Origin of the sequence: Deinococcus betulae, from assembly GCF_020166395.1 — a bacterium.
GTDB lineage: Bacteria > Deinococcota > Deinococci > Deinococcales > Deinococcaceae > Deinococcus > Deinococcus betulae.
The window spans coordinates 1-111,970 of the sequence record NZ_JAIQXU010000011.1 but is presented as its reverse complement, the minus strand read 5'-3'; the positions used below and the strand labels follow the sequence as shown (position 1 = coordinate 111,970).

At 66.4% G+C, this 111,970-nt stretch carries 108 protein-coding genes and 1 tRNA gene (1 of these 109 cut by a window edge); 76 read left to right on the top strand and 33 right to left on the bottom strand.

Going from position 1 to position 111,970, the window contains the following annotated elements; genetic code table 11:
• From K7W42_RS10355 to pyrR, 6 genes are all read right to left on the bottom strand, one after another.
• On the bottom strand, positions 1–612 hold the 5' end (the start) of the coding sequence (locus tag K7W42_RS10355) for a dihydroorotase (RefSeq protein ID WP_224574476.1). 654 nt of this gene lie to the left of the window's left edge; only the first 612 of its 1,266 coding nucleotides appear in the window; it begins with the start codon at positions 610–612; its stop codon lies off the left edge, out of view.
• A gap of 12 nt (positions 613–624) precedes the next feature.
• Positions 625–1,146, bottom strand: a complete 522-nt coding sequence (locus tag K7W42_RS10350; protein ID WP_224574474.1) for a hypothetical protein — start codon at positions 1,144–1,146, stop codon at positions 625–627.
• A 133-nt stretch (positions 1,147–1,279) separates the two neighbouring features.
• The gene (locus K7W42_RS10345) at positions 1,280–1,909 is read right to left on the bottom strand and encodes a hypothetical protein (protein WP_224574472.1); all 630 of its coding nucleotides are present in this window, start codon (positions 1,907–1,909) and stop codon (positions 1,280–1,282) included.
• Between the two features lie 11 nt (positions 1,910–1,920).
• Positions 1,921–2,538, bottom strand: coding sequence for a hypothetical protein (locus tag K7W42_RS10340; RefSeq protein WP_224574470.1), 618 nt, complete (start codon positions 2,536–2,538; stop codon positions 1,921–1,923).
• A gap of 26 nt (positions 2,539–2,564) precedes the next feature.
• Positions 2,565–3,509: an aspartate carbamoyltransferase catalytic subunit gene (locus K7W42_RS10335; protein ID WP_157457844.1), complete on the bottom strand. Its 945-nt coding sequence runs from the start codon at positions 3,507–3,509 to the stop codon at positions 2,565–2,567.
• Positions 3,506–4,054, bottom strand: a complete 549-nt coding sequence (gene pyrR, locus K7W42_RS10330) for a bifunctional pyr operon transcriptional regulator/uracil phosphoribosyltransferase PyrR (RefSeq protein WP_157457843.1) — start codon at positions 4,052–4,054, stop codon at positions 3,506–3,508. Before pyrR ends, K7W42_RS10335 begins: the two co-directional genes overlap by 4 nt.
• Before the next feature lie 358 nt (positions 4,055–4,412).
• Here pyrR and K7W42_RS10325 point away from each other — a divergent pair, with 358 nt between their 5' ends.
• Positions 4,413–4,859 (top strand): Hsp20/alpha crystallin family protein, encoded by a 447-nt coding sequence (locus tag K7W42_RS10325; RefSeq protein WP_224574468.1) that lies wholly within the window; start codon positions 4,413–4,415, stop codon positions 4,857–4,859.
• Positions 4,860–4,954: 95 nt separating this feature from the next.
• Here the strand turns inward: K7W42_RS10325 and K7W42_RS10320 are convergent, their stop codons facing one another.
• The 4 genes from K7W42_RS10320 to K7W42_RS10305 form a co-directional block, all read right to left on the bottom strand.
• Entirely contained in the window at positions 4,955–5,824 is an 870-nt protein-coding gene (locus K7W42_RS10320) for a hypothetical protein (RefSeq protein ID WP_224574497.1), read from the bottom strand.
• A gap of 181 nt (positions 5,825–6,005) precedes the next feature.
• Positions 6,006–6,671, bottom strand: coding sequence for a phosphatidylserine decarboxylase (locus K7W42_RS10315; protein ID WP_224574467.1), 666 nt, complete (start codon positions 6,669–6,671; stop codon positions 6,006–6,008).
• A gap of 36 nt (positions 6,672–6,707) precedes the next feature.
• Entirely contained in the window at positions 6,708–7,457 is a 750-nt protein-coding gene (locus tag K7W42_RS10310) for a peptidylprolyl isomerase (RefSeq protein ID WP_224574465.1), read from the bottom strand.
• Between the two features lie 447 nt (positions 7,458–7,904).
• Complete coding sequence (locus K7W42_RS10305) at positions 7,905–8,375, bottom strand: Lrp/AsnC family transcriptional regulator (RefSeq protein WP_157457835.1); 471 nt, start codon at positions 8,373–8,375, stop codon at positions 7,905–7,907.
• Between the two features lie 162 nt (positions 8,376–8,537).
• On the opposite strand from K7W42_RS10305, the gene ald reads away from it, so the two are divergent.
• From ald to K7W42_RS10275, 6 genes are all read left to right on the top strand, one after another.
• Positions 8,538–9,644 carry an alanine dehydrogenase gene (ald, locus tag K7W42_RS10300; protein WP_224574464.1) on the top strand — a complete coding sequence of 369 codons (1,107 nt, stop codon included), beginning with the start codon at positions 8,538–8,540 and terminating at the stop codon, positions 9,642–9,644.
• Between the two features lie 357 nt (positions 9,645–10,001).
• Positions 10,002–11,162, top strand: a complete 1,161-nt coding sequence (locus K7W42_RS10295; protein WP_224574462.1) for a hypothetical protein — start codon at positions 10,002–10,004, stop codon at positions 11,160–11,162.
• 111 nt (positions 11,163–11,273) lie between these two features.
• A complete protein-coding gene (locus K7W42_RS10290; protein WP_439648861.1) occupies positions 11,274–13,103 on the top strand; it encodes an ABC transporter ATP-binding protein in 1,830 nt (609 codons plus the stop codon).
• Between the two features lie 131 nt (positions 13,104–13,234).
• Positions 13,235–14,128: an aldo/keto reductase gene (locus tag K7W42_RS10285; RefSeq protein ID WP_224574460.1), complete on the top strand. Its 894-nt coding sequence runs from the start codon at positions 13,235–13,237 to the stop codon at positions 14,126–14,128.
• 48 nt (positions 14,129–14,176) lie between these two features.
• Entirely contained in the window at positions 14,177–14,704 is a 528-nt protein-coding gene (locus K7W42_RS10280) for a hypothetical protein (RefSeq protein ID WP_224574458.1), read from the top strand.
• 12 nt (positions 14,705–14,716) lie between these two features.
• Positions 14,717–15,424: an HAD family hydrolase gene (locus K7W42_RS10275; RefSeq protein ID WP_224574456.1), complete on the top strand. Its 708-nt coding sequence runs from the start codon at positions 14,717–14,719 to the stop codon at positions 15,422–15,424.
• Here K7W42_RS10275 and K7W42_RS23260 read toward each other — a convergent pair.
• A complete protein-coding gene (locus K7W42_RS23260) occupies positions 15,360–15,806 on the bottom strand; it encodes a GNAT family N-acetyltransferase (RefSeq protein WP_224574454.1) in 447 nt (148 codons plus the stop codon). The genes K7W42_RS10275 and K7W42_RS23260 overlap by 65 nt on opposite strands.
• A 183-nt stretch (positions 15,807–15,989) precedes the next feature.
• On the bottom strand, positions 15,990–19,571 hold the full coding sequence (gene uvrB / locus K7W42_RS23440; RefSeq protein ID WP_224574452.1) for an excinuclease ABC subunit UvrB: 3,582 nt from the start codon (positions 19,569–19,571) through the stop codon (positions 15,990–15,992).
• Positions 19,572–19,776: 205 nt separating this feature from the next.
• Between uvrB and K7W42_RS10260 the strand changes: the two genes are divergently transcribed.
• The gene (locus K7W42_RS10260) at positions 19,777–22,281 is read left to right on the top strand and encodes a polynucleotide kinase-phosphatase (protein ID WP_224574450.1); all 2,505 of its coding nucleotides are present in this window, start codon (positions 19,777–19,779) and stop codon (positions 22,279–22,281) included.
• An 11-nt stretch (positions 22,282–22,292) separates the two neighbouring features.
• A complete protein-coding gene (locus tag K7W42_RS10255) occupies positions 22,293–23,672 on the top strand; it encodes a 3' terminal RNA ribose 2'-O-methyltransferase Hen1 (RefSeq protein ID WP_255639184.1) in 1,380 nt (459 codons plus the stop codon).
• A 93-nt stretch (positions 23,673–23,765) separates the two neighbouring features.
• Here the strand turns inward: K7W42_RS10255 and K7W42_RS10250 are convergent, their stop codons facing one another.
• Positions 23,766–24,869, bottom strand: a complete 1,104-nt coding sequence (locus K7W42_RS10250; protein ID WP_224574446.1) for a GNAT family N-acetyltransferase — start codon at positions 24,867–24,869, stop codon at positions 23,766–23,768.
• A 155-nt stretch (positions 24,870–25,024) separates the two neighbouring features.
• Complete coding sequence (locus tag K7W42_RS10245) at positions 25,025–25,636, bottom strand: hypothetical protein (RefSeq protein WP_224574445.1); 612 nt, start codon at positions 25,634–25,636, stop codon at positions 25,025–25,027.
• 166 nt (positions 25,637–25,802) lie between these two features.
• Between K7W42_RS10245 and K7W42_RS10240 the strand changes: the two genes are divergently transcribed.
• A complete protein-coding gene (locus K7W42_RS10240) occupies positions 25,803–27,026 on the top strand; it encodes a TCR/Tet family MFS transporter (RefSeq protein ID WP_224574443.1) in 1,224 nt (407 codons plus the stop codon).
• On the top strand, positions 27,023–27,523 hold the full coding sequence (locus tag K7W42_RS10235) for a hypothetical protein (RefSeq protein WP_224574442.1): 501 nt from the start codon (positions 27,023–27,025) through the stop codon (positions 27,521–27,523). The genes K7W42_RS10240 and K7W42_RS10235 overlap by 4 nt, the downstream gene beginning before the upstream one ends.
• On the opposite strand, the gene K7W42_RS10230 is transcribed toward K7W42_RS10235, so the two are convergent.
• Both K7W42_RS10230 and K7W42_RS10225 read right to left on the bottom strand, forming a co-directional pair.
• Positions 27,520–28,428 (bottom strand): LysR substrate-binding domain-containing protein, encoded by a 909-nt coding sequence (locus K7W42_RS10230; protein ID WP_224574441.1) that lies wholly within the window; start codon positions 28,426–28,428, stop codon positions 27,520–27,522. The genes K7W42_RS10235 and K7W42_RS10230 overlap by 4 nt on opposite strands.
• Positions 28,429–28,536: 108 nt before the next feature.
• Positions 28,537–29,061 carry a hypothetical protein gene (locus K7W42_RS10225; RefSeq protein ID WP_224574440.1) on the bottom strand — a complete coding sequence of 175 codons (525 nt, stop codon included), beginning with the start codon at positions 29,059–29,061 and terminating at the stop codon, positions 28,537–28,539.
• Between the two features lie 110 nt (positions 29,062–29,171).
• On the opposite strand from K7W42_RS10225, the gene aceE reads away from it, so the two are divergent.
• From aceE to K7W42_RS10195, 6 genes are all read left to right on the top strand, one after another.
• Entirely contained in the window at positions 29,172–31,901 is a 2,730-nt protein-coding gene (gene aceE, locus K7W42_RS10220; protein WP_224574439.1) for a pyruvate dehydrogenase (acetyl-transferring), homodimeric type, read from the top strand.
• Positions 31,902–31,984: 83 nt separating this feature from the next.
• The gene (aceF, locus tag K7W42_RS10215) at positions 31,985–33,748 is read left to right on the top strand and encodes a dihydrolipoyllysine-residue acetyltransferase (protein ID WP_224574438.1); all 1,764 of its coding nucleotides are present in this window, start codon (positions 31,985–31,987) and stop codon (positions 33,746–33,748) included.
• Between the two features lie 88 nt (positions 33,749–33,836).
• On the top strand, positions 33,837–34,340 hold the full coding sequence (locus tag K7W42_RS10210) for a hypothetical protein (protein ID WP_224574437.1): 504 nt from the start codon (positions 33,837–33,839) through the stop codon (positions 34,338–34,340).
• Between the two features lie 102 nt (positions 34,341–34,442).
• Entirely contained in the window at positions 34,443–35,000 is a 558-nt protein-coding gene (locus tag K7W42_RS10205) for an RNA ligase 1 family protein (RefSeq protein WP_224574436.1), read from the top strand.
• A gap of 113 nt (positions 35,001–35,113) precedes the next feature.
• Positions 35,114–36,565: an Ada metal-binding domain-containing protein gene (locus K7W42_RS10200; RefSeq protein WP_224574435.1), complete on the top strand. Its 1,452-nt coding sequence runs from the start codon at positions 35,114–35,116 to the stop codon at positions 36,563–36,565.
• Positions 36,555–37,376 (top strand): isocitrate lyase/PEP mutase family protein, encoded by an 822-nt coding sequence (locus K7W42_RS10195; protein ID WP_224574434.1) that lies wholly within the window; start codon positions 36,555–36,557, stop codon positions 37,374–37,376. Before K7W42_RS10200 ends, K7W42_RS10195 begins: the two co-directional genes overlap by 11 nt.
• On the opposite strand, the gene K7W42_RS10190 is transcribed toward K7W42_RS10195, so the two are convergent.
• Complete coding sequence (locus tag K7W42_RS10190; protein WP_224574432.1) at positions 37,360–37,947, bottom strand: HAD-IA family hydrolase; 588 nt, start codon at positions 37,945–37,947, stop codon at positions 37,360–37,362. The two genes, K7W42_RS10195 and K7W42_RS10190, sit on opposite strands and share 17 nt — an antisense overlap.
• Positions 37,948–38,032: 85 nt before the next feature.
• On the opposite strand from K7W42_RS10190, the gene K7W42_RS10185 reads away from it, so the two are divergent.
• From K7W42_RS10185 to K7W42_RS10150, 8 genes are all read left to right on the top strand, one after another.
• On the top strand, positions 38,033–38,869 hold the full coding sequence (locus K7W42_RS10185) for a hypothetical protein (RefSeq protein ID WP_224574430.1): 837 nt from the start codon (positions 38,033–38,035) through the stop codon (positions 38,867–38,869).
• A gap of 74 nt (positions 38,870–38,943) precedes the next feature.
• Positions 38,944–39,966: a GNAT family N-acetyltransferase gene (locus K7W42_RS10180; protein WP_224574428.1), complete on the top strand. Its 1,023-nt coding sequence runs from the start codon at positions 38,944–38,946 to the stop codon at positions 39,964–39,966.
• Complete coding sequence (locus tag K7W42_RS10175) at positions 39,966–40,952, top strand: GNAT family N-acetyltransferase (RefSeq protein WP_224574426.1); 987 nt, start codon at positions 39,966–39,968, stop codon at positions 40,950–40,952. The genes K7W42_RS10180 and K7W42_RS10175 overlap by 1 nt, the downstream gene beginning before the upstream one ends.
• A complete protein-coding gene (locus K7W42_RS10170) occupies positions 40,949–41,923 on the top strand; it encodes a GNAT family N-acetyltransferase (protein ID WP_224574425.1) in 975 nt (324 codons plus the stop codon). Before K7W42_RS10175 ends, K7W42_RS10170 begins: the two co-directional genes overlap by 4 nt.
• 428 nt (positions 41,924–42,351) lie before the next feature.
• Entirely contained in the window at positions 42,352–43,035 is a 684-nt protein-coding gene (locus tag K7W42_RS10165; protein WP_224574423.1) for an arginase, read from the top strand.
• A 75-nt stretch (positions 43,036–43,110) separates the two neighbouring features.
• Positions 43,111–43,623 (top strand): hypothetical protein, encoded by a 513-nt coding sequence (locus K7W42_RS10160; RefSeq protein WP_224574421.1) that lies wholly within the window; start codon positions 43,111–43,113, stop codon positions 43,621–43,623.
• Between the two features lie 92 nt (positions 43,624–43,715).
• Complete coding sequence (locus tag K7W42_RS10155) at positions 43,716–44,258, top strand: VUT family protein (protein ID WP_224574420.1); 543 nt, start codon at positions 43,716–43,718, stop codon at positions 44,256–44,258.
• Entirely contained in the window at positions 44,255–44,635 is a 381-nt protein-coding gene (locus K7W42_RS10150) for a hypothetical protein (RefSeq protein WP_224574418.1), read from the top strand. The genes K7W42_RS10155 and K7W42_RS10150 overlap by 4 nt, the downstream gene beginning before the upstream one ends.
• A 249-nt stretch (positions 44,636–44,884) precedes the next feature.
• Here K7W42_RS10150 and K7W42_RS10145 read toward each other — a convergent pair whose 3' ends face one another.
• The 3 genes from K7W42_RS10145 to K7W42_RS10135 all read right to left on the bottom strand — a co-directional run bounded on the left by K7W42_RS10145 (position 44,885) and on the right by K7W42_RS10135 (position 48,750).
• Positions 44,885–47,323: a glycoside hydrolase family 31 protein gene (locus tag K7W42_RS10145; RefSeq protein ID WP_224574416.1), complete on the bottom strand. Its 2,439-nt coding sequence runs from the start codon at positions 47,321–47,323 to the stop codon at positions 44,885–44,887.
• 293 nt (positions 47,324–47,616) lie between these two features.
• Positions 47,617–48,366, bottom strand: a complete 750-nt coding sequence (locus K7W42_RS10140) for a ribonuclease H family protein (protein WP_224574495.1) — start codon at positions 48,364–48,366, stop codon at positions 47,617–47,619.
• Between the two features lie 180 nt (positions 48,367–48,546).
• Positions 48,547–48,750 (bottom strand): helix-turn-helix domain-containing protein, encoded by a 204-nt coding sequence (locus K7W42_RS10135; RefSeq protein WP_157457783.1) that lies wholly within the window; start codon positions 48,748–48,750, stop codon positions 48,547–48,549.
• 47 nt (positions 48,751–48,797) lie between these two features.
• On the opposite strand from K7W42_RS10135, the gene pyrE reads away from it, so the two are divergent.
• A complete protein-coding gene (pyrE, locus tag K7W42_RS10130; RefSeq protein WP_224574414.1) occupies positions 48,798–49,358 on the top strand; it encodes an orotate phosphoribosyltransferase in 561 nt (186 codons plus the stop codon).
• 344 nt (positions 49,359–49,702) lie between these two features.
• Here the strand turns inward: pyrE and K7W42_RS10125 are convergent, their stop codons facing one another.
• The 3 genes from K7W42_RS10125 to K7W42_RS10115 form a co-directional block, all read right to left on the bottom strand.
• A complete protein-coding gene (locus K7W42_RS10125; RefSeq protein WP_224574413.1) occupies positions 49,703–51,514 on the bottom strand; it encodes an ATP-binding cassette domain-containing protein in 1,812 nt (603 codons plus the stop codon).
• A 91-nt stretch (positions 51,515–51,605) separates the two neighbouring features.
• Positions 51,606–53,396 carry an ABC transporter ATP-binding protein gene (locus K7W42_RS10120; protein WP_224574411.1) on the bottom strand — a complete coding sequence of 597 codons (1,791 nt, stop codon included), beginning with the start codon at positions 53,394–53,396 and terminating at the stop codon, positions 51,606–51,608.
• A 583-nt stretch (positions 53,397–53,979) separates the two neighbouring features.
• Positions 53,980–55,317 (bottom strand): GH1 family beta-glucosidase, encoded by a 1,338-nt coding sequence (locus tag K7W42_RS10115; protein ID WP_224574409.1) that lies wholly within the window; start codon positions 55,315–55,317, stop codon positions 53,980–53,982.
• A gap of 71 nt (positions 55,318–55,388) precedes the next feature.
• Here K7W42_RS10115 and hemC point away from each other — a divergent pair, with 71 nt between their 5' ends.
• Genes hemC through K7W42_RS10100 form a run of 3 tightly spaced genes read left to right on the top strand, consistent with a single transcriptional unit; the run spans position 55,389 to position 57,534 of the window.
• Positions 55,389–56,318 (top strand): hydroxymethylbilane synthase, encoded by a 930-nt coding sequence (gene hemC / locus K7W42_RS10110; RefSeq protein WP_224574407.1) that lies wholly within the window; start codon positions 55,389–55,391, stop codon positions 56,316–56,318.
• Between the two features lie 7 nt (positions 56,319–56,325).
• Positions 56,326–56,508 carry a hypothetical protein gene (locus K7W42_RS10105; RefSeq protein ID WP_224574406.1) on the top strand — a complete coding sequence of 61 codons (183 nt, stop codon included), beginning with the start codon at positions 56,326–56,328 and terminating at the stop codon, positions 56,506–56,508.
• Positions 56,509–56,565: 57 nt separating this feature from the next.
• Positions 56,566–57,534, top strand: a complete 969-nt coding sequence (locus K7W42_RS10100; RefSeq protein ID WP_224574404.1) for an asparaginase — start codon at positions 56,566–56,568, stop codon at positions 57,532–57,534.
• Positions 57,535–57,757: 223 nt separating this feature from the next.
• Here the strand turns inward: K7W42_RS10100 and K7W42_RS10095 are convergent, their stop codons facing one another.
• From K7W42_RS10095 to nth, 3 genes are read right to left on the bottom strand one after another with little or no spacing between them, the layout of a single operon-like run.
• Positions 57,758–58,480, bottom strand: coding sequence for a zinc ribbon domain-containing protein (locus K7W42_RS10095; RefSeq protein WP_224574402.1), 723 nt, complete (start codon positions 58,478–58,480; stop codon positions 57,758–57,760).
• A 36-nt stretch (positions 58,481–58,516) separates the two neighbouring features.
• On the bottom strand, positions 58,517–59,773 hold the full coding sequence (locus K7W42_RS10090; RefSeq protein ID WP_224574400.1) for an MFS transporter: 1,257 nt from the start codon (positions 59,771–59,773) through the stop codon (positions 58,517–58,519).
• Positions 59,770–60,429 carry an endonuclease III gene (nth, locus tag K7W42_RS10085; RefSeq protein ID WP_224574398.1) on the bottom strand — a complete coding sequence of 220 codons (660 nt, stop codon included), beginning with the start codon at positions 60,427–60,429 and terminating at the stop codon, positions 59,770–59,772. Before nth ends, K7W42_RS10090 begins: the two co-directional genes overlap by 4 nt.
• A 277-nt stretch (positions 60,430–60,706) precedes the next feature.
• Between nth and K7W42_RS10080 the strand changes: the two genes are divergently transcribed.
• Positions 60,707–60,782 (top strand) — tRNA-Trp (locus K7W42_RS10080).
• A gap of 50 nt (positions 60,783–60,832) precedes the next feature.
• Here the strand turns inward: K7W42_RS10080 and K7W42_RS10075 are convergent.
• Positions 60,833–61,798 carry a TIGR01777 family oxidoreductase gene (locus tag K7W42_RS10075; protein WP_224574397.1) on the bottom strand — a complete coding sequence of 322 codons (966 nt, stop codon included), beginning with the start codon at positions 61,796–61,798 and terminating at the stop codon, positions 60,833–60,835.
• Positions 61,799–61,943: 145 nt separating this feature from the next.
• Here K7W42_RS10075 and K7W42_RS10070 point away from each other — a divergent pair, with 145 nt between their 5' ends.
• The 3 genes from K7W42_RS10070 (at position 61,944) to K7W42_RS10060 (ending at position 64,274) form a co-directional block, all read left to right on the top strand.
• Complete coding sequence (locus tag K7W42_RS10070) at positions 61,944–63,098, top strand: VanW family protein (protein ID WP_224574395.1); 1,155 nt, start codon at positions 61,944–61,946, stop codon at positions 63,096–63,098.
• Between the two features lie 246 nt (positions 63,099–63,344).
• Positions 63,345–63,677: a hypothetical protein gene (locus K7W42_RS10065; RefSeq protein WP_157457771.1), complete on the top strand. Its 333-nt coding sequence runs from the start codon at positions 63,345–63,347 to the stop codon at positions 63,675–63,677.
• 30 nt (positions 63,678–63,707) lie between these two features.
• Positions 63,708–64,274, top strand: a complete 567-nt coding sequence (locus K7W42_RS10060) for a GNAT family N-acetyltransferase (protein WP_224574394.1) — start codon at positions 63,708–63,710, stop codon at positions 64,272–64,274.
• 33 nt (positions 64,275–64,307) lie between these two features.
• Here the strand turns inward: K7W42_RS10060 and argB are convergent, their stop codons facing one another.
• From argB to K7W42_RS10045, 3 genes are all read right to left on the bottom strand, one after another.
• Positions 64,308–65,057, bottom strand: coding sequence for an acetylglutamate kinase (gene argB / locus K7W42_RS10055; protein ID WP_224574392.1), 750 nt, complete (start codon positions 65,055–65,057; stop codon positions 64,308–64,310).
• A gap of 42 nt (positions 65,058–65,099) precedes the next feature.
• A complete protein-coding gene (locus K7W42_RS10050; protein WP_224574390.1) occupies positions 65,100–65,258 on the bottom strand; it encodes a hypothetical protein in 159 nt (52 codons plus the stop codon).
• 216 nt (positions 65,259–65,474) lie between these two features.
• The gene (locus tag K7W42_RS10045; protein ID WP_224574388.1) at positions 65,475–65,981 is read right to left on the bottom strand and encodes a GNAT family N-acetyltransferase; all 507 of its coding nucleotides are present in this window, start codon (positions 65,979–65,981) and stop codon (positions 65,475–65,477) included.
• Positions 65,982–66,147: 166 nt separating this feature from the next.
• On the opposite strand from K7W42_RS10045, the gene K7W42_RS10040 reads away from it, so the two are divergent.
• A complete protein-coding gene (locus K7W42_RS10040; protein ID WP_224574387.1) occupies positions 66,148–67,158 on the top strand; it encodes a tRNA dihydrouridine synthase in 1,011 nt (336 codons plus the stop codon).
• Positions 67,155–67,709, top strand: a complete 555-nt coding sequence (locus K7W42_RS10035; RefSeq protein WP_224574385.1) for a DinB family protein — start codon at positions 67,155–67,157, stop codon at positions 67,707–67,709. The genes K7W42_RS10040 and K7W42_RS10035 overlap by 4 nt, the downstream gene beginning before the upstream one ends.
• Before the next feature lie 305 nt (positions 67,710–68,014).
• Here K7W42_RS10035 and K7W42_RS10030 read toward each other — a convergent pair whose 3' ends face one another.
• Positions 68,015–69,187: a S8 family serine peptidase gene (locus K7W42_RS10030; protein WP_224574383.1), complete on the bottom strand. Its 1,173-nt coding sequence runs from the start codon at positions 69,185–69,187 to the stop codon at positions 68,015–68,017.
• A 63-nt stretch (positions 69,188–69,250) separates the two neighbouring features.
• On the opposite strand from K7W42_RS10030, the gene K7W42_RS10025 reads away from it, so the two are divergent.
• From K7W42_RS10025 to K7W42_RS10010, 4 genes are all read left to right on the top strand, one after another.
• A complete protein-coding gene (locus tag K7W42_RS10025) occupies positions 69,251–70,057 on the top strand; it encodes an SDR family NAD(P)-dependent oxidoreductase (protein ID WP_224574380.1) in 807 nt (268 codons plus the stop codon).
• A 215-nt stretch (positions 70,058–70,272) separates the two neighbouring features.
• A complete protein-coding gene (locus K7W42_RS10020; protein WP_224574379.1) occupies positions 70,273–71,367 on the top strand; it encodes an App1 family protein phosphatidate phosphatase in 1,095 nt (364 codons plus the stop codon).
• 164 nt (positions 71,368–71,531) lie between these two features.
• Entirely contained in the window at positions 71,532–71,975 is a 444-nt protein-coding gene (locus tag K7W42_RS10015) for an NUDIX domain-containing protein (RefSeq protein WP_224574377.1), read from the top strand.
• A gap of 34 nt (positions 71,976–72,009) precedes the next feature.
• Positions 72,010–72,240 carry a hypothetical protein gene (locus tag K7W42_RS10010; RefSeq protein ID WP_224574375.1) on the top strand — a complete coding sequence of 77 codons (231 nt, stop codon included), beginning with the start codon at positions 72,010–72,012 and terminating at the stop codon, positions 72,238–72,240.
• A gap of 148 nt (positions 72,241–72,388) precedes the next feature.
• Here the strand turns inward: K7W42_RS10010 and K7W42_RS10005 are convergent, their stop codons facing one another.
• Positions 72,389–72,667, bottom strand: coding sequence for a hypothetical protein (locus K7W42_RS10005; RefSeq protein WP_224574374.1), 279 nt, complete (start codon positions 72,665–72,667; stop codon positions 72,389–72,391).
• Between the two features lie 93 nt (positions 72,668–72,760).
• Here K7W42_RS10005 and K7W42_RS10000 point away from each other — a divergent pair, with 93 nt between their 5' ends.
• On the top strand, positions 72,761–74,038 hold the full coding sequence (locus tag K7W42_RS10000; protein ID WP_224574373.1) for a replication-associated recombination protein A: 1,278 nt from the start codon (positions 72,761–72,763) through the stop codon (positions 74,036–74,038).
• A gap of 15 nt (positions 74,039–74,053) precedes the next feature.
• Here K7W42_RS10000 and K7W42_RS09995 read toward each other — a convergent pair whose 3' ends face one another.
• Positions 74,054–74,518, bottom strand: a complete 465-nt coding sequence (locus K7W42_RS09995; RefSeq protein WP_224574372.1) for a thioredoxin domain-containing protein — start codon at positions 74,516–74,518, stop codon at positions 74,054–74,056.
• Between the two features lie 59 nt (positions 74,519–74,577).
• Between K7W42_RS09995 and K7W42_RS09990 the strand changes: the two genes are divergently transcribed.
• The 36 genes from K7W42_RS09990 to K7W42_RS09815 form a co-directional block, all read left to right on the top strand.
• The gene (locus K7W42_RS09990; protein ID WP_224574371.1) at positions 74,578–74,853 is read left to right on the top strand and encodes a hypothetical protein; all 276 of its coding nucleotides are present in this window, start codon (positions 74,578–74,580) and stop codon (positions 74,851–74,853) included.
• Between the two features lie 301 nt (positions 74,854–75,154).
• Positions 75,155–77,458, top strand: coding sequence for an endonuclease MutS2 (locus K7W42_RS09985; protein WP_224574370.1), 2,304 nt, complete (start codon positions 75,155–75,157; stop codon positions 77,456–77,458).
• Positions 77,459–77,599: 141 nt separating this feature from the next.
• Positions 77,600–78,526: a hypothetical protein gene (locus tag K7W42_RS09980; protein WP_224574369.1), complete on the top strand. Its 927-nt coding sequence runs from the start codon at positions 77,600–77,602 to the stop codon at positions 78,524–78,526.
• Positions 78,527–78,740: 214 nt separating this feature from the next.
• On the top strand, positions 78,741–79,883 hold the full coding sequence (locus K7W42_RS09975; RefSeq protein ID WP_224574368.1) for an MFS transporter: 1,143 nt from the start codon (positions 78,741–78,743) through the stop codon (positions 79,881–79,883).
• A 233-nt stretch (positions 79,884–80,116) separates the two neighbouring features.
• Positions 80,117–80,605 carry a GreA/GreB family elongation factor gene (locus tag K7W42_RS09970; RefSeq protein WP_224574367.1) on the top strand — a complete coding sequence of 163 codons (489 nt, stop codon included), beginning with the start codon at positions 80,117–80,119 and terminating at the stop codon, positions 80,603–80,605.
• A gap of 220 nt (positions 80,606–80,825) precedes the next feature.
• The gene (gene lysS, locus K7W42_RS09965; protein WP_224574366.1) at positions 80,826–82,364 is read left to right on the top strand and encodes a lysine--tRNA ligase; all 1,539 of its coding nucleotides are present in this window, start codon (positions 80,826–80,828) and stop codon (positions 82,362–82,364) included.
• A 421-nt stretch (positions 82,365–82,785) separates the two neighbouring features.
• Positions 82,786–84,123, top strand: a complete 1,338-nt coding sequence (locus K7W42_RS09960; RefSeq protein ID WP_224574365.1) for an ROK family transcriptional regulator — start codon at positions 82,786–82,788, stop codon at positions 84,121–84,123.
• The gene (locus K7W42_RS09955) at positions 84,120–85,355 is read left to right on the top strand and encodes an ABC transporter substrate-binding protein (RefSeq protein WP_224574364.1); all 1,236 of its coding nucleotides are present in this window, start codon (positions 84,120–84,122) and stop codon (positions 85,353–85,355) included. Before K7W42_RS09960 ends, K7W42_RS09955 begins: the two co-directional genes overlap by 4 nt.
• Before the next feature lie 220 nt (positions 85,356–85,575).
• The gene (locus tag K7W42_RS09950) at positions 85,576–86,700 is read left to right on the top strand and encodes a carbohydrate ABC transporter permease (RefSeq protein ID WP_224574363.1); all 1,125 of its coding nucleotides are present in this window, start codon (positions 85,576–85,578) and stop codon (positions 86,698–86,700) included.
• Positions 86,697–87,563: a carbohydrate ABC transporter permease gene (locus K7W42_RS09945; RefSeq protein ID WP_224574362.1), complete on the top strand. Its 867-nt coding sequence runs from the start codon at positions 86,697–86,699 to the stop codon at positions 87,561–87,563. Before K7W42_RS09950 ends, K7W42_RS09945 begins: the two co-directional genes overlap by 4 nt.
• Before the next feature lie 159 nt (positions 87,564–87,722).
• Positions 87,723–88,871 (top strand): ATP-binding protein, encoded by a 1,149-nt coding sequence (locus tag K7W42_RS09940; protein WP_224574361.1) that lies wholly within the window; start codon positions 87,723–87,725, stop codon positions 88,869–88,871.
• 491 nt (positions 88,872–89,362) lie between these two features.
• Positions 89,363–89,698 (top strand): NADH-quinone oxidoreductase subunit A, encoded by a 336-nt coding sequence (locus tag K7W42_RS09935; protein WP_157457749.1) that lies wholly within the window; start codon positions 89,363–89,365, stop codon positions 89,696–89,698.
• 106 nt (positions 89,699–89,804) lie between these two features.
• The gene (locus K7W42_RS09930) at positions 89,805–90,341 is read left to right on the top strand and encodes a NuoB/complex I 20 kDa subunit family protein (RefSeq protein ID WP_224574360.1); all 537 of its coding nucleotides are present in this window, start codon (positions 89,805–89,807) and stop codon (positions 90,339–90,341) included.
• On the top strand, positions 90,329–91,030 hold the full coding sequence (locus K7W42_RS09925) for an NADH-quinone oxidoreductase subunit C (RefSeq protein ID WP_369411338.1): 702 nt from the start codon (positions 90,329–90,331) through the stop codon (positions 91,028–91,030). The genes K7W42_RS09930 and K7W42_RS09925 overlap by 13 nt, the downstream gene beginning before the upstream one ends.
• 121 nt (positions 91,031–91,151) lie before the next feature.
• Positions 91,152–92,384: an NADH dehydrogenase (quinone) subunit D gene (gene nuoD, locus K7W42_RS09920; RefSeq protein WP_224574493.1), complete on the top strand. Its 1,233-nt coding sequence runs from the start codon at positions 91,152–91,154 to the stop codon at positions 92,382–92,384.
• On the top strand, positions 92,381–92,881 hold the full coding sequence (locus K7W42_RS09915) for a DinB family protein (protein ID WP_224574359.1): 501 nt from the start codon (positions 92,381–92,383) through the stop codon (positions 92,879–92,881). The genes nuoD and K7W42_RS09915 overlap by 4 nt, the downstream gene beginning before the upstream one ends.
• 1 nt (position 92,882) lies before the next feature.
• Complete coding sequence (nuoE, locus tag K7W42_RS09910; protein WP_224574358.1) at positions 92,883–93,488, top strand: NADH-quinone oxidoreductase subunit NuoE; 606 nt, start codon at positions 92,883–92,885, stop codon at positions 93,486–93,488.
• The gene (nuoF, locus tag K7W42_RS09905) at positions 93,485–94,828 is read left to right on the top strand and encodes an NADH-quinone oxidoreductase subunit NuoF (RefSeq protein WP_224574357.1); all 1,344 of its coding nucleotides are present in this window, start codon (positions 93,485–93,487) and stop codon (positions 94,826–94,828) included. Before nuoE ends, nuoF begins: the two co-directional genes overlap by 4 nt.
• A gap of 87 nt (positions 94,829–94,915) precedes the next feature.
• Positions 94,916–97,087: an NADH-quinone oxidoreductase subunit NuoG gene (nuoG, locus tag K7W42_RS09900; RefSeq protein ID WP_224574356.1), complete on the top strand. Its 2,172-nt coding sequence runs from the start codon at positions 94,916–94,918 to the stop codon at positions 97,085–97,087.
• Positions 97,087–98,244: an NADH-quinone oxidoreductase subunit NuoH gene (gene nuoH / locus K7W42_RS09895; protein WP_224574355.1), complete on the top strand. Its 1,158-nt coding sequence runs from the start codon at positions 97,087–97,089 to the stop codon at positions 98,242–98,244. Before nuoG ends, nuoH begins: the two co-directional genes overlap by 1 nt.
• Positions 98,245–98,403: 159 nt before the next feature.
• On the top strand, positions 98,404–98,940 hold the full coding sequence (gene nuoI / locus K7W42_RS09890; RefSeq protein WP_224574354.1) for an NADH-quinone oxidoreductase subunit NuoI: 537 nt from the start codon (positions 98,404–98,406) through the stop codon (positions 98,938–98,940).
• Between the two features lie 136 nt (positions 98,941–99,076).
• The gene (locus K7W42_RS09885) at positions 99,077–99,706 is read left to right on the top strand and encodes an NADH-quinone oxidoreductase subunit J family protein (protein ID WP_224574353.1); all 630 of its coding nucleotides are present in this window, start codon (positions 99,077–99,079) and stop codon (positions 99,704–99,706) included.
• Positions 99,706–100,008: an NADH-quinone oxidoreductase subunit NuoK gene (gene nuoK / locus K7W42_RS09880; protein WP_157457741.1), complete on the top strand. Its 303-nt coding sequence runs from the start codon at positions 99,706–99,708 to the stop codon at positions 100,006–100,008. The genes K7W42_RS09885 and nuoK overlap by 1 nt, the downstream gene beginning before the upstream one ends.
• An 8-nt stretch (positions 100,009–100,016) precedes the next feature.
• Positions 100,017–101,936, top strand: coding sequence for an NADH-quinone oxidoreductase subunit L (gene nuoL / locus K7W42_RS09875; protein ID WP_224574352.1), 1,920 nt, complete (start codon positions 100,017–100,019; stop codon positions 101,934–101,936).
• Positions 101,933–103,378 carry an NADH-quinone oxidoreductase subunit M gene (locus K7W42_RS09870; protein WP_439648690.1) on the top strand — a complete coding sequence of 482 codons (1,446 nt, stop codon included), beginning with the start codon at positions 101,933–101,935 and terminating at the stop codon, positions 103,376–103,378. The genes nuoL and K7W42_RS09870 overlap by 4 nt, the downstream gene beginning before the upstream one ends.
• Before the next feature lies 1 nt (position 103,379).
• Complete coding sequence (locus tag K7W42_RS09865; RefSeq protein ID WP_224574351.1) at positions 103,380–104,837, top strand: NADH-quinone oxidoreductase subunit N; 1,458 nt, start codon at positions 103,380–103,382, stop codon at positions 104,835–104,837.
• A gap of 583 nt (positions 104,838–105,420) precedes the next feature.
• Positions 105,421–106,038, top strand: coding sequence for a hypothetical protein (locus tag K7W42_RS09860; RefSeq protein ID WP_224574349.1), 618 nt, complete (start codon positions 105,421–105,423; stop codon positions 106,036–106,038).
• A 90-nt stretch (positions 106,039–106,128) separates the two neighbouring features.
• Positions 106,129–107,073 carry a phosphotransferase enzyme family protein gene (locus tag K7W42_RS09855; protein WP_224574347.1) on the top strand — a complete coding sequence of 315 codons (945 nt, stop codon included), beginning with the start codon at positions 106,129–106,131 and terminating at the stop codon, positions 107,071–107,073.
• Positions 107,074–107,152: 79 nt separating this feature from the next.
• Positions 107,153–107,578 (top strand): hypothetical protein, encoded by a 426-nt coding sequence (locus K7W42_RS09850; protein ID WP_224574344.1) that lies wholly within the window; start codon positions 107,153–107,155, stop codon positions 107,576–107,578.
• A 171-nt stretch (positions 107,579–107,749) separates the two neighbouring features.
• The gene (locus K7W42_RS09845) at positions 107,750–108,145 is read left to right on the top strand and encodes a GlcG/HbpS family heme-binding protein (RefSeq protein WP_224574342.1); all 396 of its coding nucleotides are present in this window, start codon (positions 107,750–107,752) and stop codon (positions 108,143–108,145) included.
• Between the two features lie 189 nt (positions 108,146–108,334).
• Complete coding sequence (locus K7W42_RS09840) at positions 108,335–108,505, top strand: transposase (protein ID WP_224574492.1); 171 nt, start codon at positions 108,335–108,337, stop codon at positions 108,503–108,505.
• Between the two features lie 93 nt (positions 108,506–108,598).
• Positions 108,599–108,799 (top strand): hypothetical protein, encoded by a 201-nt coding sequence (locus tag K7W42_RS09835; RefSeq protein WP_224574340.1) that lies wholly within the window; start codon positions 108,599–108,601, stop codon positions 108,797–108,799.
• A 71-nt stretch (positions 108,800–108,870) separates the two neighbouring features.
• The gene (locus K7W42_RS09830; RefSeq protein WP_224574338.1) at positions 108,871–109,377 is read left to right on the top strand and encodes an integrase core domain-containing protein; all 507 of its coding nucleotides are present in this window, start codon (positions 108,871–108,873) and stop codon (positions 109,375–109,377) included.
• 228 nt (positions 109,378–109,605) lie between these two features.
• Positions 109,606–111,189, top strand: a complete 1,584-nt coding sequence (locus K7W42_RS09825) for a TerD family protein (protein WP_224574336.1) — start codon at positions 109,606–109,608, stop codon at positions 111,187–111,189.
• Positions 111,186–111,395: an excalibur calcium-binding domain-containing protein gene (locus tag K7W42_RS23255; protein ID WP_224574491.1), complete on the top strand. Its 210-nt coding sequence runs from the start codon at positions 111,186–111,188 to the stop codon at positions 111,393–111,395. Before K7W42_RS09825 ends, K7W42_RS23255 begins: the two co-directional genes overlap by 4 nt.
• Positions 111,383–111,970 (top strand): hypothetical protein (locus tag K7W42_RS09815; protein ID WP_224574334.1); only part of this gene is annotated, 588 nt, incomplete at its 3' end. The genes K7W42_RS23255 and K7W42_RS09815, both read left to right, overlap by 13 nt.

Genomic DNA, 111,970 nt, shown 5'->3' with positions numbered 1-111,970 from the left:
GGCCTCGGCTGCCGCCGGGTTGCCGGGCAGACCCAGCGCCTCGCTGACGGGCCCCTCATTCATCACACCGTCAGCGCGCAGCGAGGCGTCCTCGGCATGAACAGAGACCATCAGGCCCAGGCTGCCCGCCGTTTCTAGGCCCAGGCGCAGGGTGCGGGCGTTCTCGTTGGTGCGCCCGTCGTCGGTGAACATGGCGGCCCCAGCGGATTTCAGGTAGCTCAGCTCTGCCAGGGTCTCGCCCTGCTGGCCCTTGGTCAGGGCGGCGGCCGGTTTCAAGCGCGCAAAACCCAGGCCTGCCGCCTTCTCGATCAGCGTGCGAACAATGGCCGGGTCATCTACGACGGGGCTGGTGTTGGGCATCGAGACTACGGTGCCGTAGCCGCCCGCCGCCGCTGCGGCCAGGCCTGACGCCAGGTCTTCTTTCTCGGTCTGGCCGGGTTCACGCAGGTGGGCGTGCAGTTCAATCAGGGCCGGGGCCAGGGTGCCGCCCTGGCCGTCCAGCACCTGCCCCTCTTCGGGTAGGTTCCAGCCCTTGATGACGCCGTTTTCGATGGTGACCGTTTCGGTGGCGCCCGAACCGACGCGCTTGATGTTGGTAATGGTGATGGTCATAGATGACTCTCCTTAGAGATCTTTAAGTGGTTTGATGAACCAATTGCAGAGGCCAATGATGAGGAGAACAGGTTCTCCGCGTCGCCCGAATTCTGTATGGCGTGTAAGAGTCAGCAGCACATACTCCGTGCTGCCGTAGCGATCTCCTCTATCATCTTCAAATTCATTCAGTTGACAGGTCTCTATAAGTGCGGCTTTATCATTTTGCAGGACTTTAGAACAAAGAGTATCGCGTGAAAAACTGACTGACTCGAAAAGGTTCAGGAGGTAAGAATAGTGTGTCAGGGCCTTTTCAACGATGAGCAGATGGCCTTGACGGTAAGGCAGAGCTCTGGCCCTGATGCCCGTCTCAAAGAAAGTGTCCTTCGACGTTTCAAATCGGTCGCCTCGCCGTTCAAGTTCATACGGCCAGAACGTTTCCTGGAAGATGTCATTCAGGTTGCGGGTCTTGAAGCATGAGCGCGTCTTTACCCCAGAAGAAACGGCGGGGCTACATGGTATTGGCCGCATCCATTCTTCGTCCTGGGTGATCAAAAGAAAGTCTTCCAGTGTTCCTGACCGATCACAGGCGCTGGCCCACCCCTGCGCCGTGAATAGCGCAGTCAACCCTACTCGGCAGAATTTTGAGAGTCTGGCTCCGAGATTTGCTCGCTTTGTCGTCACTCGCCTATTCATAGTTCAGTGGACTGGCGCAGGGGTAATCGTCCAACGTCAGCGGCGTATATTGAAAGGCCCGGCCTAGCTCCACGGTCTTATCGGCCCCACGGTCCAGCGTGAAGTGAATGACGGCCTGTTCTGTGTGACCGGGTGGAGGAAAGCGCAGCTTTTCCCAGCTCACACGGCATTTTCCAAAACCCAGCACACGGTCGCTGGTTAACCCCAGCTGCGCGCAGGTCAAGGGTTGCCCGCCGTACCCAGCCCGGTCCACCGCCTGCGCCAGCCGCGAGAGCAGCGTTTCATACGCCGTCTCCCGGTTGCTCTGAATGACCTGCGCGCCCTCCGCCACTGCCCGAATCTGAATCTGCTGGCCTCGGTACTCGTCCAGCACCACGGTCCAGAGGTCGCCACTGCGCCGGGCCACCGTGTTCGCCTGCTGGGCGAAGAGCCGCGCGATCTCCTGCGGCCCGGCGCGGTAGGTGCGCTGGCAGGTGTCGTCCACCACGGGCGGGCACGGCTCACCCACCCCCAGTGCACTCAGCGCGCGCTCGGCGCTCATCATGGCCGGGCTCTGGTAGGGCGGTAGACACGCCAGCGCCGCAGTCTGGCTGAGCAGAAGGATGACAAGCAGGTGGCGCATAGCTTTCCCTCCTAGCGAACATCCGCTTTGCGAAACGGGACGCCGCCGTGGCAGCTGCCTCCGTCTGGGGCATACCACGAGTAGCGGCCCGGCGGCAGACTGGCATCGGCCCGCACCACCGTGAAGTCAAAGGTGCGGGGCCACTCGCCAGTGGCTGGCGTCCAGCGGCAGTCACGCACCACAAGCCCTGCGCCGCTCAGCCCCGCCAGCCCGCAGCTCCACCAAAAAGCCGACCCACCTGCGGCCCGGCTCAGGCGTTCAGTCACCCGTTCGTGGGCCGTCTGCCGGTCCGTGGTGAGGGCCACGCTGCCGCCAGGAACGGCGCGAAGCTGTGTGTCCAGCCCGTACCGCACTGATTCCGTCAGGTGCCAGGTGCTGCCCTGCTGGCGCAGCGTCAGCTCGGGCAGCGGCGCGCCCAAGTTCAGGCGGCTGACCTCACGGGCCACCGTCAGGCGCAGTGCAGCGGCCTGCGCCGCACCCAGGCGGTAAGCGGCGCAGCTGGACTCGTCCTTACCTGCACACAGAGGACTCGTAATTTGCGCCGCTTCAAGCGCAGCCTGAGCCTGCAGCAGGGCCGGACTGGGTGGCAGAGGACTGCACGCCCAGGCCCCACCGTGCAGGGCTGCCATCAGCCATAAGGCCGCCCGCCTCACCCTTACTCCCGGCCCACCAGCAGGTGATACAGCACGCTCATGCGGATCGCCTGACCGTTTTCCACCTGTTTCAGAATCCGGCTGCGCGGGCCGTCGGCCGCCTCACCGCTGATTTCCAGGTCGCGGTTCATGGGGCCGGGGTGCAGGACCACCGCGCCGCTCTCGGCCTCCTGCATCAGCCGTTCATTCACCTGGTAGGTGTCGGCGTACTCCTGAAGGCTGCCCAGAAAGCCGCCCGTCATGCGCTCGCGTTGCAGGCGCAGGGCCATGACGGCGTGGGCGCCGCGCACCGCCTCGCGCGGGTCAGTGGTCAGGGTGACGCCAGGCAGGGCTGCCAGCCCAGCAGGCAGTAAGGTCGCCGGGCCACACAGCACGACCTTGGCGCCCAGTTTGGGCAGCAGTTCGGCGTTGCTGCGCGCCACGCGGCTGTGACGCACGTCGCCCAGAATGGCGACCGTTTTGCCTTCCAGGCTGCCAAATTCCTGGCGCACGGTGTAGGCGTCCAGCAGCGCTTGGGTGGGATGGGCGCGGCGGCCGTCCCCGGCGTTAATCACGGGCTTGCCGCTGTATTTGGCCACCAGGTGCGCCGCCCCCGAAGCGTGGTGCCGCACGATATAGGCGTCCACCTTGTACGAGGTCAGCACTTCTAAGGTGTCGCGCAGGCTCTCGCCCTTGTTCACGCTGCTGGCCCCGGCGGCAAAGGTCAGCACGTCGGCGCTCATGCGGCGGGCGGCCAGTTCAAAGGAGGTGCGGGTGCGGGTGGAGTTCTCGAAAAAGGCGTTGCAGACGGTCAGGCCTTGCAGCGCCGGAACCTTCTTCACCGGGCGGTCCAGCACCTGCAGCATGGTGTCGGCGTTGTCGAGGATGGCCGTCAGGCGTTCGGGGGTCCAGTCCTGAAAGTCCAGCAGGTTGCGGGGGCGCGGCCCCATGCTCACGGGCGCGTTCATCGCAGCGCCTCCAGGTCCCACAGCTCCACGCTGTCCACGCCGTCGGTTTCCTGCACCTTCACCTTCACGACTTCGTTGGCGGCGGTGGGCAGGTTCTTGCCCACGTAATCGGCGCGGATAGGCAGTTCGCGGTGGCCCCGGTCCACCAGCACCGCCAGCTGAATGCCCGCCGGGCGGCCCAGGTCAATCAGGGCGTCCAGGGCGGCGCGCACGGTGCGGCCGGTGTACAGCACGTCGTCCACCAGCACCACGCGGCGGTCACGCAGGTCAAACGGCACCTGCGTCTCGCGGATAATCGGCTGCTGTGCCACTTCCGAGAGGTCGTCGCGGTACAGGGTGATGTCCAGCATGCCGGTGGGCACGTCTACGCCTTCCAGCTCACTCAGCTTCTGGGCCAGGCGGGCGGCCAGCGGAATGCCGCGCGTATGCACGCCAATCAGCGCCAGCTGCTGCGCGCCCTTGTTGCGCTCGATGATCTCGTGGGCAATGCGGGTCAGCGCGCGGCGCACCTCGTCCGAGGTCAGAATCGTGGCCTTGGGCGTCATGCGCGCCCCGGCTGGGTAAAAAAAACGCCGCTCAGCACCGGCTGAGGGCAAACGGGATGACTCTGCATAGGCACTCCTTCTCCTGCCTCACGGGGCGGGTGCAGCCTCACGGGACTGCCGGGAAAGGACGAAAAAACGAATTGAGGACCATCGCACAGGCCACCAGAGCCGGCGCAGTCTGCGGCAGTGTACACCGCCGGCCCAGGCTCAGCCCACCCCGGCGGGCGACTGTCCAGCAGAGACGGTTCTTTAAGGGCGCATCAAACTTGACAACATGACGCTCAGGTTTTAATCTACATCAAGTTGAGCGCGAGGCACTCAAGTTGGCCACACGCTTCCAGTCCCAGGAGGTACTTGCATGATGCGATTTGACCCTTTCCGTGAGATTGAAGAATTGACCCAGCGCCTGGACCGCACATTTGGCCAGGCCAGTGCCGCCCCCACCCGCTTTGCTCCTCCCGTTGACGTTCATGAGGACGAGCAGGGCCTGGAACTTACCCTTGACCTGCCCGGCGTGACGCCCGAGGCCCTTCAGATTGAGGCCGAGAACCAGACCCTGACCGTGCAGGCCACCCGCGCCTACGAGCGCAAGGAAGGCCGCACCGCTCACCGCGTCGAGCGCGCCCACGGCACCCTGGCCCGCACCTTCAGCGTGCCGCCCAAGTACGACCTGACCAAGGTCGAAGCCGAGCTGAATCACGGCACCCTGACCCTCCGCGTGCCCCGCAGCGAGGCCGCGCAGAAGCGCACGGTGACAGTCCGCACCGGCAAGGTGCTGGAGCAGGACACCAGCGCCAGCGCGTAAAGATAAAGGGCGAGCCCAGAGGCTCGCCCTTGTCAAAGGAGAAAGTGGGCAGTGGTCAATGGAAGAAGGTGCTCTCTCCACTGGCCACTTCCCACTTACTGTCCTTCTTGCACCGCCTCCAGCAGTTCCTGCGTGACCCGCAGGGCGGCTGGGCCCAGCGGCGCGCGCGTGACGCCCAGCAGGGTGCCCAGTTTCTCGCGGCGGGCGGGGGTCAGGGCCAGCCAGCGGCGCAGGTCGTCTCTGTGGGTGCGGGCGGCCTCATCACGCAAGTAGCGCACGGCCCCGTCGTAGTAGCCGGCCTGAAAGGCGGCGCGCGCCCGGCGCTCCTGGGCCAGCAGGCCAAAGCCCCGGGTGGCCAGCAGCACGCGCCGCGCCTCGTCCTCGCCGCCAAAGCCGTACAGGGCTTCCAGACGGTACACCGCTTTGGGAAAGCGCAGACCCGCCGAGGCCCGCCACGCATGCGGCAGCCGGATCTCGAACTCGGGCCACAGGTGCAGCCGGGTCAGCAGGGCGGGGTACAGCAGTGTCAGGGCGATCTCGCGCGCGTCGGCCAGGGCCAGGAGTTGTTCCTGCACGCCGTGGCCGGGACCGGTGTGCGCCTGCCACGCGCTGTCTATGGCGCTCTGGGCGGCGTTGAGCAGGTCGGTGCGGTGGGCTGAGCGCTGGGCGTCACTGAGGTTCCAGAGGGTGCGCTGAATGCGGCCGTAGTGCCCGGTGGGGTCGTACAGCACGCGGCTGGTGGCCAGCAGGGCCAGCGGCGCTTCCTGCCGAGCCGCGTTCCAGTCGCGCCACGCTTCAAGCTGCTCATAGGGAAAGCGTTCGGTGACAATGCCCGCGCGGGCCTCGCTGAGTGGCGCGGCCAGGCCACGTTCAAAGGTCACGAAGGTGGGCAGGCTGCCGGCCCAGGTGAACTCGGTGCCGTAGCTGCCGGCCTGGGCAACGGCCCGCACCTTGCGGTCGGCCATCAGGCGTTCGCCGACGCGTTCGGGGCTGTGGCGTTCGGTTCCCTGGCTGTCCAGCCCTTGTGGCTCGCTGCTCCTGGCGGGCTTCCTGCCTTCCCTGGTCACGTTCTCTCCCTTGGCGCGGCCGGGTGGCACGCGCTGCGGCAGCATAGCCGCTCTGGCCGCCGCCGCGCCGTGACGCTGGTTAGCCTTGCCGCGCCGCCACGCTCTGGGCGCCCTGGACCCGGTCGCCCACGTTGACGGCAGGCGTGTACCCAGCCGGGAGGTGGAGCAGCGCCAGCCCGCCTTCAGCCAGAAACGCGGCTTTGTGTCCAGCCCTCGCCTCGTCCCCTGCGCGCACAAAAGACGTGCCGTGCAGCCCTGCGCCTGGGGCCACCAGGGTCAGCGTCACGTCGCCGTGGGCGGTACGGGTGACAGCGGTCATCCGTTCGTTTTCCAGCGTCCCGCGCCGGGCCAGCAGGTCAGCCGGGCGGCCAGTCAGGAGTCCCAGGGCCTCACCCAGACCCAGCAGCGGCACATTCACCCGCGCGCCCGTGTGGCTGGCGTGAAGGAGCTGACCAGTGACCGGCTGGTAGGCGTAATGAACGTCCAGCGGCCCTACAAAGAAGCCCAGCAGCCATCCGTCGCCTACTGCTATGCCGAGCAGGGCCGCCGCTTCCACAGCGGCTTCGCCCGTGACGAGGCCGCCCTCTACCCGCCGGACAAAGCAGACCACCCCATCGGCTGGGCTGAGCACAGCACCAGCGTCAGGGGGCGGGAGCCGCACCGGGTCACGAAAACGGTAGACGCTGCGGAGGTACCACCCAGCCGCAGCGGCGGCCAGCAGGGGCAGGGCGAAGCGCGCGCGCATAGGCCCAGTGTAGCCAGTGGGCCGCGCGCCCAGCGTTTACGGCGACTGAAGAATCTGTACGCTCAGCAGGGTGTCGGCGGCGGCCCCGGCGATAGGTCCAGCGTTGTTGTAGTTGCGCGTCAATTTATCCAGCACGTCCTGGCCGGCCAGCACCCGCCCAAAAACCGTGTAGCTGCCGCTAAGAAAGTCGGCGGGCGCCACCGTAATAAAAAACTGGCTGCCCTGAGAATTCAGGCTCTGGGCGCGCGCCATGCCCAGCACGCCCGCGCGGTCAAAGCGTAGGCCGCTATTCACCTCGGCACTGAACTGGTAACCGGGGCCACCCGTGCCCCACACCGCTTGCCGACTGGTATCGGCGCTCAGGGGATCACCGCCCTGGGCCATGAAGCCGTCAATGACCCGGTGAAAACGGGTGCCGTCGTAAAAGTGGTTGAGCGCCAGAAAGACAAAATTGTTGACGGCCACCGGCGCCGCCTTGGGCAGCAGTTCCAGCGTCACGTCCCCCCGGCTGGTTTTCAGGACGGCGCGGTACGTCTTGGCGGGGTCGGTGACCTGAGCCGGCGCCGCGCTGAATGTGCGGACTGGCGTGGCTGACAGGGGCGCAACGGCCGTGAAGCTCTGAACTGGCGCTGGGTTGACAGGCGCTGCCGGGGTGGCCGGTGCGGCTGGCGTGGTGGCTACAGGGGCCGGCGACGGAGCCGCCGGCTGGGCCGTGGTGGTCGCTGCAGGCGCGCAGGAGGCGAGCAGTCCCGTCAGGGCCAGGGCAAACGGAAGGCATGAACGCATGAGCTGCAGTGTTTCACGCACAAGATGAGAGAGGGGAGAGGGAAGTGTAGGTGATACAGGAGGGGGAGTGTGGAGAATGGGATGTGGGCAGTCGAGAGTAGGGGAGTAAGCCCGGACGCCCTCTCTTTGCTCCGCAGCTTGATGAGTTCTTTGCGGGTGAGAAGAGAGAACCTCTAAGCCGCAACAAGATTCCTGTTCCGGTGGCATCCAGGCATGGGTGAGGCCTTTGTGTGTCTGCACTCGCTTGGGGCGGCTCCTGCCCTCCCTGCTACCTTAAGCGGCCCACTTGCGCTTGGGCGCGCGGATTTTAATGGGCAAAGGATGGCGCCCGAGCAAGACACGTGAACGGAGCGGCCAACTCCGCCAGCTCAAATCAAAACGTTTGCCGGGCGTAGCGGGGCTCCCTCTGCCCCTCTGGGCAGGAGGCTGACCCTGTCACCCCAAGCCTCAGTCCAGCGGCAGGCTCGTGGTGTGTTTCTCCTGCTTGACCACAATCGTGCTGGCGGTGTTCCTGACGCCCGGAATCGCCGCCAGCGTGTTCACCAGAAAATGCTGGTAGGCGTCCAGGTCCGGCACGCAGACTTTCAGCAGGTAGTCAATGTCCCCCAGGCATAGAAAGCATTCCAGCACCTCGGGCCGCTCCTGCATTTTCTGGGCAAACTGTTCAAAACCCGCCTTGGTCTGCTTGTCCAGGGTCACGCGCACCATGACCATCAGTTCGCGGCCCACCAGTTTGGGGTCCAGCAGCGCCACGTAGCGCTGGATCACCCCCTCTTCTTCCAGTCGCCGCACCCGGCGCAGGGTGGGGGCAGGGGTCAGGCCAATTTCATCGGCCAGTTCCGTGTTGGGAATGCGGGCGTCCCGTTGCAGGATGCCCAGAATCTGCCGGTCGGTGGCGTCCAGAATGGCTTGCGACATGATTGCCGCTATTCTGGCATATTCGCGCAACTGTGTTGCGGTCCTGCCCCCAAATACCGCCTGTGTTGGCAATCGTTGTTGCAGCCTAAACTGTTAATCTTGCGTTGAAAGTTAAACCATATCTGCCCGTAGGCCCTCGCCTGCGCGGCCTGCGAGGTCACCATGCATATTGGACTGCCCAAAGAAATCAAGGTCAAGGAAAACCGCGTCGCCCTCACGCCCGGCGGGGTCGCCACCCTGGTGCGCCGGGGCCACCGCGTCACCGTTCAGCAGGGTGCGGGCGTGGGCAGCGGCATTGCCGATCAGGAGTACGTAGATGCCGGTGCCACCCTGGGCAGCGCTGACGACGCCTGGGCCGCCGAGATGGTCGTGAAGGTCAAAGAGCCCATCGCCAGTGAGTACAAGTACCTGCGTGCCGATCTGCTGCTGTTTACCTATCTGCACCTGGCCGCCGACCGCCCCCTGACCGACGCCCTGCTGCAAAGCGGCACAACCGGCGTGGCCTACGAAACCGTGCAGCTTGAAGACGGCAGCCTGCCGCTGCTGACCCCCATGAGCGAGGTTGCGGGCCGCCTGAGCGTGCAGGCCGGCGCGTACCACCTGCAAAAGCCCGTGGGTGGCCGTGGCGTCCTGCTGGGCGGCGTGCCCGGCGTGCAGCCTGGCCAGGTCACGATTATCGGCGGGGGCGTGGTGGGCACCAACGCCGCCAAGATGGCGATGGGGCTGGGCGCCAAGGTGACCATTCTGGACGTGTCGCAGCGCCGCCTGGCTTACCTGGATGACGTGTTCTTCGGCAAGCTGACCACCATGATGAGCAGTGAGGCGAACATCCGCGCCCTGCTGCCCGACACGGACCTCTTGATCGGTGGCGTGCTGATTCCCGGCGCCAAGGCCCCGCATCTGGTGACGCGCGACATGCTGAAGCTCATGCCGGAAGGCAGCGTCATCGTGGACGTGGCCGTGGACCAGGGCGGCTGCGTGGAGACGATTCACGCGACCACCCACGACGACCCCACCTACCTGGTGGACGGCGTCATTCATTACGGCGTGGCCAACATGCCTGGCGCTGTGCCCCGCACCAGCACCTTTGCGCTGACGAACCAGACGCTGCCCTACGCCCTGCTGCTGGCCGACCACGGCGTGGCGGCCCTGAGCCGCAGCAAGGCGCTGGGCCTGGGTCTGAATACGCACCAGGGCAAGCTGACCTATCAGGGTGTAGCCGACGCTTTTGACCTGCCGTATGTGGCGGCAGAAGCGGCGCTGGCCTAAGAGACAGAACAGGAGATCGTCCCCTGCCGGTGAGGTGGGGGGCGGTTCTGTTTTGAGCGTGCCCCCTACCCCCAGAGTGCCGGGGAACAGACGTTGGCACTGGGGGAGAGGAGAGGTTTGACTGGCGTTGCTTGACCTGTTCTTTTCATTGACGGGTCTGGCCTCGACGCTATCCCCTGCGCCCATCGCCAAGGCCTGCACGCTGTGCGCACAACGGCCTCGCCTGGACCTGGGCGGTACTGGGGCCAGATGTCCAGGTGCATGCAATTGGTTCGACTTTTGAAAAACCAATTAGCGCGGCTCCTCACGACCGAACTGTCCTGCTAACTGTCTCAGGTAGGGAGGCAAGCTGGGGCCATGACACGCCTGGTTCGTTGGTTGACCCTGACCGCCGCCCTCGCCTCACCCGCGTTGGCCCAGAGCCAGCCTCATCCCCAGGCGGGTACCACCTGGACGTTTGTGCTGGGGGCACAGATGATGACGTTCAAAGCCACGGGCACAGACAAGGATGGAGACGCGCTGGGGCAGGTCAACGTGGGCGGGCGCCAGTTGTCGGGCTTCGTGCTGCATGAGGCCGACGCCCTGCGGTTCGTGGCCGTGGACAAAACGACGTGGTGGATGTGCCGGGTGCCGACCACTGGTCTCACATCCAGCAGCACGGTCCTGAACGGCGCGGCGCGGGTTTACCTGAGTCAGCAGGAAAGCGGCCACGACCTGGGCACCTGCCGGGGTGAAACCCGCAATCTGCTTCCGCAGGGCCAGGCGCTGACCTGGGCTGGAATTCCCGCCGTGGGGGACTGGGAAATAGACACGCCTGACGGCATCTACGCCGCCCGCCTGACGAGTTTCGGCAAGACGCCCAGCGGTCAGGCCGTCAAAGGCCGGCTGGGTGACCTGGGCGCTGCCCCCAACCTGTTGGCACTGACCACCTATGACCCCCAGGGATTCAGCATCAACTTCGCCACGGCCCGCCCGGTCGAGTTGCAGACCGGCTGCCTGGCCAGTCTGGACGGCCTGAAAGATGGCGTGCTTCAGGGGCAATACCTGAGCAGCGGCGGGACGCCCGTGGGCCTGTGTGTGATGCGGCCAGCGCGCACCACCCTCCCACGCCTGGCCAGCGCCCTCCCCCGCTGGCCGCTGGCACTGGGAGCTGGTCAGGTCTGGGAAATGGGCATGCCGGAGGGAACCTTTACCGGTGTGGCGGCGGGCCATACCGCCTCAGGCGAGTTGACTGGCGGCTGGTTCGGGCCCACATCGGGGCTGCTGAGCATTGAGCGGGTGGACGGCGGCAGCGCCCAGGAGCGGGTGTTCTTTTTTCGCCACGACGACCAGGGCGTCATTCACGCCTGCGTGGTCGAGCAGGGCCGCGATATAGGGATTGGCAAGGTGGACCAGTTTGACGGGCCGGGCCTGCAACTGACCAACCGTGTTCTGGGCCGCGCCCTGCGCCAGGAAGGCGACGACCTCGAAGCTACGGGGGAATGCTGGGTGCGGCCAGTGGTGACAGGACTGAAGTAAAGAGAAGGTGGGCAAGGCCGCTTCATCCCCTGCTGGTCCCACCCCCGACTGGCCACCGCCCACTTCTCTCTTGAGCCACCCGTCCCCCTGGTGGGGGCGTACCCTACAGCCATGCTTTCTCGCCCCAGCTCCATGATGGTGACGGCCGGCGCTGGTGGCCGCCGCCCCAAAGGCGACCCCCGGCAGCTGCGCCGCCTGCTGGCCTACGCCCGCCCCTACCGCGCCCTATTTGTGCTGGGCGTGCTGGCCACCCTGGTTTCCAGCGGCCTGAACCTGGCGTTTCCGGCGCTGTTTGGGCAGCTGATCGACGCCTCGTTTCTGAAGGTGGGCAGCACCGACACCGGCCCGCTGGACCGCACCGTGCTGGGCCTGCTGGGCATTTTCGCGCTGTCGGCGCTGTTCGGGGCGGCGCAGTCGTATCTGCTGGCGCGCGTGGGGGCAGGGGTGGTGGCCGACCTGCGGGGAGCGCTGTTTTCGCACCTGCTGACCCTCTCGCCACGCTTTTTTGGCGACCATAAGACCGGCGACCTGACCAGCCGCCTGACCGCCGATGTGGGCACGGTGCAGGGCGTCACGAGTTCGGCACTGGCGCAGCTGGCAGCGCAGACGGTCAGCCTGATCGGGGCGGTGATCTTGCTGGTGACGACCAGTCCGCGCCTGAGCCTGCTGACGCTGGCGGTGATTCCGCTGGTGATCGGCACGGCCTTTGCCATAGGCCGCCGCATTCGCGTGGTCAGCCGTGAAGTGCAGGATGCGGTGGCGAGCGCCAACGCCAGCGCCGAGGAAGCCATCAGCGGCGTGCGGGTGGTGCAGAGCTTTACCGCCGAAAACCTGGAACGGGGCCGCTACGGCCAGGGCGTGAAGCTGAGCTTTCTGGCTGCCCTGAAGCGCGCGCAATTGCAGGCCCTAATGACCGGCACCATGAGCTTCCTGACGTTCGGTGCGCTGGCCGTGGTGCTGTGGTACGGCGGGCGGCAGGTTATGGGGGGCGCCATGACCCCGGGCAACCTCGTGACCTTTCTGTTCTACGCGCTGCAGGTGGGGGGCACGGTGGCAGCGCTGACTGGCATCTTCAACCAGTTTCAGGAGGCGCTCGGGGCCTCTGGCCGCATCTTCGAGCTGCTGGACGAGCGCAGCGACCTGCCCGAGCCGGCCACGCCCGCGCCGCTGAAGCGTGCCGAGGGCCGCGTCACCTTTGAGGGCGTGCAGTTTGCCTACGAAAACGCGCCGGTTCTCCGGGACCTGACGCTGGACGTGCCGGCCGGGCAGGTCGTGGCGCTGGTGGGCCCCAGCGGCGCGGGCAAGACCACCCTGGTCAGCCTGATTGGCCGCTTCTGGGACGTGACGGGCGGTGCTCTGCGGGTGGACGGCCACGACCTGCGCGAGTACGCCGTGGCGGACCTGCGCGCCCAGGTGGGGCTGGTGCCCCAGGAAACGCTGCTGTTTTCCGGCACCATCCGCGAGAATATTCTGTACGGCCGCCCCGGCGCCCGGCCCGAAGAAGTGGAGGCGGCGGCCCGCGCGGCCAACGCGCACGACTTCATCAGCACCTTTGAACTGGGCTATGACACAGTGGTGGGCGAGCGGGGTGTGAAGCTCTCGGGCGGGCAGCGGCAGCGCGTCGCCATTGCCCGCGCCCTGCTCAAAGACCCCCGCATCCTGATTCTGGACGAGGCCACCAGCGCCCTGGACAACGAATCCGAAGCGCTGGTGCAGGCCGCCCTGGAACGGCTGATGCAGGGGCGCACCACCTTTGTGATTGCCCACCGCCTCAGCACCATTCGCACCGCCGACCGCATCGTGGTGATGGACGGCGGGCGGATTGTGGAAGACGGCTCTCACGCCGAGTTGCTGGCGCGCGGCGGCCTGTACCGCGACCTGTATGAACTGCAGTTCCGCGCTGAAGAGCAGGGGCGGGCCGAGTTGTACAGCCAGGCGTAAGCGCTTGACCACCCAGGAGCCGGCGTCGTCCGGCTTTCTTTTTGGGCACGGCCGCTGGCAGGCTAGCCCCCTTCTGCGGTTTATTTCATGAACGGTGGGCCGCACTGCAAACAGGCGCCACAATGCCCCCTATGGAACAGAGGGCGTTTGGCGATACGGGGCTAAGGGTCAGTGTGCTGGGGCTGGGGGCCGGACAGGTCGGCTCGGGGCACCTGAGCGAAGATGAGGCCGGCACCCTGCTCAACCGCGCCATTGACCGGGGTATCACCCTGGTGGATACGGCGCGCGGCTACGGCCTGAGCGAAGAACGCATCGGGCGTCACCTCTCGTACCGCCGTCACGACTACATTCTGAGCAGCAAAGGCGGCTACGGGGCTGAGGGTGCCGAAGACTGGACGCCCCAGGCCATTCGCCTGGGCATTGAGCAGGCCCTGACTCGGCTGCGCTGCGACTGGATTGATATTTTTCACCTGCACTCCTGCCCGGCCGACGTGCTGCGCCGCGAGGACCTGCTGATGGCGCTGGACGAGGCGCGCTCGGCGGGTCTGATTCGCGTGGCGGCCTACAGCGGCGAGAACGAGGCGCTGGCCGGCGCCATCAGTTCGGGCCGCTTTGGCAGCGTGGAGACCAGCGTGAATCTGGCCGACCAGTTCAGCCGCCGTCAGCTGCTGAGCGGTACCAACGAGCGCGGCCTGGGCGTGATCGCCAAGCGGCCCATCGCCAACGCGGCGTGGCGCTTTGAGACGCGCCCGGTGGGCGACTACGCCGAAACCTACTGGGACCGCCTGCGCGTGCTGAATTTGAATGCGGTCCGCGAAGCGACGGGTCTGGACTGGACCGCGTTCGCTCTGCGGTTTACCGCGTTTGCGCCGGGTGTCCACAGCGCCATCGTGGGCACGACAAACATTGACAACCTGGAGAGGAATATCCGCTTGATTGAGGACGGCCCCCTGCCGCTGGACGCTCTGACCCACATTGAAGCGGCTTGGGTGGAGCACGGCCTGACCTGGGGCGGCGAAGTCTGACCTGGGGTGCCGCAACGTGCGGCGGGGCCGCCTGCTAGCCTCTGCCTTATGGTGCGTGCTCTGCTGGCCGTTTCTCTGCTGCTGCCTCCCTCTGTCGCTCTTGCAGGCGGCAGCCAAAATGCCCAGCCGCGTGCGGTGGCGCCGTTTGGTGCGCCGGCGGCTCATCTGCCGGTCAAGCCGGGACAGACCTGGATCCTGAGTGGTACTGCTGCCAACGGCCAGAAACTCAGCCGCGAGGTGGTGCTGACAGCCAAGGCCGCTACCTGGGAAGGGGACAGCTGGGACTTTGATTCGGAGCTGGGCGGCCTGTCTTACACCCCACAAGACGGCTCGTTTTACGCGGGCGATTTCAGCGGCGGTCTGGTGGCCGGCGGCGACGTGGTGTTGTGCCTGGGCTTCCTGGAAGGCCGGACTGGACGCGGCGCGCTGCTGGTGGGCACGCTGGATGAGATCAAGGCCGAGACGGACAAGCTGGACGCCGACCTCCCCGATCCCCGAACAACAGAAGAGGCTCTAGCGACCATGCGCGCCGCCGGGCTGAAGGTGGGCACCTGCACCTTGACGCTGAAGAAGTAACGCGCCTCATCTATGCTGCCGCTGCTGATCTGGGACTTTGACGGCACGCTGGCGCACCGCCCTGGGCTCTGGAGCGGCGCGCTGCTGGACGTTCTGGACCAGCAGCAGCCTGGACACGGGGTGACGCTGGAGGCCCTGCGGCCTGGGCTGGCCCAGGGGTTTCGCTGGCACCATCCAGAGCAGGCCCACCCCCAGCAGACCCATCCAGGCGCCTGGTGGGCCGAACTCGACCATGTCTTCCTCGCTGCCTACAAAGGGGCCGGGGTGGCAGCGGCAGACGCGGCCGCGTTGGTGCCGCTGGTGCGGGCCGCTTACCTGGCCCCAGCGGCGTGGCGGCTCTACCCCGAGACGCTGCCGGTCTTGCAAGACCTGCAGAGCAGAGGGTGGCGCCACGTGGTCCTGAGCAATCATGTGCCGGAACTGGAGCAGGTGCTGGACGCGCTGGGGCTGACGCCTCTACTGGACACGGTCTACACGTCGGCGGCGCTGGGCTGGGAAAAACCTCATCCCGAAGCCTTCCGGGCGGTCCTCCGGGCGCATCCAGGGGCCGCGCCGGTCTGGATGATCGGTGACAGCTTGACAGCCGATGTGCAGGGAGCGGGTGGCGTGGGGCTGCCTGCCATTCTGGTTCGTTCGGGTGAGCAGGCGCCTCACGTCAGTGCCGATTTATGGGGTGTGCTTCGATTGGTGGGGACTCCAGATGTGTCAGCAAGGCCCTAATGGCCGGCCAGCTGAACACCACTTCACGCACCACATGGTCCCCATAAGTCTGCGTCAGGACGCCGCCTGGTTGCCCATTCAGACGCTCGTACCAGGCGCGCGAGGTGTGGGCTTCCAGTGTGGAGAGGCCCACGCTCTGTGCTCCTTTGGCTTGCAACGCCAGCAGCGCCGCGCGCAGGAGGGCCGTCCCGTACCCCCGACCCCGCGAGGCCGCGCGCACATGCAGCGCCATAATTTCGGCGTCTGTGCCCTGAAAAGGGTTCCGGCGGGCCAGGACATAGCCAGACCTCCTCGCCCTCGTGCGCGACCAGCAGCACGTCGTCTGGGTGCTGGGCCAGCCACGCTCGCCAGTCGCTGGCCTGCTCCTCAACCGTGACCCCATCCCAGAACCCGGGCGGAAAGAAGGGCGCGTGATCGTGGTAGTAGTTGCCGACCTGCACGGCGGCCACACCAGGGGCGTCCGCCGCCTGGAAAGGCACGATGGTTGGAGGAGTGGTCACGCTCTCATGGAACCACCCGGCCACCGGGCGCACATCCGCCAGATGACCGGGTGACGTGGCCCTACCTAGCGCCGACCCTTCCTTCTGACTTTCTGCCCCGGCACCGTGGCCTGCTGAAATTCCTTGCCCTGCAACTTGGCCTCGATGGCGCGAATCTGGTCGCGAAGGCTGGCGGCGCGCTCGAAGTCGAGGTCTTCACTGGCCTGCCACATATCCAGTTCCAGGTCGGTGAGCTGGGCGCTGAGACTGTCGCGGTCGTCGCCCACCGTGGCCGAGCTGATCTCGCCGGGCTGCTCCTCGCCGCGAATCACGTCGCGCACGCCCTTGATGACGGTGGTAGGCGTGATGCCGTGCTCCTCGTTGAAGGCCACCTGCTTTTCACGGCGCCGGGCCGTCTCTTCCATCGCGGACTGCATGGCGGGGGTCACCGTGTCGCCGTACAGAATGACCTCGCCGTTCACGTTGCGCGCGGCGCGGCCGATGGTCTGAATCAGGGCGCGTTCAGACCGCAGGAAGCCGGGCTTGTCGGCGTCCAGAATGGCGACCAGCGAGACTTCCGGCAGGTCCAGCCCCTCGCGCAGCAGGTTGATGCCCACCAGCACATCGTAGTGGCCCAGGCGCAGGTCGCGGATGATGACCTGCCGCTCCACGCTGTCAATGTCGCTGTGCATGTAGCGCGCCTTCACGCCTTTTTCCAGCAAGTATTCCGTGAGGTCCTCGGACATGCGCTTGGTCAGGGTGGTGACCAGGGTGCGCTCGCCGGCCTTCGTGCGCTCGCGGACGCGGCCCAGCAGGTCTTCAATCTGGCCCTGGATGGGCCGCACGGTGACAGGCGGGTCAATCAGGCCGGTGGGCCGGATGATCTGATCGGCAATGCTGTCGCTGTGCTCGCGCTCAAAGGGACCTGGCGTGGCCGACACGAACACCGTTTGCCCGGTCTTGTCCATGAATTCCTGAAAGTTCAGTGGGCGGTTGTCCATCGCGGACGGCAGACGGAAGCCGTAGTCCACCAGCGTCTGCTTGCGTGCGCGGTCGCCGTTCGCCATGCCGCCAATCTGCGGCACCGTCACATGCGACTCGTCAATAAACGTGATGAAGTCGTCCGGGAAGTAGTCCAGCATGGTGTAGGGCGTGGCCCCGGTCACGCGCCCATCAATGTGCCGCGAGTAGTTCTCGATGCCTGAGCAGTAGCCCAGCACCTTGAGCATCTCCAGGTCGTAGAGGGTGCGTTCCTTGAGGCGCTGCGCTTCCAGCAATTTGCCGGTGGATTTGAAATATTCCAGCCGCTCATCCAGTTCCTGCTGGATGGTGACGATGGCCCGCTCGATGTTGCCCGCGCTGCTCACGTAATGCTTGGCGGGGTAGACGACGGTGGCGTCCAGTTCGGCCAGGCGGTCCCCCGTAAGTGGGTGCACCACGCTGATACGCTCGATGTCGTCGCCCCAGAGTTCCACGCGCAGCGGCTGCTCATCGTAGGCGGGCCAGACTTCAATCATCTCGCCCTTGGCCCGGAAGCGCCCCGGCATCAGTTCCACGTCATTGCGCTCGTACTGCATGTTGACCAGGCGGCCCAGCAGCTCGTCGCGGGGCATCTGGCCGCCCTTTTTCAGCACCGCATTCAGCGCGGTGTATTCCTTGGGGTCGCCCAGGCCGTAGATACATGACACCGACGCCACCACAATCGTGTCGCGCCGGGTCAGCAGGCTGCGGGTGGTGGAGTGGCGCAGACGCTCGATCTCCTGGTTGATGCTGGCGTCTTTCTCGATGAACAGGTCTTTGCCGGGCACGTACGCTTCGGGCTGGTAGTAATCATAGTAGGAGATGAAGAATTCCACGGCGGCGTCCGGGAAGAACTCGCGGAACTCGGAGGCCAGCTGCGCGGTCAGAATCTTGTTCGGGGCCATGATCAGGGCGGGGCGCTGGGTTTCCTCAATGACTTTAGCGACGGAATAGGTGTTGTGAACGAACAGCCCGCCGCGTCCGGTCAGGAAGGTTTCAAAGCCGTCTACGCTGAAGTCGTACACATAGGGGGTCTGGGGGGCTACCTGTTCGACCTGATCTACAGAGGACCAGTGAACCTCAGCCAGCCCGGTGAAGGCTGTGTCTCGAACATTGAGCGCCAGGCACAGACGGCGAAACAGACCCGCACTGGGGGCACGGACGCCACGCTCAATGGCAGACACCATCGTTCGGGTGCAGTCGGCCGCCTGCGCCACATCTCGCTGCGAGAGGCCCGCCCGTTCTCGCTCGGCCAGCAGGCGTGGCCCGACGCCAGGGACCAAGTCCACATTGGTGTTGCCCTCGCCCGCCTGAGCCAAAATGCGGCGCAGCGCTTCACGTTTGCGCCCAGTCAGGAAGCCCACTTCATCGGCGAAGGCGCGCAGGTTCTCAGCCCCCGAAATCGTGACCTTTTGGTAGGTGCCCACCGTGCCGTCGGGTCGGCGTTTTTGTACCTCACGCAGCCGCGCCCAGACCCCAAAGCGCAGCAGGGCCTCGGCCAGTTCTCCGGCCAGCTGCGCGCTGTTGGTCACCGCCGTGACCGCGCCGCCGTCCACGCCGCCGTCGCCCTCGAAATAGGCCCGCAGCATCCCGGCCAGGAAGGCATTCGGGAAGGCCGCAAAGTTCGTGGGGAGATGCTTTTCACCCGAGCGCTTGCCCATCAGCCGGGCCAGCAGTTCGCGCCAGACTCGGCCCGACAGCACGAAGTCTCCGTCCTGACGGCGGAAGTATCCGGCTTCCAGTTCGGCCAAAGCTGCCGTTAACTGCGCCTGCACGTCCGGGTCACGCACGGAAATCAGAGCGAAGCCCGGCGCGGCGTGGCCCTCGGCCACATACTGCCCGAACAGCAGGGCCAGGGCCGGACTCAGGGGCAGTTGCCCGGCCAACTGAACAGAGCGGGCTGAAATACGCGTGTTCTCGGCGACGGCCAGCCCTTGCTGAACAGCTGTCGTGGCCGCAGCAACACTTAGGCCACCGCCTCGCTTGCCGTACCGCAGGGCGTGCAGCTTGCCATCGGGTCGATCATGATGTGCCCTCACCAGGGTGCGCCAGGCGTCATCCTGCTCAGGGGTGTACGGCACCGCCACATGAAATGGGGTGCCGTCCAGCACGGCCAGCGTGTCCAGATGGTTCAGCGTGCCCTCTGGTTCAGGCACCCGCCGGGGAATGGGCAGCGCGTCGCCGGAGCGCACGTCGTCGCCGTGAATCAGGTGAACCTGACCGTCACGCAGCACCCAGACGCTGTGGTCGGCCGTCACGGTCACATCGCGTCCGCAGGCGGTGGTCAGGTGGTGCAGCGTTTCTGGCGATCCGTGGCGCGACAGAGCCGTGACCGTGCGCCAGGCCACCGCGCCACTACTCGCGTCCCAGGCCAGCACTTGCATGGGGTCTGGCGGCGGGAGTTCCAGTGAATCCTCGGCCTGAATGGGAGAGCCGAACAGCCCGTCAATTAACTCACCGATGGGGAGACGCTGTACCTGACCGGCAACCTGCACGGTGACGGGCTCGTGCCAGGCGACACTTTTGCCCGTGCCTGTCGCTCCCAGCAACGTCTGGAAGCGCAGGCCCGACTCCAGGCCGTCCACCAATGAGCGGATGGCGGTGGGCTGGTCACCCGAGGGCGTGAAGCTGGATCTGACCTTGAGCATGAAACCTCCAGGAGAAGAAAGCAGGGGTGCGGCGTGAACCGAACGAATCTCCCTATTTTACGCCCCGAACGTAAGTGGACGGTAAGCCGGATGACTCATGCAGGCTTGAGAGATGGCGGCAGATGCACGTCATTTGACGCAGGTGGAAGAGGGGGTGGGCCGCTACAGTGAAAGGCCGGTGCCCTGCACCTGAAAGAAGGCCCCCATGACCCAGATTCCCCTGCCTGAACTCGCCCTGGTCGCCCTGGTCGGCGCCTCATCGTCGGGCAAAAGTACATTTGCCGCGCAGCACTTCGGCCCCTCTGAAGTCCTGAGCAGCGACCACTTTCGCGCGCTCGTCAGCGGCAGCGAACACACGCTGGATGCGAACGCGGCGGCCTTCGACAGCCTGTTTTACGTGGCGGCCAAGCGGCTGGAACGCGGCCTGCTGACCGTCATTGACGCGACCTCGGTGCGCCCGGACGACCGCCGCCGCCTGGTGGACCTGGCCCGCGCGCACGATGTGCTGCCGGTGGCGATTGTGCTGGACCTGCCCAGAGGTGTGCTGGAAGCCCGACACGAGGCGCGCGGAGACCGGCCCTTCAACGCCGCCGTCATTGGCCGCCAGCAGACCGAACTGCGCCGCACCTTGCGTGGCATGGGCAAAGAAGGCTTTCGCCACGTCTGGACGCTGAGAACGCCTGAAGATGTAGAAGCAGCCCAGATTACCCGCGTGCCGCTCTACACCAACAAGAAGCACCTGCATGGCCCCTTCGATTTCATTGGCGACGTGCATGGCTGCCTGACCGAACTGCGCGAGTTGCTGGCAGGGCTGGGCTACATGCTGGACGGCGATCAGGTCACGCCTCCGCCGGGCCGCACTGCCATTTTTGTGGGCGACTTGGTAGACCGGGGCCCAGACAGCGCGGGCGTGCTGCGGCTGGTCATGGGGATGGTCGCCAGTGGCGCCGCCCTGTGCGTGCCCGGCAACCACGACGAGAAACTGAAGCGCGCCCTAGACGGCAAAGCGGTTAAGGCGCTGCACGGCCTGGACGCCACGCTGGCGCAGTTGGACGAGGCCGGCCCTGAAGTTCGCGCGCAGGTGCGGACGTTCATTGACGGCCTGGTCAGTCATCTGGTGCTGGACGGCGGGAAGGTCGTGGTGGCCCACGCGGGCCTGCCCGAGAAGTATCAGGGCCGCAGCAGTGGCCGGGTCCGCAGTTTCGCCCTATACGGCGACGTGGACGGCAGCACCGACGACCTGGGGTTACCGGTGCGGCGCGACTGGGCTGCCGAATACCGGGGCGCGGCGCATGTGGTGTACGGCCACACGCCCGTCGGGCAGGCCCGCTGGGTCAACCGCACGATTGACATTGATACGGGTTGTGCCTTCGGCGGCGCGCTGACGGCCCTGCGCTACCCGGAGATGGAGCTGGTGAGCGTGCCCGCCCACGCCCAGTACGCGGTGCCCGCCCGGCCGTTGGAGATGATGCAGGAACCGGGTGGCGAAACCTTTGACCTGGCCGAGTTCTTGCAACCGGGGCGCATTGAGACGCGCAGCTTCGGCGGCGTGCTGCTGCGGGCCGGAGAGCGGGCGGCGGCCGTCGAAACCTTCAGCCGCTACGGTGTAGACCCAGGATGGTGCCTGTACCTGCCGCCCACCATGAGCCCGGTGGAGACGAGCGCCCGGCCGGAATTCCTGGAACACCCTGATGAGGCGTTCGCGTACTTCCGGGGCCAGGGCGTCGCGCAGGTCGTGTGCGAGGAGAAACACATGGGCAGCCGCGCCCTGCTGGTGCTGACCCGCGACGACGCGGTGGCGCGGCAGCGCTTCGGTGTGGAGGGGCTAGGCAGCATCTACACCCGCACGGGCCGGCCCTTTTTCAAGCCGGCCTGGGAAGCCAACGTGCTGACCCGCGCCCGCGAGGCCGCGACTCGCGCCGGCCTGTGGGACCGCCTGAACACCGACTGGCTGCTGCTGGACGCCGAAATCTTGCCCTGGAGCCTGAAGGCTGAGGAGCTGATCAAGGCGCAATACGCGGCCGTAGGGGCGGCGGGGAATGCGACCCTGCCAGCGGCGGTTCAGGCCCTGAAGGCCGCTCAGGCGCGCGGCGTGGCTGTGGGCGAGTGGCTCCCCCGCACCCAGGAGCGCGCCGCCGATATGGCCCTGTACCGAGGGGCGTACCGCGCCTACGTGCGCCGTGTTGCTGGCCCGCAGGACGTGCAGATTCGGCCGTTTCACCTGCTGGCCTCGGAGGGGCAGGTGCATGACGGCCAGGACCACCTGTGGCACCTGACCACTCTGGGCACCCTGGCCGATGCCGACGCCACGCTGTTTGGCCGCACCGCCCACCGTTTGGTGATGCTGGGCACCCCCGATGAGGCCGAGACGGCGGCGTGGTGGCATGAACTGACCGCACAGGGCGGCGAAGGGATGGTCGTCAAACCACTGGCCTTTCGGCCAGAACAGCGTCAGGGCCAGCCTGCCGTGAAGGTGCGCGGGCGCGAATACCTGCGGATCATCTACGGCCCGGAATACACGCGCCCTGAACACCTGGCCCGTCTGAAAGCCCGCGCGCTGGGTGCCAAGCGGGCGCGGGCCACGCGCGAATTTCACCTGGGTCTAGAAGGCCTGCATCGCTTCACCGAACATGCGGCGACTGGCCGGGTTCATGAATGCGTGCTGGGCGTTCTGGCGCTGGAAAGCGACCCGATAGACGTGAGGCTCTGATGCTGCTGACCATGACCACCACCCATGCCCCCGCCACCGACCTGGGCTTCCTGCTCATGAAGCACCCGGAGCGCGTGCTGGAGCGTGCCCTCCCGTTTGGCAAGTCGCTGGTGTTTTACCCCGAGGCCACGGCTGAACGCACCACTGCCGCCCTCCTTGTAGAAGTGGACCCAGTGGCCCTGTCGCGCGCCTCGGCGGGCGGCGAGGCCGGCACCCTGGAACCATATGTGAACGACCGCCCGTATGCCTCGGGCAGTTTTCTGGCGGTGGCTCTGCGTGACGCTTTCGGCACCGCCCTGACCGGCCAGAGCCGCGACCGTCCCGACCTGGCTGCCACACCGCTGCCGCTGATCCTGGAACTGCCGTGTGTGGCGGCGCGGGGCCAGTCCGACCTGCCCGCGCGCCTCTTTGAACCCCTGGGCTATGAGGTCGAGGTGACGCCTCTTCCCCTGGACCCCCAGTTTCCCGAATGGGGCGAACGGCCCTATGTCCAGCTGACCCTACGTGGCACGGTGCGTGTGGCCGAAGCGCTGCGCCACCTGTATGTGCTGCTGCCCGTGCTGGACGGCAAGAAGCATTATTTCATCAGTGACGATGAGGTGGAGAAACTGCTGCGCCACGGGCAGGGCTGGCTGGAAGCGCACCCGGACCGGGACCTGATCACGGCACGCTACCTCCGCTTCCGGGGTCTGGTGACGCAGGCCAGGGCCCGCCTGACCGTGCCCGACGAACCTGGAACCGCCGAGCCTGGCCTGGCTGAGTCTCCAGAGAGCGGCGAGTCACTGACCCCACCCCGCCTGCACGACGAGCGCTTAGACACTGTGGCGGGTCTGCTGGAACAAAGCGGCGCTCGGCGGGTGCTGGACCTGGGCTGCGGCGAGGGCAAACTGCTGCGGCGTCTGCTAAAGGTGGGGCAGTTCCGCGAACTGGTGGGGGTGGATCTCAACGCCCGCAGCCTGGAGATCGCGGCCGACAAGCTGCATCTTAAAGAGCGGCCCGAACTGCGCGAGCGGGTGAAATTGCTGCACGGCAGCCTGGCCTACCCGGATTCGCGCCTGAAGGGCTTTGACGCGGCGGCGCTGGTGGAGGTCATCGAACACCTGGAACCGCACCGGCTGGCCACCCTGACCCAGAACGTGCTGGGGTACGCCCGCCCCGGCACGCTGGTCGTGACCACGCCCAACCGCGAGTACAACGCGACGTTCGAGGCGCCCCGGACTCTGCGCCACGCCGACCACCGCTTCGAGTGGACGCGCGCCGAGTTTCAGACTTGGGCGCAGGCGGCGGCCGAGGGGTACGGCTACACGGTCGCCTTCCACGATCTGGGCGACGTGCACCCGGAATACGGGCCGATCACGCAACTGGCGCTGTTCTCGCTTGCCCAGGCATAACTCTGGGTTCCTGACCAGCGGCCCAATGGCTGCCGAGTTTGCCCGGCCGGGTTGTGGCGCAGGGCCGTCCTCCGGCATCCTCAGACGCAGACCCTAACAGCAGGGGTCTACTTGGGGGCGCAGGTAGGCCTGGGCCTGCGAGACCTCAAGCTGCCACAGGGTGGTGGCGGCGTAAGGCCGGAAGCCCAACTGCTCGTTGATTCGGCGCATGGCCGCGTTGCTGTCCGCGTTCTCGGTGCGGACAAAGTGGGCAGCCCCGTTGCGGTCCAGGGCCCGCTGCAACGCAGCAGCCTTGAGCCAGCGGCCCAGGCCGAGGCCCCGGGTCTCGGGGCGGACTCCCGTTCCTCCCTGCGTCAGGAGACTGGGCCGACCCGGGTGCCAGCTCAGCTCTGTAAACCCCACCAGGTGGCCGTCCGAGATGCGGCGTCCGACCACAGTCACGCGCTGCCGGCCCGAGGCCTGAAAGTGGGCCTCGGCTTCACGGAATTGTGCTGGGGTCATGCGGCTGTCTTCCAGCGACAGGTCTCCGGTCGGCTGGTCATTCATCACCTGGGTCAGTTCCAGAAACGCAGAGAACTCTGGCCCTGGGACCAGGCCCTCCCACACCTCAAGGGTGTACCCCGCCGCACGGGTCTGCCCCTGCGTGGTCCAGTGCTCCAGTAGCCCAGGCTCCAGGGTGCGGAGGTTTAGCTGGTTGACCTGCGCGGTCAGGCCGGGCTGGGCGCCTGCCCGGCGCAGGGCAGCTTCACCCGCCGGCACCCGTCCGCTGCTGCTGGCCATAAGGAGACATCGGCCGTCTAACTGTGCGGCTTCGACCACGCGGCGGAGCAGAGCGCGGCCCAGCCCCTGACGACGGTAGGGGGTCAAGACGCCCAACTGGAACTGGGCCAGATGCCGGTTCTGATCCAGGTGCACCAGGGCGACGTTGGCTTCGGCCACCACGCGCGGACCGTCGCGGACCACCCAGGCGGGCAGGTCCACGAAAGGGGGAAGATGGCGCAGGGAAGCGGCCAGCTGAGCCGACAGGACGGGCGGATCGTCCGGCTGCCGCTCATGCAGTTGGCTGGTGTGAAACGTGGCGAGGGCGCCTAACAGCGCGTCTGGTGCCGTTCGGGCGTCGTAAGCCTCCAGGTGCAGCCCCGCAGGCAAAGACGGCTGAGACTCAGGTGTAGGATCGTCAAGGACTGTTCTGGACATAGGTTCTCCTTGGCGGGCCGGGTGGCTCGCCTGCTGCTGAAGACAGACATTGTGTTGGCGGCACTTCTGGAGTTCAGCTCTTGCGGATTTCGTCTGTTGTGCACTGACACATCGGGCGAGCGCCGACACGGCGCCAGCCAGGCCCGGAATCCGCCTCAGTCCTGATGCAGCTGGCCTGGAAAGGCCATGAGTACAAAGGTGGCCGGCCGGGCGTCGGCGGAGAGGTCACTGCAGTCCATCCCGGTCAGGATGTGGTCCAGCGCGGCCTGGGCCTGCCGGTACTGCTCCGGGGTCATCCGGACCGCCCGCAGCCGCATGGCCGGGAGATAGGGTTCCTCGGGCGGCGGTTCAGCAGCTTGACCGTGGGTGCTCAGGTTCACCAGCAGCGGTTCGGACGGGTGCCGTGACTGCCAGTTCACAATGGCCTGAACATAGGCGGCAGTGAGTTCTTCCATGACCGGCCGGATCAGCGTGGAGGGGTCGTCCAGCCGAACCAGCGCGCGCGGAACGGAGAAGGTCTGGGCCGCCGCCTGATACAGCACCCGTTTGCCCTGATGCCCAGCCACGCAGAGCAGGCCGCAGCCCGCCAGTTTGCGGACATGGTAGGCGACGCGGTTGGCGGGTTCAGCCAGCGCGTGGGCGGCGCGGCTGGAGGTGCTGGGTTCCAGAAACTGTTCAAGAAGGCGAGCCCCATACGTGAAGTTCAGCAGCGCCTCCGCCTGGTCGGGGGAGGTGATCTGAAAGGGAGTGGCCTGGGGACCGGGCATGTCGGCATTGTGCACGGGCCTCTTTTCAATTGAAACCAGGTGTTTTGAAATTGACTGATCCGCTGGCCTGAAAGGTCTGGCGGTGCTCTGCGGATCGGCCGGCTGTCGGTGGCAGGGGCGAGACAGCCGGGGCCGTCATAAGCGGTTCGTTTATACACTGCTCCTCATGTCTGCCCGTCCCGCCGCGCTTATTTTCATTCTCTTGACGGCCCTGATTGACATCATCGGCATTGGGCTGATCATCCCAGTGCTGCCTGGATTGGTCAAAGAACTGGCGGGGTCTGAGGCTGCCGGCGCGCAGAGCATCGGCTGGCTGACGGCGGCTTACGCGGTGATGCAGTTTGTCTTCGCGCCCATCCTGGGCAGCCTCAGTGACCGTTTTGGGCGGCGGCCAATTCTGCTGCTGTCGCTGGCGGGGATGGCGCTGGACTACGTACTATTGATTCTGGCGCCAAATCTGTGGTGGTTGCTGCTGGGCCGCGTGCTGGCGGGCGTTACCGGGGCCAGCCTGACGGTGGCCAACGCGTATATCGCCGACGTCTCGCCGCCCGAAAGCCGCGCCAAGAACTTTGGCCTGCTGGGGGCCACCTTTGGGGTGGGCTTCATTCTGGGGCCAGCGCTGGGCGGGTTTCTGGGCGAATACGGCCTGCGCGTACCGTTCATGGTGGCGGCGGGACTGACGGCCCTGAACCTGCTGTACGGCCTCTTCGTGTTGCCCGAATCGCTGCCGCCATCGGCCCGTGCTCAGGGGTTCCAGAAGCGCAATTTCAATCCGCTGCTGCCCCTACGCGCCCTGATCGAGTACCCAGTTTTGCGCAGCCTCACCCTGGCTCTGGTGGTGCTGGGACTGGCGGCACAGGTCATCTTCAGCACCTGGGTGCTGTACACCGAAGGTGTGCTGCGCTGGTCGCCGGGCCAGAACGGGGTGGCGCTGGCGTTTTTTGGCCTGCTGACGGCGGCGGTTCAGGGCGGCCTGATCGGCCCTTTTATCGCCCGCTTTGGCGAGAGGCGAACCATCATGACTGGGGTGGTGGCGTCCATTCTGGAATTTCTGGTGCTGGCGTTTGCGCGCACGGGGGCGGCCCTGTACGCCTCGCTGGTGGTGGGGGCGCTGGGCGGCCTAGCCAATCCAGCCCTTCAGGGCCTTATCTCACGGCAGATCAGCGAAACCGAGCAGGGCCGGGTGCAGGGGGCCATTACCAGCCTCAACAGCCTGGTCGGCGTGGTGGGGCCGGTGGTCGCGACGGCGGTGTACGCTTTCGGCTCCAGCCAGGGCTTTCCCGGCGCCGCCTTCCTCATGGGCGCGGTGCTGTCGGTGGTGGGGGCGGTGCTGATCCTGGGCGTGCTGCGGGACTTGCCAGAAACGAATAAGCCTAAGGTAGAGCGATGAAACCAGAAGAGAACGAGATGACCCAGGAATCCAGGCAATGCCGGACGCTATACACCCTGGATGCTGAGTTGCTGGAAGTCATAGACGTGATTTATGACCATCCGGAGAAACACTTCACCTTTATCCTGATGTCCTGGGTAGCTACCGCGCTCAATGAGCGGTTTGGCCCCCAGCATCCAGACCTGGAGTTCAGGGTCATCTGGGCCGCTGACTGGCCCTTTGCACCCCTTGGTATCGGTGTCCTGAGCAATGAGTTTGAGGAAAAGTGGGTGTCGGTGCCCAGCGAAGAAGAGCCGGGAGCAATGGTGGTCGATTCTGTCGGGAACGATTACACCCTTTTTGAGCTCGAAGCCTGCCGTTTCATTGACCAGAAGATGCGAAGCGCCAGCGTCCTTGAACTGGCCCAGTACGCCTCGCGGCAAGGAGAAGTTCAGCCCTGGTCACCGGCACTGGCAGAACTACTAAAGAATTACGGTAAGGATAGACCTCAGAGTTAAGGGCTTCCCTGTACATCCTGGCCCCCCCGCAGCACTTCCTCCGCCACGCCCAGAAAGGCCCGCACCACTGGGCTTTTTCCATCTTCACGCCGCCAGACAGCCACGATGTCCACCAGCGGCGCGTCTTCCACCGGGCGGTAGACCACGCCAGGTAGGCTCAGGCGGCTGAAGAATTCAATGGGCAGGAAGACCCCTACGCCCGCCGCGACCAGCGACAGCAGCGTGGGTACCTCAATCGCTTCCTGTACCACATGGGGGGTGAACCCGGCCCCGGCACACCAGCGCATCACCTGATCGAAATACGCCGCGCGAATCTGGCGGGGAAAAAAGACGAACGGCTCGTCGCGCAGGTCGCTGATTTTCAGGCGGCGTTTGCGGGCCAGTGGGTGCGCGGCGGGCAGGGCGGCCACCAGCGGCTGTCGCCACAGCGCGCGCGAGTCCAGGCCGGGATCGCGCACCGGCAGCAACATCAGGCCCACGTCAATCTGATCGCCGCGCAGCGCCGCCTCCTGCTCCTGGGCGGTCAATTCGCGCAGGTCCACGCTGACGTTCGGGAAGAGGTCGCGGAAACGCCGCACGATCTCCGGCAGGCCACCAAAGGCCAACCCCGAGACAAAGCCAATCGCCAGCCGCCCCACCTCGCCCCGCGCCGCCCGCCGCGCCCGTTCCACGGTTTGGCCGGCTAGCGCCAGCGTCTCGCGTGCGCCAGCCAGAAACTCCTGACCGGCAGGGGTCAGCTGCACCCGGCGCGTGGTGCGCAGGACCAACGGCACGCCCACCTCGTCTTCCAGGTTGCGGATGGAATTGCTGAGCGCCTGCTGCACCACAAACACGCGCTCGGCCGCCCGCCCGAAGTGTTCCTCCTCGGCCAAGGCGACGAAGTGGCGCAGGTGGCGCAGTTCCATACCTGCCAGCCTAGCGCGGGGGGCGGCTCATACGGGTTCTTCCTGCTGCATTCACGCGCCAGAAGGTGAACTTCGCGCCTGGAACTTGCGCGGCTGGTCGAGTTCGGCTCAGGCCCGCTCAAGCGTCGCGTACAAGTTCAGCCACGTCTCAAATGGTTCGGGCACCCAGGTCACGAAAGGTAGGGAAAAGGCCGCCGTCTGAAGGGGAAGGGCCCGCCGCGTCACCTCATCGGCCACCTGCACCACCAAGGGCTCGAAGGCCAGCGCCTTTTCGTCCTCCTGACGCAGTAGGGTCAGGCCTGTCCAGCGCTCCACCTGCCGGAAATCCGGCTCGTTGATGTGGTACAGGTCCTCGTACAGGATGGTCTCAGGCACGGTCGGCCCATCCGGGGTCTGCCGGGCGAAATACTGCACTGGGGGGTAGCAGTCGCGGTCCACCATGCTGACCCGGGCGCCGCAGCGTTCGCACTCGAAACCGCCCACATGCCCGTAACGGCTGCCGTGGTACAGCAGGGGCGTGCGGCTAGTGTGCTGGCAGGCCGGGCAATACCGCAGGATGGGCCCCTGGGTCATCATGACGGACGGCTGCCGGGTGCGCACCGAGTGGTACAGCGTGACCATGCCGCCCAGCATGGCCCAACCACATGAGGGGAGCCTTGCCGGAGCATTCACGCGCCGGAATGGTCAATCCGACTCACTGATCCTGTTGGAAGTGGACAAAGACGCGGCCTATGCTGAAGGTCATGACACAATCGCCCCCCAACCGCCCTCCGCGTGCGGGCCTCAGTGCGCCGGAGCGCCAGCAGCTTAACAGCGTGGAAACGCAGGAGTGGCTGGACTCGCTGGCCTACGTGTTCGCCAACGCGGGGGATAACCGCGCGGCCGAGCTGCTGGAAGAACTTGACCACTACGCCTATTTTCACGGCGCGCCGATTACCTTCAAGCAGAACACGCCCTACATCAACACCATTGACGTGGACCAGCAGCCCGAGTATCCCGGCGACGTAGAGCTGGAGCGCAAAATCCGCAACATCATCCGCTGGAACGCGGTCGTTATGGTCATCAAGGCCAACAAGAAGAGTGACGGCATCGGCGGCCACCTGAGCACCTACGCCTCGGCGGCCGAACTGCTGGAGGTGGGCTTCAACCACTTCTTCCGGGGCCACGGGGCCGGGCAGGACCGCGACCTCGTGTTCTACCAGGGCCACGCCTCGCCCGGTGTGTACGCCCGCTCGTTCCTGGAAGGCCGCTGGGACGAAGGCCGCATGAACCGCTTTCGCCGCGAGCTGAGCAAGGAGGGCGAGGGGCTCTCCAGTTACCCCCACCCCTGGCTGATGCCCGACTACTGGGAATTTCCTACCGTCAGCATGGGCCTGGGCCCCATTCAGGCGATTTATCAGGCGCGCTACATCAAATACCTGGAAAACCGGGGCCTGAAGCCGAAGGGTGACGCTAAAGTCTGGGCTTTCCTGGGCGACGGCGAGATGGACGAGCCGCAGAGCATCGGGGCCATCCGCTTTGCTTCCTATGAAAACCTGGACAACCTGATTTTCGTGCTGAACGCCAACCTTCAGCGCCTGGACGGCCCGGTGCGCGCCAACTCCAAGGTCATTCAGGAGTTTGAGGCGCTGTTCAGAGGCGCGGGCTGGAATGTCATCAAGGTCATCTGGGACAGCAAGTGGGACGAACTGCTGCAAAAGGACTACAACGGCGACATCGTCAAGCGCTTCGAGCTGCTGGTGGACGGCGAATCCCAGCGCTACGCGGCCTTCGGGGGCAAGGAACTGCGCGAGAAGTTCTTCAACACCCCTGAACTGAAGGCCCTGATCGAAGGCTGGAGCGACGCCGACCTGGAACTGCTCAACCGGGGCGGACACGATGTCCACAAGATCTACGCCGCCTACAAGGCTGCCGTGGAGCACAAGGGCAGCCCCACCATCATCATTCCGCGAACCGTCAAGGGCTACGGCCTGGGCGAGAGCGCGCAGGCCCGCAACGTGGCCCACCAGGTCAAGAAGCTGGACTTTTCCACCCTGAAGAACCTGCGAGACCTGCTGGAACTGCCGCTCACCGACGATCAGGTCGAGCACATGGAGTACTACCACCCCGGTCCAGACAGCCCGGAAGTGAAGTACGCCCTGGACCGCCGCGCCGCGCTGGGCGGCCCCGTGCCGGCCCGCAAGGTGGAGTACCCGCACCCCACGATTCCCAACGGCGAGTTCTACGAGGAATTCGCCAAGGGCAGCGGCGACCGTCAGGTCAGCACGACCATGGCCGCCGTGCAGATCATCTCCAAGCTGCTGCGCGACAAGGAGATTGGTAAGCTGATCGTGCCCATCGTGCCCGACGAGGCCCGGACCTTCGGCATGGACGCCCTGGTGCCCCGCATCGGGATTTACAGTCCGCGCGGTCAGACCTACACGCCGGTAGACAGCGGCTCTCTGATGGCCTACAAGGAAAGCGTGGACGGCCAGATGCTGGAAGAAGGCATCACGGAAGACGGCGCGATGGCCTCCTGGATTGCAGCGGGGACGGCCTACGCCAACCACGGCGTGCCCACCATTCCTTTCTTCGTGCTGTACTCCATGTTCGGCATGCAGCGCGTGGGCGACCTCGTGTGGGCCGCTGCTGACCAGCGCGCGCGCGGCTTCATTTTGGGGGCCACGGCTGGGCGCACCACCCTGGCGGGCGAGGGCCTGCAGCACCAGGACGGCAACAGCCATCTGCAAGCGTATGTGGTGCCCAACCTCAAAACCTACGATCCTGCTTTTGCCTACGAGCTGGCCGTCATCATTGAGCACGGCATTCAGCGCATGTATGTGGACGGTCTGGACGAGTTTTACTACGTCACGATTGACAACGAGAACGAAGTGCAGCCTGCCATGCCCAGTGACGGCCGCACCCACGAGGAAATCCGAGAGGGTATCGTGCGCGGCCTGTACCGCTACCAGAAGTCGGGCAACACCAAGGCCAAGCTGCGCGCGCAACTGCTGGCCGGTGGCCCCGCGATGGGCGCGGCCCAGGAAGCCGTGACTCTACTGGAAGGCTACGGCGTGGCCGCCGACCTGTGGTCCGTCACCAGTTACAAGGAACTGCACCAGGACGCCCTGCTGACCCAGCGCCACAACATGCTGCACCCCACGCAGGAGCCCCGCGTGTCCTACGTGGCCTCGCAACTGAGCAAGGACAATGCCCCCGGCGTCCTGATCTCGGTGAGCGACTACGTGAAGCTGGGCGCCGACGGCCTGAACGGCCACCTGGACCGCAAGCTGTGGACCCTGGGCACCGACGGCTTTGGCCGCAGCGAGGCGAGAAGCGAACTCCGCGACTTCTTCGAGGTAGACGCCAAGCACGTGGTTCTGGCGACGCTATACGCCCTGCAACGCGACGGCAAGGTGAAGGGTGATGTGGTGGCCAAGGCGATTGCCGACTTCGGGATTGACCCCGAGCGCGACGCCCCCGTGCTGCGCTGAGTGAACTGTCAGGGGCGGAAATGTCTTCGACGCTGTCACCCTTGATCCCCTCCGACTCTTAGCCCCTCACAAGGAGTCCCAACATGGCGACAGAACTGAAACTCCCCGATGTGGGCGACAATATTGAACAGGGCACCGTCGTCACGGTGCTAGTTAAGGTGGGCGATACCGTCACGGCCGGGCAGCCCATCATTGAAATTGAAACCGACAAGGCCGTCATTGAGGTGCCCGCAGAGAGCGGCGGCACCGTCGAGTCGGTGGGTGTTAATGTGGGCGACACCGTGAAGGTGGGCGGTGTGATCGCCACCCTGGGCGGTGGTGCGAATAGTGGCGCAGATGCGGGCGCTGGGCAAACCACTGCCCCCGGTACCCCCTCCGCCGAGCCGGACGCCCCGGCCACTGCCAGCGACCCCGGCACCGCCAACCGTGTGGCCGCCGCCCAGCAGGACAGCCAGAAAGAGCAGGTGGGCGGGCCAAGTCAGCCCACTGCGAGTGCCCCGGCTCCAGCCGCCTCGGCTCCAACGAGCGGCGCTCAAATCACCCTGCCGGACGTGGGCGACAACATTGAGCAGGGCACGGTGGTCAGCGTGCTTGTCAAACCCGGCGACGAGGTCAAGGAAGGTCAGCCGATCATTGAAATCGAGACGGACAAGGCCGTAGTCGAAGTGCCCGCGAACGCAGGCGGTACGGTGCAGAGCGTCGGCGTGAACGTGGGCGACACCGTGAAGGTGGGCGGCGTCATTGCCACTTTGAGTGGGGGGAATGCCGCACCAGCGGCCACGCCCGCCCCTCAACCAGCGGCCACCGCGCAACCGCAGCAAGCTCAAGCGGTGCCTCAGGCTGCTGGCGCTCCGGCCGCGCAGGCCGCCACTCCCACTCAGTCCGGTACCCAGAATCCGCAGACCTTCGATGGTCGTGCGGTCGTGGCCGCGGCCCCCAGCGTGCGCCGCCTGGCGCGCGAAATCGGTGTGGACATCCACGCTGTCCACGGAACCGGCATTGCAGGCCGCATCAGCGAAGAGGACGTGCGCCGCACGGCGGGCACGCCCAGCGCCCCCGCTGCGGTGGCTGCTCCGGCTTCGGCGGCTCAGCCTTCAGCTGCTGCCCCTGCTGTGGCCGCCGCGCCGCTACCCGACTTTGCCAAGTGGGGCCGCGTCACCCGCGAGGACATGAGCGGCATCCGCAAAGCCACCGTGCGTTCCATGACGGCCAGCACGCTGATTCCGATGGTCACGCACTTCGACAAGGCCGACGTGACCCTGATGGAGGAGACCCGCAAACGCTTCGGCGCGCGGGTGGAAAAGGCGGGCGGCAAGCTCACCATGACCCACATCCTGATGAAGGTTGTGGCGAACGCCCTGCGCAAGTTTCCCAAGTTCGGCGCCAGCCTGGACCTGGAGAACAACCAGGTCATCTTCAAGGACTATGTGAACATCGGTGTGGCCGTGGATACGCCGGTGGGTCTGCTGGTGCCGGTGGTCAAGGACGCCGACCGTAAGAGCATCACCGACCTCGTGCTGGAACTGTCGGAACTGGCAGGCCGCGCCCGGGACCGCAAACTGAAGCCCGACGAGATGCAGGGCGCGACCTTCACGATTTCCAATCTGGGCGGCATTGGCGGTCACGCCTTCACGCCGATTGTGAACAGCCCCGAGGTCGCCATTCTGGGCGTGTCGCGCGGCGGCCTGGAGCCGGTGTGGAACAAGGAAACGGGCACCTTTGAGCCCCGCAACATGCTGCCCCTGAGCCTCACCTACGACCACCGCCTGATTGACGGGGCCGATGCCGCGCGCTTCGTGCGCTTTATTGCCGAGAGCCTGGAAGACCCCTTCCTGATTAGCCTGTAAAGACAGTGGATGCCGCACGCCCCCGCCCCAGTGGTGGGGGCGTTCACTTTCGCTTGCGCCTGCCCACGCCCTGCACTACCTTGCCGCCGTGAAACGTTTCCTTCTGGCTGTCCCTCTGTTGCTCGCTGCCTGTGCTCCGGCCTACACCGGCCCAGCGCCTGCTGCCAATGAAGTCATTGTCGAAGCGGTGTCTCCAGTCAACCTGGGGTCCCGACTGAGCCCAGAGCGGGAGGCAGGCGTCAGCAGCTTCGCGCAGATTTCGGCCATGCTCATTGTTCAGTCTCAGTACAACACGGGTGTGCCGGGGGGCTACGACGATTTCACCTTCCCCGATGGCAGCGACAGCATGAAGATCCTCAGCGCGAAAGAAGCGCCCATTCACGTTCAGGTGCAGTGGCGCGCGACCAACCCCACCAGCAACAACACGGTGGATGTGCTGTGGGAATCCAGACCGCTGGGCGGCAAGCTGGTCAGTGTTAAGGTCAAGGCCACGGCGTCGGACGCCAGTGTGAAGACTCAGCAAATTGAAACCCGGCTGCTGGACCGCTTCCTGTCAGCCACGGGTATTCGGCTGGTGGCTCGGGGCAAATAAGCGCTCCTGCGCGGGTTCCCGTCCATGTGGCGGGTGCCTCCACTATCCCAGATGACGGATGCTGCCCGCTTCATTGCCCTCTACAGTCAACGCGGAGGTTGTATGCAGAAGATTCTCAGCCTGTACGCGCGCAATTACGACACGGACCGTCTGGTCCGGGATGAACCTGTGCCCGGCGCCGAGTGGGTGCTGACCGGGGAAGGCGTCGCCACCCGCAAATGGGACGGCACGAGCTGTCTGGTGCGAGGTGGCCGCTTGTACCGGCGTTACGACGCCAAAAAAGGCCGCACACCGCCCGCTGACTTCGAGCCTGCCCAGGAGCCTGACCCTGTGACGGGCCACCATCCCGGCTGGGTGCCAGTGGGAGAGCACTCCGACGACGCCCACCACCGCGAGGCCTGGGCGGCGGCTGACAGGGCGCTGCCAGACGGCACCTACGAGCTGATTGGGCCAAAGGTGCAGGGCAACCCCGAAGGCACGACCAGTCACCAGCTGATTCGGCATGGAGAAGCGGTACTGGACGACGCGCCACGCGACTTCGCCGCCCTCCGCGCCTACCTGGAGGCCCGCCCAGACATGGAAGGGCTTGTGTGGCATCACCCGGATGGCCGCATGGTCAAACTCAAGCGCAAAGACTTTTTCGGCAGCCGTCGCCGCTAATGGTCCAGGCCGCGCGCCACCTGCTGTCCTGGGGCGTGCGGCTTTCTCTGGCCAGTAATTCCCGCGCACGATTCCGGTAGAGCTGCGGCGCTGCGGACGGCGACAATACCGCCATGTCCCTGCCCTACTCGCGCGACTTCATGCTGAGCCGAATGTTTGCGGCCGACGCGGTGTTTGATGGGCTGTTCTATACCGGCGTGACCAGCACCGGCATCTACTGCCTGCCGTCGTGCCGGGCGCGCAAGCCCCAGGCACAGAACGTGGCCTTTCACGCCACCACCGCGCAGGCCCGCGCCGCCGGTCTGCGGGCCTGTCTGCGCTGTCAGCCCGATGCCTTCCAGGCTGGGGTGCCCGTCGAGGAAGCGCAGCTGATGGTGGCCCTGGCCGGGGTCTGCGTGGCCGAGGTGCCCACGGTTCGCGCCCTGGGCCAGCAGTTGCAGGTGGGCCGCAGCGCGCTGCACCGACTGTTTCGGGACCACCTGCACACCAGCCCCGGAGAGTGGCTGGCCCGCCAGCGGGTGCAGGCGGCCGCCGACGCGCTGCTGCGTGCCCCAGAGAGCTCGGCCGCCGAGGTCGCCTTCGCGGTGGGGTACGGCAGCCTCTCGGCATTTGGCGCGCAGTTTCGGCGGATCATGGGCGTGTCGCCGCAGGTCTTCCGACAGGGCGCCGGGCGGGGCGGCTGGACCTTACGGCTGCCGGCCGGGTTTCCGGTGCCGGCCCTCCTGCGCGACCTGGCCCGCGATCCCCTCAGCCTCACGCAGCAGGTCAGGGGCCACGAGGTCACGGCCGGCTGGCGGCTGCCATCAGGGCCTCAGCGGGTCACCTTGACCTTTGGGTCGGGCACCGTCACGGTGCAGGTGACGGCCGCTTTGACCGCTCTCGACGCACTGTCGCTGCATCACCTGACCCGGCGTGCGCTGGGGCTGACCGGCGAGGTTCCGGCGACCCCCATGAAAGAGCCCCTGGCGCGGCCTGAGCGGGCACCTCCCTTTGGGCGTGGGCTCCGGGTGCCGCTGGTGCCCGACCTCTTTGACGGGTTGGTCTGGGCAGTGGTCGGGCAGCAGGTGACGTTCGCCTGCGCCTGTGCGCTGCGGCGGCGCCTGGTGGCCCGCTGCGGTGCCCTGCTGGGTGACGGGCTGTTCGCCCCGCCGGCACCAGAGGACGTGGCCCGCCTCTCTGTCAACGACCTCCGGGCGCTGGGCCTGACCGGTGCGCGGGCCGCGGCGCTGAGCCGACTGGCCGGGCAGGTGACCCGCGGTGAACTGGACCTGCCGGGCCTGGCAGCTGGCCCGGTGGGCGCGGCCCGCCGCCGTCTGCTGGCGGTGCCGGGCGTCGGCCCCTGGACGGCCGAGTATGTGCTGCTGCGCGTGCTGGGCTTTGCCGACATTGTGCCTGCCGGGGACGCGGCGCTGGCGGCGGCCCTTCAGCGGTATTTCGCCCTGCCCGCCCGGCCAGATGCCGCGCAGGTCAGCGGGCTGCTGGCGCCTTTCGCCCCGCAGCGCAGCCTGGCCACCTTTCAGTTCTGGCACCACGTTCACCCCAGAGGAGCTCCCCATGACCACTGACCCTGCCGCCACCTTCCGCGCCCTGCACGAGTCGGGGTTCATCCTGCCCAACGCCTGGGACGCTGTCAGTGCCCGGCTGTTCCAGGAAGCCGGCTTTCCCGCTCTCGGCACCACCAGCGCGGGCCTGGCTTTCGCGCTGGGGCAGCCCGACGGTCAGCGGGCGGCGCGGGCTGACCTGCTCGCGGCGCTGGACCGCGTGGTGCGCGCTGTGCAGATTCCGGTCACGGCTGACCTGGAAGCGGGGTACGGCCCCCGACCCGCCGAGGTGGCCGACACGGTGCGGGCCGCGCTGGGCCTCGGCGTGGTGGGGCTGAACCTCGAAGACGCCACAGTTGATCCGGCACAGCCTCTTTTTGCCGTAGAGGCGCAGGTTCGGCGCCTGGCCGCTGCCCGCCACGCCGCCGAAGCCGAGGGGGTGCCGGCGTATCTAAATGCCCGCACCGACACCTATCTCACGGCGGTTGGGGCGTCTTCCGCCGAGCGCCTGGCCGAGACCGTTCGCCGGGGCCGGGCGTATCTGGCGGCCGGCGCCGACAGCCTCTTTGTGCCCGGCGTGACGGATACGGAAACGGTGCGGGCGCTGCGGGGCGGTATCGGCGGGCCTCTGAGTGTGATGCTGAGCCCTGGTGGTCCCAGCGCCCACCAGTTGCTGGCCGCAGGCGCGTGCCGGGTCAGCGTGGGGCCAGGGCTGCTGCTGGCGGCGCTGGGCCACGTTGGGCAGCTCGCGCGTGACCTGCGCGGCGGCACCTTTGACCCGCCGCAGCCCATGCCTTTTGCTGAGGTTCAGGGCTGGTTCAGCCCAGGCCCATAACCTGCTGGAAGTCGGCCGGACTGGTGTACAGGTGCGCCTGCCAGCCGGCCGCCTGGGCGGCCTGAACGTTCTGTTGGCTGTCATCCCAGAACACAATCTGCGTGGGGGCCACGTTCAGGCGGCGGGTCACCTCGGCGTAGTAGGCGGGGTCAGGCTTGCGGTGTCCCACGGCGTAACTGGCGTGGTGGCCGTCCACGACCTTGCCCAGCCCCACCACCTCCAGCAGATGCGCAGTGCGCCAGGCCTCCTGGTTGGTCGCCAGAAAGGTACGCCAGCCTCGCGTCCGCAGCGCCCGCACCAGGGGCAGCAGGTCGGGGTTGGGGTGGTTTTCGCTGGCCAGCCACTCGGCCAGAAAGTCGCCGGGGGTCTGGTCACGGCCCAGGGCCTTCAGGAACGCGGGCAGATGGTCTTTCAGGTCGCTCTGGCCGGTGCTGGCTGACACGAAGGCTGTCTGAAAAAAGTCTCTGGTCTGCTGGGGATGCTCACGCAGCAGCCTGGCCCCAAACCATTCGGGCGGCGTCACGAGAACGCCGTCTACATCCAGCAGCAGGATATGGGTCTCCGGATTCATGTGGGGCAGGATACGGCGCTTGTTGGGGCCAGAGGCCGGGCACGAGGCGTCGCACTGGGCGAATGCTGCCTGAGGTTGCCTGCTGATGAACGTCCTGAATATTGACGTGCCGTCTGCCCTGGTCAGTCACTGGCGGGGCTGGCTGGCGCCGGCCCAGCAGCCCTTTTTTCTGACGGAAGGGGAGACGCAGACGCTGGGCCTCGGCAGTGTGCCCAGAGATAACGCGGCGCTCACGCCTGAACTGCGCGATACCTTCACCCTCTGGTCGGTGCGGCCAGCAGCCGAGCGGGTGGTCTGGCTGAGCCCTGCGCAGTGGACGGCCTTGCCACCCAGGGTGAGCCGCGACCTCTTGCGGGCGCAGGTGCGGCACGGGCGGGGCAATGTGCCCCTGGGGCGCCAGTACCGCGACCTGCGGCCCGGTCTACCCGTGGGCCGGTTTCTCTGGCTGCGCGAGGACCTGACGGCCGAGGTTCTGACGCGGCTCGTGGCGCAGGACGCTGTCTCCTGCCAGCGCGCAGAGGTCCCGGAGGCGGTGTGGCACGCAGCGGAGGACCGGTTACCCGGCGCCCGCGCTTTGGCGGGCACGTTTCCGGCGGGCAGCGCTGGCAACTGCTTCGGGACCGTGATGGGTGCGGCCGGTGTACCCGGCGCCGCCCACACCTGGATACAGCGGGAGCCCTTTGAGGCGTTTCTGGCCGCCCGCACCCGCCGGGGTGGCCAGGACGATCAACCCGGCACCCGGCTGATCTGGCGCAGCCGCGACGGTCTGGTGCAGCATGCGGCCGTCACCCTGGGCGGCGGTTGGGCGCTGCACAAACCGGCCCAGACCTGGTGGACACCGCGCGTGGTGTTGCCAGTCGGTCAGCTCAAGCGCCACTCGCGCACGCGGGGCCAGCGCCTGACGCGGGCCACCCTCATCTGACCTAAGCCGCCTGCCGCTGCCCTAAGCTCCCTGGCGGATGCCGCTGCTGCGGGCGGCGGCTCATGATGGTCGGCATGACGCCCCTGACCGTGCGCGAAGCGCGCAAACCCGACGACTACCCAGGCGTGGCGCGCGTGCTCAGCGCCAGCGACCCTGACTGGCCTGCCACCCCCGAACTGCTGGCCGTCTGGGACGCCGCCCGCGACCCGGCGCTGTACCACGTGCAACTGGTGGCCGAACAAGGTGGCCAGATTGTGGGCGTGGCGCAGGTGGGCCACGACGACTTTGCCTATGAAGACTGGCGGTATTTTGGTCACCTGGCTGTGCATCCAGACGCCCGCCAGCAGGGCGTGGGCACGGCGCTCTATGACGAGGTGATGAGCCGGTTGCAGGCCCGCGGCGCCCAGGATATTCGCACGATGGTCAGCGACCAGCCGCGCGACGAGGCCGGGCGCGCGTTTCTGGCGGGACGCGGCTTTACCCGCACCTGGGACCGCTACGAATCCCGCCTGCACACGGGCGACCTTGACCTGACCACTTTTGGCCCCCTCCTGGACACCGTGGCGGCCCAGGGCATCGAACTGCGGTCTGTGGCCGACCTGGCGGGCGACCCGGAGCGCGACCGCCGCCTGTGGGAACTTGACTGGCGCCTCTTTCAGGATGTTCCCATGGGCCAGACCATGACCAAACGGCCCTTTGACACCTGGGTCAAGCAGGAATTGGATGACCCCACCTTCAGCCATGACCTCTCCTTCGTGGCGCTGCGGCCAGGGCTGAACGACCCCGAAACTGGCCCCTACGTGGGCTACAGCTCGCTGATGAAAACGCCGGGCGGCTTTTACGTGATTGGCATGACGGGCGTGCGCCGTGAGGACCGGGGCCTGGGGCTGGCCAAGGCGCTCAAGGTGGCCGCTATGCGCGCGCTGCACGCAGACGGCGGCGGCGAGATCCGCACGTTCAACGATCCGCCCAACAAGGCCATGCTGGGCATGAACCGCGCCCTGGGTTTCCGCCCTGGCCCCACCCGCAGCCGCTACGAACTGCACTTGGACCCCGTGACCGGTGAGCGCCGGCCCATAACGGTCGAGGCGCTGTGATGACCCCGGACACCGCCCTGCGTTTCACCGTCCGCGAGGCCACCGACGCCGACCTGGGTGCGCTCGCCGCCCTGCTGACGGCGGTGAACCCCCGTCACCCCTGGACTGAAGACACGCTGCGCCACGAGATGACGTCGCTCCGGACCCACCCTTTGGGGCTGCACACAGCGCAGTGGGTGGCCCAGGCCGAAGATGGGCAGCTCCTAGGCGCCGCCTCGGCGCTGCAATTTGGCGGCATGTACCATCCGGGCCGCTACCACGCCGAAGTGGCCGTTCACCCGGAGGCGCGTGGGCAGGGCGTCGGCACCGCTCTGGCGGCCACGCTGGAGACCCACCTACATGCCAGGGGCGCCCAGGAACTGCTGGCCGGCGCCTACGAGGACGAGCCGCAGAGCCTGGCCTTTTTGCACGCGCGCGGCTTTGCCGAGGAGATGCGCTTTTTTGACAACGTGCTGACCGTCGCCGACTTTGACCCGGCGGCCTGGGCCGACGAGGCGCGGCTGCCCAGCGGCCTGCGCGTCCTGAGCTTTGCTGAACTGGCGGTAGAGGCCGGCGAGGACGCTGCCGCCCAGGCCTTCTACGAGGGCTTTCTGGAGGCCCGCGAGGACGTGCCGCGCACCGGGGCGGCCACACCAGTGGCGTTCGAGACGTTCCGTGAGCGTCTGGGCCGTCCCGAGTTTCTGCCGGAAGGCGTGCTGCTGGCCGTGACGCCTGAAGGCGAGGTGGCCGCCCTGTCCGAGCTGTACCGTGACCTGCACGACCCAGAGCGCCTGAACACTGGCCTGACCGGCACGCGCCGCGCGTGGCGCCGCCAGGGGCTGGCCCTGGCCCTGAAGCTGGCGGCGCTGCGCCTGGCCCATGACCGGGGTGTGCGCGAGGTCTGGACGGGCAACGCCACCACCAACGCGCCCATGCTGGCCCTGAATGACCGCCTGGGCTTTCGCCCGCGTGTGGCCTGGATTGAAATGAAACGAGGTGGACTATGAACCAGTTTGCTGTGACAGGCGTAGAGGTCGGCCCTATTGAAGCCCACGAATGGGACGCGGCAGCTCAGGCCTATACCGCCGCGCTGCCCGACGACCCGGTCAGCGGCGCCGAATTGCGCCGCCGTGACGAGGAGCAGCGCGGCTGGAACTATCACGCGGGGGTGCTGGTGGCCCGGCAGGCCGCCGAGGTCATCGGGAGTGCCTTTTACTTCCAGAACCCCGGCGCGTATCACCCACAGCGGTTCACTCTGGAACTGGGCGTGCGGCCCGACCGGCAGGGCCAGGGGGCCGGAGCAGTGCTCTGGGCGGCGCTGGAGGCGGCCCTGCGGGGCCTGAACGCCGAGTCGGCCCGCATTCTGGCCCGCGAGGACAACGAGGTCGCCACCGGGTTTCTGGCCCGGCGGGGGTTTGTGGGCGACAAGCGGTATTTCACCAGTGCTCTGGACCTCACCACCTTTGACGCGGCGCCGTATCAGGCCCTGGAGGCGCGGTTGGCGGCCCAGGGAATCCGTTTGCAGTCCCTGACCGAACTGCGGGCCGCCGATACCCCTGACCTGGACGCGCGCCTGCACGCCCTGATGAGCGACGTGCGCCAGGACGTGCCCCGCGCCGACCCGGCCACACCGCTGTCCTTCGAGGTCTTCAAAGAGGCGGTGCTGGAAGACCCGGCGCTGCTGCCAGGCGGCTATCTGGTCGCCGAGCACGGCGGGCAGTTCATTGGGCAGACCACCCTCTTTCGCAGCGAGGCCAGCCCAGACCTGCTCACCGGCCTGACCGGGGTCACACGCGACTGGCGGGGGAAAGGCGTGGCGACTCTGCTGAAGCTGGGGGCCATTCGCGCCGGGCAGGCGCTGGGCGGTACGCTGATTCGCACCGACAACGCCAGCGACAATGCGCCCATGCTGGCCATCAATGACCGGCTGGGGTTTGTGCGTGACCCGGCCAGCGTGTCCTACCAGCGCGTGTTCTGAAGCCCTCTGGTGTTGCAGCGGTAGGCCGTTCCGTTGGGTAGGACCGACCGGCCCCTCAATTCCACTCGAACTGCTTTCAGGGCGGCGGGTTCTCTGTCAGGGAGGCCTGGCCGCCCTCTCTGCTGGCTCCTGCTGCTACTGCCTGAAGCGTGTGCCACAGGGGTGACCTCCAATTGGCAGAAGTCGAGAGGCACCCCCTTCCGCGCCGGGAGGGGCCAGCCGCTGCGCTCCCGACGGAGAACAAGCGGACGAAAGCCGTCTGACTGTGGCGGAGTGGTCCACCCTGAGGCCGGGGTCACCCCTCCATGTCACCCACGCTGCGGTCTGTTGCCGACACTCCTTTCATTCGTCTGAAGCGCGGTGAAGAATGACACCGCCGCTCTGGGTGCTGCTGTCACCCACCCCAGTGCGCTACAACTGGACTTCATATGCTCCTCAGTGTGGACTGGGACGCCTTTTCGGGCACCCGTGAACTGGTCTTTGACGCACCTATCTGGGGCACCCCTGACCGGGACACCGACCGTCTGGCCGCCTGGTCGCTGCGGGCCCAGCGGCGCGGGGCAGGCCCAGCCGACTGGGCGGCGCTGGACACCGATTTTCCCCTGTACCCCGGTTGGGAGGCCCTGCGCGCCTACGCGGGAGTGCCGGCCTTTGTCACCCTCAGCCACGCCGACGCCTGGGGATGGCTGGACCAGTTTCCAGGCCAGGCGGTGCTGAATCTGGATTCGCACCACGACCTGGGCAGCACCAGCGGCGACCCCGAGCGGGTGCGGCCCGGCAACTGGGCAGGCCTGGCCCTGCGGCGGGGCCGGGTGCGGCACGTCACCACCCTGTATCCCTTCTGGCATGAGGCCCTGCCTGTGGCCGAGGGCTACGACCTGGCGCGCACTGCCGGTGAGCTGACGGCGCTGCTGCCCCCAGACGCGCTGGCGCGCGTGACCCTGACCCGGCAGGTGGCCCCCGGCAGCAGGCTGCCCGACCCCGCCGCAGTCAGCAGCGTGCTGCTGGTGCAGTCACCGGCCTGGACCAACCCCGCGCACGACGGCGCCCTGCTGGATCTGGCGGCGGTGCTGCGCTGCGCGCCTCTCGTGCCCCCCCTGTGGCGGTCGTGACGGCGGTGGGGGCGGAGGGTACAATGCCCTGACCTGCCCTCCCTCATGACCCCCCTGGCAGCAGGAGTGCCCCCTGTGATGACCCCCGCCGACGAGCAGACCCTGCCCACCGCCTACCACGTGGGGGCCTTCGCCCTGATTGCGCACCGGGGCGCGTACCTCATCACGGCGCCCCGCACCCCCTTGTTGCCCGGCGGCCGTCACGACCTGCCGGGTTTTGTGCTCAGTGCGGCCACCGGAAGTAACCCGGTCGAATTGCAACTGCGCCGCACCATCCGCGAGCAGCTGAGCCTGGCGGTCAGCGACCTGAAGCTGGTGGGGTCGCACGCGGCGCGCGGCAGTTACGGGGCCGGAGACGGCATGCGCCTGAACCTGATTTTCGGCACCGAATACTGCGCGGGCATCCTTCAGCCGGACCACACCCAGCTGACCGGCGCTGAGTGGGTGCCCAGCGAGGACCTGCTGCGCCCCGGCGGCGCCCCCGACTGGTTGCAGGGCGCTGTGCGCGACTTTGAAGCCATCACGCCGGCCGCCCCGCCCCCAGAGCCAGCGCCGACCTCTCGCCTGCGCTTTGGGCGCCGCCGCTAGAGGGCCGCCCGTTCATGCTTTGTGGCCCTGACCTCTGGTAGGCTCGGGGGCGGCCCGCGACCTGTTTTGTCGCTGCGGCTGGAGGCTCCTCTATGAATCATTCTCCCGCGCGTGGCCTGCTTGCCCCGCTGCCCCTGCTGCTGGTTACTCTGTACGCGCTGAGCATCCTGCTCGCCAACCTCACGCTGAACACGTTCATTGGGCCGCTGAGTGTCGGAACCGTCTTTTTTGCAGCCGTCTTTACCTTGCGCGACCGCATTCACCGCGCAGGCGGCCTGAACTCGGTCTATATAGCTATTGCCGCTGCGTTGATCGTGAACACCACTGTGGCGCTGGTTACAGATACGCAGTGGCGCTTCATTGGCGCAAGTTTCCTGGGCATCTTGCTGAGCGAACTTGCTGACACGGCGGTCTATCAGCGCCTCATCCAGCGCAGCTGGTGGACGCGGGTGCTGGCCAGCAACGCCGTCAGTGTGCCGCTGGATTCCATTCTGTTTACATTGCTCGCCTTCTGGGGTGACAAGAGCACAGGCCAAATTGTGTCGATCATCGCTGCCGACATTTTGGTCAAGTACCTGATTGCGGCGCTGCTGGCCTTCCGGGTGGGCCGCGCCGCCCGGGCCGCCGCCGCATGAGTGAGACCCCGCCGCCGGCCAGCCTGCTGCGGGTGATTGCCAACGCGCGGCCTGACCTGACCACGGCCATTGAACACGTGCTGCACCTGCCGCACCTGTGCCCGGTCACCCTGAACCCGGCCCCCGGCAGCACCCTGACCCTGCGCTACGAGGCCGGGCCGGGGCTGCTGGAACTGTTCAGCCTGGACGCCTACATTGACGCCTTCATCGGGCATCCAGTGGTGCGCGATATGGAATTTTTTGTGCAAACCGCTGCCCAGGACGCGGCGAATCTGCTGGGCTGCCCCGTGACGGCCCACGCCGACGTGACCTTTAACCGGCTGCGGCAGGGTCAGCGGGTGACAGTGACGGCGCAGCCCCAGCCAGCAGACGGGTAAACGGCGCCTCTATGCCCCAGGCCGACCTGAGCTTCCAGGTCGGTCTTTTTGGTAGAGCCGATTTCGGAGCTCTTGAGGCCAGCGGCCTGACATACGGATTTCTAGGACTTGGGCTTGCAAAGCGCCGAAAGCGGGGAACATCCGGTGCTCCTCCAGATATTCCGGCAATGGACGGAAGCCGTATCAGGGCTGCTGTGGAATGTCTTCAAGTGCCCAGAAAACCATTTTGAATAATCTGGTTCCTCGCCTTCAGCCGTTCTCTTCTGACCGGGTGTCTGGCTCGCCTTCTGGTTCCTCCTCCAAATCCAGGGTCACGCCGGTCCAGCGGGCGGGCAGCGTCAGGGTCAGCAGTCCGTCCTCGTAGGTGTAATTCACGGCCCCCTGCACGCCGCGCACATGCCCCAGGCCCACCACACGCATGGTCACGCGGGCTTCTGGGCCGGCCTCGCCCTGCGTTTCGCGGCGAATGAGCAGGCGTCGGCCCTGGCGCTCGCCCATCAGGCGGGTGAGGCGGCCGCGCACCGGGCCGTCGCCCAGGTCTTCGTACAGCTGGCCCAGAAAGCCCGCCGGGCTGGCATGCACCAGCCACGACAGTTCTTCCCAGCGGGCGGTGGTGGTGTGCTGGGCCGGCGTGGTCACCGGCACCGCCTCGCCCTCGCGCAGGTACAGCGGCAGGGTGTCTAACGGCGCGTGGGCCACGATGTGCTGCCCGCCCTCATGAACGGTGCCCAGCTGGCCCAGGTTGAACACCTCGGCCCAGCGCCCCGCCGGCAGGTACACCAGCCGTTTGCGGTGCCCGGCGCGCAGCACCGGAGCCACCAGCAGCCCGTCCCCCAGCAGATACTGGGTGTCCTCGCGCACGGCGTCCTCGTCGGCGGGAAAGTGCAGGGCCAGCGGGCGCATCACGGGCAGACCGGTGCGGGTGGCTGTATGGGCCAGGGTGTAGAGGTGCGGCAGCAGGCGGTAGCGCCACTCCAGCGCCGCCCGGATGACCCCTGTATAGGGCTCGCCAAAGCGCCACGGCTCCTGGTCGGCGGTGCCCAGCGCGGCGTGGTTGCGCAGGAAGGCGTAGCCCACCGCCGCCTGGTACCAGCGGGCCAGCAACTCGCCGGTGGTGTCGCCGCCAAAGCCGCCCACATCGGCTGCGGCGAAGGGCACGCCGCTGAGGCCCAGGCCCTGAATCATGGGCAGGCTCAGGGCCAGGTGGGACCAGGTGGCGGTGTTGTCGCCGGTCCAGACGGCCGCGTGCCGCTGAATGCCTGCGTACCCGGCGCGCGTAAGAATCCAGGGGCGAATGCCAGGGCTCAGGCGCGCGTAGCCGGCGCGGCTGGCTTCACTCATGCCGTTGGCGTAGGCGTTGTGGACCTCCAGGTGGGTGCGGGTGCCGTGCCAGGCGTCGTAGGGCAGGGTCTTGCCCTCGGTCTCGCGGGGGACCCGGAGACTGAAGCACGCCGGTTCATTCATGTCGTTCCACTGGCCCTGAATGCCCAGTTCGGCAAACAGGCGGTGGCGTCCGGCCCACCATCCCACGACCTCGGGGCGCGTGAAGTCTGGAAAGACCGCCGGGTCAGGCCAGACCTCGCCCACCAGCACCTCGCCACGCGCCGTCCTGACCAGATGGTCACCCCTGACGGCTTCCTCATACACGTCGTAGCCCGCTTCGACCTTCACGCCGGGGTCCACGATAGGCACCAGTTTCACGCCCTGCCCGGCCGCCTCCCGCACAAACGCCTTCAGGTCGGGAAAATTGGCGCGGTTAACCGTCCAGACCTTGTAGGCGTCCAGGTAATCAATGTCCACGTAGACGCTGTCAAGCGGCAACTGGCGCTCACGGTAACCGGCGATCACCGCGCGCAGGTCGGCCTCAGTGCGGTAGCCCCAGCGGCTCTGGGCCGCCCCCAGCGCCCACAGCGGTGGCATGGGGGCCGCGCCCGTCAGGTCGGTGTAGCGCCGCAGCACATCGGCTGGGCGGGGGCCAGAGATGACGTACACGTCCAGCTCTGGCCCCGCCGAGGCCCAGCGCACCTCGTCCGGGTGGGCGCGGGCCACGTCCACCTCCAGGCGCCAGGGCTCGTCCAGAAAGACGCCGTGGGCGCGCCCGGCGTCCAGCACCGTCATGAACGGCACCGAGACATAGAGGGGGTCAGTTTCGGTGTGGTGCGGAAAGCAGTCGGTGTTCCAGAACGTCAGCGCCATGCCGCGTTTGTCCAGAGGGCCCACCTTCTCGCCAAAGCCCAGGTACGCGGCGCCTTTAGGGGCGGCCAGGGACAGGCGGGTGCGGCGCAAGTTGAAGCGGGTGGCGTCCAGCGGGGGGCGCGGGGCTGGGGCCTCGCCCGCCCAGCCCAGGGCCTCGGCCAGCACCCGCGCCGAGGGACCACTGCCGCTCAGGGCCTGCCAGGCGCCGGTGTGCCGGTTCAGGCGCAGGGCCAGCCCGCCGCCAATGACCAGGAGCTCTGTGCCGTCCGCTTCGGTGACGCTCAGGGCCACGCTTTCGGGGAGGTCGGGGCGCAGAGCGAAGCTGGCCTTTGGGCTGGGGTGGGGAAAATTCAGGCTCTGGGCACGCGCCTCGGGCAGCAGCCGCACGCGCAGCACACCCGGCAGGGGCGCGCTGACCACCAGCAGATCGGCGGCGCCCCAGACCCGCACCTGCCTGCCGCCTTGCTCCGCCTCAAACGATGTGAACCGCATGGTTCAGCGTACCCCCTGACAGCGGCTGCGAGTTCCACCCTGGGACTGACAACACCGCAAGGTTCCGTTGGTACTTCTGCCTCTTGCGGACAGAGACGGACCCCGGTGGACTTCAGCCGCATGCTGGATGCAATCCGGGCAGAGTCGAAGAGTTGGGGAGCAGAGCGCGCGAAACGACGGAGGCTGCGTTATAGAGGCCCAGAGAGTGCCTTTTCGGCTAGGCCATGATTCAACAGCCTCCGTCTGAACAGCGGTGAGGGGGCATCCGCTCTGGGTTCTCCTATAGGACATCTCTAGCCCGCGCCCAGAAATTCCACCTGCACACCGCTTTCGTCGGCGGCGCGGCGGGCGCCTTGCAGCAGTGCCTGGGCGGTGGGGCGCAGGGCGCGTTCTGGCCGCTGCCACAGCGCCTGGGCCACCTTGCTGGCGCGCCGGACGACCAGTACCTCGCCGGGCAGGGCCAGGCCCACCGCCGCCAGCAGCGCCTGGGCACTGGGCGGCACCTCTGAGGCAAAGTCCAGCGGGACGTGGGCGGTGACGCGCTCACCCTCGCGGCGCAGGCTGACCCGCGCCTCACCCCCAGCGGCCCGCTGCTCAATGACCACGTCTGAGCGGGCGCCCAGCAGGCCGGGGGTGCCCAGGCCCCGCCGCGCGTCGTTGGCCAGCAGATGCGCCGTCATCATGTGCCGCCGGGTGCGGGGGGCGTAGCGCACCCGCAGCGTCACGCCGCGCGCCGCCACTTCTTCAAGGACCTCATGGGCGGCGTCGGTCAGCACCTCCGGGCCCCGGCCCCGGCCCACAGCGGCGATGACGGCCTCGTTGTCGGTATGCACTGTCAGGGGTCCGGCTGGCGCCGCGCGCACGGCTTCCAGCACCGCGCGCACCTCGGCGGCGTTGTTGTCGGGGGCGCGCAATTGGCCCTGAAACCGCGCCGGCAGCGTTCCCGGCACCAGCAGCACCAGGCCCCAGCCGCCCAGGCCGGTCAGGTTTCCATCGTCGCCGGGCACCTCGTGCCAGCTGGCATCTACAAACGCCTGATTCACGCCGCACCGTTCCTTTTCGGCCTTCTCAGGCAGAACTCTATAGTTCAATTCTCCAGGGTCACTGGGTCCAGCGCCGTTGGCCCTTTCCTTATCTCGGCACGGCCCTGAGCTCAACATGGCCTCTATCTCAACATGAACGGGGGCGGCTGCGAATCCGCCAGCCGCCTTAAGCCGCGCGGCCTAGTCCAGCGTGATGTCCAGGCGGCGCGCCAGCACCCGCCGGGCCAGTTCGTGCAGGCTGCGCGGGTCGTAATGCCCGGCTTCTAACTGGGCCAGCAGGGCTGGGGGCAGCCCCGCTTCCTGCGCCAGTTCGGCGCGCCCAATGCCCAGCAGCCTGCGCCGCGCCCCCACCACCCGCGCTCCTGGAAATGTCACGGTGTCCATACGGCATGATGCCCCGCCGGGGGCGGCCAGAATGGAATACTGCCCCCATGAACGTTCTTGAGGTGTATCGGCAGGCGGGCGCCTACCACGAGGGTCACTTTTTGCTGGCCAGTGGCCGCCACAGCCCCAAGTTTTTGCAGAGCACGACCGTGCTGCAGCATCCCCAGTACACCGAGCAGATTGGGCAGGCGCTGGCCGAGGCCATTCGCGCAGCGGGCATCCAGGCCGACTTCATCATCGGCCCGGCGATGGGCGGCGTGGTGCTGGCCTACGAAACGGCGCGCCATTGCGGCACCCGCGCCATCTTCGCCGAGAAAGACGGGCAGGGCGGCATGAAGATTCGGGAAGCCTTTGCGGTGGGGGTAGGGGAGAGGTTTGTGGCCGTCGAGGACGTGCTGACCACTGGGGGCAGCGTGCTCAAAGCCGTTAAGGCGGCCGAGGCAGCGGGAGGGCAATGCGTGGGGATTGCCTGCATTGTGGACCGGCGCAAGGAGGGGGGCGAGCTGGGCGGGTATCCGCTGGTGGCGCTGACGCGGCTGGTGTTTGACACTTACGCGCCGGATGAGGTGCCGGAGTGGTTGGCGGCGATTCCGCTTCAGGAGATTTGAACGGATTGCCCCACCCCCCAGCCCCCTCCCCCAGAGGGGCAGGGGGAGCAGACGTTGGCACTGGGCAAGAGTTGTTACTGATGCTGGCTGACCCGCTCTATTCATTGACGGGTCTGGCCTCGACGCCATCCGCTGCCCCGCGAAAGGGCCTGCGCGCTGCGCGCACAATGGCCTCGCCTGGACCTGGGCGGTCAAGGGGCAAGGGGTCTTGGTGCGGCCTAGAGGTTCGACTTTCAAAAGCGAAGAACCCCTTTTCGTCTCTGGGTCAGTCAGGGAGCTGTCAAACAAAGGATGGAGGGGCGCCGACTTGAGCGCCCCTCCATCTTTCTTCCACTTTCCATTCTTTACTGTCCGCTCCCCACTTCCTCCTCGGCCCATAGGGCGCGCATTTCGTCGCTGCGTTCCAGTAAGTCGGGCAGAGTACCTTCGTCAGTAATTCGGCCGCCCTGCACCACCAGAATGCGGTCGGCGCGCAGGAGGGCGGCGCGGCGGTGGCTGACCACCAGGCAGGTCGCGTCTGTGGTGCTCAGACCTTGCCACAGTTGCGCTTCGGTACGGGCGTCCAGGGCGCTGGACACGTCGTCAAAGACCAGCAGGTCGGCGGGGCGGGCCAGCATCCGGGCCACCGCCGCCCGCTGAATCTGGCCGCCAGAGAGCTTGACGCCTCGGGCACCGACGGGCGTGTCCAGCCCGCCGCCCAGCGCCTCAAGATCGGGCTCCAGCACCGCCAGGTTCACGGCGCGGCCCAGGTGCGCGTCGGCCTCGCCACTCGTGATGTTCTCGCGCAGGGTGTCGGAAAAGAGGTTGGGCAGCTGCGCTGTGTAAGCGCTGCGCGGCGGCACCAAGAAGGTGGCGGGGTCGGTTACCCGCTCGCCATTCCAGAACACCGAGCCGCTTTGCACAGGGATGAGGCCCAGCAGCGCGCGCAGCAGGGTGCTTTTGCCGCTGCCAATGCGGCCCGTGACCACCACAAACTCGCCGCGCTTTAGGATGAAGCTGGCGTCCTGAATGCCCAGGCCGCTGGCGTGGATGGCCGTCAGGCCCTCAACCCGCAGCTCTTGTAGGGGCAGGGCCGTCGGCGTGGTCTGCTCTGCAGGGGGATCACTCTGCAGATAGACCGGGTGGTGGGCCACGATGGTCGTGTCTGGCGCGTCTTGCAGCAGGCGGGTCATGCGGTCGTAGCTGACCCCGGTGCGGCGGTGCCGGGCGATGGCGTCGCCAAAAAAGCCCATGCTGCCCGTCAGGCGTGGCAGGAGGCCGATAAACAGCACAAAGTCCTGAATGTCCATCTGCGCGCCGCGCACCCTGTTGGCGCCCAGCAGCAGCACCAGGCCCACGGCGAGGTTCACCATATTGGTGTTTACGCCCCGGATCAGTTCGGTCAGCAGGACGTCGCGCAGGGCGGCGTGGCGCCGGGTTTCGCCCAGCGAGCGCAGATGCGTGACCATGCTGCCTTCCTGGGCGGCCAGCTTCACGGCGCTGACTGCCCCGAAGGTCTCGCCGATAAAGTCAGTCACGCGGGCGGTCGCCTCGCGCATTCGGCGGCGGTAACTGCGGATGGTGGGCGACAGCCGCTGCACAAACAGCACCATCAGCAGCAGCGGCGCGCAGACGAGCAGGGTAATCAGGGGGTCCACGCGCGCCATCAGGGTGATGGCCACCACCGAGTACAGCAGGAAGCCCGCACCGTCCACCCAGACTTCGGTGTAGCCGGCCACGTCGTCCACGTCATCGCGGAAGCGGCTGACGGCTTCGGCCGGGGTGTCGGGCAGGCGGCGGCTGCCCCGCGCCGTTAACAGGTAGCCCATCAGGTTGCGGCGCACCAGGGCGTCCAGGGTGTACCACAGTTCAATCCAGGCCCGGAACGCCCCGTAAAAAATGCCGAAGCGGCTTAGGCGCACGAAGGCGAACCACCCCAGTGCAACCCAGGCGGCGGCAACGGCCGGCTGAATGGGTTGCCCCGCCGTGTTCAGGTTGTCGGCTCGTTCCAGGGCGCCAAAGAGGCTGCTGACCGCCAGCGTGAGCAGCGCGGGCGAGGCGTGCACCATTCCCCACATCAGGAGGTTGAAGGCGAACAGGCCGGGTTTGTACTTGAACAGCTCTTTGGACAGCGCAAAAGTGCGTTCCTGGTGTTGGGGCTGAGGGGTGGCAGTCATGCGGGCCTCCGGCGGAGCGTGGAGTGGGAAACGTGGAGGGGAGGCGGTAACAGGGAAGGGGCCTGCTCACAGGTGATGCTCTGAGCCCCCCTCACGCCAGCACCCCTTCGCCCTCGTCCAGTACGCCTGCGCGCAGAAGCGCCGCGTAGTGGCTGCGGGGGTCCTGGGCCAGCGCGTCGCGCTCGCCGTCTTCCAGCACCTCGCCGTCGCCCAGTACCAGAATCCGGTCGGCGCGCGCCACGGTGTCGAGGCGGTGGGCAATGATGATGGCGGTGCGCCCGGTCAGCAGGCGGGTCATGGCGGCCGTCAGGCGGGCCTCGGTGGCGGGGTCCAGGCGACTGCTGGGCTCGTCGAGAATAATCACGCTGGGGTCGCGCAGCAGCACGCGGGCAAAGGCCAGCAGCTGCGCCTCGCCTGCCGAAAGGCTGCCGGTGGGCAGGGGGGTGCGCACCCCATCTTCCAATCGTTCCAGCCAGGTCCCCAGCCCGACCTCGCGCAGCGCAGCCTCAACCTGCGCATCGGTCACCTGCGGGTCAAAGAAGCTGAGGTTGTCGCGCACGCTGGCCTGAAACAGCTGCACGTCCTGGGTCACGACCGCCACACGCTGGCGCAGGTCGTGCAGGGGCGCAGCCGTGACCGGCACGCCGCCCAGGGTGATGGCGCCGCTGGTGGCGTCGTACAGGCGCGAGACCAGGCGGGTCAGCGTGGTTTTGCCGCTGCCGGTGCGGCCCAGCAGGCCCACGGTCTGTCCGGCGGGCAGGTGAAACGAGACGCCGTGCAACACGCCGCGCGCCGCCGGGTCTTCGGGGGCGTAGGAAAAGCTGACCTGCTGAAAGTCCAGCGCCAGTGGGCCAGTGGGCAGCGGGGTCTGGCCGCCGCGCACCTCGCTGCGCAGGGCCAGCAGTTCGGACACGCGGCCCAGGCTGGCACCCGCCTTTTGCAGGTCCTGAAGCTGCTGGGTGAGTTGGTCAATGGGTTCTTCCACCAGCGTCATGTACTGGTACATCAGGAACGCTGTGCCCAGCGAGATGGTGCCGGCGGCGTACAGGCCCACTGCCGCTGTCAGCACGCCCACGTAGCCGATGGCGAACAGCAGCATGGACAGCTGCCACACCACGCTGCGCCGCCGCCAGGAATTGACCGATCGGGTAAAGAACTCACGCTGCGTTTGCAGAAAGCGCCGCAGGTGGTGGCGGCCGGCGCCGAGGCTGCGAATGTCCTCCAGGCCTGCCAAGCGCTCCTCCACAAAGCCGAACAGCCGGGCGCTGCTTTCGCGCTCCAGGCGGGTGGGTTCGACGCCCAGCTTGCGCACCCGGTTCATGGCCGTCAGGGTGATCAGCGTAAAGACCGTCACGCCGGCCCCGACGCGCCAGTCTTCGCGGAAGAACATGATGAGCGCGCCGGTCAGCAGCAGCGCCGCGCCGAACACGCGCACCGCAAATTGCGAGAAGAAGTTGCTCAGGGCCGTCACGTCGCCGTCAATGCGCTCGATCATCTCGCCGGGGGTGCGCTCCTTGTGTTCGCGCATGTCCAGCGAGAGCAGGTGCGCCATCAGGTCCGCGCGCAGGCGGTTGGTGGCGGTCCAGCCGACCCGCGCGCCCACATAGGTTGCGCCGGCGGTCATCAGCTGGACGCCCACGGCCAGCGCGATATATAGGCCGGCCAGACGCACCAGCAGGCCCACATCGGTCCCCGCGCCCAGACCCACGTTGTCCACAAAGCGGCGCAGCAGCTGAGGCAGCAGTAGGTTCAGGCCGGTGCCGGTCAGCAGCAGGGTGGCCAGGGCGACGACCTGCCATTTCAGCGGCCCCAGGTAGGTGCCCAGCACCCCCAGGGCGCTGCGTGTTCGTTCTGGTGGGGGGGCAGCGGCAGAGGGGGACATGGGTTCAGGCTAGGTCTGGCGGGGGTGGGGGCGCATCCGCCGTGTGGCGCATGGGGGACGGGGGGGTCTTAACGGAGTGGCCCCACCCCCCAGCCCCCTCCCCCAGAGGGGCAGGGGGAGCAGACGTTAGCACTGGGCAAGAGATCCTACTGATGTTGGCGAGGCCGTTCTTCTAATTGACGTGTCCGGCCTCGACGCCCTCCGTTGCCCCACCGCAAGGGCCTGCGCGCTGCGCGCACAATGGCCTCGCCTGGACTTGGGCGGTTGAGGGACAAGAAGGCTTGGTGCGGCCTAGAGGTTCTACTTTTGAAAGGTGCTTTTGCTGAAGCCTGTTTTTGAAAGTAGACCCTCTGGTTTTAAGCGTCCCTGTCTTCCACCTTCATAGGGTCAACAACGGAAGCCGTCGTGCGCGCAGCGCGCGGGCGTGAGGCGATGGGCGGCAGGTTGACCACGGCGTCCACGGCGCAGAGAACTATGGCCTCTCCGCCGCGCCAGTCAATCCCTGCCCAGTGCCAACGTCTGCTCCCCCTGCCCCTCTGGGGGAGGGGGCTGGGGGGTGGGGCAGGCCCAGAAAACTCAGCCTTCACCCCCCACCCTTCACCCGCTCCCGAAACCAGAAGTAACTGTCCTTCGGCGTCCGCACCTGCGTCTCAAAATCCACATGCACCAGCCCAAACCGCTGGCTGTACCCCTCCGCCCACTCAAAGTTATCCAGCAGGCTCCACACGAAGTAGCCCTTCAGCGGCGCCCCCTGCGTAAGGGCATCCTGCGCCGCTTGAAGGTGGGCGTCCAGATACCGAATGCGGAAGTCATCCCGCACACGTCCATCTGCCCCTGGGGTATCCGGCCACGCACAGCCGTTCTCCGTTACAACCAGGGGCGGGCAGGTCTCGCCGTAGCGCGCCTTCAGACCCGTCAGGGTTTGGGTGAGGCCCTTGGGCACGACGGACCAGCCCAGTCCGGTCTGCGGGCGCCCCGGCACCGTCCCCACCTCGGCACCAAACGGAGAGGTGGCGCTGGCTTTCACCCAGTCGGGCTGGTAGTAATTGACCCCCAGAAAGTCCAGCGGCGTGGCCATGACGGCCAGGTCACCGGGGCGCACCACGTCCAGCACTTCGGGCGTGCGTTCAGACAGTAGGTCCAGCACGGGGGCCGGGTACTCGCCGCGCAGCAACGGGTCGGTAAAGAGGTGGTTGTGGAGCGCGTCTGTTAAGTCAGCGGCGCGGTGGTCGGCGTCCCGGTCACTGGTGGGCCAGGCCGGGGCGTAGGTGTTGGCCAGGCCGACCTGCCGCGCTCCGGCCTCGCGCAGCGCCCGCACCCCCAGGCCGTGGGCCAGCAGCTGATGATGCGCCGCCGGAAACGCGCCCAGCCCCAGCGTTTTGCCCGGCGCATGAACGCCCAGCGCGTAGCCCAGCGCCATGACCACGAAAGGCTCGTTCAGGGTCATAAAGGCTGCCGCGCGGTCGGCCAGCCGCTCGCCGACCAAGTAGGCGTAGTCCTCAAAGCGGTGGGCCGTGTCGCGGTTCAGCCAGCCGCCTGCGTCTTCCAGTTCCTGCGGCAGGTCCCAGTGATACAGCGTCACCCAGGGCTCAAGCCCGGCGGCCAGCAGCTCATCGGTCAGGCGGTCGTAGAAGGCCAGGCCCGCTGGGTTGGCCCGGCCCCGGCCGCCCGGTTGCACGCGCGGCCACGACACGCTGAAGCGGTAGGCCCCCACGCCCAACTCGCGCAGCAGGGCCACGTCCTCGGCGAAGCGGTGGTAATGGTCGCAGGCCACGTCGCCCGTCTGGCCGCCGCGCACCCGGCCCGGCGTGTGGGCAAAGGTGTCCCAGATGCTGGGCCCCCGTCCGCCCTCCTGCACGGCGCCTTCAATCTGATAGGCAGCGGTGGCCGCGCCCCACACGAAGCCGTCTGGAAAGGTCATGGGGTCCATTGTGCCGCACGGGCAGGGGCCGACCGCCCGTTCTCGTGGTCAGCCCGTATACTGCTTGGGTTATGCGGATGGTGACGGTAGGCACGCGCGGCTCGACTCTGGCGCTCGCACAAACCCATTGGGTGGTGGCCCGGCTGAAAGAGGAGTGGCCCGAGACGGACTTCCGGATTCAGACCATCAGCACGGGCGGCGACCGCAACCGGGGCAGCCTGGAAGCGATGGCGCAAAAGGGCGACAAGGGCTTTTGGGTCAAGGAAATTGAAGACGCCCTGCTGGCCAAGCGGATTGACATCGCCGTGCATTCCCTCAAGGACCTGCCCACCGAGCAGCCCGAGGGCCTGGAGGTCAGCGCCATTCCGCGCCGGGTGGACGCCCGCGACGTTCTGATTGGCAAAGAGGGCATGAAAAAGCTGGCCGAGTTGCCGCAGGGCGCCCGTGTGGGCACCAGCAGCGTGCGGCGTAAGGCCTTCCTGCGCGCCTTCCGCCCGGACATACAGATCGTGAACCTGCGGGGCAACATTGACACGCGCCTGGCCGCGCTGGCGGGCGATGAATACGACGCCATCGTGCTGGCCGCCGCCGGTCTGATTCGCACCGAAATGCGCCACCGCATTGACGAGTTTCTGGAGCCCGACATCATTCTGCCCGCGCCTGGGCAGGGCGCCCTGGCCTTGGAAACCCGCGCCGACGATGACCTGAGCATTGAAGTCGCTTACGCCATCCACGACCACACCACCGACGACCGCATTACCGCCGAGCGCGAGTTCCTGGCTGGATTGGGCGCCGGGTGCATGGCGCCGGTGGGGGCGCATGCCAGCGTCAAGGGCGGCCTGCTGACCCTGGAAGGCTGGGTGGGGGCGCTGGACGGTACGCAGGTGATTCGCGGCACCACTCAGGGCGACCCCGGTGAATGCGCCGACTTGGGCGCTGAACTGGCCGCCGATATGCTGGGTCAGGGCGCCCAGGCCCTGATTGACGCGGCGCGCGAGTAACGTCGGGGTGCCGCCCCTCCTGCAGCAGGTGCTGACTGCCCTGGCGGCCGCGCTGCTGTGGCTGGGGATTGGCCTGTGGCAGCGCACCCATGCCGGGGTTCAAGTGGAAGCTGCCCTGGTGGCCGAACTGCCGCTGACCCTGGCTGTCTTCGTGCTGGCGCTGATGTGGGTTCGGCTGCGTCGCCGGTAGCCCCGGCGGTCCCTCGCGCTGGACGCTCCGCTCGGCCGGCACGTTAGGATGCCGGGCATGTCCATTCCAGCGCCCCGCCTCGCGGTGATTCACACGGGCGGCACGATTGCCAGCCGTCCCAGCCCCGATGGGCGCGGCCTGACGCCCCAGCAGCCCCCCAATCTGCCCGGCCTGGAAGGCGTGACGGTCACGGACGCCCAGCCCTTTAACCTTCCCAGTCCGCATGTCACCCCCGCCCACATGGGCCAGCTGGCCGCGCTGATTCGGGACTTGGCCGACACACACGACGGCGTGGTGGTCACGCACGGCACCGATACGCTGGAAGAAACGGCGTTTGCGCTGCATCTGCTGCTGGATGTGCCGCTGCCGGTGGTGCTGACCGGCAGCATGCGCCACGCCGAGGAAGTGTCCTGGGACGGTCCCGCCAACCTGCTGGACGCCGCGCATGTGGCGCTGCACCCCAGCAGCCGGGGCCGGGGGCCGCTGGTGGTCATTGGCGGCGACATCTTTGACGCGCGCACCGTCACCAAGATTCACACGACGGCGGTGGACGCCTTTGGCGGCTATCCCGGTCCCATTGGCCGCATTGACCGCGAGGGGACGCGCGCGCGCGTTCATTATTTTGCGGTCCCCGAGCCGCGTGCCACTTACCATCCAGCGCACCTGGAGGCGAAGGTGGAGATCCTGTACGCCTACGCGGGCTGGACCGGCGAGGGCTACGCCGAGGCCGCTGCACGGGCTGACGGCCTGGTGATTGCCGCGTTGGGCACCGGCAACCTGCCCGCCGAACTGCTGCCCCTGATTCGCGCCACCGACAAGCCCGTGGTGATCGCCACGCGCACCCACGCCGGGCCCGTGCTGCCGGTGTACGGGTACGCGGGCGGCGGCGCGACGCTGGTAGAAGCGGGCGCTATCCCGGCTAGTTTTCTGAACGCCCACAAGGCCCGCCTGCTGCTGCTGATTCTGCTGGGGCAGGGGTTAAGCCGTGAGCAGATTGCGGCAGTATTTGACCGGGACGAATTTTAATTGTTGGTCCGGCGTTTTCACTGAAGAATGCCCAGAGCGGTGAGGCAGAGGACGCCGCACGGATGACCAGGCGCCAGCAAAGGAGACGCGGACCAGCCCCCACTTGGTCTGCCGAACAGCAGATTAAGCCCAGATGGCGCCCACTCTTCTGATAGAGCCCCTGATCCAGACCGCGAAAAGCCGCGCTCCAGCCTGAACTGGAAGCGCGGCTTTCTGCTGAGGTTCAGGCCAGGTCCAACCGAATCAGGAAGCGGCCGCAGCTGGGGCACTTCACCGGGGGCAGTTTGCCCTGGGCGGCTTTCTGCTGCACGTTCACCGGCAGGTTAACGTTGCAGCCCGAGCAGCGCCCGGCCTTGATTTCCACGACGCCCAGGCCCTTTTTCGCGCGGCGAATCATGTCGTATTCGCGCACAGTGCGGGTGTCCAGGGCGGCGGCCAATTCGGCGCGTTCCTGGCGGTCGGCCTCGCCCTGGTCGCGCAGGTCCTGAACGCGGGCGTCGTCCTGCTCCTCCAGGGCGCCCAGGGTGGGGCGCAGGGTGCGGTGCTGGGCGCGCAGGTCGGCCGAGCGCTCGTTCAGTTCCTGCTGACGGGCCTTGAGCGGTCCCAGGTCCTCTTCCATCTCGTCGGCGCGCTCCGAGAGCATCTGAATGCGGCTGCCGTACTGCGACTGCGCGCGGGCGTCAAAGGCGTTCTTTTCCTGCTCCTCACGGGCGCGGGCAATCTGCTCGCGGGTGCCGCTCAGGTCGAGTTCCTGCTGGCGCAGCTGCTTTTGCACGCCTTCCAGGGTGATTTCGGTGTCTTCAAGGTCGTTGTTCAGGCGCTCCTGCTCGGCGCGGGCGCCCCGCAGCTCGCCGGAAATGTTCTGTTCCTCGTCGCGCAGGCGGTCGAGGTTCAGGTCAAGTTCCTGAACGCGGTGCAGGCGGCGAAGGGGAGACGTGTCACTCATCACCAGGCAGTCTACCCCCCAATGCTGCATTCAGCGTCACGCGGGCGGAGAAAGTGGACTTGCGGCCCCCTTCATGCGCGCCCGGCGGTACAGGCCCAGGTAGATGGCCAGCACGCTGCTGGCGTACATCAGCAGGGTCCAGGCGAAGAGTACGTGAAAAGCCGCGCCAAACGGCAGCAGGCCGCGCACCACCCCGGACAGCACGCTGCTGACGGCCCAGCCGGCGTCCCAGGCAATCACGTTGACCGCCGAGTACATGGGCCGGTCTTCTTCTGGCAGCGCGCTCATGGCGTAGGCGGAATACACCGGCCCCGCCGCGTTCATCAGGGCGCCGCGCGTAAACAGCGCCGCCGTGATCAGCCAGAGGCTCGGCGCAAAGCCCAGCATCGCCAGAAACGGCAGGCTGCTGGCCTGCACGAGCAGCACCGCCTGCAACTGCCCCAGCCGCTTGACCAACAGGGGTTGCAGCAGGGCCGTGGCGGCCGTCGCCAGGCTGGTCCACGCAAACAGCGTGCCCAGGTCGCTGTAACTGATGCGGAACTTGCCCTCGATAAAGATGTTTAGGAAGGGAATCGTGGCGCCCGCCCCCAGCCCCACCAGCACGTTGGGCAGCACCAGGCGCGCCATCGTCGCCCGGTCGCGTACCCGGAAGCTGCGGCCTTCGCGCACTGTATGGCCACTAGCGCGCAGGCCCAGTACCGGAATCAGTCCCAGGGCCAGCAGCCCGGCCGCCACCAGCAGCGCGGCGCGCAGGGCGCCCAGGCTGTCCGGCTCGCTGCCCGTCCACGCCGCGTACAGCGAGGGCACCTGGCCTCCCAGTAGGTTGCCCAGAAAGCCCGCGCCGGTCATCAGGGCGCTTTGCACGCTGAACAGCGTGACGCGGCTGCGTTCGGTGCTGTTGTCGGCCATAAAGGGCGAACCCGAGACCACACTCAGCGCGGCGCCCGCACCCTGCACCAGCGCGCCCAGGACCACCAGCAGTGGCCCCTGCGCCAGCGCCAGCAGCACGGTCCCCAGCAGGCTCAGGGCCGCACCGACTTTCAGGGTGTGGGCGTTGCTGATGCGACGGGCCAGCGCCACGGCGGGCAGACTCAGGGCCGCCAGCGTCAGGGCCGGCAGCGCGTTCATGACCCCCTGCCACTCGGCGCCCAGGCCCAGCGCCCGCAGATAAAAATTGAGGAACAGCGCCGTAAACGCCTGCGACAGGCCAAACACGAACACCGATGCCAGAAACAGCCACACCTGCCCTGAAAAGCGCCAGGTCTGTCCCCGCCCGGAACCAGGGCCGGTCACTCCACGCCCACTTTCGGACAAAACGTGTTCATGACGCACGCCTCGCACAGGGGGCGCCGGGCCATGCACACCCGCCGCCCGTGCAAAATCAGCGCGTGGTGTAAGAAGACCCAGCGGTCACGCGGAAAGAGCGTTTGGAGGTCGGCTTCAACCTTGTCCGGGTTGGTCTGCACGCTCAGGGCCAGGCGGCGGCTCAGGCGCCCCACATGGGTGTCCACCGCAATGGCTGGGTAGCCGTAGGCGTTACTGAGAACCACATTGGCCGTCTTGCGCCCAGCGCCGGGCAGGGCCACCACGGCGTCAAAGTCGTTGGGCACCTCGCCGCCGTGCCGCTCGACCAGTAGCCGCGCCAGCGCCGCCAGATTCTTCGCCTTGCCCCGGTACAGTCCGATGCGCCGGATCAGGGGTTCGAGGTCTTCCGGCTGGGCCAGGCTCATAGCGTGGGCGTCGGGGTAAGCGGCAAACAGGGCTGGGGTGGCGGCGTTCACGCTGACATCGGTGGCCTGGGCGCTCAGGACGGTGGCCACCAGCAGTTCGAAGGGGTTGTGGAACGCCAGTTCCGTCTTGGCGTCCGGGTACATGGTGTGCAGGGCCGGCAGCACCTGCGCTGCCCGCGCCTGGGCGCCTCTGGGACGCTGCGCCGCTTGCTTGGTCATCGCTGCTCACCCTAGAGCATGCGCCCGGCGTGTCGGCTGCGCCATTTGGCTGATCCGGATGCTGCGATATGGAGGCGCAGACGGCGCCCTGCCGACTGCGCCGTCATGAAGCGGCATCCGTACCTTCTCCCGCTCGCTCTCTTGCGGAGCTTTGCAAGTCCGCTCGGATTCCACCCGGCATTCTGCTCGGTTCAATCAGAGTCCGTCTGAGCCCTGCCCCTTGCGCGTCCCCAGACCCTCTGCTACTCTGCACACGCCCGCGCTGCGGCGCGAGAACGGGTCCTTAGCTCAGTTGGTAGAGCGGCGGTCTCCAAAACCGTAGGTCGTGGGTTCAAGTCCTACAGGGCCCGCCACGAACAAGCCCCCCGCCAGCATTCGGCGGGGGGCTTGGCCTTCGTTCCCTCTAGCGGCCCTGATGGCCTTCCCGGCGGGCCTGCGCCACCAGCGTCTCTATCGCATGGGGCCAGGCGGTGAAGTCGAAGGTGAAGCCCGCCGAAAGCAGTCGCCCCGGCGCCGCCCAGCGGCTTTTCAGGAGCAGTTCGGCCTCGGAGCCCATGACGCGGGCACCCAACTGGATCAGGAAGGTGGTTGACGGTACACCCAGCGGCACCTCCCAGGCTTTACGGTAGGCCCGCAAAAACTCGGCGTTGGTGGGCGATTCGGGGGCGCTGACATTCACGGGGCCGCTCAGGTCACTGGCGATCAGGAAGGCCACTGCGCGGCAGAAGTCCTGCTCGTGAATCCAGGACACCCGTTGACCCCCGCCCGCCATCGGCCCGGCGCCGCCCAGGCGCACCACGCGGTCGGTGGTTTCCATCACGCCACCCTCGCCCACGCCGTAGACCATGGCGGTGCGCAGGGCCACGCGGCGGATGTTTGGCAGGTCGGCCTCCAGAAAAGCAGCTTCCCAGCGCTGGGCCACGTCCACGCTGAAGCCCTGACCCTGCTCGCCCGCCGCCTCGTCTTGCGGGCGGTCGCGGGCGTCTCTGTAGATGGTGGCGGTGCTGGAATTGAGCCACACGGGTGGGGGAGAGGCGGCCGCAGCAGCGGCCCGCCCCAGCGCCCGCGTGCTGTCCAGGCGCGAGGCATAGATGTCGAGCATGTTGGCGGCGGTGTAGCGGCAATTCACGCTGCGGCCAGCGAGGTTCAGCAGGGCGGCGGCGCCGTCCAGTTCGCGCGCCCACTCGCCCTGATTGACGCCGTCCCAGCCCACCCAGCGTGCGGGCAGCGGATGCTGGGGGCGGCTGCGTGACAGGATGACGACCTCCCAGCCCTGCGCCGCAAAAAAGCGCGTCATGGCCCGGCCCAGAAAGCCCGAGCCACCCGCAATTACCAGTCGCTGCCCCACAGAGGTTTCCGGCGTGGTCATGCGGTCACGCTACGGCGCGCCTGGCCAGACAGGTGCCCCTGGGGGCAGGGGTGCCCCAGAAGGCTCAACTTTCGGGCAAGGCGGCGTAAGGGCCGGCGCAACGCCGCTTCACCGCTGCCCAGCCCTCCCTCTCTAGCCTAAGGTGATGAAGCGCCTTCTCTCTCCCTTGGTTACATTGGCCCTGCTAGGCAGCGCACACGCCCAGCAACCGTTCAAACTGATTCTGACGGCCACCGAGCCTCAGATTCGCAAGGGCGAGGTCAAGGAGGAGCGCATCCTCAAGTCCTGGGCGCTGCCCGCTGCCGGCGTAAAAGCCAGCAAGAAGTACAGTAAGGTCAGCAGCACCTTCACGCCCGTGCTGGACAAGATTGAAAAGACCCTGAAGGCCCGCGTGCCCAAACCGGCGGTTTTCCGCAATGTGGGAGGCAGCTGGGTAGCCAAGGGGCAGACCGGCTGGGTCTTTGACCGGGACGCCACCAAGGCCAACCTCCTGAAAGCCATCAAGGCGGGCAAGGGCAGCGCGCAGGTGGCCTATAAACGGGTGACGCCCACGCGCAGCGTGGAGGTGCTGGCAAAGCGCGGCGTGCTGTGGCATGTGGCCGCCGGCACCAGCAGCTACGCGGGCAGCCCAGACTTCCGGGAAAAGAACGTGCTGGTGGGGGCAAGCAAGCTGGATAACTTCTTTATTGCGCCGGGCCACGAATTCAACTTCAACGAGGAAATTGGGCAGATTGACGCCAGCACGGGCTTTGTAAAGGGGTTTGTCATCAGCGGCGGCACGCTGACCAAGGAGGACGGCGGCGGTATCTGTCAGGTCAGCACGACCATCTTCCGCGCGCTGTACCAGGCGGGGCTGCCCATCACCGAGCGCCACGAGCACAGCCACCGCGTCAGCTACTACGACCCGGTGGGCTTCGAGGCGACGGTGTACGCCCCCAGCAAGAACCTGCGCATGAAAAACGACACGGGCGCGCACCTGTTTGTTCAGGCCAGCTGGGACACGGCGGCCGACACCCTGCGCTTTGACGTGTTCGGGGCCAACACTGGCCGGCAGGTCAGCATCAGCAAGCCGGTCATTACCGACTTTAAGCCGCCCGCCAGCCCCAGCTACTCGCCGGACGACCGGGTGGCGCCAGGGGGCCGCCGCCTGCTGGACCAACCGATGCAGGGCATGACCAGCGTCCTCACGCGCACCATCAAGGTCGCGGGCAAGGTGGTGGGCAAAGACACCCTCAAGAGCGTCTACAAACCCTGGGGGGCGGTGTATGGCGTTAGCCCTGGGGACAACCGCCTGAATTGAAGGGCGAGTCAGCAGTGGAATAGACCTGGCGCCTCACGGCGGCTCCCAGTTCTAATGAGAAGCCACCAACGCCCCTCTATTCCATTTTGGCCGCTGTCTCTGACAGTCACTCACTGTGTTCGCCTCAGCGTGGTTGAGGCTCATCACCCGCGTCCACGCTGAGTTCTGCTGTCAGTTGTCTGAACGCCAGCTGACATCGTGTAAAAGTTCCTCGTCTGCGCAGGGTGACCGGCTTAGACTGTGCCTGTGTCCCTGACAATCCTGCTCGTCGTTCTGGTTCTGGGCGCGGCAGCGTTGCTGCTCAGCGCGTTTACGGGGCGCAAGTCCCGCTACTCCACCATTCCGCATGGCAGCGCCCGCCGAGACAACGCGCAGGATGTCTACTGGGAAGCCCGCGTGCTGGCGGCCCTGAAAGGCAACCGCGCCGCACTGGAACGGAGCGTCCTGCACAAGCAGCGGCAGCGGCCTGGGCTGAAGCGCTGGCAGCTGCTGCGCCTGGTGTATCTGGACGCGACCCGCCGCGCGCCCAGCAGGGCCAAGGCGGCTCCGCGCGCTGGTGTCTTCCGCACCCACTTCTAGGCTTCTGCCGGTGAGGCAGGGCTTGCCGTTATGCTGCGCCCCGTGACTCCTGTTCTTCCAGCGGAGGTCCGCACGCCGCGCCTGTGGCTGCGCCGCCCTGACCCTGCCGACGCGCCGGCCCTGGTGTCGGCCGTCAATGCCTCGCTGCCCGAACTGCGGCCCTGGATGCACTGGGCTCAGGCGCCGCAGACCTTGGAAGGCGCTCTAGAGAACCTGCGCGCCGCCGCCGAACGTTTCGAGAGCCGCGAAACCCTGCGCTATCACATCTGGAATCCGGCAGGCACCGAACTACTGGGCAGCAGCGGTTTTCACGCGCTGGACTGGCGCGTGCCCAAGGGCGAGATAGGGTACTGGGTGGCCACGGCCCATACCGGCCAGGGCTACGCCGAAGAGGTCGCGCGCGCCCTGACTGCCCTGGCCTTAGGGGGTTTGGGCTTTCGCCGCCTGGAAATTCGCTGCGACCCGGCCAACAGCCGCAGCGCCCGCATTCCCGCTGCGCTGGGTTACCGCCTGGACGCCCAGCTGGTGAACGATGATGTGTGCCCCGCCGAGCCGGGGCGGCTACGCGACACGCTGGTGTTCAGCCGGGTGCAATGAGATTGGTGGTTCAGGGCTGCTGACCCTGGTCCCTTACGGCGTCAGCCGCGTTCCTGCTTCCCCGCGCGCCGCCTGGGCCAGCACGCCGGCTTTCATCCCGCTGGCAATGACCGCAAAGGGGGCGCCGAGCGTCAGGGCGTCCAGAGCGGCGCGCACCTTCGGGAGCATGCCGCCCGCAATCCAGCCTTCTGCTATGCCCGCCTCTACCTCGGCGCGGGTCAGGTGGGGGGCGAGGCTGGCCGGGTCAGGGTAGGCGCGGTACACGCCGTCCACATCGGTCAGAAACACGATGCCCTCGCCCAGCGCGCCTGCCACCGCACCGGCCGCCGTGTCGGCGTTGATGTTCAGCGCCTCGCCCCCGTCGTCCACCGCTACGCAGCCCACCACCGGGGTCAGGCCCACGCCCAGCAAGGTCCGGAGCAACTCGGCATTGACCCCAGTCACCTGTCCCACACGCCCCAGCGCAGGGTCAACGACTTCCGCGCGCAGTAGATGGTCATCGCGGCCCATGACGCCCACAGCCCCGCCGATGTCCTGACTGAGCTGCTTGTTCAGCTGGCACAGCGCCATCTCCACGACGTGCATGGCGCCGGGCGGGGTGACGCGCAGGCCAGAGCGAAATTCGCTGGTCAGGCCGCGCGCGCTCAGTTCCTGCTCAATGACGGGGCCGCCGCCGTGAACCACGACCACCGGCTGCTCGGCGCGCAGCGCCGCAATCTCGGCAGCCACCGCGCGGCGGAGTTCGGGACTTTTCATGGCATTGCCGCCGTATTTGACAATCACGGCTCTCAGTGTAGAGGTGGGCCGGGCGCCAGGAAGCGGCGGCTAATCCAGTTCTGCGGGGTCAGCGCGGCGCAGGGCCCCGCCGAGCATCACCGGGGCGATCATGGCCTGCTGGAGCCGCTGCGCGAGTTCCAACAGATCGGGCCGGTCTGAGCTGTAGGCCGTCGATATGCTGGATTCCGGGTTAAACCGAACTGTCATGGCTAACTGGGGGCGTGCCGCCGAATCAGGGACCAGGCGACGCCCTGCCAGGCGTCCCCACCCGCCTCGGAGCCAGCCCTCTGAGCGGGGCGCCCGCCGCAAAGTCCGTCAGCAGCAAGCGGGTAGAGGTGCCGTGCTTGACGAGCATCAGGAAGACAAGGGCGTCGAGGGTCTGGATCTCATCTGTCGGCCCTGGCTAGGCCCCCTGCCGCCCGGTCAATCATGCCCGGCGCGGATGCCCACGGGGGCTGGTGGCTGCGGGAGTGGCCCCACAGGCCGCGCATACCACGTCATGACGGGGCGGGCGTCCAGAGCGAAGGTGTAGCCCAGGCGTTCCCAGAACCGGGCGCCGCGCGGGTTGTCGCCCAGCACGCTGGCCAGAATGCGGGTCGTGCCGGGGGGCACCCGCGCTTCCAGGTGGCGCACGGCCCGCTCACCCCACCCCTGCGACTGGCGGTCTTCCCGGATCAGCAGCAGGTTGATGGTCAGGTCGCCGGGTTCGGGAAAGTTGCGCTTGCAGTCCAGGCTGCCGATGACCTCGCCCCCCTCGTCGCACAGCAGGCTCAGGCTGCGGCGCGGGTCCAGCAGGGCAATTTCAAGGTCGCGCTGAACCTCGCTCAGGGTGGGCACGCGGGTGCTGAGGAGGGCGAAATACCCCGGCGCAGCGCTGTACAGGCGGTGAAGCAGCGGCGCGTGGTGCAGCGCCAGCGGCGTAACGTTCAAAGGGCCTCCCCGAGTCCGGCTGGGGCGGGCAGCAAGGTGCTAGGAGAAGGAGGCCGGACTGGCCGAAGCATACTCCGCGTGCCGCGCGGCGCGGTGAAGTCCTGCACAGCGGGCGGCCAAGACGGACTTCACCCGCTGGGGGGGGACGGTGCGCTACCCTGGGCGGATGTCTGCCCCCGGCTTCTATGCCCAGCGCCTTCAGCGTCCCGGCGCGGTTCTGGCCCCGATGGCGGGGTATAGCGACGCCCCCATGCGGCAGCTGGCCGCCGAGCAGGGCGCCCTGTGGACCGTCAGCGAGATGATCAGCGCGCGCGGTCTGGTCTCGGGGGGCGACAGCGAGAAACTGAACCTGGGCCGGCCTTACCCCGGCGAGGCGGGCCGCGTGGTGCAGCTGTTTGGCGCTGAAAGCGAGGTGCTGGCGGCGGCTGTGGCGCGCGCCGAAGCCTGGTTTGCGCCGGCCGCCCTGGACCTGAATATGGGCTGCCCGGTGCCCAAGGTGCGTGGCCGGGGCGGCGCCTGCCTGCTGCAAACCCCAGAAGTCGCCTACGAGCTGGTGCGCGCCATGAAGAGCGCCACCGCCCTGGACGTGAGCGCCAAGATTCGCCTGGGCTGGGATACAGACCGCAGTGTGGAGGTCGCGCAGGGCCTGGCGGCGGCGGGCGCCGCCCTGATTACCGTGCATGGCCGCACCAGTGCCCAGCGCTACACAGGGCAGGCCGACTGGGACGCCATCGCCCGCGTGGCCGCCAGCGTGGACGTGCCGGTGGTCGGCAGCGGCGACATTCTGAGCCCGGCGCAGGCCCGAGAGCGGGCCGGCTGTGGGGTGGCAGCCGTCATGATTGGGCGCGGCGCGGTGGGCAATCCCTGGATTTTTCGCGCCCTGGCCACTGGCGACGAGACCCGGCCAGGGGCCCAGGAGCGCGCCCAGATGGCCCTGCGCCACGCGGAACTGCAAGAGCAGTTTTACGACGACGCCACCGGCCGCCTGACCCTGCGCCCGCTGCGCAAGGTGCTGCCCGCCTACCTGCCAGAGTTCCCCGAGCTGCGGGAGGCCCTGGTGAGTGTGCTGACCGTGCAGGACGTGCGTTCGGCCCTGGCCGGGGTGCTGTCGGGGCAGGCGGCCGACCAGAGAGCAACAGGGCCCAGCGCGGCGGAGTATGCTATGAGTCATTCATGAACGTGCGCGAGTACTACGCCTACCTGACCGCTGCGCGCGAGCAGCTGTGGAACTTTTTGCGCGCCCTGCCCCCCGAAGACCTGGACCGCGACCTGATCGAGCCCGGTGACCGCTTTCACTGCATCAAGGACCTGCTGCTGCACGTCACGGACTTTGAGGACCACTGGATTCACAGCATTGTGCTGGGAGACGGGGTGCAGGGGCAGTTTCCGCACGACTGGGTCCAGCCGCAGGCGGCCCAGTATGACCTGGGGTGGATTCTGGCCTACAGCCGCGAAGTGACGCGGCGCACCGCTGCCTTTCTGGACGGCCAGCCTGATCTGGGCCGCCTGGTCAAGCTGGTGCAGGACGACCCTGCCAGCGACACCGTGACCCTGGATCAGCTGCTCTGGAACGTGATGACCCATGAAGTGCGGCACACGGCCCAGATTGCCCTGATGATTCGCCAGCTGGGTCACACGCCCCCCTGGCTGGATTACATGCGCTTTGCCCGGCCCCAGAGCACGCCCATCCAGAGTGACGAGGCCGACGATACCGAAGACGAGCTGTAACTTCGGTCAGGCACGGGCAGAGAACCCCTGAGCAGTTGCCTTGACCCGCACACTCGTCCTTGAACGAGTTTGAAGCCTCTTCAACCATTTCAGGAGTTGAAGGGGCTTCAAGTGTTCAGCGGTCAGACGCTCTCCACCGTCTGATCGTCAGAGCGTTGAGGATGGCGTTCGACCTGTCCACGCTACGGAGTCCCCGGCTGAGACCCTTTCCTGGGCACCGTCCCTTGAGGCCGCTCGCCCCAGAGCCGTGGAGGGGTGCCTCTTCCACAGCTCTGGTGTGGCCTCTCCTGCCTCCCGCTCGCTCCCTACTTTCCCAGGCTGGAGGCCAGCGCCAGGGTCAGGGCCGCCTCGGCGTTCAGGATGCCGGCGCCGCAGCTGTGCTCTGGCAAAGGGTCGCAGCGGCCACCTGGAAAGGGCGCGGCGCTGCGGGTCAGGTAGGAACGCAGCAGGGCCGGGCTGAGGTTGGGCCGCACGCCCAGCAGCAGGCTGGCCACCCCGGCTGCATGTGGCGCGGCAAAACTGGTGCCGTTGGGGCTGCGTTCGCCGCCCGGCCCGGTCACACTCAGGGCAGGAATGCCCCGGCCCGTGTCGCCGCCTGGGGCGGCCAGCGAGACGGCCCGGCCCCAGTTGGCGTAGCCAGGGCGAGTGCCGGCCTCGGTCACGCTGGTCACGGTCAGCACGTTGCGGCAGCCCGCAGGCGAATACCCGGCGGCATCCTGGCCATCGTTGGCCGCGCCAGCAATCACCAGGGCGCCCTTGGTCGTCACGGCATCCACGGCGGCCTGCACGCGGGGGTCACAGCCAGTCAGCGGAATAAAGTCGGCGTACAGGCTGAGGTTCAGAATCCGCGCCGGGTTCGGGTTGGGCGGCACGCCCGGCACCGGCAGGCCAGCGGCCCATTTCAGGCCGTCCACCAGATCAGGCACCTCGATAGTGCCGTCCACCGCCGCCACGCGCACCTGCACCACACGCGCCTGGGGGTTGATGCCCGCCATGCCGCGTCCATCGTGGGCGGCGCCAATCAGGTTGCCTATCACCTCGCCGTGGTACGCATAGCTGCCGGCAGCGCGGGCGTCGGGGTCGCGGCCATTGCCGTCGCCCGCGCGGGCCGCGCTGCTCACGAAGTCGTAACCGTTGACAGCCCGCGCCCCTAGTTCTGTGCTTGGGACATAGCCGGTGTCCAGCACGGCCACCGTCACCGGGGCGCCGTGGGCTGGCCCCAGGCGGGCCCACGCCTGCGGCAGCCGCACCGCGCTCAGATTCCACTGCCGCGTAAACAGGGGGTCGGTGGGAATAACAGTCTGAGGCGCCGCGCTGGTCACTGGGCTGGCTGGGACAAGCGGCAGCAGGGGCGGGGCAGCCGGCTGGGGCAGGGGCGTCACCGGGGCCAGTTCAGGCAGGGTCACGTTCTGGGCGGCCACCCCCGCGCCCAGCAGGGCCGCCGCTAGCACACCGCAGGCCAGAGCTTGAAGCTTCATCCCCTCAGTCTGCGGCCCGCGCCTGACGCGCACCTGAGTCGACGTTAGGGCTACCATCGCTCTATGGAGGCACACAACACAGAAGCGCCCGCCGCAGCGCCCACCGCGCGGCCAGTGGTGCTGCTCACCGGCGCGTCCAGTGGCATCGGGCGGGCCACCGCCGAGGAACTGGCCGACCTGGGCTACGCGCTGGTGCTGGCGGCCCGCCGCGCCGACGACCTGCGGGCGCTGGCCCGGCGGCTGGACGCCTCGGGGGGGAGGGTGATTGCCGTGCCGGCCGACGTGACCGACGACGCCTCTCGCCGCGCGCTGGTTGCGGCCGCGCTGGCCCATTTTGGGCGCATTGACGTGCTGGTGAACAACGCGGGCGTCACCGTAGAGCGCGGTTGGTGGTGGGACGATCCCGATCCCCTGCGGGTGCTGCGCGTGAATCTGGAGGCGCCCATTGAGCTGACCCGGCTGGTGCTGCCCGCCATGCGCGCGCGCGGCAGCGGGCACATCGTCAATATCGGTTCGGTGGCGGGGCGCGCGGCCACGAACGGCCTGTATTCGGCCAGCAAGTTTGGTCTGCGCGGCTTCTCGCTGGCGCTGCGCCGAGAGCTGCTGGGCAGCGGCGTGACGGTCAGCCTGGTGGCGCCGGGCTTTGTCAGAAGTGAGATGACGGCCCGCGCCCGCCTGCCCATGCCGGGGCCTGGGGTGGTGGCGCGCGCTGTGGCGGCGGTGCTGCTGCGCCCCCGGCCCGAAACCACCGTGCCGGGGTTTTACCGCCCTCTAGTGTGGCTTGAGCAGCTGTTTCCGGCCCTGGGGGACTGGGTGGTTCAGCGCCTCATCTGGCGGCGGTATGACCATGTGCCGCGTGGCCCGGCGTAGGGCGGGGGGCACGCGACCCTGTACAAACCCGCAAGGCGCTGCTCAGGGTCTCACCTCATAGAGCCCCTTAGACTGGGCCCTGTGATACGGATTCCGTCCATTGCCGCAACATCCAGGAAAGAGCCGGATGTTTCTCCAATTCCCGAAATCCGTACCTTTTCCGTCTCCTTCCAGTCGGGCCAACTCCGAAACGCGTTTATTTGGCCGGAATCTGTATGAATCCGGTCAAGACCGCCCTCAAGACGATTCAGCCGGTGCTGGAGCGCCTCATCCTGGTGATCGACCGGGCCTTTAGCGGCTATGTGCAGCCCCGGCGGGCGCGCGGCAAGCTGATTTTGCAGCCCTATGTGGGCTGGGGAACCCCCCAGTACGTCGAGCTGACCGGCCGCGTGCTGCTGCCGCGCACCGTTGCTCCGGCGCGCAAGGCCGACCGCCGCCTGCAAAATGCCCAGAACATCCTGCGCCGCCTGTTCTCGCGGGAGGTGGCGGGCGTCAAGGTGCGCGGCACGATGGACGGCGTCACTGTCGACAATGTCAGTGACAGTGACGGCTATTTCACCCTGATTTTCTCGCCCACCTCGCCCCTGGGCGGCGGCTGGCATCAGGTCAGCCTGAACATCGAGGGCCGCGAGGTCAGCGCCACGGCCCGCGTGCAGGTGGTGGCCCAGGCCCGCTTTGGCGTCATCAGTGACCTGGACGACACGGTGATTCAGTCTGACGTGACTAGCATCACGCGGATGCTGAGCACCGTCCTGACGGGCAACGCGCGCACCCGATTGCCCTTTCCGGGGGTGGGCGCACTGTACCGGGCGCTGACCCGCGACGGCGAGGCCCGCAACCCGATTTTCTATGTGTCCAGCAGTCCCTGGAATCTGTTTGACCTGCTGTGGCAGTTTCTGGATTACCGCCGCATTCCGCTGGGGCCGATGTTTCTGCGCAACTGGGGCATGGACCTGCTGGGGGGGCACGGGGGGTACAAGCACGGCGTCATCGAACGCATCTTTCAGCGCTTTCCTGACCTGCCTTTCGTGTTGGTGGGCGACAGCGGCGAGAAAGACCCCGAGATTTACGCTGAGGTCGTCCAGCGCCACCCCAACCGCGTGCTGGCGGTGTACATCCGCGACGTGACCGAGGCCACCCGCGACGAGGGCGTGATGAAGCTGCGCGAGGAGGTGCGCCGGGCGGGGGTGGACCTTGTGCTGGCGGCCGACAGCCTGAACGCCGCCAGTCACGCGATGGCGATGGGCCTGATTACGGCGGATGAGTACCGCAGCGTCCTGACCAGTGTGGCCCGGACCTACGAGACCTGAGCTGGGAGGGCGCTGCGGCTTGACGGCGCACCTGTGCAGGTCTGTTTGGAGCCTGGTTCGGATGACCACAGCGCTTTGCAGCCTACATGTGTGTAAGCGAAGGAGGGGAGAGTGGGGGCAACAGCAGTGTGCGCCCCGGACGGTCCCCACTACACTGGCCTGCAATGCCCGACTACATCGCTGAATTACGCGCCCAGATTGGACAGCGCCCCGTCAATCTGATGGGGGCGTGTGGCCTGATTCGGGATGAGCAGGGCCACCTTCTCCTTCAGCGGTTGGCGGGGCAAGAGGTCTGGGCGTTGCCCGGCGGCCTGTGCGAGCTTGGCGAGCCGCCTCTGGAGACCCTGCGGCGCGAAGTCTGGGAGGAAACGGCGCTGACCGTGCAGGCCGCCAGCCTTCTGGACCTGCTGACCACGCCGCTGCGGACAGTCGCCAACGGCGACCAGGCCCATTTTTATACGGCGATGTACCGTGTGGATGCCTGGACAGGGGTGCCTGTGCCGGACGGCGTGGAGGGGGCAGAGCTGGCCTTTTTCGCCCCGACGGCCCTCCCCACCTTGCGTGGCCAACCCGGCGAGTTTGCGCGGGTGTGGCTAGCCGGGCTCTAGACTGACTGAGTGAGAGGTGTGCGACAGTGCGGAGGTGTCGCCGTCCCGTCTACAAGCCAATTTTGCGATTCTAGAACTGCTGCTTGAAGCGGTGAGCGCTGAGCCAGACCAGCGGTTTGGCCAGCTGTTATGGAATGTTGGCGTGTTGACGCCTGATGAAGCAGGAAGCGTCAAAGACCCGTTCTATGAGGAATTAACGGCCACTCTCCGGCGAATCGAACAGCGTCAGCAAGAGACTCAGCAGCGGCTCGGCCGCGAAGAGTGACGGTCACCGATGAGGCGAGTTACCCCACCCAATGTTTTCCTTTGTAACGCTGCGCAGCGTCGCTGTCAGACGACCCTCTGCGTTGAGCTGACCGGCTGTGTGGCATAGAGGCGAGCGCGCTGCATCACTCATTTCGCAACTCCTGCGGTTAGTCCCCTACAAACACCAGCCGCTCAAAACTGCCGTCGGCGTGAGGTGCGGGCAGTCCAGTCTCGGCCGCCTGCTTCAGGCGCTCCAGTGTGACGGCCACGGCTGGCCCTTCACCGTAGAGCCGCGCCGCCTCGTCGGTCAGCTGCACCTCTAGCCCCTGCGTATCGCCCTGCGTGGTTACCCGCAGCACCAGCCCAGGGCCCGGCACCTGGGTCACTTGCACCCCAGCCGGAAAGTTCGCCAGCTCCACCTGATGCCGCAGCGTTGCCTCGTCCATGGCTGCATTCTGGCCTGACTGGGGGTGCTGGGCGCCTCTGTTTAAAGAAAGTCACGCCGTTGCTGGTGGCCCGGCCCGCCTATCCTGGCCCCTGTGACGCTCTTTGATCCGCCGGCTCCTCTGGCCGAACGCCTGCGGCCCCGCACTGTGGCCGAGGTGATGGGCCAGACGCACCTGCTGGGGCCAGGCAAACCGCTGACGCGCGTGCTGGCGTCGGGGCGGCTGGGCAGCCTGATTCTGTGGGGGCCGCCCGGCGTGGGCAAAACCACTCTGGCGCGGCTGCTGGCCGGCGAGGTCGGCGCACACTTTATTGCCCTGTCCGCCGTTAGCGCAGGCGTCAAGGACGTGCGTGACGCGGTGGCCGAGGCCGAGCGGCTGCGCGGGCGTGGGCAGCGCACCGTGCTGTTTCTGGATGAGATTCACCGCTTCAACAAGGCCCAGCAGGACGCCCTGTTGCCGCACGTTGAGTCGGGCCTGCTGACCCTGATCGGCGCGACCACCGAGAATCCCAGCTTTGAGGTCAACCCGGCCCTGCGCAGCCGCGCCCGCACCCTGGTCTTGCAGGCCCTGACCCATGAGGAAGTGCGCGGCCTGCTGGACCGCGCCCTGACCGATGACCGGGGCCTGCCCGGCGTCACGGCGCAGCCTGAAGCCCTGGACCTGCTGGCCCGCCTGGCCGAAGGGGACGCCCGCCGCGCCCTCAGTACCCTGGAAGTCGCCAGCAGCCTCGCCAATCCGGTCACACCTGAGGCCGTCACCGAGGCGTTTGGCCGCCACCTGCCGCAGATGGACAAGAACGGCGAGGATTTCTACAACCTGATTTCGGCGCTGCACAAGAGCGTGCGGGCCTCTCATGTGGACGCCAGCCTGTACTGGTTGGCCCGCATGGTAGAGGGCGGGGCAGACCCCCTGTACGTGGCCCGCCGGATTGTGCGGATGGCCGCCGAGGACATCGGCCTGGCCGACCCCCAGGCCCTGCGGCTGGCCATCGCCGCGCGCGACACGGCCGAGTTTCTGGGCAGCCCCGAAGGTGACCTGGCACTGGCACAGGCGGTGGTGTATCTGGCGCTGGCGCCCAAGAGCAACAGCGTGTATGTGGCCTGGAAAAATGCACTGAACGCGGTGCGGGATGACGAATCACTTCCCATTCCGCTGCACCTCCGCAACGCCCCCACCGCCCTGATGCGCCAGCAGGGGTACGGCCAGGGCTACGCGTACTACTTTGACGACCCCGAGGGCTCTTTTGCCCAGTCGTATTTGCCAGACGGCGCAGAACTGGACTTATACGCCCCCACCGGCGAGGGCTGGGAGGCGCGGGTGGAAGGGCGCTGGCGCAAGCTGAAAGAGGCACACGGGGAAGAAACAGACTAAGCGCTGGCCCCTTCGCTAGGCTGGTGAGTTGAGCCCCAGTCCAGCGATCACCGCCCCCCTGGCCGCCTCCGGTTCTTCGGGCACCTCCATCACCACGCGCTCAATGTGGCCGCCCGGGCTGGTCAGCACCAGCGTGGGAAAGACCCGGATGCCGTAAGCGCGGCGCACCTCGCCTCCCTCGTCCAGCAGCAGCGCGTCGCCGTAAGCATGCGGCGGCAACTCGCCGCGCCGGGCGTCAATGACCCGCAGCTCCAGTCCGGCGCTGGCCGCCAGTTGTCCCACGCACAGGTCCAGGCCGTCGCAGGCCACGCAGGCTTCCGTCTTGAAATACAGCAGCGTCGGTCCCTGCACCTTCAGGGCGGCGGGAGGCAGGACAACGGCGCCGGGGCACACGGTACGGGCCGTGAGCAGCCGGGCCAGCAGGCGGCCGACTGGCCGGGGGAGCTTCAAGCGAATCGTTCGGGGTGGCGTCGTTGTCATGGGGCAGACCTCCGGGAGTGGACGCGGTCGGGTACGGGAGGACGCACACTGGCGTTCCCATGACCATCACTTGTCAGCCGCCCGCCCTGGCCGACGTGCCGCTGCTGACCGGCTGGCTGCCAGCGCCGCATATCTGGGTCTCCTGGGACGACAGCGCGCGACGAGGCCGCCGTGCAGGCTCGTTATTTCCTTTGGGGCGGGACGTGCCGGACTTGATTGAGTGGGCAGAGGGGCAGCCTATGGGCTTTTCCCAGACACAGCAGATTCAACCGGACCACGCGTTCGTGCCCTGGGCCAGCCAAGACGGCAAACGCTGGGGGCTGGCCCTGAGGTGAGCCTGAATCGATAGAGCGTGGCCTGGGGCCGCAGGTCATCTGGTCGTTCGCCGGCGTTCTCCGCGCTTAGCGTCCTGTATGACGGCGCCTGATCGTTAACCCCAGGAGGACAACGCCCGCGCGGTGAGGGCTCACGCGAAAGCAGAGTTCACATTTCTCGGCTTGCTGAACACCGCCGCCCAGCACCGCCTCGTGCTGACCATGCCACTGCCACACCCCTTCTCACCCAATTGAGTCAACGCTTTCTAAGCCACTCGGCGCACGGTGCGCCCAGCACTCGCCCGGTATGCTCCTGAGCGAGATGTCCTTCGATGCCCGCGCCCTGTCTGCCCTGGATTTCCCCCGCGTACTGTCGGCCCTGGCCGAGCGCAGCGCCACCACGCTGGGGGCCGAGCGCGCCCGCGCCCTGCGGCCCAGCGACGACGGGACGCGGATTGCGCGCGAGCTGGACGAGGTCGAGGACGCGCTGTTTGGCGTCAGTCTGAGCCTGGGCGGAATTCAGGATATCCGCGACCTGCACGCCCGCGCCCAGGAAGGCCGGGTGCTGGCCGGCCAGGAACTCCTGAACGCGGCGTATTCGCTGGACGGGGCCATGACGGTCAAGCGCGCCATTCAGGCCAATTCGCGCGGGCCACTGCGCGAAGTGGCGCAGGACCTGGGGGACCACAGCGAACTGGTGCGCCGGGTGCTGTCGGCCCTGGACCGGGACGGCGCCGTGCGCGATGACGCCAGCCCCCGCCTGCGCGACCTGCGCAAACGCATCGAGCCGCTGCGGGGCCGCATCCGTGAAAAACTGGCCGCCACCCTGGACAAATGGGCCGATGTCCTTCAGGAACACATCGTCACCATTCGCCGCGACCGCTACGTGCTGCCGGTGCAGGCCAGCCGCGTGGGTCAGGTGCAGGGCATCATCGTGGACGCCAGCGCGACCGGACAGACGTATTTTGTGGAACCGGCGGCCGTGACCCAGCTGAACAACGAACTCACGCGCCTGATTCTCGACGAGGAAGCCGAGGTCAGGCGCATTCTCACGGAGCTGTCGGGCCTGTTGGCCTCTGACAGTGCGGTGCCCCTCACCCTCGCAGCGGTGGGCGAACTGGACCTGATTGCCGCCAAGGCCAAGCTGGCGCGCGACTGGCGCCTGAACCGGCCCGAGGAGGCCAGGGCGGGCGAGTACGACCTGCGCGAGGTCCGTCACCCCCTGATCGAGAACCCGGTGGCGAACAACCTCATGCTGGGCGAGACCCGGCTGCTGCTGATTACCGGCCCCAACATGGGCGGCAAGACCGCCACCATCAAGACCCTGGGGCTGGCGGTGCTGATGCACCAGTGCGGCCTGTATGTGGCGGCGGCCAGCGCACGGCTGCCGGTGGTGCGCGACGTGCTGGTGGACATTGGCGACGAGCAGAGCATCGAGGCCAGCCTGTCGACCTTCGCTTCGCACCTCAAGCACCTGCGTTACGTGCTGCGCCACGCCGCACCTGACACCCTGGTGCTGGTGGACGAACTGGGGTCCGGCACCGACCCCAACGAGGGCGCGGCGCTGGCCCAGGCCATGATTGAGACCCTGCTGGCCCAGGACGCGCGCGGGGTGATTACCTCTCACCTCTCGCCGCTGAAGTTGTTTGCCCTGGAAACGCCAGGCCTGAAAAATGCCTCTATGGGCTTTGACCTGGAGACTCTGGCGCCCACCTACGCCTTACAGGTGGGGCAGCCAGGGCGTTCTTTTGCGCTGGCGATTGCCCAGCGGATGGGACTGCCAGAAGATGTGCTGGCCCGCGCCGAGACACTGCTGGGCCCGGACGCCGGCCTGATGGAACGCATGCTGGAAGGGCTGGAGCGTGAGCGGGCCGAGTTGCGCGCCCAACTGGAGACCGCCACCGGCGCCCGCCAGCACACCGAGGCCGAACTGGGCCGCGTCCGGGCCGAGCGGGAAACTCTGGAAAGCCGCCGCAACGAGATGCTGGCCGAGGCCTCTCAGAAAGCCGAATCGCTGTATGCCGACGCCGTCGAGCGGGTGCGGACCCTGCGTGCCCGTGCCCAGGAAGACAGCGCCCGCCCCCGCGTCATGCAGGAGTTGCGCGAGCTGCGGGTGGCCGCCCAGAAGGCCCGCCCCGCGCCTCTGGTGCGCGAGGAACGTGGCGACCCTATCCGGGTGGGCAGCCGGGTAGACGTGCCTGCCTACAACGCCGCTGGGCAGGTCCTGGAGCTGCGCGGCGACGACCTGGTGGTGCAGCTGGGCGTGATGAAGGTGGGGGTCAAGCGCCGCGACGTGCGCCTGAAGCCCGAGGTGGCGCCAGTGGCTGCTGGGGCGCCCAAGACCCGTGGACCGCGCTTTACGGGCACCACCGCCAGCACCTTTCAGAACGAGCTGCAACTGCGCGGCCTGGGTGTGGAAGAAGCTGTGGAAGAACTACGCGCCGCCATTCTGGAAGCCCACGCCTTGAAAGAAAGCCCCCTGCGCGTGGTGCACGGCAAGGGGCAGGGCGTCCTGCGCAGGCTCCTGCGGGACTACCTGAAAGGCGAGAAGCGGGTGGAGTCCTTTCACGACGCCGAGGCCAACCAGGGCGGCCATGGCGTCACCATCGTGAATATCCGGCGCTGAAAGCGAGAGCGGTCCTTGGAGTAGCAAGGGACCCGCCGTGCTCCTGTGCCAGGCAGGGACCACCGCTGCGGCCAGCGCCCCGGTGAGACGGCCCCAGGAATCCGGCTAGCAATCCTCAGGTTGGGCAGGCAGCATAGGCGGGTGCGCGTTTCTGCTTTCCTTGCTGCTCTGGCCCTTGCGTCCTCAGCCGCCGCCCAGACCTCTATCGGCGGCTTTCAGCTGCCCCCCGACTACTTGAGCCGCTTTGGCAGCACGCAGGCGGTGGCGTCCTCCACCGAGGGGTTTGGGGTGCGCGCCCTGCCGCTGCCCCTCAAAACCAATGTGCGCCTGACCTTCGTAAAAGCCCCCACGTACGTGGATTACGGCGTCAGTGCCCAGATGGGCAGCCTGTCGGCCGCTGTGGGGGTCTTTTACAACGTGCCCAGGGCCGAACTGACCTCGGCGCCTGCCGCTGGCCTGCAGTGGAGCGGTGTGGTGCAGGGTAAGGGGGCCCATTCGCGCTTCACCCTGGGCTACGCCTCGCAACTCGCTGAGGGCCGTGTGCGCGTGCTGAACAACGTCGGCGTGGCGCAGCAGGGTGCAGTGACCGCGCCGTATACCCAGACCGAGGTCAGCGGGGCCTACGGCAAGGTCCTGGGTTCAGTGAACACGGCGGTGTACGCCACGGCGCGCATGTACGCCTTCCCGGTGCAGGGCAAGGCGCAGGGCAGCCTGGATACCACGCTGGCGCTGAACGCCCGACTGGCGCCGGGGCTCTCGCTGGACGCCTCTCACTTCGAGCGCTTTGCGGTGGGCGAGGTGGCCATTCCTGATTTCGGCCTGAGCCGTTACCACGCCAGCGCGGCCAGTCTGGCTTATCGCCCCGGCGGCGCTGGCTTCGGGGTGGGCCTGGTGCGTGCCCGTGCTGGGCGCGACTGGACCAGCAAGATCAGCACGCTGGACGGCGACCTGCTGCTGCGGGCCGACGGCGTGCCCGTCATGGTGGGCGGCAGCGTGGGCTACGAGTGGCACGAGGCCGCCCCGGGTGCCAACCGCTGGCGCTTTGGCCTGGCGGTGCAGCCCCGGTAAGACGAAGTTCGGTTGACCCCGACTGGAAGGAGACGCAGAGTGGCGGCACAGCCCCTTGAGGCCGCAGAAGGACAAGAGCCTGTTGGCTGGGACTTGGCCTAACGCTGCGAATAGGCACCGCCCTATTCCCTTCCTGATGGGGCTGGACATGGACAGCAGGCCCTCCAAAGCGGGGCGGTTTCGCCGGGGGCGCCTTTGGTGCTAGCGTCCCGGCGTGAGCCTGCCTTCCCCCGCGCCCCCTTCCTTCAGGCCGCTGACCTGGCCCCTGCTGGCCGTGGGGACAGCGGCCTTTTTCACCCTGGGCGTAGTGCAGGCGATGTACGGCCCGGCCTTTGGGCTGTTCCAGGCCCGTTACGACGTGCCCACCGCCACTGTGGGCCTGATTGCCAGCGCCCATTTTCTGGGCTCGGCGGCGGCGCCGCTGCCGATGGGCGTGCTGCTGCGCCGGGTCAGCGTGCGGGCCGGCACCTCATGGAGCCTGCTGGTCCTGGCTCTGGGCATGGTGGGGGTGGTGTTGGCGCCTGCGTGGCTGCTGGCGGTGGCGGCGGCCCTGGTGGGGGGCCTGGGGCTGGGTGGGGTGAGCGCCTGCCTGAACGCGGCCTACGCCAGCGTGGGGGCGCGCGCCGTCAACTTGGTCAATGCCGTCTTTGGGGTGGGCAGTATGCTCTCGCCGTTGCTGGTGGCGGGCCTGGGGGCCGGCGGCCCAGGCGTCCCCTTCCTGAGTGTGGTGGTGCTGTGCGCCCTGGCCCTGGGGGCCGGCCGAATCTGGGGCGTGCCCGAGATGGCCGTCCATACCGCCACCCGGCTGGCGGGGCGATCTGGGGTACAGGTGGGCCTGTTTGCCGCGCTGCTCGTGTGTTACGTGGGTATGGAGGCCGGCTACGGCGCCTGGATGGTGCGCCTGCTGCGGCTGCAGAGCGTGGAGGCCGCGCCCCTGGTCCTCAGTCTGTTCTGGGGTGCCCTGACGGCCGGGCGGGTGCTGATGGGCCTGTGGGGCGCGCGCCTGGCCCCCGCGGCTGTCGTGCTGGCCTGCGCGGCCGTCCTGACCGTTTGCGCCGCCCTGAGTGCCGTGCCTGGCGTTGCAACAGCCGCGTTCGTGCTGGCGGGCCTGGCGCTGGCCCCGGTGTTCGGGACGGTTCTGGCCTGGGTGTCGGCCACCCTGTCGGCGCGGCTGGTACCCCCGCTGCTGGTGGCGGGGTCGCTGGGGGGCGCCCTGGCCCCGGCTCTGCTGGGGACCCTGCTGGCGGGCGGCGGCCCAGGGGCGGTGGCGGCCGGGCTGGGCACCCTGGCCGTCCTGATGGGCCTGTTCACGGTACTGGTGGGCCGGGCCACGCCCGCAGCCACCCTGCCCACTTGAGTCTGTTGTCGCCCACAGGTCGCTGTTCCAGAAAAGGGCCAGCACCTCTCTATTTCTGCTGCACCGGCCCCTTGTCGTGTCCTCTTCGTTCATCATCTTGCGAAGAACGGCAACCTAGTTAGCGGGGCGCATTGTCAGGGCAGGGGGCGTGTGGCAGAATGCGCGGCGACTTCTTCAACCCACATCCACAGGTTCTTGCCGGCATAAGGCGGCGGCGCAACGGAGGCTCAAGAGTGGCACAAGCGACCAGACAGGTAAAGCTCACGCGCGAAGGGTACGAACGGCTGCAAAAGACGCTGGACCAGGAGATGGCGCGTCTGGCCGAGGCCACGCGCATTCTGCAAGAGCAGATGGAAACCAACTCCGACACCGAAGACACGGGGCTGGAAGACGCCAAGCGCGAGAAGATGAACATCGAGGCGCGCATTGAGGAGCTGGAAGACACCCTGGCCCGCGCCACGGTGATTGAAGACCACGAACACGACGGCCGCGTGGAACTGGGCGCCATTGTCAATCTGGCCAACGAAACCACCAAGAAGGACATGAAGGTGCAGGTCGTGAGTGCCGCCGAGGCCACCGTGACCGGCGGCAGCCTGCCCCGCGTCTCTGAGGACAGCCCCGTCGGCAAGGAACTGATGGGCCGCAAAAAAGGCGAATCCTTTGTGGTGAACCTGGATAACGGCAAGCAGATGAAATACAAGGTGAAGAGTATTGACTACTAGGTGTCAGACGCCTCAGTCAAGTTAGCGGCAACGTGCAGGCCCCCGAGCGGCGAAGACCAAGAGCCAGACGCGCCAGTAAGGTCAACGGCAACGCGCCCGCAGCAAAGACCGGACAACTCCAAGAGCAGATCGTCTGTGGCAGATGGCAAAGGCAAGAGGGCCTGACCATCTGCCATTTGCTTTCTGCTCTCTGCCCCGCCGCCCCCCTATACTTCCCCCTATGTCGGACGCCCCCACCCCCCGCCGCGACGGCCTGCACGAGCAGACAGTCAGCCGGCTGAACAATCTGGACGCCCAGGTCGCCGCTGGCTTTGAGGCCCACCCGTACACCTACGCGCGCACCCACCACACCCGCGAGGTGCTGGCCGTCCACCCAGCTGAAGGCCTGGAACCTGGCCAGGAGTGGCCCGAAGAGGTCTATGCCCTGGCGGGCCGCGTGACCCTGATGCGCCACATGGGCAAAGCCGCTTTTGCCGACCTGAGCGACGAACACGGTAAGCTGCAACTGCATTTTTCCAAGGGGGACACCGAGAATTTCGACCCCACCAAGAAAATTGACCTGGGCGACATTATCGGCGTTCGGGGATTTCCCTTCGTTACCAAGACGGGGCAGCTGACCCTGCGCGTGACCTCGTGGCAGCCGCTGGTCAAGAGCCTGCACCCCCTCCCCAGCAAGTTTCACGGCCTGCAGGACGACGAGCTGCGCGCCCGGCGCCGCTACGTGGACCTGATGGTCAACAGCGAGAGCCGCGAAGTGTACCGCACGCGCTCACGGATGCTGCGCTTTATCCGCACCTTTCTGGACAGCCGCGACTTTATGGAGGTCGAAGGCCCCACCCTGCAGGTCGTGCCCGGCGGCACCGAGGCCAAGCCCTTCAAGACCTTTCACAACGCGCTCTCGCATGAATTCAGCCTGCGCATCAGCCTGGAGCTGTACCTCAAGCGCCTGCTGGTCGGCGGCTTTGAGCGCGTCTACGAGATTGGCCGCAACTACCGCAACGAGGGCATCGACCGCACCCACAACCCCGAATTTACCATGCTGGAGGCTTATTTTGCCTACGGCGATTACCACGACATGATGGCGCTGGTCGAGCAGCTCCTGCACGACCTCGTGGTGGAGCTGAAGGGTGAGCCCAAGCTGACCTATCAGGGGCAAGAACTGGACTTCTCGCTGCCCTTCAAGCGGCTGGACTTCGTGACGGCCCTCAGGGAACAGGCGGGGCTGGACTTTGATCCCCTGGACCTGACCAGGCTGCGGCAGTGGAGCGACGAGCGCCACCCCGAGTTCCGCAAGACGCCGGACTACAAGTTGCTGGACAAGCTGGGCGGCGAGTACGTGGAGCCCTTGCTCCAGCAGCCGACCTTCCTGACCGATATGCCCCTGGCGATCAGCCCGCTGGTCAAGGTGCACCGTGAGCGCGAGGGGCTGGCCGAACGCGCCGACCTGTACGTGGCGGGGTTCGAGCTGGCGCCTATCTATTCCGAGCTGAACGACGCGCTAGACCAGCGTGCCCGCTTTGAAGCCCAGACGGCCCGCCGGGATGCGGGCGACGACGAGGCCCACGAGCAGGACGAGGATTTCCTGCTGGCCCTGGAATACGGCATGCCGCCCACAGCGGGCATGGGCATGGGCATGGACCGCCTGGCCATGCTGATGACCGACCGTGACTCTATCCGCGACGTGCTCCTGTTCCCGCTGCTGCGGCCAGAAGGCACAGGCGGCGCAGAAGCCGAAGCGGTGAAGTCAGAACCCGTTTAAGCCAACTGCTTCAGAGCGCCTGTCAGCACAGCGCAACAAGGGGAGAGGGTCAGGGAGATTCCTGGCCCTCTTGGCCTATGACCTAATACGGATTTCGCTGAATTGCAGCACAGCCGGAAAGGCACCGTCTGCGCTTCCATCTTGCGAAATCCGCATCTACTCCTGCTCGCTCTGCTGCGCAGCTTTCCAAGTCCGCTCGGATTTCATCGAGCAGGCTGCTCGATTCAATCGGAGTCCATATACCCCTACAAGTCAGGCAAAACCTGGAACCGCTTCATTCATTCGTTCGTTTGACAAACAAAATTGCCAGGGCGCAGGATTCGGACACACAGCTTGACTCCACCTGCGCAATTGACCGTGCCTGACGGTCTTTCCGTTTGTTTGCCGTCCGGCACGTCGCCGGAGAAAGGACCCCACTACCGTGCCTCACGCTGACCATCCCCCTGACACCCTGGACCTGGCCGCCATTCGCGCGCGCCACACGCTGCTGCTGTTGCGGCTGCTGTGGACCCGCGACCTGGCGCGGGTGGACCTGGCGCGCGAACTGGGCCTGTCGCGCAGCGCCATCAGTTCTATGGTCACCGAGCTGATTGGGGTGGGGCTGGTGCAGGAGGTCGGCACGCGCGGCAGCAGTGGCGTGGGGCGCAAGGCCACCCTGCTGAACCTCAACACCCGCGCCGCCGCCCTGCTGGCCGTGGACCTGGGGGCCAGCCACGCGCGCGTGGACGCGCTGGACCTGCACTGCCGCACCCTGGCCACCCGCAGCGTGCCGCATGACATTCAGGCGGGGCCGCAGGCGACCTACGCGCTGCTGGGCGACCTGAGCGCCCAGGTGCTGCGCGCCGCGCGGCTGCGCCCGGCCCAGGTGGCGCTGGTGGGCGTGGGCATTCCGGGGCCGGTGGACCACGACACCGGCCGGGTGGTGCAGCCGCCCAATATGCCGGGCTGGGACGGCGAGAACGTGCGTGAGGCCCTGCGCGCCCTGACCGGCCTGGACGTGCTGGTGGACAATGACGCCAACCTGGGCGCGCTGGCCGAGGCCCGCTTTGGCGCCCACCGCGGCACCCAGGACCTGATCTATGTCAAGGTCGCCACCGGGATCGGGGCCGGGGTGCTGCTGGGCGGGCGCCTGCACCGGGGGATGCGCGGCGGGGCCGGTGAGATTGGGCACATCAGCATCAATGAACAGGGGCCGGTGGGGCGCAGTGGCAACCCCGGCAGTCTGGAAAGCTACGCGGCGGCCGGCGTGCTGGTGGCCCTGGCTGAAGCGCGGCGCGCCGCCGGCGAACCAACCACGCTGCATGGCCCCATTACGCTAGACGCGCTGCTGACCCACGCCGAGACCGACCCGCTGGCGCGCGCTGTCTGGGAAGAGGCCGGGCATCACCTGGGGGTGGCCATCAGCACGGCCCTGAACCTATTTAACCCGGCCGCCGTGGTGATTGGGGGGCGCCTGTCGCGGGCAGGCGACGTGCTGCTGACCGCCGTGCGGACCAGCGCCCAGAGCCGCACCATGCGGATTAACGCTGACCGCGCCCGCATAGACCTGGGCACCCTGGGCGGCGACGCCGGGGTGCTGGGCGCCGGGGCCATGATGCTGGACTCGCTGTTTACCCCGCGCGGCCTGCCGCACCTGTACGGCATCGCCCGCATGGGCGCCCACGAGCAGGCCGCCAGCCGCGCGCCCCCTGCGCCTGGCCCACCGCCCGAAGTTCCGCAGCCCCACGCCTTTTTTTCCCCTTTCGGAGGAAGCTCATGAAAAAAGCACTGCTTATTGCCGCCGCCCTCGCCACCGCCACCAGCGCCGCCGCTGCGGGCAAACTGGAAATCTTCTCGTGGTGGGCCGGCGACGAAGGCCCCGCCCTGGAAGCCCTCGTCAAGCTGTACAAGCAGAAGTACCCCTCGGTCGCCGTGGACAACGCCACGGTCTCGGGCGGCGCCGGCACCAACGCCAAGGCGGTGCTGAAAACCCGCATGCTGGGCGGCACGCCCCCTGACTCCTTCCAGGCGCACGCCGGTCAGGAACTCATCGGCACCTGGGTGGTCGCCAACCGCATGGAGGACCTGAGCGGCCTCTTTAAATCCGAAGGCTGGGACAAGGTGTTTCCCAAGGACCTCGTGCGCCTGATCAGCACCGGCGGCAAGGCCTGGAGCGTGCCGGTCAACGTTCACCGCAGCAACGTCATGTGGTACAACCCCGCCAAATTGAAGGAATGGGGCGTGAGCGCACCCAAGACCTGGCCCGAGTTCCTGACCACCTGCACCAAACTCAAGGCCAAGGGCCTGGCGGCGCCCCTGGTCGTGGGCGAGAACTGGACCCAGCAGCACCTCTGGGAGTCCGTCGCTATTGGCACCCTGGGCGCCCAGAACTGGGAAAACCTGTGGGCCGGTAAACTCAAGTTCACGGACCCCAAGGTCGTGGGGGCCTTTACCACCTTCGGCAAGGTCATGGACTGCGCCAACAAGGACGCCTCTGGTCTCAGCTGGCAGCAGGCCAGTGACCGGATTATCAGTGGCCAGAGTGCTTTTAACATCATGGGCGACTGGGCGGCCGGGTACTTCACGACCACCAAGAAGCTGGCTCCCAACACGGGCTTTGGCTGGGCGGCGGCTCCCGGCACAACCAAGACCTTCGTGATGCTGGCCGACTCTTTCGGCCTACCCAAGGGCACGAAAAACCGCGCCGAGGCCCTGAACTGGCTGCGCGTGCTGGGCAGCAAGGCCGGCCAGGACGCCTTTAACCCCCTCAAGGGCTCGATTGCCGCCCGCACCGACAGCGACCTGAGCAAGTACAACACCTATTCCAAGAGCGCCGCCGCCGACTGGAAGAGCAACAAGATTGTCGGCTCACTGGTGCACGGCGCCGTGGCCCCCGAGAGCTTCATGAGCGCCTTCGGCACCGTGATTGACCAGTTTGTGGCCAGCCGCAACAGCGCTGGCGCCTCTGCGGCCGCCCAGCAGCTGGCCGTGCGCGCCGGCATCGGCAAGTAAGACTGACTCAGAGTTCATTCCGCCTCCTGTGGGATGAACTCTGAGTAGAGCGAGAAGAGACGGATTTGGCGTGATGAAAGCGCAGACAGTGCCTTCTCGGCTGTGCCGCCACGAAGCGGAATCCGGATAAGACAGCAAGTCGTCGGGTGTGGGTTGTGGGCTGTAGGAACGGCTTTTTCTCCGTCCCACAGCCCACATCCATGTTCCCAAAGGAGGCCCTATGAAAGGCCTGAGTAAAGACCGCCTGTGGTCTATGGCGGTGCTGGCGCCCAGCATCATTCTGGTGGCGGTGTTCGTGTACGGGTTTATCGCCCGCAGTGTGTACGTCAGCATGACCGACTGGGGCAATGACCCAGCGCAGGCCCTGGCGCTGGACCCGGTGATCCGGTTTATCGGCCTGGCCAACTACCAGGAGCTGTTTACTGGCTTCTTGCAGGGCCGTTTCCGGCAGGAACTGGTCAGCACCGTGTTTTTCACCCTGTTCTTTATCCTGGGCTGCCTGGGCCTGGGCCTAGGCCTGGCGCTGATTCTGGACCGCAACCCGCGTGGTGAAGGGCTGTGGCGCACCATCTTTCTGTTTCCCATGAGCCTGTCATTTATCGTGACTGGCACCATCTGGCGCTGGATGCTGCAGCCGCAAGGGGGCGTGAACCAGGCGCCTACGCTGTTTGGGGGTCAGCCGGCCACCTTTCCCTGGCTGAGCAGCACCGACGCCATCTGGAAATTTGACTGGAATAAGCTGCCGCTGATTACGGCCAGTGTGGTGGCCGTGGTCCTGATCGTGGTGGCGGCGCGCGCCGCGCAGAGTGGTGACCGCCGCCGCACGCTGGTGGCGGCCGTCTGCGCCGCGCTGCTGCTGGGCTGGGCGCTGCTGGTGGCCCCGAACCTCAAACTGTTGCCGGCCCCCGAGCCCCACGGGTTTAACCTCGCCCTGATCGGCATCATCATTGCGGCCGTGTGGCAAATGAGCGGCTACACGATGGCGCTGTATCTGGCTGGCCTGCGCGGCATTCCCGAGGAACTGCGAGAAGCGGCCAAGGTGGACGGTGCCGGCGACCTGGGCATGTACCGCCACGTCATCTTCCCACTGCTGGCGCCCATCTCCTTAAGCGCCATGATTGTGCTGGGCCATATCAGCCTCAAGATTTTTGACCTGGTGTACGCGATGGCGGGACCGGACAACATCAACACCAGCGTGCCGGCGCTCAACATGTACCTGACCAGTTTCCGGCAAAACCAGTTCGCGCTGGGCGCGGCGATTGGGACCATCCTGCTGATTCTGGTGGCGTTTGTGATTGTGCCCTACCTGACCTCGCAGTTCCGCGCCGAGGAGGGCCACGCATGACCACCACTCTGCCCACCAAAGTGGCCCCAGCGGCGACCCCCAGAAAACCGCTGCGCCCCGGCCGCGTGCTGATGTACGCGCTGCTGGTGCTGGCCGCCCTGTTTTTCCTGGTGCCGGTGTATCTGCTGTTTGCCACGGCACTGAAGAGCCCCGAGGCGATTGAACTGGCGACCACTTGGCACTGGCCTACGACTCTGAACTGGGCCAGCTTTAGCGACGCCTGGACCAAGATCGGCGGCAACATGCTCAACAGTGTGTTTCTGGCGGTGGTGGCGACCTTGCTGAGCGCCCTGCTGGGCAGCCTGAACGGCTACGCCCTGAGCAAGTGGAAGTTCCGGGGGGCCAACACGCTGTTCGCGCTGATGCTGTTCGGGATGTTCATTCCGTACCAGGCGGTTCTGATTCCGCTGTTCCAGTTCATCAAATCGCTGGGCCTGTATGGCTCGATCTGGGGTCTGATTCTGGCGCATGTGGTGTACGGCCTGCCCATCACGACCCTGATTTTCCGCAACTTCTACGCCGACGTGCCCGACGCCCTGATCGAAGCCGCCACCATTGACGGCGCGGGCTTCTGGCAAATCTACGGCCGGGTCATTTTCCCCATCAGCATTCCGGGCTTCGTGGTCGTCATCATCTGGCAGTTCACGCAGGTCTGGAACGAGTTCCTGTTTGCAGCCACGCTGACGAACACCAGCTCGCAGCCCGTCACCTACGCGCTGTCGCAACTGGCGGGCGGCCAGGCGGTCAGCTGGAACCTGCCCATGGCGGGGGCCATTCTGGCGGCCCTGCCCACACTGCTGGTGTACATCCTGCTGGGCCGCTACTTTGTGCGCGGGCTGCTGGCGGGCAGTGTGAAGGGGTAAAAGAGAGGTATGGGACGTGGTTTGTCGGACGTAGAACCAGCGTCTTGACTGGCGTGGCGGGGTTCCGGGCAGCGTGCTCGGCGCCCCGCTGCCTTTTTGGCTCTCGTGAATCTTCTTTCACTCCACCTGACCAGTGGCCGCTATGCTGTACCCCACTTCATGACGACCTCCGAAACCCTGACCGTGTTCGTCGTCAGTGCCGAACCGGCGCGGGCGCAGGCCCTGGCGCCGCTGCTGCCCCGCGCCTCTGTTCGTCACGTCTCGGACGCCGAAACGCTGCTGCGAGAAGCGCACCTGACGCCGCCCGATGTCGCGCTGCTGTACACCAACACGCCCGGCGTTCCGCTGCATCAGGTGCTGCCCATGCTGCGCCAGCGCGCCGAACTGGCCGGGACGTACTGGCTGGCGGTGGGGTCGCAGGGCCTGGGCGACATGCTCTCGGCAGGGGTGGACGCCCTGATCAGTGACGCCACGCCCCCCCAGGCGATTGCCCTGCAGGTGCAGAGTCTGCTGGTCCGCGCTCAGCAGTACCGCGACCACCACGCCCGCGTCTCGGCCTTGCAGCGCCGCATGGACACCTGGGAACACGAGGAGCGGGTGCGTGACCAGCTGGTACACATGCTCGTTCATGACCTGAAAAACCCGATTGCTGCCGTCATGGGCCTGCTGGAAATCGTGCAGGAAGACCCGCGCGTGCCCGAGGACAACCGTGACCTGCTGAAAGTTGCCCGCGATGAGACCCAGCACCTGCTGCACCTCGCGGTGAACATGCTGGACGTGCGCAAGATTCAGGCGGGCAAGATGAACCTGCGCCGCGAGCTGATGTTCACCCCGATGTTCCGCGAGGTGGTGGACCTGGCCTGCGGCGATGTGGGCAGCGGCCTGCGTGACCGCCACGTCCGCGTGGACGTGGAAAACGACCTGAGCCCCGCCAGCGCCGACCCCGAGATTCTGCGCCGCGTGCTCGCCAACCTGATCAGCAACGCCCTGAAACACACCATGACGGGCGGCATGATCGCCATCGCGGTGCGCGGCCTGAGTGACGCCGTGCAGGTGACGGTGCGCGACGACGGCGAGGGCATCCCCGAAGACGACATTCCCAACCTGTTTGCGGCCTTCGAGCAGTCCCGCCTGACCCTGCACGGGCGCTTTGACACCGGCATGGGCCTGGCCTTTTGCAAGCTGGCGGTTGAAGAACACGGCGGCAAAATCTGGGTGGATTCTGTGCGCGGGCAGGGCGCGACCTTTATTTTCACCCTGCCCCTGGCCGCCGACAACGAGGACGACGATTTCGCCGAACTGGTGTAGGTCAGGAAGGAAAAAGAGGCAGTCTGGCCGCAGGCGTGCTTTGAATGGCTGGTGGCAGGTGCCCGCTATCCAGTTCAGAGAGGCCGCCGTCTAGCCGCAGCGACTCCTCCTGCGGTGCTGGTTGGCAAAGCTGCGGGCCTCATCACCATGAAAAGACGACACACACGAGAGATGTAGAAGCTCCGCTGAGGGTCGCCTCTTGCCTTTGATGAAGACGCATTACCGAGCCAACCAATCAGGGAAAGCTCAGTCGAAATCAGAGTAAACAGATTGGTTTTCCTGTGTTTAAAACCACCCGTAACTCTGTGTGAATCTGCGCCCCAGCCGGACAAAACGTGCTAGAACAGGGGTGCACCACAAGTCAGGCAAGAGGAGTTCGGACGCACTCTCTTTTTTTCCGGTATTTCGTGCCATTTTTCACGAGTAGGTCGTGGGGAACGGGCACGGTCTCAGAAAGGGGAACGGTTATCGAATACGCCAACTTTGTCATCATGCTGCTCGTTGCGCTCGGCATCGGCATTGTCGCCGTCATTGCCAGCGCCATTCTTGGCCCCAAACGCCGGGGCAGCCGCACCAAGCTTATGGCTTACGAAAGCGGCAACGACCCGGAAGGGGGGGTGGGCACGGGCCAGCGCTTCCCGGTGCACTTCTACCTGGTCGCCATGCTGTTCATCGTTTTCGACATTGAGACGGCGTTCTTTTACCCGCTGGCGGTGGCCTACCAGAAGCTCATTCCGTTTGCTTTTTTCGAGGCCATCACATTTGTCCTGCTGCTGCTGGTGGGCTACGTGTACATCCTGAAAAAGAAGGTGCTGGAATGGGCCTAAGAGCAGGGACTCCTCCGCCAATTGGTCAAGACGGGCGAAGGGCCGCCCCTGAGCCTGCGACCAGCGCAGCCGCCATTGGTCATTCATCGAGCCGGGAGGCGTGGTTATGGCCCTAAAAGAGCTGTTCGAGAAAGACTGGCAGGAACTGGAATCGGAAGGCGTTCTCTTTTCCAGCCTGGAGAAACTGGTGGCGTGGGGGCGCAGCAACAGCCTCTGGCCCGCCACCTTCGGCCTGGCGTGCTGCGCCATTGAGATGATGAGCAGCACCGACGGGCGCAACGACTTGGCGCGCTTCGGGTCGGAAGTCTTCCGCGCCTCGCCTCGGCAGGCCGACGTGATGATCGTGGCGGGGCGCCTGAGTAAAAAAATGGCCCCCATCATGCGGCGGGTGTACGACCAGATGCCCGACCCCAAGTGGGTGATTTCCATGGGCGCCTGCGCCAGCAGTGGTGGCATGTTCAACAACTACGCCATCGTGCAAAACGTGGACAGCGTGGTGCCGGTGGACATCTTTGTGCCCGGCTGTCCGCCCCGGCCCGAAGCCCTGATTTACGCCGTCATGCAGCTGCAGAAGAAGGTGCGTGGCGAGGCCTTTGACGGCCTGGGCCAGCAGCTGCCCATGGTGGATGCGTGGACAAGGTGATGGGCGAGAAATTCACTGGCCGCGACGGCGGAGTGCAGTCGTCCCAGACGCGGTTGCCTGTGCCCGTACCAGCAGCCGTGACCATCTCTGCCCCCGTGTCGCGCGACGTGGCGCCACTGATGCAGGAGTTGGGGCTGGAAGAAGACCACGCCGCCGAGCCTACAGCGGTTGTCCCAGCCGGGCAGCTGCGCGCGGTGGCTCAGGCACTGAAAGAGCGGGGCTTCATGCTGATGGACACGGTGGGGCTGGATTACAGCGCCTATACCGAGCCGCGCCCCAAACGCTTTGCGGTGCTGCACAACGTCTACCATCCGCGCGACCACCGCCGCCTGTTTCTGCGCGTGTGGCTGGACGACGGCGAGGAAATAGACAGCCTGTTTCCGGTCTGGAAGGCGGCCAACTATCTAGAGCGGGAGGTGTACGACCTGGTGGGCATCCTGTTCGTGGGCCACCCGGACCTGCGCAAGGTACTGACGCCGGACGATCTGGAAGGCCATCCACTGCGCAAGGACTTCCCGCTGGGCGAAAGCCCCACGCTGTTCCGCGATGGCCGTTTTCTGGACCCCGCCACCTTCCGGGCAGGCCTGACAGGGCGCGACGCCGGCCTGACAGGCTACCGGGGCGAATTGCGGCGCGGACGCGGCGAAGACCGCCTGCCGCCCGTGATGCCAGAGGGTGGGCCGAAATGAGCTGCTGGACGCTGGCCTCCGGCTCGGGCGCTGTTCGCTGCGCCCAAGGTGACGTATGACCACCACCGACAAGCCCACCCACGGCGCCCGCACGCCCGGCGGCACCCTGCCGCCCGAGCAGATGGGACCCGACCACCAGGAAAGTGACCGCCAGGAGCGCCTGGGCACCGAATCTGGCGCCCTGATGCACACGGAAATCATGTCGCTGAACGTGGGGCCACAGCACCCCAGCACCCACGGCGTGCTGCGCCTCGTGGTGGACATGGACGGCGAGTACGTGGTCAAGGTCACGCCCCACATGGGCTACCTGCACACAGGCTTTGAAAAGACCTTCGAGAACCGGACCTACCAGCAGGGCGTGACCTACGCGCCGCGCACGGATTATCTGCACTGCTTCGGGCACGAGTTGGCCTATGTCCTGAGTGTCGAAAAGCTGCTGTCGGCCGAGGTCCCCGAGCGGGCCACTACGGTGCGCATCATCCTGCACGAGCTGGGGCGGATTCACAGTCACCTCGTCTTCGTGGGAACGGGCCTTCTGGACCTCGGCGCGCTGACCCCGTTCTTCTACGCGTTCCGCGAGAAAGAAGCGCTGCAAGACCTATTCGAAGCCGCCACCGGCTACCGCATGAACCAGGGCTATTTCCGGGTGGGCGGCCTGAGCCGCGATATTCCCGAAGATTGGCCAGGTCGCGTGGCCAAGTTTCTGGACCAGATGGAAAGGGGCGTGGCGGAATACACCACCCTGTTCGCGCAAAATCCCATCTTTCTGGACCGGGCCAAGGGCGTGGGCATCATTCCGCCCGAGGTCGCTCTGGACCTGGGCCTGACCGGGCCCAACCTGCGCGCCAGTGGGGTGCCGCTGGACCACCGCAAGGACAACCCCTACTGCGGCTATGAAAGCTACGACTTTAACGTCGTGACCAGCACCGACGGCGACAGCCTGGCCCGGTTCAACATGCGTCTGCTGGAATTCGCCGAAAGCATCAAGATCGTGCGGCAGGGCCTGAAACGCCTGAAACCGGGCCCCGTCAAGGACCCGAATCGCAAGATTTCGCTGCCCCCACGTCAAGAGCTGGAAACGAGCATGGAGGCGGTGATTCACCACTTCAAACTGGTGACCGAAGGCTTTCATCCGCCGACCGGCGAGGTGTATGTGCCGGTGGAAAGTGCGCGCGGCGAAGTGGGGTATTACATCGTCAGCGACGGCGGCTCTATGCCTTACCGCGTGAAAATCCGTGCGCCGAGCTTCGTGAATCTGCAGGCGCTGGAATACGCCTGCGTCGGCGCCCAGTTTGCCGACCTGATTACGATTCTGGCGACGATTGATCCGGTGCTGGGAGATGTAGACCGGTGAGTGACCTGGCACTGCTCACCGAAGCCTTTCACCGCAACGGCCGCGTGAATGAAGCGCTGCTGAACACGCTGACTGAGGAGGACTTGGAGCTCTCGGATGGCCAGGGTGGCCTGAGTGTGGGTCAACTTCTTGAGCACTTGTTCGGGATGCGGAAAGTCTACCTGCACCGCGTGGGGTCCACCTATGCGGAGCAGATCACGGTAGAGACCGAAGAGGGCGATCAGCCCTTCTGGCCAGTCACCCTGAGCCCCAAGCAGCTTCAAGGTGCGTTGGCAGAGGCAGACGCCGCTGTGCTCAACGCGGTACAGGACGCCGCTGGTGGCGGACCGAGCTTCCAGCATGACTTCGCTTCGCACCCAGCTCAGCTGCTGGTTCTGACGCTGATTCATGACGCGAACCACAGAGGGCAGATCACCACCCTGCTCCGGCAAGGGGGCCGCTCGGCAGCAGCACTGGACCAGTTGGCCCGCGCCACGTGGCCCATATGGAGGGACTAAGTTGACCTACTTCGCTGACAAATCAGCCCTCGTGGCCGACATCTTCAGCCGCTATCCCGATTCACCGCAGGGGCGCCGCAGCGCACTCATGCCCCTGCTGCGCGAAGTGCAGGACGCCGAAGGCTTCGTCTCCGAGGCGCGGATGGCCGAAATTGCCGTCCTCATCGGGACCACGGCCACCGAAGTCCGCAGCGTCATGAGCTTCTATTCTACGTACCACACGGTGCCGACGGGCAAGTATCACCTTCAGGTCTGCTCCACCCTGATGTGCGCGCTGGCGGGCTCGGACGAACTGTGGGACCACCTCGTCGAAACGCTGGACGTGCAGCCGGGCGAGGTCAGCCCAGACGGGCGCTTTTCGGTGCAGAAAGTGGAGTGCCTGGGCTCGTGCGGCACCGCGCCCATGCTGCAGATCAACGACGACGGCTATTACGAGAACGTGGGCCCCGGCAAATGCGCCCGCATTCTGGCGGACCTGCGCGCGGACCGTCAGCCGCTGCCGGACAACCCGGTGCCGGTGACGGTCACCGCCGAGGGGCGGCAGGTCATGGCCAACGGACAGACGGTCGGCACCAGCCTGACTGGGCTGGGTGGAGGAACCGTATGACCGTGGCCGAGCCCGCCCCCAAGCCCATCACCAGCGCCAAAGACCCCCGGTTTGCGCCGACCCTCTACGCCTATGTGGGGCAGGACCAGAGCTGGACGCTGGACTTCTATCGCCGCGCGGGGGGCTATGAGGCCGTCAAGAGCGCCTTTGCGATGGGTCCCGACGCCGTGATTGACGAGGTGAAGAAATCCGGCCTGCGTGGACGTGGTGGCGCCGGATTTGCGACGGGCCTCAAGTGGTCGTTCATGCCGCTGAAGGATGGCCGCCAGCACTACATCGTCTGCAACGCCGACGAGTCCGAGCCGGGGTCGTTCAAAGACCGCTACCTGCTGTCCGAGGACCCGCACCAGCTGATCGAAGGCATGCTGATTGCCGCCTATGCCATGCGCGCCAGCGTGGGCTACATCTACATTCGCGGCGAGTATGTCCACGCCGCCGAGCGCATCTGGGCCGCCATTCACGAAGCCCGCGCCGCCGGCCTGCTGGGCCAGAACGTGCTGGGCAGCGGCTTCGATTTCCAGCTGTATCTGCACCGGGGCGCTGGGGCGTACATCTGCGGCGAGGAAACCGCCCTGATGAACTCGCTGGAAGGGTTGCGCGCTAACCCGCGCCTCAAGCCCCCCTTCCCCGCCGCCGCCGGCCTGTACGGCCTGCCCACCACCATCAACAATGTGGAAACCTTCTGCGCCGCCACCCAGATTCTGAAATACGGCGCCGACTGGCACGCAGGTATGGGCACCGAGAAAAGCAAGGGCATGAAGCTGTTTCAGATTTCGGGCCCAGTGGCGCGGCCCGGTGTCTACGAACTGCCGCTGGGCACCACCTTCCGCGAACTGATCTATGACTGGGCGGGTGGTCCCCTCGAAGAGATGAAGGCCATCATTCCTGGCGGCTCCAGCTGCCCCATGCTGCCCTGGACCGACGCCATCCTCGACACGCCTATGGATTACGAAGCCATTGCGGCGGCGGGGTCCATGCTGGGCACGGGCGGCGTCACGCTGATTCCGACGGCCGACTGCATCGTGAACGCGACCTGGAATCTGGTGCGCTTCTACGGCCACGAGTCCTGCGGCAAATGCACGCCCTGCCGCGAGGGAATTTCTGGATGGATGACGCGCATGTACCAGAAGCTGGCCACCGGGCGCGGGCAGCCGGGTGACGTGCAACTCATTCTGGATATGTCCGACAACATCGGCGGGCGCTCGTTCTGCGCGCTCGCCGACGCTTGCCTGGGCCCGGTCCTGAGCAGCATCAAGCTCTTCCGCGAGGAATACGACGCGCTGGCGACGACCGGGCAGGCGATGTATGCCCCCAGAAAACGCTGGAGGGACAGTGAGTAAGCCAAGTACAAATGGCAAGTGGCAGATCGCAGAACGCTGCCTTCGCCATCTGCCGTCCGCTATCTGCGCCGACCGAAGGGAGGCCCTATGAAAGTTACCGTAGACGGCCACGAACTCGACCTCCCCGCTGGCACCAGCGCCATTGACGCGGTGTTCGGCGCTGGGGGCGACGTGCCGTATTTCTGCGCGCACCCGTACCTGTCGCCGGTGGGCGCCTGCCGGATGTGCCTGGTGGAATCGGGCAGCCCGCGCAAGAACCCCGACGGCTCGTTCGTGATGGAAGGGGAGGGAGACGCGGCCAAACCCAAAATCTTCTGGTTTCCCAAGCCCATGGCCTCGTGCACCATGCAGGCCACCGAAGGCATGCACATCCGCACCGCCAAGACCAGCGAGGTGGTCGCCAAGGCGCAGGCCGGCATGATGGAATTCACGCTGCTGAATCATCCGCTGGACTGCCCTACCTGCGACAAAGGCGGTGCCTGCGAACTGCAAGACCGCGCCTTCGAATACGGCTACGGCGCCAGCCGCTTTGGCTTTGACCGCCGCCACGCCGACAAGCACTATCCGCTTTCCGATTTCGTGATTCTGGACCAGGAGCGCTGCATTCACTGCAAGCGCTGCGTGCGCTACTTCGAGGAAGTGCCGGGGCAGGAGGTCCTGGACTTCATTGAGCGCGGCGGACACACATTCATTGACACCGAAGAGGGCGGGCTGCCGCTGGGCTTTCAGGGCAACATCACCGACATCTGCCCGGTGGGAGCGCTGCTGGACAACGTGGCGCGCTTCCGGGGCCGCAACTGGGAATACGACCACACGCCGACCACCTGCACGCTCTGCTCGGTCGGCTGCTCGATTACCGCCGACGCCCGCAACGGCCGCCTGGAACGGGTCGTGGCCCGCGAAAACCGCGACGTGAACGAGGCCTGGATCTGCGATGCAGGCCGCTTTGGCCACCCCTTCGCCAGCGAGGAACGCCTGACCACCCCGCTCATTCGCAACGAGGACGGGCAACTGGTCCCCGCCACCTGGGACGAGGCCATCACCGCCATTAACCGGGGGCTGGCGGGTCTGTCGCTGGCAGACCTGGGACTATTTACGGGTTCGGAGGCCACGCTGGAAGAAGGCGCGGCGCTCGAAGCCCTGGCCGACGTTCTCCAGACGCGCCATGTAGACCACAGCCCCCGGCAGGCGGTGGACATTGCCCCCACGGCCACCCTGACCGACGTGGCGCAAGCTGATTTCGTGGCCGTGATCGGCGCCGACCTGGGCGAGGAGGCCCCGGTGCTGGAACTGCGGATTCTGGAAATGCTGCGCGGCGGCCTGCTGCCCCCCGAATTTGCCCACGGCACGGCTATTGCGGACCTGCGCCTGGTGGAACGGCCAGCCCGCCAGCCCGAGCGCCTGGCCGTCATTGGCGCCGAAAGTCGTCTGTGGGAGCACGCCGGGCACCGCATCAGCGCCAATGGCCGCGACGCCTTGGCCCGTCTGACTCGCCCCGATACCGACGCCCTGAAGGCTGTCGGTGAGGCACTCACCAAAGCCGAGCGCCCCGTCCTGGTTCTGGGCGCTGACGCCCTGAATGGCGCGAGCGGTTCGTTCGCGGCAACACTGAGCGACCTCGCGGGCCGTACCGGCGCCAAGGTCATGGCCATTCCCGCTGGTCCGAACAGCCGAGGCCTGAGCGCCCTCAATCTCGTGCCGCGTGCGGGGGGCCTGGGGCTGGACCGCCTGAGTGAGGTGCCCGCCGCCTTCATCAGCCGCCTGAATCCGGGTCTGCGGGCGCGGGGCTTCACGGTGGTGCACGACACCCACCTGACCGCCACTGCCCAGTTGGCCGACGTGGTGTTGCCTGCGGTGACGAACTACGAGAAGCGTGGCACCACCGTCAATCTTGAAGGGCGCCTGCTGCCCCTCAACCCAGCGGCCATTCAGGCCGGAGAAGCTGCCGACCTTATCCGCACGCTGACGGCTCTGGCCGAGGCCCTGGGCGTCAAGGCCCCGGTGCGTGGCCTGCGCGGCGCTCAGACGCTGCTGGCCAGCCGACTGGGGCTGAAACTGGACAGCCTGCCGGCCGGCGGCGTCATTCACCGCTTGCCCCGCGCCCACACGGCGCCGGCTCAGCCCCACACCCCGCGCCTGTGGACCGAGCGCATGGTGCGCCGCGACCAAGACTGGGTGGACCGTATTGCAGACCTCACCCAGGGCGGCTGGACCTTGCCGGTCGCCCCCACCGCTCCTCAACCTGGAGGCGACGACTGATGCCTGATTGGCTCGCCACCCTCCTGATTTCGCTGCTCAAGGCCGTGCTGGTCGTCCTGGGGCTGCTGACCACGTTCGCCTACATGACGCTGGTGGAGCGCCGACTGCTGGGCCGCATGCAGCTGCGTCCTGGGCCCAACCGCGTGGGGCCGATGGGCCTGCTGCAGCCCGCCGCCGACGCCATTAAAAGCATCTTCAAAGAAGACCTGAACGTCACGCTGGCCGACAAGTTGGTGTACACCCTGGCGCCCATCGTGGCGATTGGTATGGCCTTGACCGCCTTCGGTGGGCTGCCTGCGGGACCCGCCCGCAGCCTGTTTGGCGAAAATCCCTGGGTCTACAATCTTGACACCGGCATTCTGGCTCTGCTGGCGCTGACCTCTATGGGCGTGTACGGCATCTTTCTGGGCGGCTGGGCCTCGGGCAGCAAATACCCAATTCTGGGTGGCCTGCGGTCCTCCGCGCAGATGATTTCCTACGAACTGGGCATGGGCCTGAGCATCCTGGGCCTGCTGATGCTGGTCGGCACCACCAGTTTTCAGGGCATCGTGGGCTGGCAGGCGCAGAACGGGGTGCTGTTCCTCTTTCAGGCGCTGGGCTTTGCTCTGTTCCTGATTTCCTCGTTTGCGGAAACTAACCGCACCCCCTTTGACCTGCCGGAAGCCGAGCAGGAAATTGTGGCCGGCTACCTGACGGAATACTCCGCCATCAAATGGGCGCTGTTTCAGATGGCCGAGTACGTGAACATGATTACGGCCTCGGCCGTGATGGCGACCCTGTTTTTCGGCGGGTGGAAGGGGCCGCAGATCCTGAACGCCCTCATTCCGGGCATCTCCGACTGGCCGCTGGTGTGGCTGATTGCCAAGATTGCCTTCTTCCTGTTCGTCTTTATCTGGGTGCGCGCCACCCTGCCCCGCCTGCGCTACGACCAACTGATGCGCTTTGGCTGGAAGCTGGTGCTGCCGCTGGCGCTGGCCAATACGGTGATGACCGCCGCGTTCCTGGCTTTCCGGGGACAGGGCGGCCTGTGGTTCCTGGCCGTGCTGAGCTTCGCGGCCCTTGCGGCCCTGCTGGTCATGAGCGACCGCGTGCGCGTGCTGTGGAATCAGCCGACCGTGCGCCGGGAAGGCGAGATGAGTTCAGCCGGAGGGGACTGATGGGGTGGAGAGCCGATGGCAACTGGCAGATGGCCGAGGGCCAGAAGTTGAGGAGTCGAGAGGTCGAGAGGTTGAGAAACCACGCACCACATTCCGCTTCTCCCTCTTTTCCCACTTCCTACTCCCCACCCCCCACATCCCCCCTGAAAGGAGCCTCCCATGGGCGTACTTGAAATTGCCAAAGGCATGGGCATCACGCTGGGCAAGTTGTTTCAGAAGCCCGTAACCGTCAGCTACCCCGAACAGCGCGCCACGCTGCAACCCCGCTTCCGGGGCCGGCACATCCTGACGCGGCACCCAGGAACAGGTTTAGAAAAATGCATCGGCTGCTCGCTGTGCGCCGCCGCCTGCCCGGCCTACGCCATTTACGTAGAAGCGGCTGAGAACGACCCCGCCGCGCCGGTCAGCCCCGGCGAGCGCTATGCCAAGGTCTACGAAATCAACATGCTGCGCTGCATCTTCTGCGGCATGTGCGAGGAAGCCTGCCCCACGGGCGCCGTGGTCATGGGTAACGAGTTCGAGATGGCCGATTACCGCTACCGCGACTTCGTGTATGGGAAAGAGGACATGCTGGTCGGCGTGACCGGCAGCCTGCCCCAGCGCCGCGAAGCCGAGCGGAAGGGCAAACCCGTGCGCCTGGGCTTTCAGCTCGAAGGCGCCGTGCGCGAGGAACTGGAAGGGGTGAAGTACCAGTGAGGTCAGAGGGTCTGAACTACGTCAGGGTTGAGTGGTCGAGGAATCGAGCGGTTGAGACACGGTGCACCGCCTCCCGCCTCCCTCTTTCCCCACTTCCCACTCCCCACTCCCCACAACCTGTGGCCCAAGGCCCCCTATGATCCTCGCTTTTATCCTCCTGGGGGCGCTGACCATCATCGGCGGCATCATCACCATTGCGGCCAAGAACGCGGTGCACGCCGCGCTAGGGTTGGTCGGTACGCTGCTGTGTGTGGCGGGGCTGTTCGCCACCCTGAACGCTTCGTTTCTGGCGGCCACGCAGGTCATCGTGTACGCGGGGGCTGTGATGGTGCTGTTCCTGTTCGTCATCATGCTGCTGAACGCCAACCAGCCCGTAACCAGCCGCGACCCGGTGCCGTTTGTGCGCGAACTGGCGGGCATCGGCGGGACCGTGCTGGCCGGCGCTTTCGTGGTGCTGGCCTTCACTTACAAAGACCCGCGCCCACTGGCCGACAGTGCGGCGGCGCTGGAGGGCGGATCGGCCCTGAAGATGGGGGAGACGCTGCTGACCCGCTTTCTGCTGCCCTTTGAGGCGGTCAGCATTCTGCTGCTGGTCGCCATCGTGGGGGCGGTGGCCCTGGTGCAGCGCCCCGCCGCGCAGCCTGACGGCGTGCCAGACGAATTAGAAGCCCCAGTGGGCACGGCTCAGGAGCAGCGCTCTTTTGGCCCGCGTGCGGCTGGGCAGCCGGCCCTACAAACGGGGCGCGAAGGCGAGGTGAGCGCGTAATGGTGCCGACCAGTTCTTACGTGGCCCTGTCGGGCATCCTGTTTGCCCTGGGCATGATTGGGGTGCTGACCCGGCGCACGGCCATCATGGTCTTTCTCTCGGTGGAACTGATGCTCAACGCCGCCAACCTCGCGCTGGTGGCGTTTGCGCGTTCGTGGGGCGACCCCACCGGGCAAACCGCCGTCTTTATCGTGATGACCCTGGCCGCCGCCGAGGTGGCGATTGGCCTGGCGATCATCGTCGCCATCTTCCGCAAGCGCGAGACCACCAACGTGGACGACCTCGCCGCCCTGAAAGGTTGAGTGCACCTGTGCCTGCCCTCTATCTCCTGCCGCTGATTCCCCTGCTCTCGTTCGCGCTGCTCATGTGCCTGCCGCGCCTCTTCCCGGCGAAGACCGGCGGGCTGCTCGCCACCGGCGCGGTGTTCGCGGCGTTTGTCGTCGCCGTGCTGCGCTTTCTGGGCCAGGGGGACGCCCCCGCCCACGAAACGTTGTGGGCCTGGCTGCCCAACATGGCGCTGAACGCCAACCTCTCGGTGGGCTTCTGGTATGACCAGCTCTCGGCGCTGATGGCCCTGATCATCACGGGCGTCGGCTTTCTGATTCACGTCTACTCGCTGTCGTACATGAGCCACGACCCCAAGTTCACGCGTTTCTTTGCATTCCTGAATTTCTTCGTGGCCATGATGCTGATTCTGGTGCTGGCCGATTCCTACCCCCTGATGTTCGTGGGCTGGGAAGGCGTGGGGATGGCGAGTTACCTGCTCATCGGCTTCTGGTTTAATGGCCGCAACAGTGAGGCCTCAAATCAGGAGGTCCGCGAAGCCAGCGACCGCGAGGGCGTGGCGAACTCCAACGCGGCGCGCAAGGCCTTCATCATGAACCGGATTGGCGACCTGGGCTTCATGCTCGGGATGTTCCTGCTGTTTAAGTTGTACGGCACCCTCTCTATCCCCGAACTGGCCGAGCGGGTAGAGGGGGGCGCGCAGGTGGCCGCCGCTGGCATCGAACTGGCGTGCCTGTTCCTACTGGTGGGCGCGGTGGGCAAGAGCGGGCAGCTGCCCCTGACCACCTGGCTGCCGGACGCGATGGCAGGCCCCACGCCGGTCTCTGCTCTTATTCACGCGGCCACGATGGTCACGGCGGGCGTGTACCTGGTGGCGCGCAGCCACTTCCTCTATGAGCTGGCCCCGAACGCCTCACTGTGGGTGGCCTGGGTGGGGGGCCTCACGGCCCTGTATGGCGCCCTATCAGCCCTCAACCAGCACGACATCAAGAAGATTCTGGCGTTTTCCACGGTCTCGCAGCTGGGCTACATGTTTATGGCAGTAGGGCTGGGCTCGTACGCGGCGGGCGTGTTTCACCTGCTCACCCACGCTTTTTTCAAGGCGCTGCTGTTCCTGGCGGCGGGGGCCGTCATTCACGCGCTGCACGAGGAGCAGGATGTGCGGCGCATGGGCGGGCTGCACAAATTCATGCCCTTTACCCACCTCGTTTCGGTGGCGGGCGTGCTGGCGATTGCGGGCATTCCCATCTGGAGCGGCTTCTTTTCCAAGGACGCCATTCTGGCCGCCGCTTACGAGGCCAACCCTGGCCTGTACGTCATTGGCCTGGGCGTGGCGCTGCTGACCGCCTTCTACATGGGCCGCTGGTACTTCCTGGTGTGGCGCGGCGCATACCGGGGCCACGGCCACCCGCACGAGGCCGACCTGCTGACCAAGGTGCCGCTGGGCATTCTGGCGGCGCTGGCCACGCTGGGCGGCTTTCTGAACATCCCCTCGTTCCTGGGGGGCGGGCACGCCTTTGACACCTACCTGGGCCGCGCCATTCCCAGCCACGGCCATGAGATCGCTGCAAGCACCGAATGGCTGCTGACCGCGCTGGCGGTGGCGGCCGGCGTGATTGGTCTGGTCTGGGCATTCCTTGAACACCGCCGGGGCAGCCTCGCGGACGGACCGCTGGGCGAGACCAGCACCCGCGCCCTGTACCTGGACACCGTGTACGACAACCTCGTGGGGAACCCCAGCCGGGCCATTGCCGGGGCGCTGGACACCGTGGACCGGGGCACGGACGGTGCCCTGGGCGGCGTGGCGCGCAACGCCAGTGGGCCAGGCGGCCTGTTCACCCTGTGGCAAAGCGGCTTTGTGCGCGCCTACGCCGTCTCTATGCTGCTGGGCACCGCCCTGATTATCGGCTACTGGGCCCTGAAAACCATTGGAAGTGGCGCATGAACACGCTGACCGACTGGCTGCCGACCCTCATGATTTTTCTGCCGGTGCTGGGCAGTCTGCTGCTGCTGGTCGTGCCGAAGACCTTCCGGGATGAGGTCGCGGGCTTTATCGCTGCGCTGACCCTGGGCGCGGGCCTGGCCATCTGGCGCGGCGGCGGCTCGGAGCTGTTCCGCTGGGACTGGATTCCGCCGCTGGGCATCACCTACTCGGTGCAGCTGAGCGGGGTCAGCCTCGCGCTGGCGCTGGTCACGGCGTTCATGTCCTTTATCGCCATCCTGTATACGGCGCGGCGCATTCCCAATCCGGGTCCCATGCTGTCCCTCATCCTGGCGATGGAAACGGGCCTGATCGGCATTTTCGCCGCGCAGGACCTGCTGCTGTTCTACGTGTTCTTTGAAGACGCCCTGATTCCTGCTCTGCTGATGCTCGCCATGTACGGCAAGGCTGGGCGCATGCGGGCGCTGGTCAAGTTCGCGGCCTACACCCTGTTTGGCAGCCTGCTGATGCTGGTGAGCATCATCGGGGTCAAGGCCCTGGGCGGCAGCCCTACCTTCGCCATGACGGACCTAAAGGCCCACCTGGTGACTGGCCCGGCGCAGACCTGGCTGTATCTGGGCTTTCTGGCGGCGATGGCGGTCAAGCTGCCGCTGTGGCCGCTGCATGCCTGGCTGCCGGACTTTCACGAGCAGAATCACGACTCGGGCGTGCCGGACGTGATGGGCACCCTGTACAAGGTGGGCGGCTATGGCCTCTTTACCTTCGCCATTCCCCTGTTCCCCGACGCCAGCCTGGAACTGCGCCCCATTCTGATGGGCCTAGCGGCGTTCACCGCGCTGTACGCAGCCTGGATTGCCTTTCGGCAGACCGACTGGAAACGCCTGCTGGCCTACGCGGGCCTCTCGCACATGGGTTTTGTGGGTCTGGGTGTGTTCTCGCTGAACGAAACCGCCGTCATCGGCGCGATGTACCTGCTGGCCTTCCAGAACCTGTACACCGGCGCCCTGTTTCTCTCGGTGGGCATGGTGCAGGAGCGGATTGGCAGCCTGGAGACCCGCGTAGGCGGTGTCATGACGCAGGCCGGCGCCCTGAGCGGCCTCACGATGGCCCTGTGGTTCGCGTCCATTGCCGTGCCGGGGCTGGCGGGCTTTATCGGCGAGTTCTCGATTTTGCTGGGCGCCTATCAGGTCTCGCCGTGGCTGACCTTCATTGCGGGGATCACAACGATTGCCGCCGCTGCCTACGCCCTGACGGCCTTTCAGACAACATTCTGGCAGGCGCGGCCCCGGGGTGCGGTGACGGTGCGCGACCTCGTGCACACCGAATGGCTGGTGCTGGCGCTGCCGCTGGCTGTTCTCGTCCTATTCGGGGTGTATTCCACTCCGGCCCTCAACCTCATGCAGCCGGCCGTGCGCACGGTGCTGAGCGCCCTGGGAGGCAACTGACATGCTGACGCCCCCCGATGTGGCCCTGACCCCCATGCTGCCGGTGCTGATCGTTCTGGCCGGCGCCCTGGCCAGTACCCTGCTGGGCTTCTGGGTGCCGAGGCTTACCCTGACCTTTATCAACATCGGCGCCCTGCTGCTGTCGGGCGCCAGCCTGGCCCTGCTGTGGAACCGGGGCCTGACAGCGTTTGGCGGCGGCTTCGTGGCCGACAATGCTGCGCTGCTGCTGGCCTTTGTGCTGCTCATCGGCACCCTGATGACCCTGCTGGTCACGCTGGACACCGCCTGGCGGGCCCGCGTGTCCTTCCCCGAATTTGACGCCATGTTGATGTACGCCGTGACTGGCTGCCTGCTGATCGCCTTTTCGGGCGACCTCGTGGTCATGCTGATCGGCCTGGAAATCATGAGCCTGAGTTCCTACGTGCTGGCCACCCTGCAGGGCTCGCGCCGCGCCGAGGAATCGGGCCTCAAATATTTTCTGCTGGGTGCGGCGGGCAGCGCGGTGCTGATTTACGGCCTGGCGTTTGTGTACGGCGCGACCGGCAGCCTGAACTACGCTGAAATTGCCGCGCGGGTCGCCTCGGTGCAGGGCCTGAACCCGGAGAACGTGGGCATTCTGGTCGGCGGCGCCCTGCTGCTGCTGTGCGGCTTTGGCTTTAAGGTGGCGCTGGCGCCCTTCCATCAGTGGACGCCCGATGTCTACGGCGGCGCGCCCACCAGTGTCAGCCTCTTTCTCAGCACGGTGGTCAAGGTGGCCGCTTTTGCCGGCATGCTGCGGGTGTTCTCGGGCGCTCTGGCCGACGCGCCGGGCTGGCACTCGGTCCTGCAGATCCTGATTGCGGCCACACTCATTATCGGCAACTTTGCGGCGCTGCGGCAGGGTAACTTCAAGCGGATGCTGGCGTATTCGGCGGTGGCCCACACCGGCTTTCTGGCGATGGCCCTCCTGGGCACGCCCCAGGCGGGCGGCGCGGCCCTCACCTATTACCTGCTGATTTACACCCTGATGACGGCCGCCGCCCTGGCCATCGTGGCGGCCCTGCAGCGCAGCGAAGCGGGTTTTGAGAACAACGACATGCGTGGCCTCTACTACCGGCACCCTGGCTACGCGGTGGCGCTGGCCATCTGCCTGGCCTCGCTGGCGGGGTTGCCGCCGTTTGCGGGATTTTTCGGGAAGTATCTGGTGTTTCAGGCCGCATTCCAGAACGGCTACGTCTGGCTGAGCGTCCTGGCTGCCCTGACCAGTGTGGCGGCGCTGGTGTATTACCTGCGCCCCGCCATGCTGATGTTCATGCCCGACCGCACGCCTGCGCGCGAATACGCTCATGGCCAGCGTCCACCCACCACTTTCGCCGTGGCGCTGGGCGTCGGCGGCGTGACGGTGCTGGGCCTGCTGCCTAACCTGTGGTACGGCTGGGTGGCCAATCCGGGGATCTGGAGCTTACTGGCTGGGCGGTAAGCACCCTGGGCTCAAGCAAAGAGGAAGTGAGGGCGTCGCTGGGAAGACCTGGCGGCGCCTCTCTCATGCCAGGACATCAGAAAAATCCTGTAGCTCCTGGTCTGGGGCACGTCTTCAATCAGATTGAAGTGGGCAGGCGAGCCAACGAGGCGAGCCATGCGCTTGGTCGGCGACGCTGCTGAACTGCCCTACTGCTGCATGGATACCTGGGGTGTGTGTACGCCGCATAGGTGTATGGCAGGCTATCGTTTCCTCGCTTGCAGCTTCCTGCCATTCAGACGGGTTGGGCACCGGAAGAAAAAGCGGTGTGCGCTCCAGATGTGCAGGGCTTAACAGAGGTTTGGGCATCAGGATGCATGAGCCTTGGGTAGCAGTCAGCTTCTTGAACGCGGCGCCAATTGTTTGAACTGTGTTCCAGCCTCCGGCGCACAAGCCGCCGGCCGCGTCGCTGCTCTCCTTCCATAGCTCCGAAATCTTCAGTCAGGTGAATCCAGACGGAACGCTGGATCAGCCGAGAGCGTAAACCTCTGGAGTCATGCGCATTTTGCTTTTTTGTCTGGGTCTTCTGTGTTCAGCCTGCACGGTGGGTGACACCCTCTCTGCTCCGACGGACCTCGCCGAGGTTCAGGGCCAGACCCTGGCTGGGTTCACGGTTCTTCTGGCGCCTGCTCTGCGGGCCGACCCGGCGTTGCAAGACCGCCTGCTCTGGCGGGTTGAGGAGCAGTTGCAAGAAGCCCTCCGCGTCCTGCCGGCCCAGAGCCACAGCCAACTGCGGCGCGTGAGAGTGTGGATTGACCCCAGGGTTGAGCCGGGGGGATTGGCACCCCAGGCCTGGTACGTCCGCCTTCGGAGTCAGACTGCGCAACGCGGCGATATTGTGCTGGTTGACCCTCAGGGCCTAATTGCTTTGCATGGCCAGTACAACCTCCTGCTGCACGAACTGACGCACGCCTACGATGACCGCGCCCACGGCTTTCGTCACCCTGCTGTCCTGGCGGCCTTTCAAGAGGCCCGGAAGACAGGCCACTACACCGACGCCGAATTTGACGCTTATGCCATGAGCCGGTCAGAGGAATACTTTGCCGAGCTGACTCTGGCTTACTTTGCTGCGCGTCCCACCACGCCCCGCAACCGACGTGAACTTCAGGCCTTCGATCCAGCGGGAGCGGCAGCTGTTGCTCAGGCCTGGAAAGTGCGCTAAAGACAACCCTGAGAGGCCGTCAAAGGCCTGAGCAGGCCTACCCCTGTCGCCGTCATCCGGCCGTCACGCTGTGGCCGCTACCGTGGCCCCATGAACCTTGCCCCCCTGCTGGCGCAATTTGATCTTCCTCCTCACACCCAGGCGGTGCGGCTCAGCGCCCACGCCGATGTCTGGGCCCTCCAGCTGATTGACTGCCGGGCTGTCCTCAAACGGACCAGTCTGAACCACGCGCCGGGAATCGCCGCCTGGAGTCAGGCCCTCGCCCAGGCCGGTGTCCAGGTTCTTGCCCCCCTCCCTGGCCCAACTGTCCTCCTGCCAGAGGGCGCCGGCGACTCCTCCCGCTGGGTGCTGTACCCCTTCGTTGAGGGCCGGCGCTATCAGGGGCTGGACCAGGACCTAGAGAGGGCTGGCGCTCTTTTGGGACAGATTCACGCGGCGGGGCCAGATCAGACGTTTGACCTGCCACACCTGGCGGCCGTGCGCGCCTTTACGGCCAGCGACCTCCAGGCCCTGAGCGACGAGGTCCTTGAGGGCCTGGCCAGGGCCCAGCTCAGCACGGCCAGGCCCGCCGCCCTGCTGGCTGAGCGGCAGATCCAGTATTTGACCGGGGCCCTCCCACGCGCCGTCAGCCAGCCCCTGCCGATGGTCAATTGCAGCTGGGACCATAAGGCGGCCAATCTCGTCTACCTGCCGTCTGGTGAGCCGGTGCTAGTTGACCCAGACAACGCCGCGCGGATGCCGCGTGTGTACGACCTTGCGCTGACGGCCCTCTCGTTTCACCTGGACCCCAGCCTCCACAGCGGCCCGGCGCAGCTGATGACCCCGGCCCAGTGGGCCACCTTCCTGCGCGGCTACAGCCAGCACATCGACCTGACCCCGCTGGAGCACCAGATGTGGCCGGACGTGCTGCTGTGCGCCTGGATGGATGAAGCGCTGTGGCAACTCTCGCAGGTGGGGGATGGCTGGCAGGATGAGGCTGCCCGTGAGGTCTGGCTTGAACTGCTTACGTTGCCCCAGCCCTTTGCCCTTACCTGAGCAGCGGCGAATGCACAGCCTCAGGCACAAACCCGAAGCCCACTCTCACGTCAACGCCACCCTGGCCCGGCTCCAGCAGGTGGACTGGCAGGCCGAGCCCACTGATCCTGACTTCCACGTCCTGCTTTTCCGGGAGTACCTGCGGCGGGCCTCATGGTTCGCTGTTCTGGCGCGGCCGCCCCACTGGCCTTTTTTCAACGTAGCCGGGATCATCCTGCCGACACTGGGCAGTCCCGCATCTCATCTGGACTTCGTTCAATCCCTCGCGGTTTCGCCGCTGATTCAAAGGCTCGCCCTGTGGATGCTCCAGTTTGCCCTGGTCAAAGACATCCTGGGCAAGCGGTGGCTGGTTCCGGCCTTCTGTGACGAGCCCTATGAACCTCTCCTGATGCTGCTTGAGTCTGGGGGCGTGCTGTCCCAGGAGCATGGCTTCGTCGATGTCACCTACCGGGGCCTGTTTCTTCGCCCGCCCCGTGAGGCCCTGGGGTTCATCCCTCACACCTAACCCCTTAGCCACGTTGGTGGTGTGCGAGGGGCCAGCTTCAGCTCAAGTACCACGCCTGCTGAGACCTCAGGGTGAACTGTTGCTCAGGGCAGGTCAGGCGCCTGTTGCCTATGCTGCGCAGGGACGCCTCGTTTCTACTTTTCCTGTCGTCCCCGTTTCCAAAGGAGCCTTATGTTGACCCTTGCTGACGCCCGCCAAGTGATCGCCGCCGCCGAACAGAAAGCCGAAGAGATTGGCCAGCCCATGAACGTCGCTGTGGTGGACAGTGGTGGCAATCTGGTCGCCCATGTCCGTATGGACAAAGCCTGGATTGGCAGCATCGACATTTCTATCAACAAAGCGTTCACCGCGCGGGCCTTTGACATCTCGACCAAAGACCTTGCGGCCGAAAGTCAGTCGGGTGGCCAGTTCTTCGGCATTCACGCCTCGAACGGTGGGCGCGTCATGATTTTCGCGGGTGGCGTTCCCCTCAAGCGTGACGGTGAGGTCGTGGGTGCTATTGGCGTCAGTGGCGGCACGGGGGAACAGGACCAGACCGTCGCGGAAGCTGGCGCCGCAGCCTTCTAACCGGCCTTCGGCTCTCTCTGTCCCCACACCCGTGGGGGCTTTTTCTTGGGCGCCTTCACTCTGCCTGTATTCACCGCGACCTGAAGAGGCGTGCGGCTCTACCTGTTAGAGCTGAGGGGGAGGAGAGGTGTGGAATGACCCCCCAGGAGCGGACCAGGAGGCAAGGCAGTCGGCACCGAAGGAGCCCCTCTGCCCGGACGCACCCACAGCCGTGAGTTCAAACTCGATATCGTGAACCAGGTCAATGGGGGTCAACAAACGACCGCCCAGCTTTGCCGGGAATACGCCCTCTCGCCTGGCCTGATTCACCGCTGGCGCAAGGAAGTCGAAGCCCGAGGGGAAGCGGCCTTCACCGATTAGCCAAACCCGACCAGTCGCTAGAACAGCGGATTGCCGAGATAGAGCGGTTCTGCGGGCAGTTGTCGCTGGAGAACACGATCCTGAAAAGTCGCTATGGACGTACCGCTCGAACGCAGGCACCAACTGATCGAGGATGCGCGCGCCGCGCATGCTGAGGTGTCGGTGCGTCGCTTGTGTGAACTGCATGGGGTCAGCCGCTCATGGTTCTACGAACAGCAGCACCGGGAGGAGGTGGACCCCGATCAGGCGCTGGTCGATGACATCGAGGCGGTGGTGGAGGCGTTCATCGGGTAGGGGTATCTGCACGTGACCCGCGAGCTGGCACGACGAGGCCGTCCAGCTAACCGGTGATGCGGGAACGCCGCTTGTTGTGCTGCCCGAAGCGCCGCTTCCGGGCGACGACAAATTCCCGCCACAACGAGAAGCGCTTTCCCAACCTCCTGCGCGAGGTCATTCCAGTGCGACCAGATCAGGTGTGGCAAGCCGATCTGACGTCTGTGCGGATTCAGCAGGGCTTCGTCTACCTGGCCTGCGTGCTGGCCGCGCGTTGTCCTGCCCCAGGCTTGCTGCGTCACTCGGACCAGGGTGTGCAAGACGCGAGCCGGGTCTACGTGGACCGCCTGTGGTCTGCGGGCATCACGCCAAGCATGTCTAGAACGGACAATCCCTATGACAACGCCAAGATGGAGAGCTTCGACAAGACCCTGAAGACCGGGGAGGTCGATCTGCAAGAGTACGTCGATCTGAACGACGCCCGGCGGCACATGAATTGGTGTATTGCGGACCTCGACAACCGCCGCCGACTGCACGCCAGCCTGGGCTACGTCCCACCCGCCGAGTTCGCCGCCCGCTACACTGCCGCCCAGACGTGACTTGCCCCGCGGTCCGCTTGATTGCGTTCACTCCACGCTCAGGAAGCTCTGTCGCCTTCAGTTATAGCTCCGTCATGCCTGGCGTCGCATAACAGAGGGACAAACGAGAGAGGGCATTCTCGTCTCTGGGAGGCACAGCAATCAGCATGGGCAAAGTCAGCAAGGGCATCGTCATTTCCGTCAACCACAACCTTGAAAAAGTTCAGCGCTGTGCATGTGAAGGCGTGAATGGCTAACTCCCTTCAGCGCGGCCAGCGGCTGCCACTGATATCGCTGACCACTGAACAGTCTGTCTTCCTGAATGTTCAGTTGCCCGGCATGACGGATGCGGACATCAGCCTCTTCGGCCTTGATGAACAGCGCCACCTCTCGGATGACCGCTACTTCGTGTTCTATAACCAGCCGAGCAGTCCCGAAAAATCCCTGACACTGGACCTGCAACGGGCCTTAGTTCGGATTGATTTCTCCCGTTTGCCACTTGGGATTCATCGGCTCTTGCTGGTGGCCACTTCTGATCATCAGAACTTCTCCGCTTTAGGTGACGGCCTGGTGCGCTTGGGCGACGCTGCCGGTGTGCGTGCAGACTTTGCAGTCAAAGGCAACATGTTCCAGGCAGAGCGCGCTGTCATGCTGCTGGAGCTGTACCGCCATCAGGGACAGTGGCGCGTGGCGGCGGTGGGTCAGGGGTTCAATGGTGGGCTCCAGGCACTGCTGGAATCACTTGGAGGTGTGGTGCTGGACGAGCCCCCCTTACCTGTCCCCCCATCCCCCTCATCTGCCCAGCACCCGACCGTGCCTTCCATGCAGGACTGGGCGCCTTTACGCTCCGCGCCCCTCAGTGCGCCGTCTGGCCAGAGCTGCCGGCGCTGCCGGGCAAACAGCACCCTGATGAACCGTCTTGATGGCCAGGGGCTCTGCGCGCACTGTCGCCGGCAGATAGAGGAAGGCCTTCGCCGCTTTCGCACTCGGTTTGTGGCCGCCTGCGCAGACAGCGTCATGGAGTACCACGAATGGACTGACCTGCAGAGTGTCATTGACCAGGAGCGCTTGAGTGCGCGTCAGGCTCTGGAATTTGTGCGGTCTGACGCCCTCCGTCTGCTGGAACGTATGTTCGCTCTGGCGCGGTCAGACGGCACGATCACGCCTGAAGAAGAGGGGACGTTCAATTCACTGGTTCACCTGCTAGAAGTCCCTCACACAATGGTGCAGCATCTGCGCCAGGAACTGTCGGAACTGAAGCAGGCCACCAGCATCCGGGCGGGCCACCTGCCAACCATTCACAGCAGTCTCTTTCTTGAGGCGGGCGAGATCGCCCATTTCGAATGTACAGCCACTTACCGCCAAGTCACGGCCACCCGAATCCGCGATATCCCAGGACGACTGACCGTCACGAGCCGCCAGATTCACTTCAGCAGCGCGTCGGAAGGTGGCTGGAATATCCAGTACGGCAAGGTGCTGATGATTGAAGAACTGCCTGACGGCGTGAATCTATCGCTGGGGGTCAAGAAGGGAAACGGCTCGTACCACCATGTGCAGCAGCCGGTACTGCTGGGGGCGACGCTGGATGCTCTTGTGCGGATCAATAAACGCCTCCTGCTGATGCCGCAGACCGAGCGGGCCAGCCGTTCGATTCCGCAACATGTGAAGCTGGAAGTCTGGCAGCGCGATCAGGGCAAGTGCGTGCAGTGTGGCGACAGCAATTACCTGGAGTTCGACCATGTGATTCCCCACAGCCTTGGCGGAGCGAATACGGCGAACAATCTGCAGCTCCTGTGCCGGCGGTGCAATCTCGCCAAATCGAACCGGATATGAGCAGACTGCGTCTCTGGTCCATCAAGAGGCAACCTGTGAAAAAGCTGCCTTTTCTTTCCGTCGCTTCCGCTGACCCCATCCCTGCGGGCGGGTTCAAAAGCTGCAAAGCGGTTGCTGCGGCCGGGTACTGGAACAGCAAGAGAGGGCGCCCGGCGTATCACCCTCGGCTGGACCGGGATAGGGATAGGCTGGCGTGCGAACGGTGACCATCAGGCAGCAGGATCAAGCCAACAGTCCTGACGGGCGCACGAGCCTTCAGGACAACACAGATGCCGGCAGTCTGCTCCTCGATGCGGCGCTGGATCTCGCAGCCCATTGCCTGCCGGTTCTGAAGAAGGAAACGCTTCGGGAGGGCAACGCCCTCTTTCAAGCTTGTACACATGATTTGGCCTGGCATCCGGCTTTTTCAAAGGCGTCTGCTGATGTTGCTGCCGAGTTTTTGAAACTCAGGGCGACAAGAGATCGTCTCTTTTGGACACGTATGGGAGCTTCAGGCGGCACGCTGGCGACCCTCGCCCTCGCAGGGGTCGCGTTCTATACCACGGATCCTGCTGACTGGATAAAGTCGCTGAGTCTCTTGTTGGTCTTCGCTTTGGGGGGAGGCTTGATCCTCGTAGGGACTCAAGTGGATAAGGTCAATCTGACTCTATCTACAGCTGAGGCCTTGTTGAAAGCAGCTAAAGCCATTGAGCCAAGTGAAACGAGGGGGGAGCCCTTAAACGTCCCAATAGGGACAGCGAATTGGATCACCAAGACACTCGACCGGGCTGACAAAGGACTC

What these genes read in the sequence shown, in the direction of transcription:
- K7W42_RS10245 (WP_224574445.1), bottom strand. Translation starts at nt 25,636, where the DNA reads ATGCCCGGTCCCCAGGCCACTCCCTTTCAGATCACCTCCCCCGACCAG.
- K7W42_RS10285 (WP_224574460.1), top strand. Translation starts at nt 13,235, where the DNA reads ATGGAACAGAGGGCGTTTGGCGATACGGGGCTAAGGGTCAGTGTGCTG.
- K7W42_RS10115 (WP_224574409.1), bottom strand. Translation starts at nt 55,317, where the DNA reads ATGACCTTTCCAGACGGCTTCGTGTGGGGCGCGGCCACCGCTGCCTAT.
- K7W42_RS09855 (WP_224574347.1), top strand. Translation starts at nt 106,129, where the DNA reads ATGAACCTTGCCCCCCTGCTGGCGCAATTTGATCTTCCTCCTCACACC.
- K7W42_RS10040 (WP_224574387.1), top strand. Translation starts at nt 66,148, where the DNA reads ATGTCTGCCCCCGGCTTCTATGCCCAGCGCCTTCAGCGTCCCGGCGCG.
- K7W42_RS10150 (WP_224574418.1), top strand. Translation starts at nt 44,255, where the DNA reads ATGAGTGAGACCCCGCCGCCGGCCAGCCTGCTGCGGGTGATTGCCAAC.
- K7W42_RS10305 (WP_157457835.1), bottom strand. Translation starts at nt 8,375, where the DNA reads ATGTCGCAAGCCATTCTGGACGCCACCGACCGGCAGATTCTGGGCATC.
- K7W42_RS10225 (WP_224574440.1), bottom strand. Translation starts at nt 29,061, where the DNA reads ATGCTGGGCGGCATGGTCACGCTGTACCACTCGGTGCGCACCCGGCAG.
- K7W42_RS10345 (WP_224574472.1), bottom strand. Translation starts at nt 1,909, where the DNA reads ATGCGCCACCTGCTTGTCATCCTTCTGCTCAGCCAGACTGCGGCGCTG.
- K7W42_RS10195 (WP_224574434.1), top strand. Translation starts at nt 36,555, where the DNA reads ATGACCACTGACCCTGCCGCCACCTTCCGCGCCCTGCACGAGTCGGGG.
- K7W42_RS10340 (WP_224574470.1), bottom strand. Translation starts at nt 2,538, where the DNA reads ATGGCAGCCCTGCACGGTGGGGCCTGGGCGTGCAGTCCTCTGCCACCC.
- K7W42_RS09945 (WP_224574362.1), top strand. Translation starts at nt 86,697, where the DNA reads ATGACCACCACTCTGCCCACCAAAGTGGCCCCAGCGGCGACCCCCAGA.
- hemC (WP_224574407.1), top strand. Translation starts at nt 55,389, where the DNA reads ATGCGGATGGTGACGGTAGGCACGCGCGGCTCGACTCTGGCGCTCGCA.
- K7W42_RS10075 (WP_224574397.1), bottom strand. Translation starts at nt 61,798, where the DNA reads ATGACCACGCCGGAAACCTCTGTGGGGCAGCGACTGGTAATTGCGGGT.
- nuoG (WP_224574356.1), top strand. Translation starts at nt 94,916, where the DNA reads ATGAAAGTTACCGTAGACGGCCACGAACTCGACCTCCCCGCTGGCACC.
- K7W42_RS09985 (WP_224574370.1), top strand. Translation starts at nt 75,155, where the DNA reads ATGTCCTTCGATGCCCGCGCCCTGTCTGCCCTGGATTTCCCCCGCGTA.
- K7W42_RS10135 (WP_157457783.1), bottom strand. Translation starts at nt 48,750, where the DNA reads ATGGACACCGTGACATTTCCAGGAGCGCGGGTGGTGGGGGCGCGGCGC.
- K7W42_RS10250 (WP_224574446.1), bottom strand. Translation starts at nt 24,869, where the DNA reads ATGTCCAGAACAGTCCTTGACGATCCTACACCTGAGTCTCAGCCGTCT.
- K7W42_RS10095 (WP_224574402.1), bottom strand. Translation starts at nt 58,480, where the DNA reads ATGAGTGACACGTCTCCCCTTCGCCGCCTGCACCGCGTTCAGGAACTT.
- nth (WP_224574398.1), bottom strand. Translation starts at nt 60,429, where the DNA reads ATGACCAAGCAAGCGGCGCAGCGTCCCAGAGGCGCCCAGGCGCGGGCA.
- ald (WP_224574464.1), top strand. Translation starts at nt 8,538, where the DNA reads ATGCATATTGGACTGCCCAAAGAAATCAAGGTCAAGGAAAACCGCGTC.
- K7W42_RS09835 (WP_224574340.1), top strand. Translation starts at nt 108,599, where the DNA reads ATGGACGTACCGCTCGAACGCAGGCACCAACTGATCGAGGATGCGCGC.
- K7W42_RS10050 (WP_224574390.1), bottom strand. Translation starts at nt 65,258, where the DNA reads ATGACAGTTCGGTTTAACCCGGAATCCAGCATATCGACGGCCTACAGC.
- K7W42_RS09825 (WP_224574336.1), top strand. Translation starts at nt 109,606, where the DNA reads ATGGCTAACTCCCTTCAGCGCGGCCAGCGGCTGCCACTGATATCGCTG.
- K7W42_RS10295 (WP_224574462.1), top strand. Translation starts at nt 10,002, where the DNA reads ATGACACGCCTGGTTCGTTGGTTGACCCTGACCGCCGCCCTCGCCTCA.
- K7W42_RS09845 (WP_224574342.1), top strand. Translation starts at nt 107,750, where the DNA reads ATGTTGACCCTTGCTGACGCCCGCCAAGTGATCGCCGCCGCCGAACAG.
- K7W42_RS10165 (WP_224574423.1), top strand. Translation starts at nt 42,352, where the DNA reads ATGCTCCTCAGTGTGGACTGGGACGCCTTTTCGGGCACCCGTGAACTG.
- K7W42_RS10190 (WP_224574432.1), bottom strand. Translation starts at nt 37,947, where the DNA reads ATGAATCCGGAGACCCATATCCTGCTGCTGGATGTAGACGGCGTTCTC.
- K7W42_RS10005 (WP_224574374.1), bottom strand. Translation starts at nt 72,667, where the DNA reads ATGGACGAGGCAACGCTGCGGCATCAGGTGGAGCTGGCGAACTTTCCG.
- K7W42_RS10255 (WP_255639184.1), top strand. Translation starts at nt 22,293, where the DNA reads ATGACCACCACCCATGCCCCCGCCACCGACCTGGGCTTCCTGCTCATG.
- K7W42_RS10185 (WP_224574430.1), top strand. Translation starts at nt 38,033, where the DNA reads ATGAACGTCCTGAATATTGACGTGCCGTCTGCCCTGGTCAGTCACTGG.
- K7W42_RS09990 (WP_224574371.1), top strand. Translation starts at nt 74,578, where the DNA reads ATGACCATCACTTGTCAGCCGCCCGCCCTGGCCGACGTGCCGCTGCTG.
- K7W42_RS09935 (WP_157457749.1), top strand. Translation starts at nt 89,363, where the DNA reads ATGCTGCTCGTTGCGCTCGGCATCGGCATTGTCGCCGTCATTGCCAGC.
- K7W42_RS10235 (WP_224574442.1), top strand. Translation starts at nt 27,023, where the DNA reads ATGAAACCAGAAGAGAACGAGATGACCCAGGAATCCAGGCAATGCCGG.
- K7W42_RS10200 (WP_224574435.1), top strand. Translation starts at nt 35,114, where the DNA reads ATGTCCCTGCCCTACTCGCGCGACTTCATGCTGAGCCGAATGTTTGCG.
- nuoI (WP_224574354.1), top strand. Translation starts at nt 98,404, where the DNA reads ATGGGCGTACTTGAAATTGCCAAAGGCATGGGCATCACGCTGGGCAAG.
- K7W42_RS10315 (WP_224574467.1), bottom strand. Translation starts at nt 6,671, where the DNA reads ATGCGCGCGCGCTTCGCCCTGCCCCTGCTGGCCGCCGCTGCGGCTGGG.
- nuoF (WP_224574357.1), top strand. Translation starts at nt 93,485, where the DNA reads ATGACCGTGGCCGAGCCCGCCCCCAAGCCCATCACCAGCGCCAAAGAC.
- K7W42_RS10180 (WP_224574428.1), top strand. Translation starts at nt 38,944, where the DNA reads ATGACGCCCCTGACCGTGCGCGAAGCGCGCAAACCCGACGACTACCCA.
- K7W42_RS09930 (WP_224574360.1), top strand. Translation starts at nt 89,805, where the DNA reads ATGGCCCTAAAAGAGCTGTTCGAGAAAGACTGGCAGGAACTGGAATCG.
- K7W42_RS10205 (WP_224574436.1), top strand. Translation starts at nt 34,443, where the DNA reads ATGCAGAAGATTCTCAGCCTGTACGCGCGCAATTACGACACGGACCGT.
- nuoK (WP_157457741.1), top strand. Translation starts at nt 99,706, where the DNA reads ATGGTGCCGACCAGTTCTTACGTGGCCCTGTCGGGCATCCTGTTTGCC.
- K7W42_RS10030 (WP_224574383.1), bottom strand. Translation starts at nt 69,187, where the DNA reads ATGAAGCTTCAAGCTCTGGCCTGCGGTGTGCTAGCGGCGGCCCTGCTG.
- nuoD (WP_224574493.1), top strand. Translation starts at nt 91,152, where the DNA reads ATGGGACCCGACCACCAGGAAAGTGACCGCCAGGAGCGCCTGGGCACC.
- pyrE (WP_224574414.1), top strand. Translation starts at nt 48,798, where the DNA reads ATGAACGTTCTTGAGGTGTATCGGCAGGCGGGCGCCTACCACGAGGGT.
- K7W42_RS10015 (WP_224574377.1), top strand. Translation starts at nt 71,532, where the DNA reads ATGCCCGACTACATCGCTGAATTACGCGCCCAGATTGGACAGCGCCCC.
- K7W42_RS10335 (WP_157457844.1), bottom strand. Translation starts at nt 3,509, where the DNA reads ATGAACGCGCCCGTGAGCATGGGGCCGCGCCCCCGCAACCTGCTGGAC.
- K7W42_RS10275 (WP_224574456.1), top strand. Translation starts at nt 14,717, where the DNA reads ATGCTGCCGCTGCTGATCTGGGACTTTGACGGCACGCTGGCGCACCGC.
- K7W42_RS23260 (WP_224574454.1), bottom strand. Translation starts at nt 15,806, where the DNA reads ATGGGGTCACGGTTGAGGAGCAGGCCAGCGACTGGCGAGCGTGGCTGG.
- K7W42_RS10120 (WP_224574411.1), bottom strand. Translation starts at nt 53,396, where the DNA reads ATGTCCCCCTCTGCCGCTGCCCCCCCACCAGAACGAACACGCAGCGCC.
- K7W42_RS10025 (WP_224574380.1), top strand. Translation starts at nt 69,251, where the DNA reads ATGGAGGCACACAACACAGAAGCGCCCGCCGCAGCGCCCACCGCGCGG.
- K7W42_RS09885 (WP_224574353.1), top strand. Translation starts at nt 99,077, where the DNA reads ATGATCCTCGCTTTTATCCTCCTGGGGGCGCTGACCATCATCGGCGGC.
- K7W42_RS09940 (WP_224574361.1), top strand. Translation starts at nt 87,723, where the DNA reads ATGACGACCTCCGAAACCCTGACCGTGTTCGTCGTCAGTGCCGAACCG.
- K7W42_RS09995 (WP_224574372.1), bottom strand. Translation starts at nt 74,518, where the DNA reads ATGACAACGACGCCACCCCGAACGATTCGCTTGAAGCTCCCCCGGCCA.
- uvrB (WP_224574452.1), bottom strand. Translation starts at nt 19,571, where the DNA reads ATGCTCAAGGTCAGATCCAGCTTCACGCCCTCGGGTGACCAGCCCACC.
- K7W42_RS09865 (WP_224574351.1), top strand. Translation starts at nt 103,380, where the DNA reads ATGCTGACGCCCCCCGATGTGGCCCTGACCCCCATGCTGCCGGTGCTG.
- aceF (WP_224574438.1), top strand. Translation starts at nt 31,985, where the DNA reads ATGGCGACAGAACTGAAACTCCCCGATGTGGGCGACAATATTGAACAG.
- K7W42_RS10260 (WP_224574450.1), top strand. Translation starts at nt 19,777, where the DNA reads ATGACCCAGATTCCCCTGCCTGAACTCGCCCTGGTCGCCCTGGTCGGC.
- K7W42_RS10060 (WP_224574394.1), top strand. Translation starts at nt 63,708, where the DNA reads ATGCTGCGCCCCGTGACTCCTGTTCTTCCAGCGGAGGTCCGCACGCCG.
- K7W42_RS09870 (WP_439648690.1), top strand. Translation starts at nt 101,933, where the DNA reads ATGAACACGCTGACCGACTGGCTGCCGACCCTCATGATTTTTCTGCCG.
- K7W42_RS10240 (WP_224574443.1), top strand. Translation starts at nt 25,803, where the DNA reads ATGTCTGCCCGTCCCGCCGCGCTTATTTTCATTCTCTTGACGGCCCTG.
- K7W42_RS10320 (WP_224574497.1), bottom strand. Translation starts at nt 5,824, where the DNA reads ATGGCCGACCGCAAGGTGCGGGCCGTTGCCCAGGCCGGCAGCTACGGC.
- K7W42_RS10170 (WP_224574425.1), top strand. Translation starts at nt 40,949, where the DNA reads ATGAACCAGTTTGCTGTGACAGGCGTAGAGGTCGGCCCTATTGAAGCC.
- pyrR (WP_157457843.1), bottom strand. Translation starts at nt 4,054, where the DNA reads ATGACGCCCAAGGCCACGATTCTGACCTCGGACGAGGTGCGCCGCGCG.
- aceE (WP_224574439.1), top strand. Translation starts at nt 29,172, where the DNA reads ATGACACAATCGCCCCCCAACCGCCCTCCGCGTGCGGGCCTCAGTGCG.
- K7W42_RS10035 (WP_224574385.1), top strand. Translation starts at nt 67,155, where the DNA reads ATGAACGTGCGCGAGTACTACGCCTACCTGACCGCTGCGCGCGAGCAG.
- K7W42_RS10175 (WP_224574426.1), top strand. Translation starts at nt 39,966, where the DNA reads ATGACCCCGGACACCGCCCTGCGTTTCACCGTCCGCGAGGCCACCGAC.
- K7W42_RS10070 (WP_224574395.1), top strand. Translation starts at nt 61,944, where the DNA reads ATGAAGCGCCTTCTCTCTCCCTTGGTTACATTGGCCCTGCTAGGCAGC.
- K7W42_RS10230 (WP_224574441.1), bottom strand. Translation starts at nt 28,428, where the DNA reads ATGGAACTGCGCCACCTGCGCCACTTCGTCGCCTTGGCCGAGGAGGAA.
- K7W42_RS10155 (WP_224574420.1), top strand. Translation starts at nt 43,716, where the DNA reads ATGAATCATTCTCCCGCGCGTGGCCTGCTTGCCCCGCTGCCCCTGCTG.
- lysS (WP_224574366.1), top strand. Translation starts at nt 80,826, where the DNA reads ATGTCGGACGCCCCCACCCCCCGCCGCGACGGCCTGCACGAGCAGACA.
- K7W42_RS23255 (WP_224574491.1), top strand. Translation starts at nt 111,186, where the DNA reads ATGAGCAGACTGCGTCTCTGGTCCATCAAGAGGCAACCTGTGAAAAAG.
- K7W42_RS10290 (WP_439648861.1), top strand. Translation starts at nt 11,274, where the DNA reads ATGCTTTCTCGCCCCAGCTCCATGATGGTGACGGCCGGCGCTGGTGGC.
- K7W42_RS10020 (WP_224574379.1), top strand. Translation starts at nt 70,273, where the DNA reads ATGAATCCGGTCAAGACCGCCCTCAAGACGATTCAGCCGGTGCTGGAG.
- K7W42_RS10100 (WP_224574404.1), top strand. Translation starts at nt 56,566, where the DNA reads ATGTCCATTCCAGCGCCCCGCCTCGCGGTGATTCACACGGGCGGCACG.
- K7W42_RS09950 (WP_224574363.1), top strand. Translation starts at nt 85,576, where the DNA reads ATGAAAGGCCTGAGTAAAGACCGCCTGTGGTCTATGGCGGTGCTGGCG.
- K7W42_RS10125 (WP_224574413.1), bottom strand. Translation starts at nt 51,514, where the DNA reads ATGACTGCCACCCCTCAGCCCCAACACCAGGAACGCACTTTTGCGCTG.
- K7W42_RS09955 (WP_224574364.1), top strand. Translation starts at nt 84,120, where the DNA reads ATGAAAAAAGCACTGCTTATTGCCGCCGCCCTCGCCACCGCCACCAGC.
- K7W42_RS10280 (WP_224574458.1), top strand. Translation starts at nt 14,177, where the DNA reads ATGGTGCGTGCTCTGCTGGCCGTTTCTCTGCTGCTGCCTCCCTCTGTC.
- nuoH (WP_224574355.1), top strand. Translation starts at nt 97,087, where the DNA reads ATGCCTGATTGGCTCGCCACCCTCCTGATTTCGCTGCTCAAGGCCGTG.
- K7W42_RS10325 (WP_224574468.1), top strand. Translation starts at nt 4,413, where the DNA reads ATGATGCGATTTGACCCTTTCCGTGAGATTGAAGAATTGACCCAGCGC.
- K7W42_RS10145 (WP_224574416.1), bottom strand. Translation starts at nt 47,323, where the DNA reads ATGCGGTTCACATCGTTTGAGGCGGAGCAAGGCGGCAGGCAGGTGCGG.
- K7W42_RS10310 (WP_224574465.1), bottom strand. Translation starts at nt 7,457, where the DNA reads ATGCGTTCATGCCTTCCGTTTGCCCTGGCCCTGACGGGACTGCTCGCC.